The following is a 113,863-nucleotide window of genomic DNA, read 5'->3' as shown; positions in this document are numbered from 1 at the left end:
TCACGATGTTCGCCGGGTCGTTCGACTGGCCCGGCTGGGTGAGCGACCTCTCCCCCGTCGGCTGGGTGCCACTCATGCCGCTGGAGCCGTGGACCGCCGGCCCCGTCCTGGTGCTCACCGGCATCGCCGCCGCCCTGCTCGCCGCCGGGTTCGCGGGGTTCGGCCGCCGCGACCTGGCGACCGGCTGACCACGCGCACCCCAGAACTAGGGGTCGGCCGACCCCACGGACGTGTCTGCCCGGCCGCCGCCGCGCTGGCGACGCTGGTCCTGCAACGGACCGCAGGGCCCGGATCACGCATGGAGGCGATGAGGGTGCAGGACTCCCAGGCTGCAGGCGGCGGGTGCCCGTTCAGCGGGGCCGGCCAGGACCGGGGGGTGGGTCGCCGCGGCTTCCTCGCCGGTGCGCTGGCGGTGGCGGTCGCGCCCGTCGTCGGCGGCGTCGGGGGGGCACGCGCCGAGGTCACGACCACCGACCCCGTCACCGACCCGGCCGCCCCCGCACCGGTGACCGAAGGCCCCGCCGAGACCGCCGCGCACGCCGTCGGTGACCCGCGGGGCGCGGAGGTCGCCGCCCGGATCGACCGGAACCTCGAGGCCCGCTTCGGGCTCATGTTCAAGGACCTGCCGCCGTTCGCCCCGACCGACGGGCTCCTGCGCGGCCTCGCGGCGAGCATGAACGACGGCAAGGCGCCGCTGTCCGACGTCAGGGACAGCGACGTCGCCTTCGACAACCCGGGCATCCCGGCCGGCTACATCTACTTCGGCCAGTTCGTCGACCACGACATGACCCTGGACAAGACGCCGCTGACCCACCGGCTGCAGGACCCCATGGCCATGCGCAACTACGACACCCCGTGGTTCGACCTGGGCAGCGTCTACGGCAAGGGCATCAAGGGCAGCCCCCAGCTCTACGACCCCGAGCGCTACGGCTACCTGCGGCTCTGGGAGCACGACGGCCTGGTGGACCTGCCGCGCGACGACGTCGGGGCCGCCCACCTCGGGGACCCGCGCAACGACGAGAACCTCATCGTCGCCCAGCTGCACACGGTGTTCATCCGGCTGCACAACTCCTTCATGGACCAGGGCATGACCTACGCCCAGGCGCAGCGGCAGACCCGGTGGCACTACCAGTGGCTGATCGTCAACGACTACCTGCCGCGCATCGTCGGCAAGCCGGTCGTGAGCAGCCTCATCAAGCGCGACTACACGATCAAGTTCCTCGGCACCCTCTACAAGCCCGAGCACCCCGAGAACCCGTACATGCCGATCGAGTACTCGGGCGCGGCCTACCGGTTCGGGCACAGCATGATCCGCGCCGAGTACGAGATGCAGGACGGCCACACCGTGCCGATCTTCGGGGCCGACGGCTACGAGGACCTGCGCGGCAACCGGCCGATCCCGGCCAACCTGTGGTGCGACTGGAACTACTTCTTCGACATCCCCGGCCTCGAGCCGCCGGACGACCGCAACATGGCCCGACGCATCGACACCCAGCTGTCGCTGCCGCTGTTCACCCTGCCCTCCACCGTCGTGGCGCCCACCAGCAAGGCGATCGTCGCCCTCGCCGAGCGCAACCTGCTGCGCGGCAAGCGGCTGGGCCTGCCCTGCGGCCAGGACGTCGCCACCGCCATGGGCATCACCCCGCTCACCAACGAGGAGCTCGGGCTCAAGCAGCCGGGCTGGGGCGGCAAGGCCCCCCTCTGGTACTACGTGCTCAAGGAGGCCGAGCTCCTCAAGGGCGGCCGCATGCTCGGCCCGGTCGGCGGCCGGATCGTCGCCGAGACGATCCTCGGCATCATGGCCCTGGACCCGGACTCCTACTTCAACCGCCGGTCGTCCTTCCAGTGGCAGGAGAAGAAGACGGTCGGCGACCTGATCCTCCTCGCCGGCGCGCTCGACCCCCGGTCGCGCATCGTCCAGCCCGAGGACGAGGTCGAGGAGACCGGCCCCCTCCTGCTGGAGCCCGACGAGGAGATCAACCCGGACGCGACCTCCCCGGTCGGCTCGGAGAACCTCCTCACCCCCTGAGCCCGGGATCACCCGGCCGGCCGGCCGGAGCCCCGGCCGGCCGGACGGTTCAGCGGCGGCGCAGCGCCTGCGCGACCGTGACCGCCCCGGCGGCCAGCAGCAGCCCGGCGAGGACGCCCACGGCGACGCTCTGGGCCAGCGAGCCGTTCGCCCGCGCCTCCGGCAGCTCCGCCGCACTGCTGACGTAGGCGAGCGCACGGGGGTCTGCCATCACGCGGAGGTCGACGTCCAGGCTGGAGATCTGCGTGTTCAGCCGGCGCAACTCCGACTCCACGGGGTCCAGCTCGGTGCCCAGCGTCCGCTGGATCGCCAGCCGCTGGTTGAGCAGCCGGGAGAGCTCGACCGGGTCGGTCTCCACCGCCACCGCCTCGTCCAGGGCGGCGACCGGCTGGAGGATCTCCTGCTGCCGGGCCCGCAGCGCGTCGCGGTCGGCGACCAGGAGGTCCCGCAGCTCGGTGGTCTCGGCCACGTCCTCGGCCAGCCGGACCGCCACGTAGGTCTCCGCCCAGGTCTGCGCGGCCTCCTGGGCCGCCTCCGGCCCGTCGGCCTCGGCGGCGAAGACGAGGGCGCTCGAGTCGGGCGCGGCGCGCACCTCCACCTCGGCGTCCTCGCCCGCGGCCTCGGCGGCGAGCCGCTGGAAGGCGTCGCTCTGGACGTAGACGAGCTCCGCCTGGGGCGAGCGGATCAGCGCGCCGGCCGAGGTGCCCCCGGTCCGCGGGAACAGCTGCCGGCTGTCCTCCGTCCGCACCAGCACCTCCGCCTCCGACCGGTACACCGGGTCGATGACGTAGAGGGATCCCACCGACGCCCCGAGGACCAGGAGGAAGGTCAGCAGCGCCAGCCACCACCATCGCCGCAGGGCCGCGAGGTTCTCGCGCAGGCCCGGCCCGTCGTCGGGCGAGGTGTCTCGGGCGTGGGCGCCGTGCGCCCGTTCCGCGGACGCATGCGACGCGCCGTCACCAGCAGTCTCCAGCACGCCCGCCAACGTAGCGGGGCGTTCCCGGTTCCGGAGGTCACAGGATGATCAGGATTTCCAGGTGGTGAACGACGGGCCGAGGAGACGGGCGAGCTCCGCGTCGGGCGCGGCGAACCGCTCCCGCAGCCGGGCCTCGGTCTCCGGCGACATCGGCGGGACCGGGCCACGGCCCTCGTTCAGCCGGTTCACCAGCCGCCGGGTCCGGTAGAGCGCCCGGCTCGGCACGTAGCGGGAGGCGAGCGAGCGCAGCGGATTCCCCGGCTGCTGGACGGCGAAGACCAGCCGGGCCAGCCGCGGTGAGCGCGGGACGCGCCCCTCGTTGTGCTCCCGCACGACGGACGGCTCGTGCGGCGGGAGCCCGGCGAGGGCGAACAGCTCCGCCGTGATGCGCCCGGCGTCCTGGCGCATCCGGCCCGAGGGGTAGATGCGCAACCGCTCGGGCGGCACGAGCTCCAGCAGGTTCCGCACGTGCGGCGCGTAGATGCCGTCCCCGACGTACTGCAGGTCACGCGCGAGCGGCGGCGAGCTCACCGGCCGGGCCGCCTCGCGCGCCAGCCCCTCCTCGAACGTGGGTGCGTCCTCCCACCCGCGCAGCCGCGCGTACCGGTAGTGCGAGTAGGCCCGCGGCACCGGGTCCCGCAGCACGGCCACGACGACGGCCGACGTGGACCCGGCGATCCGGCGCAGCGACTCGGGGTCGTACATCGCCATGGTGTGCTTGGCGACCACCGGGCCGTCGTCGGGCGACGGGTCGAAGTACTTCCGCAGCGCGAACTCCCAGCCGCGCGCGAACTCCTCCGGCCGTCCGAAGAAAGGCATCTCCGGGTGCACGTGGGTGCGCAGCCGGGGGTGGTCGGCCAGGTGGTGCAGCAGCGCCGTCGAACCGCTCTTCGGCGCACCGACGACCACCAGCGCGAGTTCCCCGGGCATGCCGGGAGACTAGGGCAGAACTCCTCCTGCGCAGCGCTTTCCTGGGTTAGCCTGCCGGCTCCCGTGCCACGCACGGTCAATCGAGGCCCGGAGGCGGACAGCTGGCTCCCTCCGCCGACGCGAAGGAGCGGAGTTGATCGTCCCGCTGCTGGCCGTCGCGGCGTCCGCCGTCGTGTGGTGCGGGGTGTACCGGCGGCTGGTGGGGCACCCGCTCGACCCGGTGGCGCTCACGCTCTACTACGTCGCGCTGCTCCTGCTGTGGCGCCCGTTCACGATCGCGGCCGGGCTGGACACCCCCTTCCCCACCGAGGTGTTCGCCGGGCGGGACGTGGGTGGCCTGGTCGTGGGGGCGCAGGCGGCGGTCGTGGTGTGGCTCCTGGCCATGCTCGTGGGCGCCCGCTGGATGACGCCGCTGGTGCGGCCGGCCACCCTGCTGTTCCCCCGGCAGCGCAGTTCGCTGGCCCCCCACGTGGTGCTCGCTCTGGCCGTCGCGCTGAGCATCGCGGCCCTGGCGGCCACCGCCGTGCTCTGGGCCCGCTACGGCGGCCCCACCGGCCTCATCCAGGTCTCCAAGGTCGACCGCAGCATCGCCGAGAGCCGGGCGCTGCGCGCGCTGCCGCTCATGGGGGCGCTCGCGTCCGTCGCGGCGTTCTGGACGGTCCCGCGGCGGGCGTACGGCCGGCGGCTGGTGGCCCTCGGCCTGGTCGCGCTCAATGGCTACGTCAACTTCACCTGGGGCGCCCGCGACGTGCAGGTCGTCTCCCTGGTGGCCCTCGTCGCGGGCTCCCTCCTCTTCGGGCGGCGGATGCGCGGCCGGGCCACCGACACGCGGGGGCTGGGGTGGGTGCGCGACCCGCTGTGGCGGCGCCGCCTGCTGCTGGTCGCGGCCACCGCGCTCGGCGCGGCGTTCCTCCTCCGGCTCGCCCGTGACACGGCCCTGTGGGGTGCCGCGGCACCCAGCATCGAGGGGCAGGGGCCGCTGCGGGCGTTCGCCGTCGCCACGAACAACACGCTCTACGACACGCTGCTGCTGATCCTCGACGACTGGCCCGACCGGCAGCCCTTCCAGGGCGGGCGCGACTTCGTCGACGCCGCGGTGGCGGCGATCCCCTCGGCGCTCGCCGGCGCGCAGGAGCCCTTCGTCTCCCCCGCCGTCCGGGTCGCCCAGACCTACGTGGAGCGCAACAACGGCTTCCCCGCGACCGCCGTCGGGGACTGGTACCTCAACCTCGGCTGGGTCGGCATCGTGCTGGGCGGGCTGCTGAGCGGGATCCTCGCCCGCGCCGCCCAGGTGGCTCTGCACCGCTTCCGGGAGGACCCGCTGGTCTGGGGGTTCAGCCTGGTCTTCATGCTCCGGATCTTCCCCGGCGGGGTGTGGGTCACCTCGCTGCCGCGGTGGGTGGCGATCGGCCTCCCGCTCGTCGCCCTCGCGTTCGCCCTGGACCTGCTGCGGCGGCGCCCGGCGCGCGTTCCCGGTCCCGCGCCCGGCGCCGCGGACCGGCCGGGCCCTGGCGGCACGCCGACCGGCAGGTCGCCGGTGCCGGCACCCCCGTGAGCCGGTCCCGTGGCCGGCACGTGGCCGTCGCGCCGCCGGGCCGGCTGCGACGGGACGTCGTCCTGGTGGCGGCGGGGCAGGTCGGCGCCGTCCTCAGCGCCTTCCTGTTCACCGTCGTCGGAGCCCGGCTGCTCACCCCGGCGGGCTTCGGCGCGCTCTCGTGGGCGCTGAGCTGGCTGGCGTTCCTCGCCGTGCTGGGCCAGTGGGGCCTCACCCAGGTCGCGACCGTGACGCTGGCCCGGCAGGACGGCGGTGACGCGACGACGGTGGTGCGCCGGCTGCTCCTCGCCCAGGGGGCAGGGGTCGGCGCGGTCGCCCTTCTCTGGTGGCTCGGGATCGGGCCGCTCGCCGCGGCCGCCGGCACGCCGACCGGGGTGTACGCGCCGCTGGTCGCGCTGGTGGCCCTGTGGCTGCCGGCGGCGGCGGTGGGGCCGGTGGTGGTCAACGCGCTGCGGGCCCGCGGCCGGTTCGGGTGGGCGCTGGTCTTCGGCGAGCACGTCCGGCGGCTGCTCCTCGTCGGCCTGATCGCGGGTACGGCATCGACCGGCATCCCGCTGGCGACCGTGCTCTGGTGGGCGGTGGCCGCGGAGTCCGCCGTCAACGGGGCCGCGGTGCTGGTCCTCCTCCGCGTCGCCGGGACCGACCCCGGCGGGAGCGGCCCGGTCGCCTCGCCCTGGTCGCTGCTGCGCCTGGGGAGCGCCTTCACGGTGGCCACGCTGACCTCCGCGGCGGTGCCGCAGGCCGGGGTCTGGCTGCTCGCCGTCTTTGCGCCGGTCGCGGAGGTCGCCGTCCTCTCGGTGGCCGTCCGGGTGGCGCTGCTGCTGCTCGCCCCCGCCGCGATCGGCATGCGCACCCTGGCGCCGCGGATCGCGGCCGCGCACGAGCGCGGGCGCCTGCCCGCGCTCGAGGGCACGATCCGCCGCTTCACGCTCTGGACGACCGCGGTCACCGCCGCCGGGGTCCTGGCGCTGGCCGCCACCGGCCGCTGGCTGCTCCCCGCGGTGTTCGGCGAGGGCTACGGCGCGGCGTTGGGCCCCACGCTGATCATCTCGGCCGGCGCCCTCGTCAACGCCTGGACCGGCCCGTGCTCGGTGCTGCTGTCCCACGCCGGCCACCAGCGCACCGTCGCCCTCAGCTCGGCGCTGGCCGCGCTGGCCTTCTTCGGCCTGTCGGTGTGCCTGGCCCCGTTCTGGGGCGCGTCGGGGGTCGCCACCGCCGCCGCCGTGGCCATGTGCACCCGCAACCTGCGCCTGGCCCGCACCGCCCGGCGGGCGCTGGGCGTGACCACCGTTCCCGAGCTGCCCCGGAGGGCGAGATGACGACGACGCCGCTGGGCCCGCAGTTCCTGGTCATCGGCGCGGCCCGGTCGGGCACCACGGCGCTCTACCAGCACCTGGTGGAGCACCCGGACCTGTTCCTGACGACCCCCAAGGAACCGCACTACTTCGCGCTCGCCGGCACCAGACCAGCGTTCACCGGCCCAGGAGACCGGCAGACGATCAACCGGCTGGCGGTCACCGACCCGGAGCGGTACCGGGCGCTGTACCGGGACGCCCGTCCCGGCCAGCTGCGCGGCGAGGCGTCGGTCTCGACGCTGTACTACCCGGAGGCGGTCACCCGCCTGCGCGCGGAGGCACCGGACGCGCGCCTGGTCTGCATGCTCCGCGACCCGGCCGACCGCGCCTTCTCCGCCTACGGCTTCATGCGGACCCGTGGCTGGGAGCCGTGCCAGACGTTCGAGGAGGCGCTCGCCGACGAGGAGCGCCGCATCCGCGCGGGCTGGCACCACATCTGGCACTACGCCGCCATGGGCCGGTACGGCGAGCAGCTCCGCCACGTCCTGGATGTCTTCCCCCGAGAGCAGCTGCTGGTCCTGCGCTACGAGGAGATGGTGGCCGACGGGGCGGCTGTGCTGGCGCGGGTGCACGCATTTCTCGGCGTGCCGGTGCTCCCGCCCACCGTGGAGCCGGACCCGCACCGCTCCGGCGAGCCGCGGAACAGGTTCCTCAGTCGCGTCGTGAGCACCCACCACCCGCTGAAGAAGGTGGTGTCGCCGCTGGTCCCCCGGCCGCTGCGCCGGCGGCTGCGACGCCAGATCGTGCGCCGGAACGTCGTCCGCACGACCTACGGCGAGCAGACCCGGCGGGCGCTGGTGGCCCGCTTCGACACGGACATCGCCGAGGTCGAGCGGCTCACCGGGTTCGACCTCTCGGCCTGGCGCAGCCCCGAGCGGCCGGCGGACCGCTCGTGACCGGGCCGGCCGGGCACGTGCACATGACCCTGCGGCTGCCCGACCGCACGGGAGCAGCCCGGATGGCGCTCGGTTTCGGGCGCGCGCTGCGTGACGCCGGCTTCGACCTGACGCTGCTGCACGGCCCCGTCCCCGTGGACGGGCCGAGCATCCTGCCGGACTTCACCGCGATGGGCGCCACGACCGTGCTGGAGCCGCGGCTGGACCGCCCGTGGGAGCCCCGGCTGGTGCCTGCCCTGGCCGACCGGGTCCGCCGGGACGCCGGCCGGTGCGTCATCGGCGTCAACCAGCGCGACCGGTCGCCGGCGCTGCTGGCCGCTGCCCGCGCCGGCGTGCCCGGTGTCCTCATGGTGGGCAACCAGCACCACTTCTGGGGCCCGCGCCCGGTCGCCGCGCTCAAGCGGCGCAGCTACCGCGCCGTCGTCGCCGCGCGGACGACCCTGGCCGTGTGCACGTCCCCCGTCGTCCGGGACGAGATGATCGCCTTCGGCGTCCCGCCGGACCGCGCGGTGGTGCTGCCCAACGGCATCCCGGTGCCGCCGCCGGTAGAGCTCCCCGCGGCCGAGCGGGCGCGGCTGCGCGCCGAGCTGGGCGCGCGCGAGGACGAGCTGCTGCTGCTGAACGTCGGGCGGCTGGACCCGCAGAAGGGCCAGGACGTGCTGCTGGCAGCGCTCGCCCGCCCGCCGGGCGTCCCGCCGGTGCACGTCGCCCTCGTGGGGTCGGCGCGGGGCGCCGGCCGCCCCACGACGGGCTTCGAGGCCGGCCTGCGCCGGGCCGTCCGCGACCACGGGCTCGGCGGCGCGGTGACCTTCCTCGGCTGGCGGGACGACGTCGACCGGCTCCTCGCGGCGTCCGACGGGTACCTGCACGCGGCCCGGTGGGAGGGACCGGCACTCCCGCTCGCGGTGATGGAGGCGATGGCCGCGTGCCGGCCCACCGTCTTCACCGACTGCTCGGGCGCGCCGCCGGAGTTCGCCGACGGGCGGGACGGGCTGCTGGCCCGCGCCGGTGACCCCGGCTCGCTCCGCCGGCGCATCGACGAGCTCGTCGCGATGAGCCCGGCGCAGCGGGCGGAGATGGCGGCGCAGGGGGCGCGGTTGGTCCGCGAGCACTACTCGCTGGAGCAGTGCGGGCGCGCGTTCGTGCAGCTCATCCGGGACGTCGTCGAGCGAGCGGGGTCCTGAATCCGCGCCGCCGGGAGCGGGCCAGCAGCTCCTCGTAGAGCCGCACGTGCGCCCCGACCATGCGTTCGGGGGTGAACTGCTCGAGGAATCGGCGCCGCCCGGCCGCACCGAGCCGGGCGGCGAGCTCCGGATCGGTGAGCACCCGGACCAGGTCGCGCGCCAGGGCCGCGACGTCCCCCGCCGGCGAGAGCAGCCCCGTCTCCCCGTGGACGACGACCTCCGGGATGCCTTCGACGGCGAAGCCGACCACGGGCCGGGCCGCCGCCATCGCCTCCAGGTTCACGATCCCGAACGCCTCCCACCGCGAGGGCAGGGCGAGGACGTCGATCGCCCGCACCACGTCGGCGAGGTCGTGCCGCCAGCCCGTGAAGTGGACGCTGTCCGCCACGCCGAGCTCGGCGGCGAGCGCCTCGCACTCCGCACGCCGGGTGCCGTCACCGACGACGACGACGTGTGCCCGGGGGACCTGCGCGACCAGGGCGGGAACCGCGCGCACCAGCAGGTCGACGCCCTTCTGGTCCTCGATCCGGCCGACGAGGGCCACCAGCAGCGCGTCCTGCGGCAGGCCGAGCTCCTCGCGCAGCCGGGCGCGGTCGGCTGCCGAGGCGTCCCCGACGGCCATCCGGCTGGAGTAGTGGATCACCGTCACCGCCCCCGGCCGGAGGACGCGGGTGCGGACGCCGACGTCGCGGATGAAGCGCGAGCCCGCGACGTGGTGGGTCGTGATCAGGCCCAGCGCCCGCTCGACCGCCCGGAACAGCGAGCGCTTCGGCTGCGGCACGCCGGCGTGCCCGGCGTAGGCGTGCAGCATGTGCACCCGCACCGGTGTGCCCGCCGACCACGCGGCCAACCGGCCCATCGCACCCGCCACCGAGGTGTGCGTGTGGACGACGTCGTAGCGGTGCCGCCGGATGTGCGCCCGGATGCGCAGGAACTGGCGGAGCAGCTCGACCGGACCGTCCGGGGTCGCCTGCTTGAAGTGGCCACTGCCGTGCGCGGGCGCGTAGTCGAGCACCGGCAGCCCGCAGGCGCGGATCTCGTCGTCCAGCGGGCCGCCGCCGGAGAGCGCGATCGCCACGTCGAACCGCTCCGGCGGCAGGGCGGTCGCCAGCTGCAGCAGGTGCTCGGCCGAGCCCCCGACGGTGATGCCGGTCAGCTGCAGCACCTTGATCCGGGGCACCGGTCCGCTGCCGCGGGCCGCTCCGCTCACGACCGCCCCCGGACGTGGGCGGCGGTCGGCCACACCGCCAGCCGCCGGCCGAGCAGGTCCTGCAGGTCCGCGACGTCACCGGCGAGGGCATCGGCCAGCCGGGCCCGGGTCGCGGGGGCCGGTGTCGCCGGCCCCAGGTTCGCCGCGCGGACCCGCTCCCGCTGGCGCTGCGGCACCGCCGCGGTGACCAGGCGTCGCAGGGCCGGGGATCGGCGCAGCACGTTCTGGGCGGCGGTGACCGCGCGGCTGCGCGGCAGGCCTGCGGAGTTCACCCTGCGGGTCGGGTCGATCTCCGCCGACGGGTCCACCTCCAGGAACTCCAGCACCCGCCGCAGCTGGCCGGCCGGGTCCGCGGCGAACTCCTCCTGGACGACGACGAGCAGCCGGTCGCCGAACGCGGCGGCGAACGGTGCGAGCTGCCCGGTGTAGCGGCTGAGCCGGGTCAGCTGCCACATGTGGCTCCACCCGGCCTCCGTGCGCTCCTCCTCGGCGGTCAGGCACTCCTCGAAGGTGCCGGCGTCGTAGCCGCGCGAGCGCAGGTACAGCCAGCTGGAGAACGCCCGGTCGACCGGGTCCCGGAGCATGACCACCAGCCGGCAGCCGGGGGCGCAGCACCTCTCGACGGCGGGGATCGCAGTGGCGGGGTGGGCCAGCGTGGTCACCGACCCCTCGCCGAGGCGCCGCTCGGACCGCCCGTCGAACAGCGCGCGCCAGGCCGCCTCGTCGCGCACCGCGGTCCGGTTGACCAGGTCGTCGTCCCCGAGGCCGGTGAAGCGGGGGGCGCCGCCGGGGAAGGCGAGGAAGTGGGGTTCCTTCGGGCTGGACACGAAGACGTCCGGGTGCTCGCCCAGGAAGGAGGTGAGCGCCGTCGTCCCGCTGCGCGCTGCACCGATGACCAGGAAGTTCGCGGCTGCCGCCATCGTGGGGATGCTAGCGGCGCGGACCCGGGAGCGGATCTGCCGCGTACCCCCCGCTTTGGGGGGTGGGCGGCCCCCACGGGTGGACCTGTCCCGAGCCGGTGCGGCGACCGAGGCTGTGTCCACCACGAAGGAGACGGGGGCGCGATGACCGAGGTGTCCTACCAGGAGGGCCGCACCGGCCTGCCGGCGCTGCCGCGGCCGCGGTCGCACCCCGGCGTCCGTCCTCGCCCTTCCCGGCCCGGCGCGGCGGCCGACCTGCACCTGCCCGAGCAGGAGGTCCGCGACCGGACGACGGCGGTGCGCACCGCGCTGCTCCTCGTGGACGCCACCGCGCTGGCCCTGCCGCTGGCCTGGCTCGCAGGCGCGCGACCGGCCGGCGCGGCCTTCGCGGTCGTCGCGCTGCTCGTGCTGGCGGCCGGCGGCCACCACCCGCGGATCACCCTCTCCGTGCTCGACGAGGCGCCCCGGCTCCTTCCCCGGCTCGGCGTGGCGCTGCTGCTGGTCGCCGTCGCCGCCCCCTCCGTCGCCGCGGCGGCCGCCCTGCACGCCGCCTGGGCCGTGCCGTGCGTGGTGGTGGGCCGCGGCCTCGGCTACGCCGCCCTCCGCAGCGCGCGGCGGCACCGGGTGGTGGAGGACCCCACGCTGGTCGTCGGCGGTGGCCGGCTCGGCATGGAGCTCCTGGCCACGATGCGGGCGCACCCCGAGCTCGGGATGCGCGGCGTCGGCTTCCTCAGCGACGGCAGCCCGCTGGACGACCGTGAGCCGCTCGGGCACCTGGAGGACCTGGACCTGGTGCTGGACACCTACGGGGTGCGCAAGGTCGTCGTCGCCTACGGCCCCACGCGCGAGGCCGAACTGGTGGACCTGGTGAGGAGCGCGGCGCTGCGCGACATCGAGGTCTACGTCGTGCCCCGCTTCTTCGACGTCGGCATGGCCCCGAGCGGCCCGGACGTCGAGGACCTCTGGGGGATCCCCCTGCACCGGGTGCGCCGGGCCGCGCTGCGCCGCGGCGCCCGGCGGGTGAAGCGGCTGATCGACGTCACGGCCTCGGGCGCCGCCCTGGCCCTGCTCGCTCCCGTGCTGGGCCTGCTCGCCCTCGCGGTTCGGATCAGCAGCCCCGGCCCGGTGCTGTTCCGGCAGCCGCGGACGGGGCAGGACGGCGCCCGGATCGAGATGCTCAAGTTCCGCACCCTGCGGGTGGTCGCGGACGCGGGGCCGGTCGCGGCCGGGTCGACCCGCAGCACGATGCACGCGCGGCAGGTCGACGTCGAGCAGCGGCAGACCCGCATCGGCACCGTGCTGCGCCGGACGAGCCTGGACGAGCTGCCCCAGCTGTGGAACATCCTGCGCGGCGACATGTCGCTCGTCGGCCCGCGGCCGGAGGAGTGCGCGTACGCCGCCCGCTTCGCCGACTCGGTGCACGGCTACCGCGACCGGCACCGGCTGGCGGTCGGCCTCACCGGCTGGGCGCAGGTGCACGGCCTGCGCGGCGACACCTCCATCGAGGAGCGGGCCCGCTTCGACAACGCCTACATCGAGCAGTGGTCGCTCTGGCGCGACCTCGTCATCCTGATCCGCACCGTGGCCGCCGTCCAGCGGCAGGCCTTCCGCACGGCGGTCCGCACGGTCGCCAGCTGCTAGCCGCACCCCGCGCGCACCGGCGGTGGCCGGCGCGCCGTCCGAGACGAGACTCCCATGCGTGATCACCCCTCCGGCGCCGGGTCACCCGACGCCCCGCAGACCCCGGCCCGGCCGGCCGGTCCCTCGCTGAGCCGGCGGGGGCTGCTGCTGCTGGGCGGCGCCGGGCTGGCGTCCCCCCTCCTGGCCGGCCTCACCTCCTCCGGTCCGCTGCCGGCCCGCACCACCCCCCTCGTGCCGCGCGGGGACGACGACGACGTCCTCGACGCCCGTGACTACGGCGCCGAGGGCGACGGCCGGGCGGACGACACGCGCGCCCTGCAGCGGCTCCTCGACGCCTCGGCGCGGCGCGGGCGGGTCGCCTACGTGCCGGCCGGCACCTACCGCTGCACGGCCGGGTTGCTGCTGCGCTCGGACGTGCAGCTGCACCTGGCCCGGCGCGCCCGCCTGGTGAAGGACTGGGCCGCGCCCCCCGGGATGACCGACGCCTTCCTGCGCAACGCCGACTTCGCCGTGAAGTCCGACCGGGTGCGGATCACCGGGTCGGGCACCATCGGCGCCCGGGACCACGGCATGACCGGTGTGGTGCTGGCCCTCTACGGCGACGACGTGACGATCTCGGACATCACCATCGACACCTACGCCGGCGGGCAGGCGGTCATGTTCGCCGGCGACCGCGGCCGCATCGACGGCATCACCGTCCGCGGCAGCGCCCCCGTCTTCGGCACGGGCGGCATCCGGGTCATCGGCGGCGCGGACTTCCTCGGCACCGGCTGCCACGTCGAGTCCGGCGACGACTGCTTCCAGTTCGTGCCGATCGGCAACCCGGCGGCCGAGCCGACGCTCTACGACCAGAGCATCACCGGTGGCCGCTTCGTCGGCTGCACCGGGACGAGCACGGCGAGCCGGTTCCTGGTGGCCGTGCTCGAGTGGACCGGCGGCGAGACCGGCATGACCGGCGCCATCCGGGACTGCTCGTTCACCGACTGCCACGGCGCGGGTGCCGGGAGGGGCATCGGCATCAAGAACACGCACAGCAGCGGCGGCATCGAGCGGCTGCGGTTCACCGACTGCTCCGTCGAGGTGTCGAACGCCGCCGACGAGCAGAGCCAGGGCATCCGCGTGCAGACCGGTGAGGGCGTCGGCGCCGCGATCCGCGACGTCACCTTCACGCGCACCCAGGTCCTCCGCCCCGCGAACACCGCGATGCGGGTCGGCGGGCCCGGCATCAGCGGCCTCACGTTCGACTCCTGCACCTTCGAGGCCCCCTCGGGTGCGGCGCCCACGGTCGTCGTGGTGGACGGGACCGAGCGGCCGCTGTTCCGCGGCTGCACCTTCACCGGCGGTCCCGGGAAGCGCCTGCTCGTGGCCGGGCCCGTGAACCCCGTGACGGCGCTGTCGGTCGAGGACTGCCGGTTCACCGGGATCGACGGCGCCTGGGCCGTGGACGTGGTCCGCGCCGACGGTGCGAGGATCGCCGGCTCCACGTTCCAGGAGGCCCCGGGTGCCACGACCGCCCGCGCGGTCCGGCTGGCTCCCGGCGCCGTCGGCGCGGTGGTCGAGGACAACGACTCCACCGGCATCAGCCACCCCGAGCCGGTGACCGACCGCGGCACCGGCACCGTCGTGCGGGGCAACACGGGCGCCTGACGGCCCCTCCTCCTGCCGCGGGACGCCGGCCGCGGGACGCCGGTCCCGGGCGGCCCGCACGCGCGGGCGTGCGCTGCTCCGGCGACGCTTCCGTGAGGGGTGCCGCCGCGACCGGCGACAGCCGCGGCATCCTCCGCGGCACCGACGTGCCCGTCCTCTGCCGCGCCGTCCCACCGCGCCTTCCCACCGCCCGCGTCGAGCGACGAGCGGTCGTGATCGCCGTCCGGACGCCGACCTCGGTTGCGAGACCATTCCGGACGCTTCGATGAAGCGGGAGAAGTCACCCATCGTCCGTTCTCGACAACTGTGCGTCATGCATTTTCCACCGCATACTCCGGTCGACGGGTCAGCTCGCGCCAGGTCGGCGCCCTCCGCAAAGCCGCTGGTCAGCCCCAGCTCGGCCGCCTCGTGACAGCACGGACTGAATGGCTTCCGTTGCACTGCGTCAAATGCACCGGGCGTTTCCGGAATGGACCCCCCAAATGGTGGGCCCGCCCATCCCCCTCACTTCGGCTGTGGTGGGTGGGGTTCCGAGCAGGAGCATTTCCGCTGCACACAGCGGATATGCCGAGGAGCCGTACCGATGGAAACGCCCAGCCTGAACCGACGCGACGTCCTGAAGCTCTCCGCGGCCGGCGCGGCCGCGCTCACCCTGCCCCTGCAGCGCGTCGTGTCGGCGGCCTCGGCCTCCGAGCTCGACGAGAGCAAGATGCCCCGGCCGTACACCCAGGCCTTCAAGGCCCCGCAGGTGCTCGAGCCCGTCGCCCGGGACGACGTGCGCAGCGACGTCTTCGGTCACGTCCCCGACGACTACGTGCCGGAGCCGGGCAACAGCCACTACCCCGGCGAGCCGATCCGGGGGTCGGAGTACCTCGGCACGGACTACTACGCCATCACGCAGAAGACCGTGATGGTCCAGCTCATCCCCGGCATCTGGACCAAGATGTGGGGGTACAACCGCCAGGTCCCCGGCCCCACGATCCGCACCTACCTCCAGCCCGACCCGGACAACCCGGGCCGGAAGATCCCCCGGCGGACGGTCATGCAGGTGGCCAACGAGCTCCCGCGGCGTCACCCCACGCTCGGCTACATCCCCTGGACCTCGACCCACCTGCACGGCTCGCCGTCCAAGCCGCAGTACGACGGCTACGCCGGGGACCTGACCAACCCGGGCGAGTGGAAGAACTACCAGTACCCGAACTCCTGCACGCCGCGGACGCTCTGGTACCACGACCACGGGGTGCACCACACCGCCCAGAACGTGTACATGGGGCTCGCCGCGCAGTACCACATCGTGGACGAGGAGCTCGAGAAGAGCCTCGGCATCCCGCGCTGGGACCGGCAGAAGGCCGTCGAGGGCAAGCCGCAGTACGAGTTCCCGCTGGTCCTCAGCGACGTCATGTTCACCGAGGACGGCCAGCTGATGTTCGACGACGACAGCGAGTCGGGCCTCTACGGCGACGTCATCCTGGTCAACGGCGTGCCGTGGCCCAACATGAAGGTGGAGCCGCGCAAGTACCGGTTCCGCATCCTCAACGGCTCACTGGCGCGCGGCTACACGCTCCGGCTGAGCAACGACATGCCGTTCAAGGTCATCGCCACAGACGGCGGTTTCATGCAGTACGCCCAGATGGTGACCCGGGTGACGCTCGGCATGGCCGAGCGGCTGGAGATCATCATCGACTTCAAGGAGCTCAAGGGCGCCAAGATCCAGCTGCTCAACGACGGCGTCGAGAACGCCCGCGACTTCGACCACACCGGCAAGGTGATGCAGTTCGAGGTCGGCAACCGGGTGACGAGCACCGACGGCAACGCCTGGCCGAGCGTGCTGGGCCCGGCGCACCCGGTGATGACGCTGCGGGCCGCCGACCGGACCGCGGTGCGGAAGATGGAGCTGCACCGGAGCAACGGCCTGTGGAAGATCAACGACACGACCTGGGACGACGTCGTGCGGTCCAACTACGAGCGGGTCTTCGCCACCGTCGAGCGGGACGCCGTCGAGATCTGGGACGTCGAGAACAGCTCCGGCGGGTGGTTCCACCCGCTGCACATCCACCTGATCGACTTCAAGGTGCTCAGCCGCACGAACACCGAGACCGGGGTGAGCCAGCCGCCACGTCCGGAGGAACGCGGCCCCAAGGACGTCGTCTACGTCGCCGAGAACGAGACCGTCCGGCTGCTCATGCGCTTCGAGCACGAGGACGGCCGCTACATGATCCACTGCCACAACCTCTCGCACGAGGACCACGACATGATGGTCCAGTACCAGGTGGGTCACCACGACATCGACTGCGACTCCATCCGCAGCGACCCGCCCAAGCCCCTGCCGGCGCCCCCGCTGGTGCCCCAGGAGCCCCCGGCGGAGCCGGTCGCCCCGGAGAGCACGGAGACGGTCGAGACGACGACCGAGCCGACGACGACCGAGCCGACCGCCACCGCGGAGCCGACGACCACCGCGGAGCCGACGACCACCGCGGAGCCGACGACCACCGCGGAGTCCACGGCCACCGCCGAACCCACGGCCACCTCCGAGCCGGCCAGCACCACGGCGCCGACCTCGACGGGCACCACGGACGGCGCGCCGTGAGCACGGTGGCGCCCACGGCCGCGCCGGCCGCGGTGATCTCGGCACCCCGGCGCGGGCACGGCCGGCGCGTCGCCCGGTGGCTGCGGGCCGGCGCGCTCGGGGCCGGGGTGGCCGGCGGCCTGCACCTGGTCGCCGCCGTGGACCACCTGGAGGCCGGCGAGCTCGCGGTCGGGTTCTTCCTGCTCACCGGGCTCGCGCAGCTCGGGCTGGCCGCGTGGCTGCTGCTGAGCAGCTGGACGGACTTCCGGCCCGGCCCGCGCCTGGTCACCCTGGCCCTGGCCGGCACCGTCGGGCTCATCGGGCTGTACCTCGTCGCCCACACGACCAGCCTGCTCGACGCCTACGCGGTCCACGACGCCTCCGCCGCCGGGCACGGCGGGCACGGCAGCGCGGCGCACCTGCCCGGGTTCGACCCCGTCACCGGGGTCGACCTCTCGCAGGGCGTGGCGGTACGGGGACCCGGCCCGGTCGCCATGGAGGGCGAGGTCTCCGCGGCCCGCCACGCGCCCGGGATCCTCGGCCAGGCCGCCGTCGCCGCGGAACTGCTCCTCCTCTCCGCACTCGCCGCCCTGCAGCCCGCCACGTGGCGGCGCCGCACCGTCGACGCCGTGCTCGTCCTGGGCTGCCTCGCCTGGGTCCTCTGGTTCACCGGCGTCCTCGCCTGAGCCTCCCGACCTCCGCCCGGCACCGCGGTGCCGGACCCCAGCACCGACCCCGTGGAGTTCCCCGATGTCCCCTCTCACCCGACGCCGGAACCCGGTGACCGCGGACTCGCGGCGCCCTTCGCGCCGCCGGCCGGTCCTGCTCGCCGTCGCCGCGCTGCTGCTGCCGGTGGGCCTGGCACCCACCTCCCAGGCGGCGACCGAGATCACCGTCCCCAACCCGGGCCACCTGGTGAAGGCCGGGCCGGTGAACCCCGCGCACGGGTTCCCGGCCTGGTACGAGGACAGCGCCGGGCGCCGGCTCGAGCCGTGCGTCGACCACATGGACCCGCTGTGCGACGTCCCGCCCGACCACGTCCCGAACCCGACGGCGCCGCTGTCGTTCCCCTCGAACTTCCCGGTCGAGGTCTTCTACCAGCTGGTCTCGGCAGAGGTGCCCCTGCGCGGCGGGGGCGAGGCCGAGCTCACCCTCGGCCTCGAGGGGGCCTGGCTCAACGAGGAGGTCCGGCCCGGCGACCAGACCGTCTTCGCCCGCATCCGGGTGGACGTGGACGACGCCGTCCCCGGCACCACCTACCGGGTCAAGCACCCGTTCGGCGAGCTGACCGTGGACACCGACGAGCGCGGCCGCGGCCGGCTCGTGCAGGACGTCTCCCCGGCACTGGGCAACTTCGACACCCCGCTGGCGGGCAACTTCGGCCCGTTCCTGCGCTGGCGGCCGGGCGTGCTGCCCAACCCGCCGGCCGGCTACCTCGGCGACCCCCGCGTGCTGCACCAGGTGGCCGGCAGCCCGACCGGCTTCAACCGGTTCACCGTCTGGCAAGGCCCCCTGCAGGAGGGCACCACCGACCTGTTCAGCCTCTCGGGCAAGGTCGCGACGAACACCGGGCTCACCGTCGACCGCGCCGCGGTCAACGGCGGCCACCTCGACGTCTTCGCCTCCAGCCGCGGCACGCAGCTCGAGGTGGTCGGTCAGGACGGGCGCTTCGCCGCCACCCCGATGGTCCACGACCCCGGGAGCGAGCGGCACTACGCCCGCATCGCGTTGCAGCCCGGCGCCGCCCTGCCCACCGAGGTCACCGTCCGCAACCTCGGGGACAACCCCGTCAGCAGCAGGACCTACCGGATCAGCGGGCTCACGGTGAACCAGGCGACCTTCGACGGCACGAACCTCACGGTGGCGGCCACCGCCGTCGCCCCGGCGAGCTACCCGCTGGAGGTCGTCGGTTACCGGACCGGCGGGGGCGCCGCGGTCACCCTGCCGTCGGCCGAGCCGGTCACCGTCCCGAGCGCCGCACCGCCGGCGACGGTGACGGTCAAGGACGCCACCGGCGCCACCGCGTCCCTCCCGGTGACCGTCCTGGGCGGCGCGACCACCCCGCCCGGTGGCGAGGGCACGGCACCCGACCCGGCCGCCCTCCCCGGTGCGCCGACCGGCGTCCAGGCCACGGTCGAGGACGGGCGGACGACCGTGACGTGGACCGCCCCGGCCGAGCTCGGGAGCACCCCGCTGATCCGGTACCTGGTGACGGCGGCCGACCGGGCCGGCACCGTCGTCCGCGTGGCGACTCCGCCGGACGCCCTCCAGGCGGTCGTCGAAGGTCTCCTGAACGGTGAGCGCTACGCGGTGCGGGTCCGCGCGGTGAACGGCGCCGGGGCGGGCGCCCCGTCGGCACCGGTCTCCGTCACCCCGGCGGCGCCCTGACCGCGCCGCACCGCAGCAGGCAGCGAGGCCCGTCACCTCAGCGGTGGCGGGCCCCGCTGCCGCCGGCTCGTCACCGCGGCAGGGACGGGGTGCGGAGATGCGGCCGGAGCCCGCCGGTGGCCACCAGGGTCGCGGCGACGGCCGCCAGGAGCCCGGCGAACAGGAACCAGGGGCCCCACCCGCCGGCGGCACCCGGGAGGGGCGTCCCGAACGCGCTGAGCGACGCGTGCAGGACGATCGCCGGCAGGAGGGCGCCGCCGGTCTGCAGGAACACCCAGGTCCAGACCACCGCGGCGGCCGGTAGCTGCACCAGCAGCAGCCACGTCGCCGTGCCCCCGAGCGCCGAGCCGTCCGTCCAGTGCAGGGGGGCGTGCCACACCGCCCAGACCAGCCCGAGCAGGAGGCTCGCGGCCAGCGGTGCCCGGAGCCGGAGGAGCCGGGGCAGCGCCCAGCCGCGCCAGCCCAGCTCCTCCCCCAGCCCGTCGGTCAGCGCGAGCAGCAGGAGCAACGGCACCAGACCGGGGAGACCGGCCTCGACCGCCGGCGGCCGGACCTCGTCCCAGGCGCCGCCGAGCCCAGCGTGGAGCCCTGCCGCGAGCAGCCACAGCAGCGCAGGGCCGGCGAGGACGACGGCCCACCAGCGGGCGCCGACCCGCCACCGCAGCACCCGCGCCCCCAGTTCTCGCAGCTCCACGCGGCCCGTGCAGGCGGCCGCGAGCACCGCGGCGACCGCCGGGCCGTACGTCCACGCCGTCCCCAGCTCGGTGGCCCACCGGCTCCCCAGCACCCCGGCCGACTCCAGCGCCCGGGGCACCCACACGGCCCAGGTGACCACGAAGACCAGCACGAGGAAGAGGCCGAGCCCCCGCTGGTCCCGGGCCGACCGGGCAGCCGGGGCCAGCGTGCCGGTCACCGGGAGCCCCGGCCGTCGTCCGCAGGGGCGCCCAGGACCTGCTCGGCCGTCCAGGCCGGGTCCTCGAGCGCGAGGAGGTGGCCGACGCCGTCCCGCGCGCGGAACGACCAGCCGGGTCGTCCTGCGGCGAGCGCGGCAGCACCGCCGACCGCCACCAGGGGGTCGGCGGCGCCGTGCAGCCACAGCGCCGGGACCGCGACGGCGCCGATCGTCCGCCGCCACGCCCGGGGCCGGGCCAGGAGCGCCATGGTGCCGAGGAGCGCCGCCCACTGCTCGGCGCGGCCGGCCGCCGCGTCCGGGCGCGCGGCCCGCTCCGCCGTCTCGGCCACCGCCGCGGCCACGGCGTCATCAGGGATGCGGCCGGCGTGCGGCGTGGCCCGGTGCAGCTGCTGCGCGACCTCCTGCTCCGGTGACAGGGCCGCGAGCCGGCGGGCGACCGCCCCGGCGACCCCGGGGAGCCGGAGGAACGCCCGCTTCGCCGCGATCGCCGCGTCGAGCCGGCCGGCCGTCCCGGGCACCGGTGGGCTCAGCAGCACGAGGCGGCGGACCGTCGCGGGGGCCCCGGCGGCCTGCAGCACGGTGACGACGCCGCCCATGGAGTGCCCGAGCAGGACCACCGGCTCACCGACCACCTCGCGGACGAAGCGGTCGACCAGCCGCCGGTCGGCGGCCAGCGCGTCCAGCCGGGGTGCGGCGGGGACCCCGCTGCCCCCGTGCCCGAACAGGTCGACGGCGAGCACCCGGTGCCGTGCCGACAGGAGCGGTGCCAGCAGCCCCCAGTTGAGCGCCGACCCGCCCAGGCCGTGCACGCACAGCAGGACGGGTGCCCCGGCGGGGCCGCCCAGGTCCAGGTAGCGGACGGGTCCGTCGAGGTCGACGACCGCGGACCGGGCGCCCGGCGGCCAGGCCACCGGTGCGCCGGGACGGGTCGGGGTGGGGTGGACGGCCACGGTGCGCTCCTCGGGTCGGGTGCCGGCACGCTCCCGCCCACCGGGGTGGGCGCGCACCACCCCACCGCCCTTCCCACCCCGGGTGGTCTCAGCAGAGCCCGAGCTCGCGTCCGCGGTCCACGGCCTCCACCCGCGAGGCGACGCCGAGCTTGCGGTAGAGGCTCCGGGTGTAGCCCTTGACCGTGTTGACCGAGAGGTGGAGCTCCGCGCCGATCTCCCGCTGGCTGAGGGGCCCGCGCAGCGCGCGCAGCACCGCCACCTCCCGCTCGGTCAGCGGTTCGGGCAGCACCGAGCGCGTGCGCACCGCGGCCCGCCGGCCGGCCTGCTCGGCCACGGCGCGGATCCGGGCGTCGAGGGCCGGCGAGGGAGGTGCGCCCGGTCGCAGGGCGCGGGCACGGTCGAGGTGGCGCAGCGCGGCTGCCGGGTCGCCGTCCGCCAGCGCCGTCTCGGCCGCGCTGGCGAGCACGAGCAGCGTGATGGCCGGGTGCGCCTGGAGCCCGGCCAGCTCCGCCGCCCGGTCGGCACGCGCACGCGCCTCCCCCAGCCGGCCGGCACGCCGGTCGAGCACCCCGGCCGTGGCGTGCAGCAGCGCCAGCGCCGACGCGGCGGCGTCCCCCAGCTGCGCCTCCAGTGCGGCCGCGTCCTCGGCCGTCGAACGCAGCAGGCGGTCGGCGCGCTCGTCGCGCTCCGGGTCGGCGTCCTCGTCCCCGGGTTGCACCAGGCACCAGGCCAGCAGCCCGGCCACCTCCAGCCGCGAGAACACCGGGAGCGCACGGGCCGCCGGCGCCCGCCAGGCGGCGTCGAGCGCGGCCAGCGCCTCCGCCCGTGCGCCGGCGGCGAGCAGCGCGCCGCCGAGGGCCACCCGCGCCACGACCCAGCCGGGCAGGCGGTCGTCGGTCTCGGCCGCCACCGCCGCCCGGGCGGCGTCCACGACGACCCGGGCATCCGCCTCCCCCGCCGTGCCGTACACCGAGCGCATGGCGGCGATCGCCCCCTCGGGGCGGGCGAAGCCCGGGAAGGCCGCGTCGGCGCGGCCGGCGCTGACGAGCTCCGCGGCGCGGTCCAGCAGCGGCGGCACCCGTCCCGCCCGGCCGGTGACCCCCGCCGCCCACGCCAGCGACAGCAGCAGCGCGACGGACCCGGAGACGACGGCCGGGTCGAGCCGGGCGCCCAGGTCGGCGAAGACACCGACCCGGGCCGTGGCGAGGAAGACGCCGGTGCTCCGCACCAGCCAGTGCGCGGCGCCGGCGGAGTCGCCGGCGTCGATCCGCGCGCGGATCGCCTGCTCGACGAGGCCCTGCCCCCAGAACCAGGCCGCGGCCCGGCGGTGCACCTCGGCGACGGCCACGGCGTCGTCGCGCTCGCGCAGCAGCGCGGCGCGGAACAGCGGGTGCACGCGGTACCAGCGCCCGTCGGCGTCCACCGCCTGCACGAAGACGCCGTCCCGCTCCAGGGCGGCGAGCACGTCGCGGGAACCGGTGCGCCCGAGGACTGCGTCGCAGAGCGGCCCTGAGAGCCGGTCCAGCGGGGCGGTGCCCAGGAGCAGCTCCCGCCGCTGCGCCCCCTGGCCGGCGAGCACCTCGGTGAGGAGGAAGTCCACGGCGTGGCGCAGGCCGGGGGCGCCGGGCGGGATCGCCCGGCCGCGGGCGCGGTCCCGCAGGGACAGCGCTCCCAGCACCAGCCCGGCCGCCCAGCCCTCGCTACGGGCGACCAGGTCGTCCGACGCCGGCGCCGCGGGAACGGCACCGCCCGGCCCCGTGGCCAGCGTCGCGGCGACGAGCGCCCGGGCCTCCCGCGGCGTGAACCGGAGGTCCTCGGCGGCGATCTCGGCCAGCCGGCCGCGCGCCCGCAGCCGGGCGAGCCCGACGGGCGGCTCCGTGCGGCCGGCGAGGACCACCCGCAGCCCGGCCGGCAGGTGGTCGAGGAAGAACCCCAGCGCCTCGGTGACCCGGACCTCGGTGATCTCGTGCAGGTCGTCGAGCACCAGCACGGTCGGCTCGTCGCGCGCGGCGAACCCGTTGAGCAGCTCCGGGACGGCGACGTCGAGAGGGTCGACCGAGGGCACGGTCAGGGCGCGCAGGGCGGGCCCGGTCGCGTCGGGTGCCGGGCCGGAGAGCGCGGTGGCGAGATAGGTCCAAAAGCGCGCCGGGTCGTTCTCGTCGTCCTCGAGGGTGACCCAGGCGACCGGCACGCCCGCCGACCGCGCCCACGAGGCGAGCAGCGTCGACTTCCCCCACCCGGCACCGGCGACGACCGCCGTCACCGGGGTGCCGCGCAGCGCGTCGAGCCGGCGCAGCAGCCGCGCCCGTTCGACCAGGTACGCCGTCGGCGGTGGGACGGTCAGCTTCGCGGTCAGCAGCGGCGCGGCGGCCGCCCTCGGACCCGTCACAGCCGCTCCTCCTTCCACCTTCCCGGGCAGGTGTACCGGTGCGCGCCCGCCGCGTCCACGGGCGGCACCCCGGCACGCGGCCGGACGAACGGGACCCGCGGAGCTAGACCCAGTAGGTGTCGTGGCGGAGCATGAACTCCGCGCGCTCCTCCGGTGCCATCCGCTCGCCCCGGGCGAGGGTCTCGAAGTACTCCTCGCGCGGACCGCCCGGCGCGAACATCAGCAGCATCGTGGCGTGGTCACCGCCGCGGAACCCGTGGATGCCGCCCTCGGGCACGTACAGGAAGTCACCCGGTCCGGCGTCCTCCCACGACCGGCCGTCGAAGATGCTCACCCGACCGGAGAGGACGTAGAACTGCTCGGAGATGGAGCGGTGGAAGTGCGGAGCCGGCCCGGCCTCCTCCTCGCCGAACGTGTACCGGTACAACCCGAACCGCCCGCCGGTCTCCGCCCCCGTGGCGAGGAACTCGCAGGTGACCCCGTTCGCCGAGGTGGTGTCGGGCTCGCCGCCCGCGGGGCGCAGCCAGGCGCTCACCTCCCCGGTCGTGCCGCGGTAGAGGTCCGGTGGGTAGTGGCGGTGCAAGGACACGGTCGCTCCTGTCTCCCCGCCCGGCCGCGCCGGGGGCGTGGGCTGGTCACGCGAGCGCCGCGAGCACCTTCTCCACGCGGCGGGAGGCGGTCTCCGGCGTCCGGGCGCCCGCGACCGACTCGGCGTGCGCCCGCTGCTTGCTGTGCGAGAGAGCCGCCCACGCCGCGGCCGCCGCCGGATCCGCGGCCAGCGCCCCGGCCAGGGCCGGCGGGACCGCGACCGTGCGGGGTGCGTCGTCGACGTCGAGCCGCACCTCGACCTCGTCGCCCGCTCCGCGGCCGGTGGCCGCCCGCGTCGCGGCGTTGAAGGACACGAGGAGCCGGCCGCCCATCGAGGCGGTGGTCGTCCGGTACGAGTGGCCGCCGTCCACGGTGACGACCACCGGCACCCGCTTGCCGCGGCCGAAGGCCAGCACCACGTCCTCGGGGACGACAATGCCGACGTTGTTGCCGCCGCTGGCCACCAGCGTGGTCCGGAACGTGCTCGAGGTCCTCGGGCTGCTGGTCACGGGTGCTCCTCGGGTGCGGGGTCGCTGACGAAGGGTGGACCGCCGGTGCGCCGGGGACTCATCGGTGCGGCGCCCGGCCCGTGCAGCGCGTCACGCGCGGGTACGGCTGCGCGGTCGCCGGCGGCGGGCGAAGAAGCGCTCGACCCGGCGCCAGCGGTTCGGCGTCTTCTCCGGGTCCATGACCTCCGACTCCGCGAGCGCCCGGTCGGCCGGACCCAGCTCCGGCGGCTCGAAGGGGACCAGCGACCGCCCGCTCGGCCGGCGCAGCTGCTCGATCCCCCGCACCAGTGAGCCGGTCGCCTCGACCGCGGCGGCGACCTCCTCCGGCGTGCAGCCGAGGTGCTCGGCCAGCAGCCGGTCGCGGAACCCGCTGATGGTGGCGGCGAGCTCCCCGGCTCGCGGCGTCCCCTCCACCGCCTCGATCGCCAGGTCGCACTCGGTGTCCAGGCCCATGGAGCGGTTGTTGACGTTGCTCGACCCGATGCGCAGCAGGCGGTCGTCGACCACGGTCACCTTGGCGTGGACGTAGATGTGCGCGCGCCGCTCTGTCACCGGCGTGTACAGCCGGAACCGGTCGTGGACGTCCGCCTCCCGCAGCATCTCGAGCACGGCGGCGCGGGCGGTGCCCATCGCCTTCTCCGAGAGCCACCCGTCGGCGGTCCAGGGGTTCACCACCACCACGTCGGGACCGTCGGGCTCGCGCAGCCGCTCGGCGACGGCCTCGGCGATCCGCCGGCTGGCGAAGTACTGGCTCTCCACGTACAGCGACCGCCGGGCGGCGGCGATGACGGCCAGCCACAGCAGCTCGACCTCGTGCACGAGGGGCGTGCCCCCGTGCTCGGGCCGGGTGCGGGAGATCGCCACGTCCACGTCGGTCAGGAGCGGCTCGACGTCCTCGGGCCAGCAGTCCCGCTCCTCGTCGAGCGGTTCGAGCCGCTCCCCCGTCCCGCTCTCCCACCGCTCGCGGGCAAGCTCGGCGAGGGCCCGGGCGGCCGGGCCGGTCATGATGCTGGTCGCGTCGTGCCACGGCCCGGTCGGCCGTCCGGGACCGCGGCCGTTGACCGGGCGGCACCGGTCGGGGTTGTCGTCGGCGTGGTCCGAGGTGTCCCAGCGGTCGGCGGTCACGTCGATGCCGCCGGCGAAGGCGAGCGAGTCGTCGATCACCACGATCTTCTGGTGGTGCGCGCCGCCCACGGGGTGGTGGGTGTCGACGGCGAAGGTGAGCCGGTCGGGAGCGCGCCGGTCCAGGAGCACGATGGGCTTCAGCCCCCGGCCGAGGGCGCGGAGCATGCCGAGGTCCCACTGCAGCACGCCGATCTCCAGCCCGGGGCGGCGCTCCACCGCCTGCTCCAGGACGGCGCCCAGGCGGTCGTCCTCGGGCCGCCCCCCGCCGAGCGGGTCGAGCCGGATGCGCGGGTCGAAGTCCCACCCGATGAACAGCACCCGGCGCTCGGCGCACAGCACCGCGCGCTTGAGCGTGGCGAAGTAGCCGGCCGCGTCGACGAAGATCGCGAACCTGGCGGCCCGCTCGATGCGCCAGCAGGTCTCGCCGGGGATCAGCAGCGGGGCCCCGGGTGCCGACCGTCCCCCGGGCCCGTCGGGCTCGGGGAGCCTGATGCCGGGATCGGTGCTCGCCTCGCCGCCACCTCTCACATCGGCAGTGTGCCCGTCGCGCCCCGCAGGTACCAACGTCCCACCTCCTTCCGGGTGCGCCGGACGGCCGTCGGGACGACCGGTCAGCGGCGGGCCAGGACGGCCATCGCCGCCGCGCACGCCCACCCGGTCACCACGACCGGCGTCTCGAGCGGATCGGGTTCGCGCACCCGCAGCCGCACCGCCCGCTCGCTCGCGTAGCCCGCCGTCATCCCGGTGCCGACCCAGCGGAGCACCCACCGCGCGCGGTCGTCCGGCCCCCGGAGGAGCCGGGCCACCGCCCAGGCCTGCAGGGCCACCAGGTAGGACGGCGCGCTGAACGCGGTTCCGAACCACAGCCAGTCCCGGCCGACGTGGTCGGGGCTGCCGGTCATCAGCGGGACGTCGAAGTGCCGGCGACGGCGCACGGCCAGCACGTGGCCGGCCAGTTGCGCGGCGAGCTGCACGCAGGAGACCGCCACGAGCGTGGACCGGCGGGCCATGCCGCGGCAGCGTAGGGGCTCGGAGCCCCTGGCGGGAGCCCTGCCGCACCCGCCGAGGGATCGAGACCGTCCCGGTGCCCGGGTGCGGTTGCTCTACGCGGCCTTCGACGCCCGGGACCGCGCGGGCATCTCCTCGGACCAGCGACGTCCGCCACGTGTCCGCGTTCGAGGACGGGCTGGTCGGCCGCACGGGCACCGAGGCGTGGGGCCGCCGTCCCAGGTTCCCCGCGCCGGGCGGCGCACGTGCCGGCCGGCCGCTGCGGCGCCCGCCCGACCCGGGGGGCGGCACCTCCCCAGGTCACTCGCTCTCCGCCCCGCCGGGCGGGGCAGAGAGCGACCACCCGTCAGCGCCTGCCGTGGTCCCGCCCCGGCCCCGGGGGTCGCGCAGAGGCGGCGCGTCCCGGACCGCGCCGCCGGGGACGCGGTCCCTGTCGGTGGTCCGCGCCAGCATGTCGACACACCTCACCCGTCCGGGCAGGAGGAGCCGATGGAAATCGTCGTCACCACCACCCCCACCACGCTCGCCGCGTGGGCCTCCGAGCACCTGCAGCGGCGGTCGGGCCGGCCGTGGGTCACCGGGCTCCGGTGAGCTCTGGGACCGGCACGGCGGCGACCCGCTCCCGGACGTGCCGGAGGGTGGCGGCATCGAAGACCTCGCGGGCCCGCCGGCCCGTCCCGTCGCGCAGCGGCCCGGTGTTGTCGGCCTTCCAGTGCTCGAAGTCCTTGACCAGCCGGCCGGCCGCGGCGGCCCGCCCGATGACCATCTCGTCGGTGTACGGGAGTCCGACCTCGGCGCACAGCGTGGCCAGCGCCGCCTCGGGGTCCCGCACGAGCCGGTCGTAACCGACCACGGAGTGGCGCGGTCGGCCACGGTGCCGCTCGGTGATCGCGATGCACTCCGCCCACTGCTCGATGGCGGTGTCCACGGTGTAGCTGGTGCCCCAGCCCTCGGCGACGGCGCAGAGGCTCGCGACGACGTCGACGCCGCTGCGCACGATGTGCACCACGTGCGCGCCGGGAACGAGCTGCTCGACGAGGTCCAGGGCGTAGAGGTTCGCCGGTGTCTTCTCGACCCAGGCGTCCGCACCCTGCTCCCGCGCGGCGGCGTCGGCCATCGCGACGAACGCAGCTCCGTAGCCCCGCACCGTCGGGAGCACCGGACCGCGACGGCGGGTGCCGAGCCAGCCGGCGACGTCGTCGAGCCGCCGGTCCGTACCGGCCGCGGGGAGGCCGACCGCCCGCCGGACCCCGCGCGGGGCCCGGAGCTCGTGGAAGAAGTGGGTCTCGGGGAAGGAGTGCACCCGCGGGTGCGCCGCCAGGAACGACTGCAGCAGCGTGGTGCCCGACCGCGGGCAGCCCACCACGAAGATCCGCCGCACCGCACACCCTCCCGGAACCGTGCCGTCCCCGCCGCGGGCGGTCGGCGAGAACGCTCGAGGCCACAACCTAGCCAGCCGCGCGGGCCGCGGCCGGTCGAGATCAGCGCAGCAGGGCCGCCAGGGCGGCGTCGGAGGCGGCCAGCGCCGCCCGGTCGTAGGTCGCGCCGCTCGCGAGGAGCCCGTCCGCGCCGGTGCGCTCGGCCAGCTGCTCGAGGCGGCGGCGCACCGTCGCCGGCCGGCCGGCGGCCGCGCCTGCGAGGCCCTGCTCCACCCGGCGCGCGTCCAGGTCGTCCCAGCGCCTGCCCCGGATCTCCGCCACCGGCTCCAGGGCGTCGAACACACCGGTGCGCCGCGAGCGGGCCATCGCCCACACCTCGGGCAGGGCCAGCTCGCGGGCCTCCTCGTCGGTGTCGGCGACCAGGACGTCGAGCGAGACCGTGACGTGCGGCCGGCTGTCGCCGTGCGGGCGGAAGTCGCGCCGGTAGCCCGCGAGCAAGTCGGCCAGCTCGGGCCGGTCCAGCAGCGGGCCGCCCAGCACCAGCGGGAGGCCGAGCGCGGCGGCGACCCCGGCTCCCCGTCCGGTGGCGAGCACGAAGAGCGGGATCGGCGTGGCGGTGACCGGCCGGGCGGTGACCTGGCCGGTCCGCTCGAGGTACCCGCGGAGCTCGGCGACGTCGTCGGCGAAGGTGTCGGGCTCCTCGCCGGTGCGGCGCAGCGCCCGGCGCACGGGCGGGGTGAAGCCGAGGGAGCGCCCCACCCCGAGATCGACCCGGCCCGGGTGCAGGGCCGCCAGGACCAGGAACTGCTCGGCCACCACGAGCGGCTGGTGGTTGGGCAGCATCACCCCGCCCGATCCGAGCCGGATCGCCGACGTGGCCGCGCCCACGGCCGCGAGCAGCACCGCCGGGGCGCCCGAGGCGATGCCCGGCACGCCGTGGTGCTCGGCGACCCAGAAGCGGTGGTAGCCCAGCCGTTCGGCCGCGACCGCCCGCTCCACGGTGTGCCGCAGCGCCGCCGCCTCCGGCTGGCCGGCACGGGTGCGGGAGCGGTCGAGCAGGGAGAGCCTCACGACGGGGTGCAACCGGGGACCCCGCGCCCGGCTTCCGCTACGCCGGGTGCGTGCCCCGCTCGGCCGCCGACGTGGTGGCGACCCAGTCGTCGATGGTCTCCCACCACCGGTAGAGCCAGTCGACCTGCTCGGCCGGGTCGCGCGGGACGTCGGCGGCGGGCACGAACCACCAGCGCAGGTGCAGGGTCTTGTCCAGCGGGAGGCCGCGCCAGACGTCGCGCGGGGTGTTCAGGTGCTCCAGCCCGGTGTGCGCGACGAAGACGACGTCGGCGTGCGGCGCCGCCCCGAGGGCCGCGGCCACCCCAGCGGGTCGTGGCGGCAGCACGTGCCGCATCTCCTCGGCCCGGCGCACCGCCGCCAGCAGCCCCCGCTCGCGCAGCCGTTGGATCGCGCGGGTGCGGCGCCGGGTCGTGAAGTTGGCGCCCTCGGGGAAGATCAGCAGCGCGTCCTCCTCGCCGAGGTCGCGGGCCAGGTCGGCGATCGCCTGCTCCGAGCTGTACCCGCCCGCCCGGTCGGCCGGCACGAAGTGGTTGGGCAACCGGTTGAGGTACACGTCGATCACCGGGTCCAGCTGCAGCACGTCCTTGAGCACGATCCGCGGCCGGCGCAGGTGGTCCCGGTCCATCAACGTGTGCACCAGCAGGAACGAGTCGCCCGGGCCGGCATGCCGCGACAGGACGACCATGGCGTTGGTCGAGCCGGGGAGCCCGTCGTCCAGCGGTGACCACGACTCCCCGTCGGTGACCAGCCGCAGTGCGAAGAGCCGCCGCGCGATCCGCATCAGCGCGTCGAGCAGCAGGCGGAGCACCGTGTAGTGGGCCGCGCGGGACCACGGCCCGCCCAGCCGGCGGCCGAACCCGCTGAGCACCCACAGCCCGCCGGCGGCGACGAGGCCGGCGACCTGCAGTGCGAGGTAGGCCAGCGCGAGGCACAGCAGCCGCAGGCCGCGCCAGTGGCCCGGCAGCCACAGCGAGGCGACGGCTGCCACCGGCACGAGCACGGGCAGCAGCAGGACCGCGGCCACGAGCGCGACGACCAGCAGGGGCCCGGTGATCCGGCGCACGCGCCGAGGGGGCAGCACCTCAGGCCGTCCCGGTTCCGGAGCGCCCCAGGTACTCGCACGCCGCCGTGTACGCCCGGTCCACCCTCGCGGGGACACCGGAGAAGTCGCGGTAGCGCAGGTCCCCGGCGCCGGGCGCGACCGCACCGCCCGAGGGCAGCACGTGGACCGTCACCCCCGGGGGCAGCGCGGCCAGGTCGGCGGCGAACCGGTGCCGGCGGGCGATCTCGAAGGCCACGAGCCCCACCTCCCACGGGCGGGCGGGCGGGCGCAGCGGCCGGTCGATCCGGCCGACGTGGAGCACGTAGATGGTCCGGGCCCCGAGGGCGACCGCCCGGCCGACCGGGATGCTGTGCACCAGCCCGCCGTCGAGGAAGTGCTCCCCGTCGATCTCCACCGCGGGCAGCAACCCCGGGACGGCGGAGGAGGCGAGCACCGCGTCCACGAGCGGGCCGTCGGCGAACCAGTGCTCGGCGGCCCGCTCGATGCTCGCGGCGACGCACTGGAAGGGGACGGCGAGCTCGCCGAAGGTCCGCACCGGCAGGTGCTCCTCCAGCAGCTCGCGCAGCGGTTCGCGCGGGTGCAGGTGGGTGCGGGTGCGGGCCAGGGTGCGGAGCCGGGCCAGCACCGAGCCGGCGAAGACCCCGCGCTCGGCCAGGTCCTCCCAGACCGCGCGCAGCCGGCCCACCGCACCAACGGTCGGGTCGGCAGCGAGCACCGCCCCGTTGATCGCGCCCACCGACGTCCCCACCACCAGGTCGGGCCGGATCCCGGCGTCCACGAGGGCCTGCAGCATGCCGACCTCGGCCGCACCCAGCACCCCGCCACCCCCGAGGACGAAGGCCGTCGTCCCCTGCCCGGCCGCGGTCCCCGATGACATGCCCGCATCGTGTCACCCCGCACCGGCCGGAGCCCGATCGGCGGCGCCTCCCCGGCGGGGCGGGACGGCGCCGCGCGGACGACCCGGACGTGCTCCCCCGACGGCGGCACCCGCAGGGCTCGGGCCGGAACACCTTGCTGACAGGGAGCCCGAGGAGTGCACTCGTGCGGTGACGACGGAGCTGGAGGCGGGCCGCCGGCACGTCCGTCGCCTGGGTGACGCCCCCGGCCGCCGCGGCGGCTCGCCGGTGCACCGGCACCCCGTGGACCTGGTCCGCGTCCTGCTGGGCGCCGCCGTGCTCGGGCTGGGCTTCCTCGTCGCCCAGCGCGGTGAGCTGCCCACCTTCGAGCGGGACCTGTTCCAGCTGGTCAACGGCCTGCCGTCGGTCGTCTTCCCGCTCGTCTGGGTGGTCATGCAGCTCGGGAACGCGCTGGCCGTCCCGGCGCTCGCGGCCGCAGCGCTGACCGCACGGAACGTGCGCGCGGCGCGCGACCTGCTGATCTCGGGGCTGCTGGCCTACGTCGCGGCCGACCTGGTCAAGGGCGTGGTCGGGCGGGAACGGCCGGGTGGTTTCGCCGTCGAGGTGAACTTCCCGGAGGGGCCGGTCGGGGGGCTCGGGTTCGTCTCGGGGCACTCCGCGGTCGCCGCCGCCCTGGCGACCGCGGCGGTGCCCTACCTCTCGAGGCGGACCGGGCGCGTCGCCTGGGGGCTGGCCTGGTCGGTCGCGCTGGCCCGCGTGTACGTGGGCGCCCACCTGCCGCTCGACGTCGTCGGCGGCGTGGCCGTGGGCTGGGCCATCGGCTCCCTCGTGCACTGGGCCTTCGGCGTGCCCCGCCGCGAGGTCGACCCGCGCCGCCTCGGCCGGTTGCTGTCCCGCCTCGGCCTGCCCGTGGTCGACATCCGGCCGGCCGCGGTCGAGGCCCGCAGCTCGCACCCGTTCGAGGCCACCACCGGGGCGGGCCAGCGCCTGTACGTGAAATACCTCGAACCCGACCGCGCGGAGCGGGACTGGCTGTACCGCCTGTACCGGTTGCTCGCCGTCCGGGACGTCAAGGACGCCGACGCCGTGGCGCCGCTGGGGCAGCAGGCGGAGCACGAGGCGGTCGCCGCCATGACCGCCCGCGAGCGCGGGGTGCGGACCCCGCGCATCCTGCTCGCCCGCGGGGACGACCGGGGCGCCGTGGTGGTGCAGGACTTCGTCCCCGGCCGGTCGCTCGACGACCTGCCGCCCGGGACGGTCGCCCCGCAGCTGCTGGCCGAGGTCTGGGCGCAGGTCGGCCTCCTGCACCAGGCGCGGGTCGCCCACCACGACCTCGTGGCGCACAGCATCGTGGTGGACCGGGACGGCCGGCCCTGGATCGTCGAGTTCGGCAACGCCCTCACCGGCGCGTCCGACGACTCGCTCGCCGGTGACGTCGCCGAGCTCATGGCCTCCCTCTCGCTGCTCGTCGAACCCGGCCTCGTCGTCGGCACGGCCCTGGACCAGCTCGGGCGGGACCCGGTCGCGGCGGCGCTGCCCGCCCTCGCGCCGCTCAGCCTCTCCTCCGCGACCCGTCTCGGGCTGCGCGCCCGGCCCGACCGGCTCGTCCGGCTCCGCGCGGAGGTGCGTGCGCGGCTGGGCCTGCCCGACCCCGACCGCCCGGAGTTCGCCCCGGCCGGCTGGCCGGCCCGGACCGCCGTGGCCGTGGGCTCGCTCGGCGCGCTGGTGGGGGTCCCGCTGCTGGCCGGGGCCGGTCCGATGGCCGAGACGGTCGGCCGCGGCGGCTGGCGGTGGCTGGGTGCGGCGGTGGCGCTGGCCCTCCTCGCCCGCACCGCCATGGCCGCCGGTGCGCTGCTCACCGTGGAGCGGCGGATCGCCCTGGGCCGGACGTACGGCGCCGGCATGGTCGCCGAGAGCGCGGGGCTGCTGCACGGGCACGACGGCCGACGGCACGCCGCCGCGCGCTTCCTCGAGCGGGCGGGGGTGCTGCCTGACGCTGCCGCGGCCGCGCTGGCCCGCTACACCGCCGGTGCCGTCGTCGCCGCGGTCGTCGTCGCCGCGGTGACCTCCGTCCTCGCCGCGGTGGAGGGCCGGCTGACCGGCTGGCGCACGCCCGAGGCGTTGGTCCCCGCCGTCCTGGTCGGGCTCGGTGCGTGGGCGCTCGTGCTCACCGGGCAGTGGCTCGCCCTGCGCCGGTCGGGGGCGGAGCCGCTCCGGACCGAACTCCGGGGTGACGTGGGACGGGCCCTGGGCGATCTGCTCTCCGTCCGGCGGTCCGGCTCCGACGGCGTGCCGCGGGGCCGCGGCGCCCAGCTGGCGTGGACGGTCGCGGGGGTCTTCCTCGAGGCCGCCGTCCTCGCCGCGGCGCTGCACAGCGTCGGCGGCCGGGTCGCCCTGCTGGCCACGGCGAGCGTCTACTGCGCCCTGCACCTGCTGTGGTCGGTCGTGCCCGTCACCGCGGCCCCCGGCGCCGCCGACGTGGCGCTGCTGCTGGCGCTCACCGCGCTGGGAGCGCCGCTGGCCGGCGCCTGCGCCGCCGTGGTCGTCTTCCGGCTGCTCACCTTCTGGCTGCCGGCCGCGGCCGGTGCGGCTCTCACGACGAGGTTCGAGCACCGCCCGCACCTGTGAGGGCCGACCTCGTGCCCCGCGGTCGCCGGGCGGGGGCGACGTCTCCCCGGCGGACGGGGCGGTCGGGGAAGATCGGACCTCCCGGCAGGTCGCCCGGCCGCCGGCCCCGAGCAGAGGGCGAGCCAGCATGCCCGAGACGTCGACCGCCGTCCCCGCCGAGCCGGGGACCAACTGGGCGGGCAACGTCGCCTACCGGGCGGCCCGGCTGCACCGCCCGGCGAGCCTCGCCGAGCTGCAGTCGCTCGTGGCCGCCAGCGGGCGGGTCAAGGCCCTCGGCTCCCGGCACTGCTTCAACGACATCGCCGACACCCCGGCCGACCTGGTGGCCCTCGACCGGCTGCCCGGCGGGGTGGAGCTCGAGCCGGCCCCGGACGGCGACGGCGGCACCGCGTGGGTCCCGGGCGGCGCGCGCTACAGCGCGGTGGTTCCCCGCCTGGCCGAGCACGGCTACGCGCTGCACAACCTCGCCTCGCTGCCGCACATCACCGTCGCGGGCGCCACGGCCACCGGGACCCACGGCTCGGGCAACCGGAACGGCTCGCTCAGCACCGCCGTCGTCGGCCTGGAGCTGGTCCGCGGCGACGGGGAGCTGGTGCGGCTGACGCCCGGGGACGCCGACTTCGACGGCGCGGTGGTCCACCTCGGCGCCCTCGGCGTGGTCACCCGGCTCGCGCTCCGCTACCAGCCGGCCTTCCAGGTGCGCACGGACGTCTACGTGGGGCTGACCTGGGAGCGGCTGTTCGCCGACCTCGACGCCGTCGCCGACGCCGCCTACAGCGTCAGCGTGTTCACCGACTGGCACGAGGTGACCCAGGTGTGGGTCAAGTCCCGCACGGACGAGCACGACGTCGTGCCGGAGGAGTTCTTCGGGGCGCGGGCCGCGACGGAGCCCACGCACATGCTGCCGGGCACCCCGGTCGAGAACCTGACCGACCAGCTGGGCCTGCCCGGCGAGTGGCACGAGCGGCTGCCGCACTTCCGCACCGGGTTCACCCCCAGCAGCGGGGAGGAGCTGCAGACCGAGTACTTCGTCCCGCGGCCGCACGGTCGGGCGGCGTGCGAGGCGCTGCGCGCGCTGGCGCACCGGATCGCGCCGCTGCTCCAGGTGAGCGAGCTGCGCACCGTGGCCGCCGACGAGCTGTGGCTGAGCCCGGCGTACGGCCACGACGTGCTGGCGCTGCACTTCACCTGGCGTCCCGAGGAGGAACGGGTCCGCGCGCTGCTGCCCGCGATCGAGGCGGCGCTGCGCCCGTACGGCGCCCGCCCGCACTGGGGGAAGCTCTTCACGACCGGCGCCGACGAGCTCGCCGCCCTCTACCCGCGGATGGCGGGGTTCCGCGAGCTCGTCCGCCGCTTCGACCCCCGGGGGGCGTTCCGCAACGACTACCTCGACCGGACCGTCGCCGCCTTCACCTGACCGCCGCCGTCAGCCGGTGGCCGCGCCGCGGGCGATCCCGAGGTGGTGGGCGGTGGCCTCGGCGAGGGAGCCGGCGTCGACGGCCGCCGTCACCACGGTGGCGCCCTCGGCGGCGAAGCCGGCCGCCTCCTCGCCGCTGCGCGCGTGCACCCCCACGGGCACGCCGGCCGCCCGTGCCCGCGCGATGATCGAGGACAGCACCGCGCGGAGCTCCTCCCGCCCGCCCTCACCGGTCAGCTCCAGCGAGAGCGCGAGGTCCGCCGGTCCGACGTAGAGCCCGTCCAGCCCCGGCACCTCGAGGACGGCGTCGAGGTCGGCGAGCATGGACGCCGCCTCCACCATCACCAGCACCAGCGGCTCGTCGGCGCCGCCGGAGAGCCGCCCGATGGACCGCCCGCCGGCGGGTGCGTACCGGCAGGCGGCGACGACCTCGCGGGCGTGCCCGGCGTCGCGGACGTTGGGCACGATGACGCCCCGGGCGCCGAGGTCCAGCGGCCGCCCGAGGTCGGGGAACAGCGGGCTGCGGGTGCGCACCAGCGGCACGGAGCCCGCCGCCGTGATCGCCGCGCACGTGCCCGGCAGATCGGCCTCGGCGGTGGCCCCGTGCTGCAGGTCCACGACGACGTAGTCGGCGCCGGTCCGGGCCAGCACCTCACCGGTCACCGCCCCGGGCAGCAGGCTCCACAGCCCGTGGCAGGGCCGGCCCTCCGACCACCGCTGCCGCAGCTCCGCCTCGCTGCCCGCCATCCGGTCCTCCCCTGTCGTCGTCCGAACCGGTCCGATCCTGCGCGAACGGCCCGCCGAGCGCGACCGAGGGCCCGGGCACCCGCGGTGAGGGCACGTCGAGCCGCGCCGGCCGACGTGGAGCCGCGTCACGGTGCGGCCGGACGTCGGCCGGTGCGGCTCAACCCTCGGGGGAAGCCTTCCCTCCCGGCCGCCCCGCGGCGCCGACCTCCACCCGGGCGGTCTCGATGCGGCCGGCGCGCGGCCCCGGGCGCCAGCTCGGCGCGGTGCAGACGAAGAGGCTCCGCCCGTCGTCCCCGCCGAGGGCGCAGGCGTAGGAGAGCGATCCGCTGCCCACCGCGACCCGGGCGGTCACCTCGCCGCCATCGCGGACCCGGAGCACCTCGGGCGTACGCGCCGTGGCCACCCACACCTGCCCCTCGGCGTCCAGGCAGATGCCGTCGGGTGCGACACCGGGCAGCTCGGCGAAGACCCGCCGCCCCGACAGCGACCCGTCCGCCGCCACGTCGAACGCGGTGAGCCGCGCCCCGTAGGTCTCGGCCACGACCAGCGTGCGGCCGTCGGGGCTGAGCACCATGCCGTTGGGGAAGACGACCTCCGGCGCGGCCACGGACACCGAACCATCGGGGTCGACCCGCACGAGGTCGGTCGCCGCCGGCTCGGCGCCGGACTCCAGGTCGAAGCCGAAGCTGCTGACGTAGGCCCGCCCCCCGGCGTCGACCACCAGGTCGTTGGCGCGGAACCGGGTGGCGGCCGAGAGGTCGGCGTGCACCCGCGTGCCGTGCTCCCCCACGCGCAGCAGGGCCCGCCGCACCATGGAGACCACGAGCAGGTCGCCGTCCGGCAGCCAGCCGAGCCCCGAGGGGCTGTCGTCCAGCTCCAGTACCACCTCGGGGCCGCCCGCGGCCGGCATCCGGCGCACCACGCGGTCGTGGAAGTCGGAGAACCACAGCCGGCCCCCCTTCCAGCGCGGAGCCTCCGGGAAGCCCAGGTCGTCGGCGAGCACGGTCGTCGTCGGGTCGGTCACCGGCGGACCGTAGCGGGCCCCTGGCCGGCGTCAGGCGGGCGGCACCTCGGCGCCGCGCGGCAGCCGGCCCATCAGGAAGAACTCCGGGTTCGGCGTGATGGCCGCGAAGTGCGCCAGCCGGTTGGAGAGCGCGAAGAAGGACGTGATCATGCCGACGTCCCACACGTCGTCCTCGGTGAGCCCGTGCCCGGTGAGCGACGCCAGGTCCGCGGCGGTGACCGACGCCGGGTCGGCCGCGAGCCGGGTGGCCACCGCGAGGACGGCGTGCATGCGCGGCGACAGCGGGGCCTTGCGCCAGTCCACGGCGACGTGGTCGGCGATGTGCGGGTCCTTGGTGCGGATGCGGGCGACGGCGCCGTGCGCGACGACGCAGTAGAGGCAGTCGTTGCCGGCGCTGGTGGCCACCACGATCAGCTCCCGGTCGGCCTTGGACAGCCCCGGCGTCTCCTTGTCCATCAGCGCGTCGTGCATCGCGAAGAACGCCCGCGCCTCGTCCGGCCGCCAGGCCAGCGCGGCGAAGACGTTGGGCAGGAAGCCGGACCTCTCCCGGACCTCCGCGTAGCGCTCGGCCAGGTCGGGCGGCAGCTCGTCGGCGGGCCGGAGGGGAAAGCGGCTGATCGGCATCTCGGTCACCGGCCCACCCTGGCAGTGCGCGGCACCGACGTCACCCCGCGGTGGTGACGGCGGCCACCACCGCCGGGTACGCCGCCTCGGCGGCGGCCCGCAGCTCTGCGTCGGTGCGGTCCTGGACAGGGTGCGGGACGAGCACGCAGGGCGCCGGGAAGCCCAGCGCGGCTCCCTGGGCCCGGGCCGCCTCGGCGAAGGCCTCGCTGGCGAGGAACACCCCGACGACGCCGCGGCGCTCGAGGTCGGCGATGTCGTGCACACTGCACGACGTGCAGGAGCCCTAATCGGCCAGCGCCTCGATGACCACCTCGCACCGCTCGGCGATCTCGTGGCGCAGGTCCACCGGGGCGGTGCGGGCGAAGGTCGGTTTGCGGTAGCGGCGCACGACCGCGCCGTCGGCGGCGAGCAGCTCGGCCAGGCGGTCGAGGACGACGTCGCCGCGTGCCTTGCTGATGTCGAGCAGCCCGACGCTCCGGCCGCGCAGCGAGGCCGGGCGGGGCAGCAGCTCCCGGGCGGACGCCTGCCGCTCGCCGGTCGGGTCCAGGACCGTTCTCATGCGCGCACCTCTCTCGTCACCGGGGCGCTCCCGGTCTCCCCGGCGACCCAGCCGCCCACGATCGCGCTGAACAGCCCGGCGTCGCCACCGGCGTGCGCGACCAGCAGACCACCGGGCCGGAACTTCGGCAGCTCCGCTCCCGCCAGGCCGGCGGGGACCCCCTCGGCCATGCCGCCGGCCCCGCGCACCAGCTCCTCGCCGGGCAGGGTCAGCAGCTCCGCGAGCTCGCCCAGCAGGCGGGCGCGGTCCCACCCCGCCTCGCGGAACACCCGGCCGTGCTCCGGCGAGACCACCAGCATCGCGTCGAAGGCCATCGGCAGCTTGGGGTGGGCGTTGACGCGCAGGCAGGCGGCGAAGGTCCGCGCCAGCGACGCCGGGTCGCGGCTGAGCTGGTCGACCACCGGCTGCACGCCCGATCCCGCGAACACCGTCACCGCGTCGCCGGGCACCCCGCGGTCGGCCGCCAGCGGCGCGAACGGGCTGCCGTGCTCCCGCTCGGCGAAGCAGAAGGTGAACTTGCCCGGGTTGCCCAGGGTCGCCCGGTCCACCTCGCCGGGACGGCCGCCGCCGACGTTGCGCACCACCAGCTGCAGCGCCCGGCCGATCGTGGCGTTCGCGCGGTTGCCCTGGCCGAGGGCGTTGACCCCGCTGTTCATGCCGATCCGGGCGGCGACCGGCCCGTTGACCACGACCACCGGCCCGGCGAAGTACGTCGTCGCGAGCAGCCCGTGCAGGGCGAACTCCTCGGCGGCGGCCGCCTCCAGCGCGGCCAGCACCACCGGCAGGTGCTCGGGCAGGCACCCGGCCATCACCGCGTTGACGGCCACCTTCTCGACGGTGCACTCGACCAGGTCCGGCGGGACGACGGCGACGACCTCGGCCGGGTCGCGGGTGGTGCCGCGCAGCATCCGCAGCACCCGCTCCGGCGTCGGCGGCACGACGGGCAGCCCGTCGGTCCAGCCCCGGTCGAACAGCGCCTCGTGCTCGTCCTCGAGCTCGGCGAGCTCGATCCGCCGGCTGGCCAGCCCGCTGCCGCCGTAGCGCGCCTCCAGCGCGTCGATGCGGAACGGGTCCACCGAGAGCGAGCCGCAGCCCGGCCGGTGCTCGGGCAGCCCTTGGCCGAGGTCGGCCACGCCGGTCAGCTCGGCCCACTGCTCGCGGCTCCACCCGACCACCCGGGCGGTCTCGGCGCCGTCGACCACGCGCAGGAGCGTGGGGACGGTCTCGATGCCCAGCCGGTAGGAGAGCTCCAGCTCGGTGTCGTCGCCGTCGAACCACCCGGCGTCGTCCTGGCACCAGACGGCGGCGCCGAGCCGCCGCAGCACCGGCTCGACGAGCACGCAGGTGGGGCAGTCGCGCTTCACCACGGCCACGAGACCGTCCGGGAGCTGCACGCAGGCGAACCTACCGAGCGCCCGCCTCCCTGGCGAGGGAGGTACCCGGGTCAGCGCGCCCGGGGGCCGAACCGCATCAGGCGCACGGCCTCCGGCAGGGCGGTGAGCGCCGCGAGCAGGTCCGCCGGCAGGGGGGCGCTGACGTCGGTGACGGCGTAGCCGTACTCCCCGCGCGTGGCCAGCACCTGGGCGTCGACGTTGAGGCCGTGCTCGCCGACGAGGGCGTCGACCCGCGCCAGCACCCCGGGCACGTTGCGGTGCAGCAGGGCGAAGCGGTCGGTCGAGGAACCGTGCAGCACCACCGTGGGCAGGTTGACGCTCAGCGTCGTCGTCCCCGTGGCGGTGTAGTCGACGAGCTTGCCGGCCACGAACCGCCCGATGTCGTGCTGCGCCTCCTGGGTCGAGCCGCCGATGTGCGGGGTCAGGATGACGTTGGGGAGGCCGCGCAGCACCGAGGTGAACTCGTCGCCCTGCTCCCGCGGCTCGTGCGGGAAGACGTCGACCGCCGCCCCGGCGATGTGGCCGCTCAGGATGCTGTCCCGCAGCGCCTCGTGGTCCAGGACGAACCCGCGCGACAGGTTGAGGAACAGGCTGCGCGGGCGCATCCGGGCGAACTGCTCGGCGCCGAACAGACCGGCGTTCCCGGCCCGCCCGTCCACGTGCAGCGTGACGGTCTCCGCCCGCTCGAGCAGCTCGTCCAGGCTGTCGCAGCGCTCGGCGTTGCCCAGCGCCAGCTTGTCCTCGAGGTCGTAGAACAGCACCCGCATGCCCAGCGCCTCGGCCAGCACCGACAGCTGGCTGCCGATGTTGCCGTAGCCGACGATGCCCAGCGTGCGCCCGCGGATCTCGTGGCTGCCGGCGGCCGACTTGTCCCAGATGCCGGCGTGCAGCGACCGGTCGCGGTCGACCAGCCGCCGGGCCAGGATGATGATCTCCGCGATCGCCATCTCGACCACGCTGCGGGTGTTCGAGAACGGCGCGTTGAACACCGCCACGCCCGCGGCCGCCGCCGCGGTCAGGTCGATCTGGTTGGTGCCGATGCAGAAGGCGCCCACCGCCTCCAGGCCGGGACGGCTGCGCAGCACCTCCGCGGTCACCTGGGTCTTCGAGCGGATGCCGAGCAGGTCCACACCGTCGAGCGCGGCGATCAGGTCCGCCTCGTCCAGCGCCCCGCGCATCGACTCGACCTCGTAGCCGGCCGCACCGAGGATCTCGGTCGCGACCGGGTCGATGTTCTCCAGCAGCAGCGCTCTGGGCACGTCCAGGACCTCCTCGACCGTGGGACCGCCGGCCGGTGCGCCGGCGCGTCGCCGGGCGTGCGCGACGCCGACCAGTATCCCGGCGGCGCCCCGACGCCCTGCGACGGGTGCCCCTGGCAGGTCCTGCTGCGCCCGGCGCCCGGCGCTGGTCTACTTCCCGGGCGGCCGCACCCGGCGGTCGCGGAGGGAGGCGGTGCGACGTGTGGGCCCAGCGGTTGAGCGGACCGTTCGCGTTCGAGCGGGTGGAGGTCGCCGCCCCGCGCGCGGAGGACCTGGCCGCCGGGCAGGTGCTGCTCGCGACGAGGGCCGGGGGCATCTGCGGCAGCGACCTCCCGTTCTTCAAGGGCGCACCCTTCCTCCACGCCCCCGACCCGGCGGACCGGACGGCGACGCCGGTGCCCGGCTTCCCCCTGCACGAGGTCGTCGGCGAGGTCGTCGCCAGCCGGCACCCGGCGCACTCCCCCGGTGACCTGGTGGTCGGCTGGGCGGCCGCCTTCGACGGCATCGCCGAGCTGGTGGTCACCGACGGCGAGGGGCTGGCCGGCTACGACACCGCGCTGCCGCCCACCACCGCCGTCATGCTGCAGCCGCTGGCGTGCGTGCTGTACGCCGCCGAGCAGCTCGGCGACGTGCGGGGGAAGACGGTCGGCGTCGTCGGCCAGGGCCCCATCGGCCTGCTGTTCAGCCACGTGCTGAAGCAGCGCGGCGCCCGCCGCGTCATCGGCGTCGACCGGGTGGACCGCAGCGCCGCGGCCGGCGTCTTCGGGGTGGACGAGACCGTCACCGCGAGCGCGAGCCGCTGGGCCGCGATCCTGCCGGACGCCGACCGGCCGGCCGTCGTCGTCGAGGCGGTCGGCCACCAGGTGACGACGCTGCAGGACTGCCTGACCGCCGTCGCCCCCGGGGGCGACGTCCTCTACTTCGGCATCCCGGACGACCCGGTGTACCCGCTGGACATGATCACGTTCCTGCGGAAGAACCTGACGCTGCGCGCCGGGGTCACGCGCGAGCGGGCGCGCGTGCTGCGGGACGCGGGCGCCTACCTCGCCGAGCACCCCGGGCTGCGCGACGTCTACGTCAGCGACATCCACCCCGTCGACGACGTCACCGCCGCCTTCGCCGCCGCGATCCAGCCGCGGGCGGGCCAGTACAAGATCGTGCTCGAGACGGCCTGACCGGGGGGCGCGACCGGGACGACGGGAGCGCCGGCCGGGAGGACTTCCCGGCCGGCCGGGAAGCCGCCCGATGACGGCGGGAACCGCCGGGCGCGACCGTTGCCCCGTCCACGCACCGCCGGGGCCGAGGTCACGCCGACCAGCCTGCGGGCGGGCGCCCTCCGCAGCCACGAGGCCGACCATGCCCCTCCCCACCTCCCGACCCGCCCTCCTCACCGCCGCCGGCGGGTTCGCCGTCCTCGCCGTCGCCGGCAACACCCTGCAGGGCGCCACCCCGGCGCCGCACGCGGCCGGTGCTGACGGCGCTGGCGCACCAGCTGGCCCCGGTGGTGCGGGCGCTGGAGCTCTCCCGCCAGCTGCAGGCGTCGCGCGAGCGGCTGGTCCTCTCGCGCGAGGAGGAGCGGCGCCGCCTGCGCCGCGACCTCCACGACGGCCTCGGTCCCGCGCTCGCCGGGCTGACGCTGCGGGTCGACACGGCGCGCAACACCGTGGGGGGCGCCCCGGCTGTCGACCGGGTGCTCCTCGAGCTGCGCGACGACGTCCAGGAGGCGGTCGCCGACGTGCGCCGGGTGGTGGAGGACCTGCGCCCGGCCGCGCTCGACGACCTGGGGCTGCCCGGTGCGCTGCACGCGCTGGCCCGGCGGGTGAGCACCGGCCGCCTCCCGGTGGTCGTCGAGGCCTCCCCCACCGTGCCCGCGTTGCCCGCCGCTACCGAGGTGGCCGCCTACCGGATCGCCCAGGAGGCGGTGACCAACGCGGTCCGGCACGCGGGGCCGTGCGCCACCAGCGTGCGGGTGGTCCTCCGCGCGGAACGCCGTCCGGCTGGCGGCCCTGCACCGGCCGGACGTCGCGCTGATGGACCTCAACCTGCCCGGGATTTCCGGTGCCGAGGCGACCCGGCGGGTGCTGCGGGCCAGCCCCTCGACGGCCGTGCTGGTGGTCACGATGGTCGAGGACGACGACGCGATCGTCGCCGCCCTCGACGCGGGGGCACGCGGCTACGTGCTCAAGGGGGCGGGCCAGGAGGAGCTCCTGGCGGCGGTGCGGGCGGTGCACCACGGCTCCGCCGTCTTCGGGCGGTCCCTGGCCCCGCGGCTCCTCGCCCGGCTCACCGAGGTGCGGGAGGCCCAGCCGCCCGCGGCACCCGGGCTCAGCGAACGCGAGAACGAGGTCCTCCGGTTGATGGCCGAGGGCCTCGACAACGCCGGCATCGCCCGGCGGCTCGGGCTGTCGGTCAAGACGGTGCAGAACCACGTGTCCCGTCTGCTCAGCAAGCTCGACGCCCGCAACCGGGTCGATGCGGTGCTCCGGTTCCGGGGCGGCGCCTGAGCGGGGACGCGGCCGGTCAGCCGTCCGCGCGCGGTTCGCCCGGGGCCCGGTGCGACCGCCCGGCGAGCCACCGCTGCCACTCCGCCCGCTCGCCGGCTCCCGGCGCGGCGGAGAGCGCGATCACCGCGACCACCGCCAGGACCGCCGCCAGCACGACGACGGTCGCCACGACCTCCCACTGGAACAGCGGGGGCACGGTCAGGTTGCCGGGGACCGGCGCGGGGCTGGGCGCTGCCATGGGGCACGGTGTGCCCCCCGCCGCCGGCCGGGGAACCCTCGCCGCCGGCGGCTCACCCGAGCGGGCGATGTCACGCAACGCGACGGCGCCCGGGGCTCCCGACCGGTCCGGGTGTGCACCCCACCCGGGCGGGTGAGCGGCCCCCACCTCGGCGCGCGCACGCACGTCCGCCCGCAATAGCGTCGGCCCGATGCGAGCCGGACACGCACGGGAGGAGGCAGCCGGATGAGCACCGCGACGCAGCTCGAGGGCCCTGCCGAGGTCACCGGCGGCGCCCCGCACCCGAACGTCTCCGGCGACCTGCCGACGCTGTTCCGGGCGGCGCCGATGTTCCGCCGGGTGCTGGCCGGCTACGACCGCTTCCAGGTCGACACCTACGTCCAGGGGGCCGAGGACGAGCTGGCGACGGCGGAGCGCGAGCGGGAGCACCTGCTGGACCGCTGCTTGCGGACCCGGACCGCCCTGGACGAGGCGCACCGGCTGCTCGACCACTCCGCGGGCGGCGGTGAGCTGCTGCGGCTCTCCGAGCGCATCGGCTCGATGCTCGCCGCCGCGGCCGACCAGGCCCAGGGCATGACCGCCGAGGCCGAGCAGCTCCGCGCGGCTGCCCGGGCCGAGGCCGAGCAGCTGCGGGCCGACGCCGCCGAGGAGCTGGCCCGCGCCCGGGCCGGCGCCCGCGAGACCGCGGCGGCTGCGACCGCCCGGGCCGAGACGCTGCTCACCGTCGTGGGGCGCACCCTCGATGCCGCCGAGCAGATCCGCGCCGACGCGGTCGCCGAGGCCGAGCGCCGCGGAGCCGAGGCACGGGAGGTGGAGCAGCGCGCGGCCGAGCGGGCGGCCCGGTCCGCGGAGGAGGCCGCCGCCGAGGTGGCCCGCGGCCGGCTGCAGGGCCACGCTGAGGTTCTCCGCGTGCTGGAGGCCGGCCGGGAGCAGCGGCGCCGGGCGGACGACGAGGCGGCGGCCCACCGCGACCGCCTGGACCGGCAGGCCGCCGACCGGCGGGCGGCGCTGCTCGCGGAGGTCGCCGCCCTCGAGCACCGCCGGGCCGAGCTCGCTGCGGAGGTCGAGCGCACGGCCCGCGCCGTGCCGCCCCGGACCGACGACCCGCCGGCCGCGGCGAACGGCCGGCTCCGCGACCGCCTGCGCCGCCTCCGGTCCCCGCGGGCCGGCACCGCCTAGCCTCGGGGCGTGGCCTTCACCGTCCCGGACGCGCACCTGCTGGCGCTGGCCGCGCACGAGGGCCAGGTGGACCGGGACGGCCACGACCACTACCTAGCCGTCCTGCGGCCGCTCGCCGAGATGCTGCGCCCCCACGGCCCGGAGGCGGAGATGGCCGGGGTGCTGCGCGACGTGCTGGCCCTCACCCAGGACCACCCCGATCCCGCCCGGCGTTACGACGTCGCCCGGCTGCGGTCCCTGGGGGTGCCGGAGGCGGTCGTCGCCGCCGTCGACGCGGTGACCCCGCGGCCCGGCGAGCCCTACATGGGCGGCTCGGTCCGCCGGGCCGCCGCCGACCCCCTGGGCCGGCTGGTCATGCTCGTCGGCAACGCGCTCGACCTCGCCGCCAGCGAGGCGCTGGCCGGCACCGACCCCGACAAGGCGCGCACCCTCCGCGAGGGGCGGTACCGGCCGGCCCGCCGGATCCTGCTCGCCGCCGAGGCCGCCGACCGCCTGCACGGCCGGCGCATCCTCGTCTGAGCCCGGCTCACCGGCCTTCAGCCGGGAGGCTCGGACCCGTCCGGCCGGAAGGTGGCCAGGGCGGTGGCGAGCATGGCGTAGTACCCGACCAGCCAGACCAGCGCCGCCAGCGCCTCGACCCCCAGGACCGACGTGGCCTCGGCGTAGCCGTCGTCGTCCAGCTCGCCGCCGTCGAGCAGCCGCCACGTCGTCGCGACGACGACCTCCTCGACCGGGTCGAGCCCCTCGGGCACCCGGCCGTCCAGCAGGGCCTGCAGCGAGGCAGTGGCGACGCCGGCGGCGCGGGCGGCCTGCTCGTGCGCCAGCCACTCGAAGTGCGACCGGCGCCGGGCCGCGACGGCGAGGATCGCCAGCTCCCGCGCCCGCGGGCCCAGCAGCTCCTCCCCGCGCAGCGCCGCGCCCACCGCCTGCACCGCCGAGCCGATCTCGGGGACCAGAAGCATGGCGGCGAACGGCCCCAGCAGCCGGCCGGCGTCGTCGGTGATCGGGACCACCGACGCCTGGGCCTGCCGGGGGCCCTGGGTGATCTCGGCGTGCAGCCGGGCGCGCTCGCCGTCGAGCTCCGCCGGGCGCAGCAGCGGGATGCGGGCCGGCCCACGGGGCGCCGGCCGGCCGGTCAGGTCCTGGGACACGGGGCACCTTCCTGTCGCGGCGCGGGATCCTGAGCCTAGGGGCCGCGGGCTACGCGGCAGGACGCAGCAGGGCGGCCACCTCCGGCCGGGTCGCGTGCGCGCCGGCGGCGAGGAACGATCGCGAGACCACGTCGTCGAGCCGCGCGCGCGACATCATGTCGTTCCCCATCACCTCCTGCTCCTCGGGGCCAGGGGTGAAGACGACGGTGCGCACGCCGTCGGCCTCCAGCGCCCGCACCTCGCGGCGCAGCAACCGGTCGGCGTAGCGGCGCGCCGCGGCGAACACGCCGGGGCGCCAGCCGGTGGGCCCGCTCATCGGGGCGACGACGACCACGACGTCGAGCCCCTGCCCGCGCAGGACGGCGGCGTTGGTCGGCGAGTGGGCGCCGCCGTCGACGTAGGCGTGCCGGCCGATGGCCACCGGCGCGAAGTACCCGGGCACCGCGCAGGAGGCGCCGATCGCCCGGTGCAGCGGGGCCGGCGGCGCGCCCGGCCGCCCGAACACGACCCGGCGACCGTCCCGGCGGCGGACGGCGGTGATCCACAGGTCGCGCGCAGGCCAGTGCGGGCCCTCCAGCTCCCGCAGCGCCGACAGCTGCTCGAGGACGTCGTGCCGCCCGGGCGCCATGAGCGCCATGCCGGCGGCCAGCGGCCGGAAGAGCAGGGGGCGGGTGAGCGCCCGCTGCACCATCTGCGGACCGGGCGGCCGCATCGGGCGGCGCAGCAGCTCCCACGGCCGGAAGGGGGCCAGCTCCGGAAGCGGTGTCTCGGTGATCTGCCGCAGCACCTCACCGTCGCCGGAGAGCGGCGCCTTGACCGTCCAGGCGGCGAGGTCCTCGGGCGAGACGCCCAGCCGCAGCAGCGCGCCGGTGATCGAGCCGGCCGAGGTGCCGACGACCATGTCGGCGGACCGGGCGTCGAAGCCGACGTCGTGCTGCAGGACGGCCAGGACACCGGAGTGGTACGCCTGCCCGACGACCCCTCCGCCGCCCAGCACCAGGCCGACACGGGTCACGGCCCGAGCCTGCCACGGCTCCACCGGGCGAGCAGGTCGTGACCGGGCGCGGAGGGAGCGGCGTCGGAGCGGGCCGCGGCGGGCGCCCGGCTGCCGCGTCCCGCGCGTACCGCCGCGCGGCCACCGGGGATCAGTGCAGGGCGGCGTCGGGCGGGCCGGTGACCCACCGCCGGAAGCGGACGACGAGACCCGCCCGGGTGGGGGCGCAGCAGTACGGTCCGGCGGCGACCGGCACGTCCTCCGGGAAGGCGCAGAGGCGCACCAGCCGGAAGGGCTCGTCGTCGACCCGGGCCCGGACCGTCACCGCGTCCCCGGCTCGGCTCGCCCGCCCGGTCACCCGTCGCCCCGCCCAGCCGGGCACCGGGGCCACCGACCAGCCGAGCGCCCCAGCGTGACGACGGCGCCGACCTGGGGCGACCCGTCGGAGACCTCGACGCCGGCCTGGATCCAGGTCTCCGCCCCCGCCCGGAGCACCAGCCCGGCCTGGTCGAACTCGCCGTCCGAACCCAGGTCGAAGGTCACCTCCACCGCGCCCGGCGACGGCAGCGGCGCGAGCAGCGCGTGCGCGTCGTCGTGGACGAAACCGGAGGCGTGCCGCCACGCGTCGCTCCCCCTGCACGGCGGTGACCAGCAGGTCGGGGCCGTCCTCCCGCGCGGCAGCCGGCGGAGCCGTCCAGGCGCCGGCGCTCCACGGCTGCCGGCGCAGCCCGTCGTCCGCCACGCGGCCGTGCTACTCGAAGTACCGCCGCGGGGTGTCGACGAGCATCTGCCGGATCTGCTCCTCGGTCATCCCGCGCTCGCGGAGCATCGGCAGCACGTCCTTGCTGATGTGGGTGTAGTTCCAGTTGGGGGCGATCTGCCGCTTGGCCTCCTGGGCCTGCGCCCCCGGGAAGTAGTCGATGTAGCAGCTGGCGTCGTGGGCCAGCACCATCTTGTCCGCGTAGCCGCGCTCGGCCAGGGCCACGATGGTGTCGACCCGCGAGGACGTCGGGTTGTAGATGTCCAGGCCGAACCGGTCCATCCCCAGCAGGCAGCCGGCCTCGGCGAGCTCGCTCAGGTAGTCCAGGTCGTTGCTGTCGCCGGCGTGCCCGATGACGACCTTGGCGAGGTCGACGCCCTCCTCGCCGAACACCTGCACCGCGAGCCGGCCGGCGCCGGTGTGGGAGGAGGTGTGCACGGTGATCGGCGCGCCGGTCTCCCGGTGGGTCGCCGCGACGGCGCGCACGGTCCGCTCCACGCCGGGGGTGAGGCCCTTGGCCTCGATGACGCACTTGAGGAAGGCGGCCTTCACGCCGGTGCCGGCGATGCCGTCGCGGATGTCGCCGGTGAAGTCGTCGACCATCGGGTCGCGCGGCAGGTCCAGCAGCAGGCCCGGGCCGCGGTGCTCGTACTGGTGCGGGATCTCGTCGTAGGTGTAGAGCCCGGTGGCCACGACGATGTTGACGTCGGTCTGCTCGGCGACCCGCTGCACCCGCGGGATGTAGCGCCCCAGGCCCCACACCGTGGGGTCGACGATCGTGTCGATGCCCAGCGCCTTCAGCTCGTTCAGCTGCTCCACGGCGTCGGCCACCCGCTCGTCCTCGTCCCACCAGTCGCCGGCGCCGTAGTTCTGCACGTGCTCGGTGGAGAGGACGAAGACGTGCTCGTGCATGAGGGTCGCGCCGAGGTCGGCGGTGTCGATCGGGCCACGGACGGTCTCGACGGTGGGCACTGCGGGGCCTCCAGGGGTCGGGTTCAGCGGACGGTCTGCCAGTCGGTCTGCTCGCGCAGCGGCGGCTTGAGCACCTTGCCGCCGGGGTTGCGCGGCAGGGGGTCGGTGCGCACCGCGATGAACTGCGGCACCTTGAAGTCGGCGAGCCGGTCCCGGGCGAATGCCAGCAGGTCGTCGCGGTCCAGGTCGCGACCGGGAAGCGGGACGACGACGGCGCCGACCTTCTCGCCCATCATCGGATCGGGCACCCCGACGACCGCGACCTCCCCGACGGCGGGGTGGGCGGCCAGGGCGTTCTCGACCTCGACGCAGTACACGTTCTCGCCGCCACGGTTGATCATGTCCTTCTTGCGGTCGACGACGTACACGAGCCCCTCGTCGTCGATGCGGGCCAGGTCGCCGCTGCGCAGCCAGCCGTCGACGAAGGTCTCCGCCGTCTGCTCGGGCTTGCGCCAGTAGCCGGCCACCACGTTCGGCCCGCGGATCAGCAGCTCGCCGACGCCGGTGGCCGGGTCCGGTTCGTCCACCCGCAGGTCGACGACCGGCGCGGCGAACCCGACGGAGTCCGCGTGGTCGGCGGCGTGCTCGTCGGGGAGGTAGGTCGACACCGACGAGGTCTCGGTGAGCCCGAACCCGTTGCCCACCCGGGCGGTCGGGAAGGCCGCCTTGATGCGGTGCACCAGGTCCGGGGCGATCGGCGCGCCCCCGTAGCTGACCGCGCGCACCGACGAGGTGTCGACGTCGGCGAACCCCGGCTGCTGCAGCGCGAGCCAGTAGATGGCCGGCACGGTCGTGAGCACCGAGATGCGCTCCTCCTCGATCGCCCGCAGGAACGCGCCGACCTCGAACGCCGGCATGATCACCGCCCGCCCGGCGACCGCGGTCACCACCAGGAGCTGGGAGTTGCACCCGGTGACGTGGAACAGCGGTACCGAGATCAGCGTCGACAAGCGCTCCTCGCGCGGCAGGCCCAGGCAGCGCAGGCAGGTCTCGACGTTGGACAGGAAGTTCTCGTGGGTGGTCATCGCACCCTTGGGGAAGCCGGTCGTGCCACTGGTGTAGAAGATGCCGGCCAGGTCGGTGTGCCCCTGGTCGGTCACCGCCAGCGGCTCGCCGTCGGGCAGCGGCGCCCCGGGCTCGACGACCACGGCGGCGCCGGAGTCCTCCACGACGTAGCGGACCTCGGGGTCGGCGAACCGGGTGTTCACCGGGACGACGACGGCGCCGGCGAGCAGGGTCCCCCAGAAGGCGAGCACCCAGTCGTTGCCGTTGCCCAGCCGGTTGGCGACCCGGTCGCCCGGCTGCACGCCGGCCGCCCGCAGCCCGCCGGCGACCCGCGTGGCGCGGTCCCACAGCCGCCGGTAGGTGAGCCGCTCACCGCCCAGCTCGGCCAGCGCCTCGGCGTCCGGGTGGGCGTCGACGGCGGCGCGGAGCAGCTGCACGAGGTTCTGCGGCAGGCCGGTGTAGCGCCGGATGCCGTCCGGGCCGACCTCCGTGCCGCTCCGGTCGAAGGGGCTGGGCATCGGCGACCTCCCGCTGACCTCGACGAACGCGTGGTCCCGGCAGTCTGTCGGCGGCCGCGCGCGGTGTCCACCGGCGGCGCCACGGCTCAGCCGAGCAGCGGGCGGAGGTTCTCCTCCCAGACGTCCCAGCCGAGGCGGCCGATGAGCGCCGTGACCACCACGAGGAAGACGACGCGGATGAAGCCGCTCCCCCGGGTTGTCGCCGTGCGGGAGCCGAGGTAGCCGCCGAGCATGTTCGCCGCGCCCATGAGGATGCCCAGACCCCAGAACACCGCGCCGATCGGGGCGAAGAACAGCAGCGCACCGAGGTTCGTGGCGACGTTGACGATCTTGGCCTTGGCGCTGGCGTGCAGGAAGTCGTAGCCCAGCAGCGACACCATGGCGAACACCAGGAACGAGCCGGTCCCGGGGCCGAGGATCCCGTCGTAGAAGCCGATGCCCGCACCGAGCGCCGCGGCGACCCCGTGGTGCCGCCGCCCGGTGTGCCGCAGCGCCGTCACCTCCCCCAGCGAGGGGCGCAGCAGGGTGAAGGCCGCGATGGCGACCAGCGCGACGACGATGACCGGCTTGAACACCGCCGCCGGCAGCGCCGCGGCCACCGATGCCCCGGCGAAGCTGCCCACCAGCGCGACGAGGGCCATCGGCAGGGCGGTGCGCAGGTCGGGGTCCACCCGCCGGTGGTAGGTGATCGCGCTGGTCGTGGTGCCGAAGATCGACGCCAGCTTGTTGGTCGCCAGCGCCTCCACGGGGCTGATCCCCGGGACCAGCAGCAGGGCCGGCAGCTGCACGAGCCCGCCACCGCCGACGACGGCGTCGATCCACCCGGCGGTCAGCGCGGCCACGAGCAGGAGGAGCAGGACGCTGCCGGAGAGGCCGTCGGGCAGCAGGTCGACCGGGAAGACGTCCCCCACCCCCGCCACGACCTCCTCGTAGCGCGCCCGGCCACGGGCACGCCCCGAGCACCGTAGGTCCCCGGCGCGAGCGCCCGGCGGGCGGGTCCCGGTCCGAGGGCGCCCACCCGGGCGGCCCCGCCGCGCTCAGCCGGTGAAGGCCCGGGTCTCGCCGAGCCGCTCGGGGGTGACCGTCTTCAGCCGGGCGACCGCACGCGCCAGCGGGACCAGCTCGATCTCCGTGCCGCGCAGCGCCACCATCTGGCCGGTGCGGCCCTCGTGCGCGGCGATCGTGGCGTGCAGCCCGAAGCGGGTGGCCAGCACGCGGTCGAAGGACGTCGGCGTCCCCCCGCGCTGCACGTGCCCCAGGACGGTCGCCCGCACCTCCTTGCCGGTGCGCCGCTCCAGCTCCTCGCCCAGCTGCTGGGTGACGCCGGTGAAGCGGCGGTGGCCGAACTCGTCGACGCCACCGCGCCGGAACGCCATCTGACCGGGCAGCGGCTCGGCCCCCTCGGCGACGACCCCGATGACGTGCGAGTCGCCGCGGGCGAAGCGTTCGCAGACCAGCCGGACGACCTCGTCGACGTCGAACGGCTCCTCGGGCACCAGGGTCAGGTGGGCGCCGGCGGCCAGCCCGGCGTGCAGGGCGATCCACCCGGCGTGCCGGCCCATCACCTCGACCAGCAGCACCCGCTGGTGGGACTCCGCGGTGGTGTGCAGGCGGTCGATGAGCTCGGTGGCGATGCTGACCGCGGTGTCGAACCCGAACGTGAGGTCGGTGCAGTCGATGTCGTTGTCGATCGTCTTGGGGATCCCGACCACGGGCACCCCGGCCTCCGACAGCAGGTGCGCCGCGGTGAGCGTGCCCTCGCCCCCGATGGGGATCAGCACGTCGATCCCGTGCTCGTCGAGCGTGCACTTCATCTCGTCGATGCCCGCGTGCAGCTTCTCCGGCGCGACCCGGGCCGACCCCAGGGTCGTGCCGCCGCGGGTGAGCAGCCCGTCGACGGCGGCCACGTCCAGCGGCGTCGAGCGGTTCTCCAGGAGCCCCCGCCAGCCGTCGCGGAAGCCCACCACCTCGCTGCCGTAGTGGGCACCGGCGGTGCGCACCACCGATCGGATGACGGCGTTAAGGCCGGGGCAGTCCCCGCCTCCGGTCAGCAGTCCGATGCGCACCGGCTGGCTCCTCGCGCTCGTGGGCCGGGTCGGCCCGACCATACGTCATGACGTCTAGACGACCGCGGAGGACGTGGGGCGCGGCGCGGGCCCCCGGGACGCCGTCGGCGCGGCGTGCCCGCCGGTCACCGGTCCGGGCGGAAGGGGTTCCGGCCGGGCCGGAAGAGCGTCTCCTGGGTGAAGCTCGCGGCGAGCGCCCCACCGGCCGTGGTGATCGACCCGGTGTACCAGCCCCGGCCACCCGCCACGGTCCGCGGGACCATGTCCATGAGCACCCAGTCGTCCAGCGGGGTGTGCCGGTGGAACCAGACGGCGTGGTCCAGGCTCGGGCCGGGCGCCGCCTCGTCCTCCGGGAGCGCCGAGAGCCCGGTGCCGATGTCCGACAGGTAGGTGAGCACGCAGGCGTGCACCAGCCGGTCCGCGGGCAGCGGCACCGCCGACCGCGCCCAGAAGCGGGTCGGCCAGTGGGCGTCCGGGAACGGCTGCGGCGGCCGGCGGCCCTCCACGGAGAACAGCCGGGGCAGCTCGAACCCCGGCAACCCGGCGGGGAGGTCGACCGCGGGGACCTCCTGCACCTGGTGGTCCGGGCCGGGGCCGGGCACGGAGAACGACGCCGACATGCTGAACACCACCTCGCCGCCCTGGATGGCGACGACCCGCCGGGCCGAGAAGCTGCCGCCGTCGCGGTCGCGGTCGACGCGGAACACGGTGGGGCGGGCGGCGTCCCCGCTGCGCAGGAAGTAGCCGTGCAGCGAGTGCGGCAGCCGGTCGGGGTCCACCGTGCGCCCCGCCGCGTACAGCGCCTGCGCCGCCACCTGCCCCCCGTAGAGCGGGAAGGGATCGGCGAACAGCAGCGTGCTGCGGTAGAGGTCGCGGTCGATCTCCTCCAGCGCCAGCACGTCCAGTACGGTCGGAGCTGCCTGGCCGCCGTCGGCCCCCGTTGCCACCCGGGGAACATAGCCGCAGGTCCCCGCGGCACCCGGCGGCCCCCGCCCCGCGCGGGAGGGCCCGCGGCCGGGCTCGGTACGTTCGTCCCGGCCCTCCCCGCCCACCGGGGACGACGGCACGGTCGGTCACAGCGGTCGCCCGGGCGACGGAGCGGAGCAGCGATGAGCGAGCCACGGCGGGACGGCGACGGGCGACCGCGCCGCAAGAAGGCCGTCCGGTCGGGAGAGGTCGTCCGGACCTCGTGGATCACCCCGCACATGGTCCGGGTCGTACTCGGCGGCGAGGGCCTGGCCGGGTTCCCCGAGGGCGAGTTCACCGACCGGTACGTCAAGCTGCTGTTCCCGCCCCCGGGCGCCTCCTACGCCGTCCCCTACGACCCCGACCAGGTGCGCGCGGAGCTGCCCGCCGAGGAGTGGCCGGTCACCCGCACGTACACGGTGCGGGCCTGGGACGCGGCGGCCGGGGAGCTGACCATCGACTTCGTGCACCACGGCGACGAGGGGCTGGCGGGACCGTGGGCGGCCGCGGCGCGCCCCGGTGACCGCATCCAGTTCATGGGTCCCGGGGGCGCCTACGCCCCCCGGTCCGACGCCGACTGGCACCTGCTGGCCGGTGACGAGAGCGCGCTGCCCGCGATCGCCGCCGCCCTCGACCGGTTGGCTCCCGGCGCGCGAGCGCTGGTCTTCGTCGAGGTGGCCGGCCCCGAGGAGGAGCAGGGCGACCTCGCCGTGGGCCGGGGCGTCGAGCTCCGCTGGCTCCACCGCGGGAGCTCCGCGCCCGGGGACGTGCTGGTCGGCGCCGTGCGCGCCGCCGAGCTGCCGCCGGGCGACGGCCATGTGTTCGTGCACGGCGAGGCCCATGCCGTCCGGGAGCTCCGCCGCCATCTGCGGGCCGCACGCGGCCTGGACCCGGAGTGGACCTCGATCTCCGGCTACTGGCGCCGCGGCGACACCGAGGACCGTTGGCAGTCGGGCAAGCGCGAGTGGAACGCCGCCATCGAGGCCGAGGACGCCGCGATCGCCCGCTGACCGTCACAGGATCGTCGTGCCTGCGGCGGCCGCCGGCGGGTAGCCGGGGTCCACGCCGTCCGACGCGCAGCTGACGACCGCCACCCGGAATGCGCTCCTGCGCCTGGCCCGCGAGCGCGGGGTCCCCGGCCGCAGCCACACGTCCGAGGGAGAGCTGGTCGCCGCGCTCTGCGAGCGCGAGGAGCCGGCACCGGCGCGGGAGACCGAGCTCCGGTTCTCCATGGGCACCGAGCCCTGGGCCCCCACCGGCCGGGCTCGGTGGAGGACCTGGTGCGCCGCGCCGACGAGCGGATGTACGCCGACGAGCAGTCCCGCACCGACCGCTACGTGAACCCGATCCCGGTGCCGGCCACGGCCTGATCCCGGAAGGGTGCCGCCGGGGGCCCTCGGCGGCATCGACGTCGGCTACCGCTGGTCCCCCACCTCGTCCCGCGGGACGTCGCCGGGGAACCCCTCGAGGTCACGCGGGCGCGGCGGGGCGTCCTTCCGGAAGGTCGCCTCCACCCGCTGGAAGCCCTTGTACCGCTCGCTGCGCGCGTACCCGGTGTAGGCGCGGACGTCGGCCCGGGTCAGCTCCACGTCGTCGGTGAAGGGGGTGAGCAGCGACCGCGGGTAGAGGCGCCGGTGCCGGACGACGTTGATCTCCGCGGCCAGCACGACGACGAGCGCCTGCAGGTAGATCCAGACGACGAGCCCAAGGATCACGCCGAAGACCCCGTAGACGTCGCTCGACCGCGTCACGTACGTGCCGAAGTAGTAGGTCCCCAGCACGTGCAGCAGCTCCCAGAGCACCGCGGCGATGGCGGCCCCCACCGCGACGTTGCGCCAGTCCAGCCGGCGGGCGGTGAGCACCTGGTAGAGCACCAGGAAGATCCCCACGTTGATCGCCAGACCGGTCAGCGTGCCGACCCCGGTGACCAGCGGCCCCGGCACCGGGAGCATGTCCGGGAAACCTTGCACGAAGGCGGTGAGCGCCGTCGACAGGATCGCGGCCAGCCCGAGGACCAGGACGAGCAGCAGGCTGCGCAGCCGCGAGACGAGGGGGTTGGGCTGGGCGAAGCGGGGGACGGCGTAGATCCGGTTGAGGGCCGCCTGCGCCGCCTGCATCACGCCCAGCCCGCCGTAGAGGCTGCCCAGCACGCCGATGACCAGAGCCGCACCGCTGCCGCGGAACGTGCCGATGTTCTCGACCAGCGCCGGCCCCAGCAGGGGGAAGTCCGACAGCGCCGACTCCAGGATCTGCTGCTGCAGCGCCGGGTCGCCCTGCAGCAGGAACCCCAGCACCGAGGTCAGCACCAGCAGCAACGGGAACAGCGAGACGAACCCGTAGTAGGTGATCAGGGCGGCCAGGTGCGGGCCGCGGTCGTCGACGAACTTGTAGACCACCGCCAGCGGGAACCCCACCGCGGGATGCCTGGTCTGGAACGCGTCCAGCCGTGCGACGACCCCCATGCGTGCACCTCCTCCCGGGTCGGCGGCTACCCGCAACGACTCCTCGCACGCACCGCCGAGGCCGGACACCGGGACCCGCCGGGGGGTAGGAAGGGCGTATGACGCAGCCGTTCCCCACCGTCGCCGAGCTCGTCGCGGAGGAGCAGGAGCTCCAGCTCACCTCGTTCACCAACGAGGACGCCTGGGTGCTCGGGTGCGCGCTGGTGGCGGCCGCGCGGCGCGACGCCGCCCCGGTCGCCGTCGAGATCGCCCGCAACGGTCACCGGCTGTTCTCGGTGGCGCTGCCCGGGGCGACCCCCGACAACGCCTCCTGGATCGAGCGGAAGTCCCGGGTCGTGCACCGGTTCGGGCGCAGCTCGTTGCACGTCCGCCAGGACAGCATCGAGCGCGGCACCACCTTCGAGGCCGAGTTCGGGCTGGATCCGCAGCTCTACGCAGCGCACGGCGGGGCGTTCCCGCTGCTGGTCCGTGACGTCGGCCCGGTGGGCGTCGTCGCCGTCTCCGGGCTCCCCCAGCTGGAGGACCACCGGATGGTCACCAGCGTGCTGGCCGAGCACCTCGGGCGCTGAGCGGACCCCCTCCCCCGGTGTGGCGCAGCAAACCGACCGGATCGGTCGGGTCGCCTACCGAATCGGTTGGTGAGCCGTACCCTGGTCGCCGTGGCACGACCGTTCCGGCAGCAGGTCGACGAGGGCATCCTGGACCAGGCTGCCGGCCTCTTCGCGCGCCGCGGCTTCACCAAGACGTCGCTCCAGGACGTCGCGGACGCCGTCGGCCTGTCCAAGGCGGGACTGCTGCACCACTACGCGAGCAAGGACACCCTGTACCGCTCCGTGCTCGGCCAGGCCGCGCTCCTCGGGGAGCGCGTGCTCTCCTCCGTCGGCGAGCTCCCGCTCGGGCCGGAGCGCGACCGGCGGGCGCTCGAGGTGCTCGTCGACGTGGCGCTCGCGCACCCGGGGGTGGTCGCGCTGCTCCTGGCGCCGATCACCCAGGGCGATCCCGGCTACCAGGCCGCGGAGGTCGAGGCCGCCGGCGCGGCCGCGCTGCGGGCCTTCGGCGTCGAGCCCGGCACGCCCCCCACGGAACGGGCCATCCGGGTCCTGGGTGCGCTGACGGCCCTGGCGGTGCTCAGCCTCACCGCGCACCAGCAGGACGACGCGACGACGTGGCGCCCCGCGATCGTCGCCACCTGCTTCGACGCGCTCGGCCACGGCGGGTCCGGCGCCGCTCTTCCCGTTCCCCACCAGGTGGAGGCCTGATCCCGCATGGCTGTCTCGTTGTCCCGACTCGGCGCCCTCGCGCACCGGCGCCGGCTCCCGGTGATCCTGGTCTGGCTGGTGGTCCTCGTCGTCGGCGGGGCAGGCGCGGCCACCCTCGCCGGTGAGACGTCCGACGCCTTCAACATCCCCGGTCAGGAGTCGACCACCGCGCTGGAGCGGATCGACGAGGAGTTCGGCAGCGCCGGTGGGGCCTCGGCCCGGGTGGTGGTCGCCGCGCCCGAAGGGGAGACGTTGACGACCCCGGAGAACGCCGCGACCATCCAGCGACTGGTCGCCCAACTGGGCGGGCTGCCCGGTGTCGCGGCGGCGAGCAACCCGCTGGACCCCGCCGCACCCGCGGTCAACGCCGAGCAGACCACCGCCTACAGCACGGTGACCTTCGCCAGCGGACTGGGCGAGGTGACCCCGGAGCAGCGCGATGCGCTGCTGGAGGCGGTCGAGGCGGCCGGGGACGGACCGCTGACCATCGAGGTGACCGGCCAGGCGATCCAGGAGCCGCCGCACGTCGGCGGCCCCGCCGAGGTCATCGGCGTCGTCGTCGCGCTCGTCGTCCTCGCGGTGACGTACGGGTCGCTCGTCACGGCCGGCATGAACCTGCTGACCGCCGTCGTGGGGGTCGGCATCGGTGTACTCGGCGTCACCATCGCGACCGGCTTCGCCGAGCTCTCCTCGACCACCCCGATCCTCGCGGCGATGCTGGGCCTCGCGGTCGGCATCGACTACGCGCTGTTCATCGTGACCCGGTTCCGGCAGGAGCTGCGGCACGGGTCACCCGTGGGCACCGCGATCAGCACTGCCGTCGGCACCGCCGGCTCGGCGGTGGTCACCGCCGGGCTGACCGTCGTCATCGCCCTGCTCGGGCTCTCGGTCGTCGGCATCCCCTTCCTGACCCAGATGGGCATCGCCGCGGCCGCGACGATCGTCGTCGCCGTCCTCGTGGCGATCACCCTGGTGCCTGCGGCGCTGAGCTTCCTGGGGCGCCGGGCGCTTCCCCGCCGGCACCGGGCCGTCACGGACCCCGCCGCCTCCCCCTGGGTGGAGCAGGAGGGCACCGCGGACCGCGGCTTCCTCGCCGGCTGGGTCGCCACGGTGACCCGCCACCGCGTGGTCTCGCTGCTGCTGACCGTGGTGGTGCTGGGCGTCATCGCCGTCCCGTTCTTCTCCATGCGCACCACGCTGGTGCAGGAGCCGGCCGAGGAGTCCACGGCCGCCCGCGCCGACCAGCTGCTCGCCGAGGGCTTCGGCGAGGGTTTCCTCGGCCCGCTGACCATCCTGCTCGAGGGCGACGGGGCCCCGGAGGCCGCCGCCTCGGCCAGCGCCGCGATCGCCGAGGTCGACGACGTCGCACTGGTGACGCCGCCGACGCCGAACGCCGACGGCACCGCAGCACTGCTCAACGTCATCCCCGGGTCGGGGCCGGCCACGGCCGAGACCGAGCAGCTCGTCGAGGACCTGCGCGCCGAGCTCGCCGGCCTCGACGGGGTGGAGGCGTCGGTCACCGGGGCCACCGCGGTGAGCGTCGACGTCGCGGAGAGCCTCAACGAGGCGCTGCCGGTCTACCTGCTGCTCGTCGTCGGTCTGGCGCTGGTGCTGCTGGTCCTGGTCTTCCGCTCGCTGCTCGTGCCGCTGGTCGGCGTCCTCGGCTTCGTGCTGACCGTGGGCGCGTCGCTCGGCGCGGCCGTCGCGGTGTTCCAGTGGGGGTGGCTGGCCGACCTGGTCGCCCTCGAGGTGACCGGGCCGCTGATCAGCCTGACGCCGATCCTGGTGATCGGCATCCTCTTCGGCCTGGCGATGGACTACCAGATCTTCCTGGTCGCCCGGATGCACGAGGCGCACAGCCACGGCGTCGCGCCCTTGGAGGCGATCCGCACCGGGTTCCGGCAGGCGGCACCGGTCGTCGTCGCCGCCGCGCTGATCATGTTCTCAGTCTTCGCCGGCTTCGTGCCGGCGGGCGAGCCCACGATCAAGTCGATCGCGTTCGCGCTGGCCGCGGGCATCCTGTTCGACGCCTTCCTGGTGCGGATGGTGCTGGTGCCCGCCGCGCTGGCGCTGTTGGGTCACCGGGCCTGGTGGCTCCCGCGCTGGCTGCAGTGGCTGCCCGCGCTCGACGTCGAGGGCGCCGCGCTGGAGAAGTCCGGCCCCGCGCAGGACCGGGAGGTGGTCGGCGCCGCCGCCCGCTAGCCACCGCCACTTCCCGAACGGCCCGCCTGCCCGTGCAGGCGGGTCGTTCGCACTCCCCGTCACGCCTGCGCCGGTGGGACGAGTCCTGTCGGGGACGACCGCCCTGCCCATGACGCGGTTCGACCCGGAGGACCACACCCGCCATCGGCGACGAGCTTCTCGGAGACCTGCCCGCGTCCGATCAGGCCGTCAGCGGACCTGTGGACAGGCTTTTCACCTGCGTTTTCGTGTCGTAGTCGTCGGTGGCCGGCGATAGCATTCGTACATGCGTTCGACAAGTGCGGCCGATGCGGTGGCCCGGCTGGCCGCGGCGCTGGACGACCTGGCCGGCGAACGGCTCGACGGGGCGTTCGGGCCGCAGCTGATCGAACGCCTGCGCCCGCTGCTGGTCGCCGGCAACCGGCTGGCCGCCGAGGTCGCCCGCACCGTCGGCCAGACCGAGCTCGCCGGGACCGCCGAGCACGACGGGCAGAAGACCATGGCGTCCTGGGTGCGCGGGCACGCCCGTTTCTCCCCGGCGGCCGCCTCCCGGCTGGTCGCCGCCGGGCGGGCGCTGGAGGCGCTGCCGGCGTCGCCGCCGCGGCCGGCACCGGCGCGGTGCCGCTCGAGGCGCTCGCCGAGATCGCCCCGGCGGTCGCCCCGGCCAAGCTGGCCGCCGCCCACGCCCAGGGCGTGGACCTGGCCGGGGTCGACGAGGCGCTCGCCGACAACGCCCTGGCCGCCGGGCACCTGCCGCTGCCGCGTACCCACACACCGCACGTCGTGGTCCGGGTCGACCTCGCCGACCTCATCGACCCCGCCACCGGCCCCGGGGCGGCGACCCTCGGCTTCGGGGCCACCATCTCCGCCGCCCGCGCCCGCTGGCTGGCCTGCGACGGCGGCATCACCCGCATCGTCATCGGCCCCGAAGGCCAGCCCCTGGACCTGGGCCGCACCCACCGCGTCGTCCCACCCCACCTGCGCCGCGCCGTGGAAGCCCGCGACCGCGGCTGCGTCTTCACCGGCTGCCACGCCCCCACCCACTGATGCGACGTGCACCACCTGGTGCACTGGGCCGACGGCGGGGACCTCGCTGGAGAACTCAAGGCTGCTCTGCGAACACCACCACACCGAGGTCCACCACGGATTTCGCATCGAACGCCAACCCGACGGCCGATGGCACACCTGGCGGCCCGACGGCACCGAGATCCTCGTCCTCCCCCGAACCACGACCGAACCCGCCCGGAGCCGGGCCGGCTGAACCGCTGCCGCCCCCCGCGGGCATGGATCGATGACGCTCGGTGTTGGCTCAGGTGACGACGCGGCTCGGCAGAGGCGCGCACCTGCCCCCGAGCCACTCGAGGATCACGCTTGCCCGAGCACCACCCCCAGTCCACGACCACCCGCCGGCGGAACCGTTCCGCCACCCGCTCCGCCGCCGCGCTCGGCACCGAACGGACCGTCCGCGAGGAGTCGCCCGCCCCCGTCCGTGGCACCGACCGCACCTCCGCGCAGGAGGAGCAGCGCACCTCGGCCCACGCCGCCCCCGACAGCAGCCGCGAGGGGAAGCGCCCCACAGCCCGCGAGACCGAACGCGCGGCTGCCCGTGCGGAGCAGCGCGCCGCCGCCCGCGAGACCGACCGCATCGCCGCCCGCGAGGAGAAGCGCGCCCAGCAGAGCTGGGTGGAAGGCGCGGAACCGGAGCTCCCCACCCGCGCCACCCGCCCGGAGGAGGTCGTCTTCCACCTCGGCCCGACCAACTCCGGCAAGACCTACGAGTCGCTCCAGGCGCTGGCCGCGACGGGCTCCGGCGTCTACGCCGCCCCGCTCCGGCAGCTCGCGCACGAGGCGTACGCCAAGCTCTCGGCCCAGCTGCCCGAGGGAACCGTGGGTCTGTCGACGGGCGAGGAGGAGATCGACCCGTTCGCGCCCATCGTCTGCTGCACCGTGGAGAAGGCCCCCGACCGCGGCGAGATGCTGGTGCTCGACGAGGCCCACTGGGTCACCGACCCCGACCGCGGCCACCACTGGGCACGGCTCCTGCTCACCGGCGAGTACCGGAGCATGCACCTCATCTCCGCCGCCGAGGCCTACCTCGTGCTCAAGCCGCTCGTCTCCGACGCCGAGCACGTCGAGGTCGTCAACCACAAGCGGCTGTCCCGGCTCGACGTCCTCCGCGCGCCGGTGCGGCCGGCGAACGTGCGGCCGCAGACCCTGGTCGTCGCCTTCTCCCGCAAGGCCGTCTACGCGGTCGCCGCCGAGCTCGACCAGCACCGCCCGGGCAAGGTCGGCGTCCTCTACGGGGCGCTGCCCCCGGCCACCCGGCGCGAGGTGATCGAACGGTTCACCAGCGGTGAGCTCGACGTCCTGGTCACCACCGACGTCATCGGCCACGGCATCAACGTGCCCGCCACCACCGTGCTCTTCGCCGAGACGACCAAGTTCGACGGCCAGGAGATGCGCCCGCTCCGCACGTGGGAGGCCGCCCAGATCGCCGGGCGGGCCGGGCGCTACGGCCTCACCGGCCACGGCGCCGCCGGCATCCTGATCGGGGTCAGCGGCCTCAAGCCGGTGGCGGCGCTGGTCGGCGCCGGCGCCGCCGTCGCCCGGGGCGACGAGATGAGCGACCTGCCCAAGCGCGCACCGCGGCTGCGGCCGGAGCTCGAGGACCTCGGCGCCTTCGAGGCCGTCGACCTCCCCGAGGCGCTGGTGCGCTGGATGGCGTGGGCCCGGGCCGCCACCCGCGACCAGGCGATGACGGCCGACGACGTCACGAGCCTCGTGCTCCGGGTGCACGCCCTGCTCCCGCTGCTGCGAGGGCCGCTGGGCGCAGCCGGTGACCTGAACACCGTGTGGCGGCTCGTCAACCTCGCGATCGACTACAACCCGCCCCGGCGCACCCGCTGGCTGGTGCTCGCCCGCGCCGCCCTGCAGCACGCGGTCGGCCTCCCGGTCCCGCCGGAGACGGTCCTGCCCGACGTCCCGCGCGGAGGAACCGTTGAGGAGTACGAGCAGGCCGCGGCGGCCGCCCGGGACGCCCAGACCCTGCTGCGCCAGTTCCCCGGCGTCGCCGGCCTGGACAGCGAGGACGCCGCCTGGGTCGAGGAGGAGTGCGCCGAGATGATCACCGAGTTGCTCCCCGACGCCATCGCGCTGGGCCGGTCCGGGAAGTGCGTGGAGTGCGGCAACGCGATCGCGCCCTGGTTCACCACCTGCCGCCCCTGCAGCGCGCCGGGCGGCCGGCGCGAGAGCCAGCGCGAGCGCCGCCCCGCCGGCGGTGGCCGGCGGACCGCGGGCCGGGCCGCGGGGCGCGCGCTCGGCGGGCGGCAGGGCGGCCCCCGCGGACGGTCTCGCCGCGGCTGATCAGCCGGGCCGTCCGCTCCCGTCCTCCGCACCCGTCCCCTCCGGGAACCACAGGACCCGCTGCGGGAAGGGGATGGAGATGCCTGCGTCGTCCAGCGCCGACTTGACCGCGAGGGCGACCGCGCTCCGCACCCGCCACCGGCTGGCGATGTCGGCCGGGTGCCAGTAGCGGACGGCGACGTTGACGGAGGAGTCCGCGAACTCCTCCACCCAGACCTCGGGCGGCGGGCTCGCCTGCACCTCGGCGGCCCCTCGGCAGGCGGTCAGGATCACCTGCCGGGCCCGCTCGAGGTCGGCGTCGTAGGGCAGGCCGACCGTCAGCGAGGTGCGGCTCGACGGCGTCCGGGTGTAGTTGACGATCGGCTGCTTGAGCACCTCCGCGTTCGGCAGGTACACGACCAGACCGTCGTAGGTGTTCAGCACCGTGGTGCGCAGGTTGACGTCCTCGACGGTTCCCTCGTGGTCGCCGCTGCCGATCTGCTCGCCCACCCGGAACGGACGGCGCACCTGCAGAAGGACCCCGGCGATGAAGTTCTGCAGGATGTCCTGCGCGGCGAAGGCGATCGCGATCCCGCCCACGCCCAGCGCCCCCACCAGGGGGCCGATGCGCACACCGAGCAGGTCCAGGGCGTAGACGGCGGCGAGGGCCCCGATCACGACACCCGCGAAGCGGCCGACCACGAGGCCGACGTGACGGCTGCCCTCGCGGTCGATCGCTCGGACCATCCCCCGGCGGACGACGGCGGCCAGCACGATGCCCAGGACGAGGACGACGAGCGCCTGGGCGCCTTCCTGCCACGAGATGGGATCGGTGACGACGGGGTCCTCGCCGGCCATGGGCAAGGTGAGGTGCGCTCCGGACACCCCCGGAGGCTAGGCAGGGTGCCCGTTTCCTGCCCACCGGCAGGACGTCGGCGGGTCGGGTAGCCACACATCTGGCCAATCGGACGAGACGGTTTCGTACGGGTTCTGCCAGTGCCGATCCGGCACGGGCTCCGTAACGTCACATCCAGCAAGCAGGCCGTACCGGTCCGTCACCACGCCTGCCAGATCGTCCACCGAGGAGCTTCCCGTGCCTTCCTTCTCCCGCCCCGTGCTCACCCTGGTCCCCGGCTCCGCCACCGCGAGCGCGGACCGCACCGCCGTCGACGCCTTGACCGCGTTCGCGCCGCTCGATGCCGCCTGGGCGGCCCCGGTGGAGTCCGACGACTCCTGGCGGCTCGACGCCCTGTGCGCCGAGACCGACCCGGAGGCCTTCTTCCCGGAGAAGGGCGGGTCCACCCGGGACGCCAAGCGGGTGTGCACCGGCTGCCCGGTGCGCGCCGAGTGCCTGGAGTTCGCCCTCGCGAACGACGAGCGCTTCGGCATCTGGGGCGGTCTCTCGGAGCGCGAGCGCCGGCGGGTCCGGCTGCAGCGCCGCGACACCATCAGCGCCTGATCGTCCCCGGCCGGCCGCCCGGCGGGCTCGTACCCTCGAGAGCGTGACCTCCGCGCCGGCCCGGACCGTGTCCCTGGACGACCGCTTCGCGCGGGAGCTCCCTGAGCTGGCGGTCCCCTGGCGGGCCGACGAGGCACCCGATCCCCGGCTGCTGCTGCTCAACGAGCCGCTGGCCGCCGAGCTGGGCCTCGACGCCGCCGCGCTCCGCGGCCACGACGGCGTCCGGCTGCTGGTCGGCGCCCTCGTCCCCGAGGGGGCCACACCCGTGGCGCAGGCCTACGCCGGGCACCAGTTCGGCGGCTTCACCCCGCGACTGGGTGACGGCCGGGCGCTGCTGCTCGGCGAGCTCACCAGCGCCGACGGCGCGCTGCGCGACCTGCACCTCAAGGGATCGGGCCGCACGCCCTTCGCCCGCGGGGGTGACGGCCTGGCCGCGGTGGGCCCGATGCTGCGCGAGTACATCGTCAGCGAGGCCATGCACGCCCTCGGCATCCCGACGACCCGAGCCCTGGCCGTGGTGGCGACCGGCCGTGCGGTGCACCGCGAGACGCTGCTGCCCGGCGCCGTCCTCGCCCGCGTCGCCTCCAGCCACCTGCGTGTCGGCACCTTCCAGTACGCCACGGTGCTCGGCGACGTCGACCTGCTGCGGCGCCTCGCCGGCCACGCCATCGCCCGCCACCACCCGCAGGCGGCCGGCGCCGGGAACCCCTACCTCGCCCTCTTCGACGCGGTCGTGACCGCCCAGGCCGAGCTGGTCGCGCGCTGGATGCTCGTCGGCTTCGTGCACGGCGTGATGAACACCGACAACACGACCATCTCCGGCGAGACGATCGACTACGGCCCCTGCGCCTTCCTCGACGCCTACGACCCGGCCACCGTCTACAGCTCGATCGACCACAGCGGGCGGTACGCCTACGGCAACCAGCCGGTGGTCGCCGAGTGGAACCTGGCCCGGCTGGCCGAGGCACTGCTCCCGCTGCTGTCGGCCGACCAGGAGCAGGCGGTCTCCCTGGCCGTCGAGTCGCTGCGCGGCTTCGCCCCCCGGTACCAGGCCGCCTGGACCGAGGGCGTGCGCGCGAAGCTGGGCCTGCCGGCCGGTGCCGACGAGGCGGTCGTCCGGGAGCTGGCCGAGGAGCTGCTCGCCCTGCTCGCCCGCGACCACGTCGACCTCACCTCGGCCTTCCGGGCCCTGGGCGCCGCTGCCCGGGGCGACGTCGAGCGCCTGCGCCTGCTCTTCCTCGACCTGGCCGGCATCGACAGCTGGCTGGACCGCTGGCGCGCCTCCGGTCCCGACGCCGACGGCATGGACCGCGTCAACCCCGCCTACATCCCCCGCAACCACCTCGTCGAAGAGGCGCTGGAGGCGGTGATGGAGGGGGACCTCGCGCCGATCGGCCGGCTGCTGGAGGCCGTCACCGCCCCCTTCGACGAGCGGCCGGGGCTGGAGCGCTACGCGGCGCCCGCGCCGCAGGACTTCGGGGCGTACCGCACCTTCTGCGGCACCTGAGCCGGTCCGGGCGGGTTCGCACCAGCCGCACCGGGTAGTCGCCGTCCGTGCCGCGCGAGATGGACCCCCGGGACCCCGACACCCTCTACGCCGAAGGACCCGTCGCTGCCGAGCCGCCGGACGACGACGTCCCCGACTCCTCGCCGCTGCCCGACTCCGGCGGAACCGGGCCCGGACCCGACGATCTCGACCGGTTGCTCTGAGCGACTCGACCGGCTGCTACCCCAGACCAGCCCGGGCGGGTTCAGACCCGGGTGCCGGGTGACACCTCGTCGGCCACCTCGCGCTGGCTGACCGCGACCCCGTCGTCCTCGTCCCCGTCCTCGTCCTCCTCGTCGTCATCCTCGGCCGGCGGTGAGGTCACCTCTCCCGTGCCGCCGTCCTCCGGCGGGGTGGTCGGGGTGCCCGTCCCGTCCTCGGGCGGGGTGGTCGGGGTGCCCGTCCCGTCCTCGGGCGGGGTGGTCGGGGTGCCCGTGCCCTCCTCCGGCGGGGTGGTCGGGGTGCCCGTGCCCTCCTCCGGCGGGGTGGTCGGGGTGCCCGTGCCCTCCTCCGGCGGGGTGGTCGGGGTGCCCGTGCCCTCCTCGGGCGGCGTGGTCGGCTCGACGGTCGCGCCACCGTCCTCCGGAGCTGCCGCCGGCTCGTCGGTGACCGGGGCCGTGCCGTCGCCGCCCGGTGCACCGGCCGGCGTGCCCGTCCCTGCCGGCTCGTCGGCCGGCACCTCGGGCGCCGGCGCCACGGGCTGGGCGCGGCGCACCGGGGTCGCGCCGCCGCCGGTGACCGGCTCCGGCTGCGTCTCCGTCGCGCCCGGCCGCACCGCGACAGCGAGGCGGACGACGTCGCCGGGGCGCAAGAGGCTGCCGGCCGGGTCGACGCCGGTGACGGTCCCCGGGAGGCTCTCGGTCGTGGGGTCCTGCACCTGCCGGACGGAGAGCCCGAGGCCACCCAGCTCCGCGGCGACCTCCGCGGCGGGCCGGCCGAGGAGGTCGCCGGGCTGCAGCACCACGCCCGCCGCGGCCGATGGGCCGGAGACCGCGCCGGCGGACCGGCCGGGCTCGGTGCCTGCATCGGGCACCAGGGCGATCGCACCGGCACCGAGCAGGAACGCCGCCACCGGCAGCAGCACCACGAGGACCGGCCGGCGGATCCGCGACGCGGCCTCCGGGCGGGCCACGGGTGCGGCCCGGCGCTGCGCGGCTGCCCGGCGGCGCTGGTCCGCGCGGCGCTCCCGCCGCACCGGCGCCGCCACCACGGAGCGCGTCGGGGGCTCGCCGGACGGCCGCCGGATCGTCTCCTCTATGGCGGCGAGGAAGGCGGCGCCGTCGCGGGGCCGCTCGTCGGGGTCCTTGACCAGGGCCGCGTCGATCAGGGCGCGCACGTCGGGGGGCAGCTCGGCCGGGAGGGGCTCGGGGGTCTCCTGCACCTGCTTGAGCGCGACGGTGACCGGGTTGTCGCCGTCGAAGGCCGCGTGCCCGGCCAGGGACTCGTAGCCGACCAGGGCGAGCGCGTAGACGTCGCTGGCCGGGCTGACGTGCTCGCCCCGCGCCTGCTCGGGCGACATGTACTGGGCGGTGCCCACGACCTGGCCGGTGCGCGTGATCGGGGCGCTCCCCGCCGACCACGAGATGCCGAAGTCGGTGAGCTTCACCGTGCCGTCCGAGCCGAGCAGGATGTTCGCCGGCTTGACGTCGCGGTGCACGACGCCCGCGCGGTGGGCCTCGGCCAGGCCGGCGGCCGCCTGCCGCAGCAGCGAGAGCGTCGCCCGGGTGTCCAGCGACCCTTCCTCGGCCAGCCGCGCCGACAGCGACGACCCCTCGACGAGCTCCATCACCAGGTACGCCAGGCTCTCGCCGGTGTCCGGGGCGCTGGTCTCGCCGTAGTCGAGGACGGCGGCGATGTTCGGGTGGCTCAGCCCTGCCGCGTGCCGGGCCTCCGAGCGGAACCGGGCGACGAAGACCGGGTCGTCGGCGAACTCGCTGCGCAGCACCTTGACCGCCACCGTCCGGTGGAGCTGCAGGTCGCGAGCGCGCCAGACCTCACCCATGCCGCCGACGGCGATGAGCTCGTGGAGCTCGTACCGGCCGTCCAAGCAGCGTCGGCTGGTCTCGGCCGTGGTCACTCCCGGTCTCCTCGTGTGCTGCCGCGAGGTGCCCCCCGCGCGTCGTCCCGTGCCGTGCGCACCCAACGGGGGTGCCCGCCCGGGCGGGGGCTGAACCCCGTCGGGCCCGATCGGCTGGGATCGGCAGCTCACGGCGGGCGACCGCGGGGCCGCCGGCAGCTTCTCGTAGGGTGCCTCGCGGGCCCTCCGGCTTCGACCCCGTCCCCACCGGCAGGCGCACCCGCGTCGTCCTCGTCACCGGCGCGGGCTCCCGGCTCGGCGAGGAGACGGCCCGCCAGTTCGCCGCCCTCGGCACGACCTCGCGCTCTGCGCCCGGCGCACCGACCGGCTCGACGCCCTGGCCGAGGAGATCCGCTCGGCCACCGGTCGGCGGGTGGAGATCGCCGCCCTCGACATCACCGACGCCGACGCGGGTCCCGCGGTCTTCGCCGCGTTCGCCGGGGCGTTCGGCGCACCGACCGGGTGGCCCTCGACGCCGGGCTCGGGAAGGGCGCTGCCCCGGGGACCGGCCGCGCCGACGTCGACCGCGAGACGGGGGTGACCAACTCCGCCGGCGCGCTGGCCCAGACCGAGGCGGCGCCGGAGATCTTCCGCCGGCAGGGCCGCGGACACCTGGTGCTGATCCCCTCGGGCGGCGCTGCGCGGCATGCGCCGGTCGATGACCACCTACGCCGCCACCACGGCCGGCGTCGCCTCGCTCGCCGAGGGCGTGCGCAGCGAGTGCATCCCCGGTGCGGACGTCCCGGTCGTCCACCCCGGCTGCATCCGCTCGGAGATCAACCAGCACGTGCAGCAGCGCACCCGCTGCATGGTCGACACACCGACCGGTGTCCGGGCGGTGGTGGCCGCCGTCGAGGCCCGGCGGACCACGGCGTACGTCCCGGCGTGGCCCTGGGCGCCGATCGGGCTCGCCATGCGGGTGCTGCCCCTGTCCGTGGTCCGCCGGCTCACCTAGGCACCCGGCGCACGGGGGATCAGTTGTAGTTCACGTGCACGTGGTCGAAGTGGTTGGCCGTCGCGCTCCCGCGGTTCTCCATGGCCTTCCAGGAACCGCCCGGCGAGGACAGCATCCGCTGCTGCCAGATGAGGTAGTCCACGCCGAGCTCGTCCCAGTGCGCCCGGTGGTACTCGACGATCGCGTCGCCCAGGGCGGCGTTCGACATCACCATGTAGTCGAGCGCCAGACCCGAGGGGTGCCCGCCCGGGTCGGCCGCGCTGGCGCGGGTGCCACCGAGGGTGATCCCCGCGGCACCGGGCACGTTGCTGACCACGGCGTCGGCCGCGGCCTGGGTCTGCGGCCGGACGTTCCCGGCGGTGTTGCTGATCCGGGCCACGGCCGTGGCCGCCACCGAGGCCGCCGCGGTCGCCGCGGCCCGGGCCTGCGTCGTCGGGCTCGCCGGGGCCGCCGCCGCCTGCCGCTCGGCGGCGGCCGCCGCGGCAGCGGCCTCCTCGGCCGCCTTCTTCTCCGCCTCCGCCCGGGCCAGGGCCTCCGCCTCGGCCTTCTGCCGGTCGAGCTCGGCCTGGTCGGCCGCGGCCTGGGCCTGCTGGGCGGCGACCTGGTCGGCCTCCCGGGTGCTGCGGCTGGCTGCGAGGCCCTCCAGGGGCGCCAGGTCCTCGGTGACGTCGATCGGGCCCGACTGCGCGGACAGGCCGAGCGCCTGCGCGACGCTCACCGACTCCGAGGTGCGGGCCTCGGCCTGGGCGGTCGGCTCGACGCCGACGAGGCTGTTGACCAGGACGGCGCCGGCGACCGCGACGCCGAGGTAGAGCGCCGGTCGGCGGACGGCCGCGGGCGGGCGGCGGAGGGCGAGCGGGCCACGTCGGCCGGTGGTGGTGCTGCGAGGGTCCATGGTGTTCGGGTGCTCCGGGGTGTGAGCGCGACCGGCCGCCGGAGGGCGGGTCGCGGAGGATGCGGACAGCGGGCCCGGGCGCGGGTCACGGGGCCGCCGGGCACCGGGGGGGCCGGTGCGGCTCGACGGCGGGCGACCGGCGGGACGCCGGGCAGCGCGTGCGATCAGATCCGCGGACGCGCCCGGAGGCGGCGGTGCCGGCGGGCGCAGGGTCGTGCGGCGGTGCAGGGGCGCGCCATGCGGCGGCTCTCCGTTTCTTCCGTCTGCCGCCTACCGGGTTAGCTGACGGATTCGGGCGGGAAGCGGCCCTACCCGCGGCGGGACGTGCCCGGCGCAGGATTCACCCCAGTGCTGCGGTGGGTCCCCGGCTCGCCCCGGAAGGCGACTCGGCGGCGCCCGGCGGACCTCCCCGGTGGGGAGTGAACGACCGTCCGGGCCCAGCCACCGTAACCGCCGTTATGCAGTCGTGACAATCAGCAGGCGCGGAATTCCACGACGTGATGTGTGTCGCGGTGACCTGCACCGCCGGTCGGTGGTGTATCGCGCGCGAATCGTCAGCCGGCGTCGGCCCAGGACCGAACGACGGCCACGTCGAGCGGGAAGTCGACGGGGAAGGCGCCGAACAGGAGCCGGCCTGCGGTCGACGCAGCGGCACGGACCGCGCCGGCCACCTCGCCGGCCAGGTGGTCGGGCGTGTGCACCACCACCTCGTCGTGCAGGAAGAACGCCAGGTGCGGCCGCGCCCCCACGTCGCCCTCCCCACCGAGCCGCCAGAGCCGGTTGCGGAGGTCGGCCAGCCAGCACAGCGCCCACTCCGCCCCGGTGCCCTGGACGACGAAGTTGCGGGTGAACCGGCCCCAGGCGCGGCGGGCCCGGTCGCCCTCCTCGTGCGGCCACGCCCCCGGGAGCGGCGACCCCCGCCCGAGCAGGGTGTGCACCACCTCTCCGCGCTCGCCGGTCCGGGCGGCCTCCTCCACCAGGCCGACGGCCCGGGGGTAGCGCCGGGCCAGGCGGGGCAGCATCCGCCCGCTCTCACCCCGGGTGCCGCCGTACATCGCACCCAGGATGCCGAGCTTGGCCTCCGCCCGCGTGGCCACGGTGCCGGCGGCGACCATCCCCTCGTACAGGTCGGCGGCGCGCGCGGCCTCGGCCATGGCGCCGTCGCCGCTCATGCCGGCCAGCACCCGCGGCTCGAGCTGGGCGACGTCGGCGACGACGAACCGCCACCCCTCGTCCGCCACCGCCGCGGGCCGGACGACGGTCGGCACCGACAGCGCCCCGCCCCCGGAGGAGGCCCACCGCCCGGTCACCACCCCGCCGGGCACGAAGACGGCGCGGAAGCGGCCGTCGCGCACCCACGTGTCCAGCCAGGTCCACCCGTTGGCCGTCAGCAGCCGCGAGAGCCTGCGGTACTCCAGCAGCGCCGGGATCCCCGGGTGGTCGAGCTGCTCCAGCGTCCAGGAGCGGGTGTCGGCGACCGGCAGGCCGATGTGCTGCAGCACCCGGAGCAGCTCACCGGGCGAGTCCGGGTTGAGGGCGGGGGCGCCGAACGACGCGCGGATCTCCCCCAGCAGCCGCTCGAGGACCGCCGGGCGCCCACCCGGCAGCGGTCGCGCCCCCAGCAGGCCGGTGAGCAGACGCTCGTGCACGTCGGCCCGCCAGGGCAGGCCGGTGTGCGTCAGCTCGGCGGCCACCAGCCCGCCGGAGGACTCCGCGGCGAGGAGCAGGGCCAGCCGGTCCCGCTGCGGGGAGGCGGCCAGCACCGCCTGCTGGCGCCGGTGCTCGGCGAGCGGGTCCAGCAGGTCGGCCGGGTCGGCGAGCGGGAACAGGGCCGACTCCGGCGGCGGGCCGGGCTGCAGCGCGTCCCACCCCTGGGTGTCCTCCCCGGCGAGCAGGTCCTGGGCCGCGAACGGGGACCGCCGCAGGATCGCGTGGCCCAGCCGGAGGTCGGTGCAGCGCTCGACGCGCACCCCGGCCGTCAGCAGCGCGGGGTACCAGCGGGTCGTGTCGTCCCAGACCCAGCGGACGGGCGCCGCACCGCCCTCGCGCTCCGCCACGTACCCGGCGACCGCCGCGGGGTCGAGGCGGGCGCTGCCTCGACCCGCTCCGCCGGCGTCGAGGTCGACGGCCTCGACCGCGTCGCCGCTGCGCCGGAGCAGGACCCGGTCCACCTGCTGCCCCGCCTACGGGGCGGCAGGGCCACCCCGGCCGAGCAGCCGGTGCAGGCAGCGCGCCGGGAGGCCCAGGACGACCCGGGTGACGTGCACGCCCAGGCGCAGCAGATCGGCGTAGTCCGGCGGGCGGACGGCGACCGGCGGCCCGCCCGCACCGGTCGACGGGCGGGCGGCGGCGGCCGGGGTGGCCGGCGGCTGGGATCGGGAGACCGCGGGCCCGGGCTCGGCGGCCCCGGGCTCGGCGGCCCCGGGCTCCGCGGGCTCGGACGCCGCCGGGACGAGGAGGTCGACCGCCGACCGGCGCCGCGGACCCCGCAGGGAGGCGAACGACGGGATGGCCGGCGCCACCGGGCCCTCCTCCTCGGATCCCGCGTTCCCGCCGTCGGCCGGAACCGGGCCGCCGACCGCCGGCCGCGCGGGCGGCTCGGGGACGACGGCCCGGATCGCGGCGACCAGGCCGGGGCCCAGCCCGGCGACGGCGCTGAGCTCCCGGTGCGTGAGGGCGGCGAGCGCCTCGGCCTCGGTGATCCCGACGCGGGTCAGCGCGGTGACCGCCCGCGCGGGCAGCCCGAGCTCCCGGATCGTCCCCGCGGGCTGTCCCGGTGCGCTGGTCGGCATGTCGGCCAACCCTAGCGATGCCCTCCCGCCGCCGCTGCGGTGGCGGTCGGATCAGACGGCGGCCACCTCGTAGGTGTGCCCGGCTGCGCGCAGCCGCTCGACCAGCACCTCCCCCATCGCCGTCGCCGGGGTGAGCGAGCCGGCCCGGGCGGGCAACCGGTCCTCGTCGAGGGCGAGCGCCAGGGCGGCCTCGCCGAGCATGACGGCGGTGGCCTTGTAGCCCGGATCGCCGCTGCCCGCCGCGGTCGCCCGGTAGCGGCGCCCGTCCTCGGTGGTGGCGTCGACCACCATGCGGAACCACCCCTTCTCCCGGACGGCCTCGCTCGGGCCGGTGCCGGGTGCCGGCAGCACCCGGTCCAGCAGCGCGCGGGTCGGCCCGAGGCTCATGGCCGACACGGTGGCGAGCAGGCCCGCGGTCACCCCGGCGGCGGTCACCGCTCCCACCGGCCCGCGGCCGGCGCCCATGACCTCCCCGTAGCGCAGCGCCCGCCCGTAGGCCCAGTCCTGGAGGGCGTTGCTCCGACGCACGATGCGGGTGTTGAAGGGCGCCATGACGAAGGGCGCCGTCCACCGGCCGTCCGGCGTCTGCGCGGGCATGCCGGCGTCGCGCGGCTGGGGCGTGTCCGGCTCCGCCGCGCGGTCGGGGCTCAGGGCGAACGGGTCGCCCACCACCCGGCGCCTGGCCGGGTCGGCCTGGAGCGCCTCCACCTGCGCGCGCATCGAGTCGATCGTCCCGCCGCTGAACCCGCCGCGGAGGGTGGCGACCAGCTGCACGTCGGTCAGCCCCCCGGCGCCGTCGGCAGCGGCCTGCCGGCCGAGCAGGAAGACGCTCAGGTCCGAGGGGATGGAGTCGTAACCGCAGGCGTGGACGATCCGCGCGCCGGTCTCCTTCGCCGGGGCGTCGCAGCGCTCGATCGCGTCCCGGACGAAGAGCACCTCCCCGGTGAGGTCGGCGTAGTGCGTGCCGGCCCGGGCGCACGCCTCCACCACCGGCAGGCCGTACCGGGCGTAGGGACCGACCGTCGTCACCAGCACCCGGGTGGCGCCGGCGAGGGCGTCCAGCGACGCCGCGTCGGTCGAGTCGGCCTCGACCAGCGCCCAGTCCCGGCCGCCGGAGGGCAGCGCGCGCCGGACCTGCTCGAGCCGCTCCCGCGACCGGCCGGCCAGCGCGATGCGGATCCCGGGCGGGGCGTGCTCGGCGAGGTAGCGCGCGAGCAGCCGGCCCACGAAGCCGGTGGCCCCGTAGACGGCGAGGTCGTAGGTACGTGCGTCTCCTGCCATGCGGCCATCCTGTCCTGCCGCGGGTCCGGTGTCCCCCTGGTCTCCGCCCGCGCCCGGCCCACCGCACGTCTCGGGGAGGTCACGACCCGGAACACGGGTCACTCCGACCCCCCGCGTCTTCGAGGAACCGCGGGGGGTGCCGATGGAGGTCGCATGGCAGTGCGGCTCGCATCGGTGCGGACCGCGACCCGTCGGCAGGTCGCGGAACGGTCGTCGACGTCCCCGTGGTGGCGGTCGGCGGTGGTGTACCAGGTCTACCTGCGCTCGTTCGCGGACGGGAACGGCGACGGGATCGGTGACCTCGCCGGCCTACGCTCCCGGCTGCCGTACCTGTCCTGGCTGGGCGTCGACGCGGTGTGGATCAACCCGCACTACCCCTCCGGGGGCGCCGACGGCGGTTACGACATCGTCGACTACCGCGCCGTCGACCCCGAGTACGGGGACGTGGCCGACCTGGAGGCGCTGGTCGCCGAGGCCCGCGCACTGGGCCTGCGGGTCGTGCTCGACGTCGTCCCGAACCACACCTCCGACCGGCACCCCTGGTTCCAGGCCGCGCTGGCCGACCCGGACTGCCCCGAGGCGGCGCGCTACCACTTCGCGCCGCCGTCGGAGGAGCCCCCCAACAACTGGCGGTCGCTCTTCGGCGGCCCCGCGTGGTCGCGCACCCCCGACGGCCGCTGGTACCTGCACCTGTTCGCCCCCGAGCAGCCCGACCTCAACTGGCGCGACCCCGCCGTCGCCGCCGACTTCGAGCGGACGCTGCGCTTCTGGCTCGACCGCGGCGTCAGCGGCTTCCGGGTGGACGTGGCCTACGGCCTGTTCAAGGACGCCGGCCTGCGGGACAACCCGGGCGCCTACTCCCCCACGCTGTTCGGCCACGGCCCCGAGCAGGCGATGACGTGGAACCAGCCCGAGGTGCACGACGTCTGGCGGCGCTGGCGGTCGATCTGCGACGAGTACCCCGACACCATGCTCGTCGGCGAGGTCTGCCTGGCCGACCCGCGGGAGGTGGCCCTCTACTCCCGCCCCGACGAGATGCACCAGTCGTTCAACTTCCGGCTGCTGAAGTCGGCGTGGTCCACCGAGGCCTTCGCCGACGGCGTGCGCAGCGCGCTGGACGCCTTCGGCGAGGTCGGCGCCCCGGTCTCCTGGGTGCTGGGCAACCACGACAAGGACCGGCAGGTCACCCGCTTCGGCGGCGGCGCCGTGGGCACCGCCCGCGCCCGCGCCGCGGCCCTGCTGATGCTGGCGCTGCCGGGCTCGGCCTACGTCTACGCCGGCGACGAGCTCGGCCTGCCGCAGGCCGACGTCCCCGACGAGGCCAAGCGCGACCCGATCTTCTTCCGCAGCGGGGGTGCCCGCAGCGGTCGCGACGGCTGCCGCGTGCCGCTGCCCTGGAACCCCTCGCCCGGCGTCGGCTTCTCCACCCGCGCCGACGCCGAGCCGTGGCTGCCGATCCCGGCCGGGTGGGAGCGCTACGCGGTGTCCCGCCAGTCCCGCGACGGCGGCTCGATGCTCACCCTCTACCGCCGGGCGCTGGCGCTGCGCGAGGCGCACCCGGCGCTGGGGTCGGGCCGGGCGGCGGTCAGCACGCGGGGCGACGTCCTCACCGTCCGGTGCACGGCCGACGACGGCAGCGTGGTCCGCTGCGTGGTCAACATGGGCAGCGGGACGACGCTGGTGCGCACCCGCGGGACCGTGCTGCTGGCCTCGAACACGCACGTGCGCCGCTCCCCGGCGACCGTGGCCCTGCCGCCGCACACCGCCATCTGGCTCGCCGAGGGCTGACCTCCCCCGTCCGGGTCACGTCCGGTGCCGGGAAGCGGCAGTCGTCCCATCGACCGGCCGATGGGATCTGGTGACCAGCGTGGTGGAACGATCCGGCGGTAGACGCGGCCCCGGGCTGCCCGCACCGCCCCCCGCGGACGCGGGGGTCGCGGCGCTGCGGGCGGAGATCGCCGAGCTGGAGGACCGCTCCCGGTTCGACGAGGACGGGCTGGAGCAGCGGGCCGAGCTGGCCCGGGCCCAGGCTCGCGAGACCGGGGTGCCCGAACTGGAACGGCGCGCCCGACTCGTCCAGGCCGACCTCGTGCGCCGCCGCGGCAGCGTCGCCGAGGCCGGCCGGCTGGCCGAGGAGATCCACCGGTGGGCTGCCGATCACGACTCCCGCAGCCTGCTCGCCCGGAGCCACTACGTCCTGGCCGCGGTGTTCCAGGAGCTGGGCGACTTGTCCCTCGCGCTGGAGCACGCCGTCCGCTCCGTGGAGCTGCTCCCCGACGACGCGCGGACGCAGGTGCGCATCGACCACCACGCCCGGCTGGCCGACTGCCTCGGGCTCAACGGCGACCTCGCCGCCCGGGACCGCTACGACCACGTGCTGCGGCTCGCCGAGGAGATCGGCGACGTCGACCGGTCACTGCTGGTGCTGAACAACCGCAGCTACTGCGAGACCCTCGCCGGACGCTTCCAGGAAGCGTTGCGCTGGAGCACGAAGCTGCAGGAGCTGGCGGCGCGGCACGGCATCCCCCTCCGGGCGGGCCGGTTGGACACCGTCGGTCGCGCTCTCATGGAGCTGGACCGGCTCGAGGACGCCGAGGCCGCCATGCTGCCCGGTCTGCACCCCGAGGTCCTCGACGCCTCTCTGGACGGGGACGCCGGCGCCGACTTCCTGCTGACCCTCACCGAGATCCGCCGCCGCCGCGGGCACCTCGCCCAGGCCCAGGAGACCCTCGACGAGTGCGTGCGCCGCTGCGAGCGGCACGGGTTGACGTCCATCCGCGTGCGGGCCCGCCGCGAGCAGGCCGAGCTGCACGCCGCCGAAGGGGACTTCCGGGCTGCGTACCAGGAGCACCGGCTGTACTGCGACGAGCTCATGGAGCTCCAGTCGGCCGAGCGCGACGCCCGGGCACGTGCGCTGCAGGCCATGTACGAGACGACCGAGGCCCGCCGGCAGAGCCGGCGCTACCGCGAGCTGTCGCTGCGCGACCCGCTCACCGGCCTCTACAACCGCCGCTACGTCGACGACGAGCTGCCCCGCCTGCTGGCGGCGCACCCGGGCGAGGTCACCGTGGCGCTGCTGGACCTCGACCACTTCAAGCGGATCAACGACACCTGCTCGCACGAGGTGGGCGACCGGGTGCTCCGGGCCGTGGCGGACCTGCTCCAGGAGCACTGCCCGCGGGGATCCACGCCCGGCGGCTCGTTCGTCGCCCGGCTCGGCGGCGAGGAGTTCGTGCTCGTGCTCACCGGCACCGACCCTGCCACCGCGGTGCGGCACGTGGAGGCGGTCCGCCGGGCGATCGGAGCCCACCCCTGGGACGAGCTCACCGGAGGTCTGCCGGTGACCGTCAGCATCGGCACGGCGCACGGCGGCGGCACGCCGGCGGACGCGCTCGGCCGGGCCGACGCCGCCCTGTACGCGGCCAAGCGGCAGGGGCGCGACCGGGTCGTCGCCGGCTGACGCGCGGCGCCGCCGCGGCGGTCAGACCGGCTCGACGCCGAAGACCCGGGCGAGCCGTTCGATCTTGCGCGCCCGGCCCAGCCGCGGCAGGTCGCTGCCGTCGCGGATCACCTGACCGCGGGCGTCGAAGTCCGCCAGGAAGTCCCGCGCCCAGGCGACGTCGGACGGCGTCGGGCTGATCACCTCGTTGATCACCGGCAGCTGGTCCATGTCCAGGCACAGCTTCCCGGTCAGGCCGAGGGAGACGGTGACCGCGGTCTGCTCGCGCAGCACCGGGTGGCTGCTGCTCACCGTCGGCCCGTCGATCGGTCCGGGGAGCCCACCGATCCGGCTGGCCACCACCAGGCGTGAGCGGGGGTAGGCCATCGCCAGCTCGTCGGCGCTCGTGCCGGTGTCCCGGCGGTAGTCGCCGCTGCCGAAGGCGAGCCGGAACGCGCCACGGGCCCGGGCGATGTTCACCGCCTCCTCGATGCCCAGCGCCGACTCCACCAGCGCGAGCACCGGGGTCGACCCACCGAGGCGGTCGAAGGTCTCGGTCACGTGCTCGGCGGCCTCGGCCTTGGCCAGCATCACGCCCAAGAGCCCCGGCACCCGCGCGAGACCGGCGACGTCGTCCGCCCAGTACGGGGTGGAGTGGTCGTTGATGCGCACCCAGGCGCTGTTGCCCTCGCGGGAGAGCCACTCGGCCACCCCGTCGCGGGCCTCCCCCTTGTGCGCCGGGTCGACCGCGTCCTCGATGTCGAGGACGACCTGGTCGGCGCGCGAGTCACGGGCTACGTCGAACAGGTCCGTGCGGGCGCCGTTCACCAGCAGCCACGAGCGTGCGTCCTCGGGTCCGACCTTCTTCTTCGCTCCCACGTACCCATCCTCGTACGGATCCCCACCGCCCACCCCTCGGGGGTCCCCCGATGCGTGCCGGTCCCGGTCGTGGGTACCGCGGGAGGGTCCGAACCCGACACCACGGATGGAGCAGACGTGACCGGAGGAAACCTCGAGGAGACCGGTACCGGGGACGCCGCCAAGCGGATCGGCCAGGCACCCACGACCACCGACGTCACCGACCCGGAGCGCTCGTCGCGCAACACCGCCGCGGGTACGGGGTCCGAACCCGGGGAGGGCCGGGTGCAGCCGGCCGCGGACGAGGGCGTCGACCCCGCGGCCAGCATCGAGCCGCACAACGAAGGCCTGGCCTGACCCTCCGCCGGCGCGGCCGGGCCGGGGCAGGTCCCCGGCCCGGTCCCCGGCCCGGCCGGTGGTTCAGCCGGCCGCCACCCGCGGCGCCACCTCGGTGCCGAGCAGCTCGATGCCCCGCATGAGGTCCTCGTGCGCGAGCCGCGGGTTGGTCATCTGCAGCGCGACGCGGTCCACGCCCCCCAGCTGCTCGGAGACCCGCAGCAGCTTGGTGGCCACCGTCTCCGGGTCGCCCATGAAGAAGGCGCCGTCCGGCCCGCTGGTGGCGTCGAACTGCGCCCGCGTCGGGGTGGCGAACCCCCGCTCCCGAGAGATCTTCGCGAACATCTCGTGCCAGCCGGGGTAGATCGTGTCCGCGGCGGCCTGCGTGCTCTCCGCGACGAACCCGAACACGTGCAGCCCGACTTTCAGCGCCTCGGGCGGGTGCCCGGCGTGCGCCCCCGCCCGCCGGTACAGGTCGACCAGCGGGGCGAACTGGCGGGGCTCGCCCCCGATGACCGCGACCATCAGCGGCAGGCCCAGCAGCCCGGCCCGTGCGAACGACTCCGGCGTCCCCCCGACGCCCACCCAGATCGGCAGGGGGTCCTGCAGCGGGCGGGGGTGGACGCCCTGGCCGGTCAGCGGGGGGCGGTGCTTCCCCGACCAGGTGACGTGCTCGGATGCCCGGATGCGCAGCAGCAGGTCGAGCTTCTCGGCGAACAGCTCGTCGTAGTCGGCCAGGCTCAGGCCGAACAGGGGGAAGGCCTCGGTGAACGAGCCGCGCCCCACGACGAGGTCGATCCGCCCCCGCGAGATCAGGTCGAGGGTGGCGAACTGCTGGAAGACCCGAACCGGGTCGGCCGCGCTGAGGACGGTGACGGCGCTGCCCAGCCGGATGCGCGAGGTGCGCGCCGCCGCGGCGCCGAGGATGACCGGGGGCGCGGAGTCGTAGTACTCGCTGCGGTGGTGCTCGCCGATGCCGAAGGAGTACAGGCCGACGCGGTCGGCGAGCTCGATCTCCTCGAGCAGGTGGCCCATCCGCTCCTCCGGGCCGATCAGCCGTCCGGTGCGCGGATCGGTCACCGCCGCGACGAAGCTGTCGACGCCGACGTGCATGGACGCCCTCCGGGAGCTCGGTCCTCACGGGACCGGGCGGCCCCGTCGCCCAGTCAACACCGCGGCGCGGAGCGGCGCTCCCCGTCGGCCGGCGCTGTTCCACCCAGCGCAGCCGGCCAGGTCAGCGCGCCGGCGGCCTGCCGGTCGACCACGAGCACCGCGTCCCCGGGCACGGCCGGTGCGGTCCGCACCCGCGCGAGGTACCGGTGCCAGCGGGCGGCGTGGCGCCGCATGCGGCCGTCGGGGATCGTCCGGCCGCGCGCCCGCTGCCCGTCGCGGGCCAGCTCCGGCGGCACGTCGAGGAGCACCAGCCGCAGCGAGCGCCCGGACCGGCGGGTCGCCCGCACCACGAGGTCCCGCCAGCCCCGGCTCGTCCACGGATCGGTCAGGACGACGAGCGGGACGTCGCCGGCCACGCCCCGCAGCACCCGCCACCGGTGCCAGGCGTGCACCCACGGGCGCAGCAGGCGGTACGGGACCCCGGGCGCCGCACGGCGCACCCGGGCCGCGACGTCCTCGGAGTCCAGCGCGGTCACCGCCGGGCCGTCCCCGGCGAGCAGGCGCCGGAGCAGCGTCGTCTTCCCGCTTCCCGGCAGACCGCCGACGACGACGAGGACGCGACCGGACCGCTCCGGCGCGGCCCCGCGACGACCGGCTGCCGACGGGACCGTGCTGCTGACCACGGCGCCTCCTCGCTGCTCGGGACCGCGAGTCTCCCGGGGCGAGGTGGGGTTTCCCCGTGAGCCGCCTGGACGCCGGCTGTGAGGTCCTCCCGCCGCGTCAGCCGGCCGGGACCACCCGGTCCAGCCAGGCGAGCAGGTCGCGGACCACCTCGTCGCGGTTGGTCTCGTTGAACACCTCGTGCCGCGCGCCGGGGTACGCCCGCAGCGTCACGTCCTGCACGCCGGCCCCCCGCAGCCGGTCGACCAGCACCTGGACCAGCGCCAGCCGGCCGTTCAGCGGGTCGGCGTCACCGACCGCGACGTACACCGGCAGGTCGGCGCGCACACCGCGCAGCCGCTCGGCGTCGGCCAGCCGGCGCCCGGCCAGGAACATCTGCCGGCTGTCGGCGGCGGCCAGGCCGAAGCCGCACCGCGGGTCGGCGACGTAGGCGTCCACCTGCGCCTCGTCGCGGGAGAGCCAGTCGTAGTCGGTGCGGGCCGGCTGGAACGGCGCGTTGAACGCCGAGAGGTCGGTCGGCCCGTCCAGGTCCACGGCCGGCTCGAGCAGGTCCAGGACGGTGGTCCCGGTGAGGACCAGGCCGGCGAGGTCAGCGGAGTGGTCCAGCACGTGCTGCTGCGCGGCGAAGGAGCCCATGCTGTGCCCGAGCAGCACCAGCGGCGCGTCGGGGAACTCGGCCCGCACGGCGTCGGTCACCCGGCCGATGTCGCGCACGAGCTCGTCCCAGCCGCCGGGGCCCAGATCTCCCCATGCGCCGTCGCGGGCGGTGGCGCCGTGCCCGCGGTGGTCCTGCCCGACGACCAGCCAGCCGGCCCCGGTGAGCGCGGCCGCCAGCGCCTCGTAGCGCAGCAGGTGCTCCCCCATGCCGTGCGTGAGCTGCACGATGCCGCGCGCGGGGCCGGCGGGGTCCCACCGGTGCACGGTGAGGGGGACGTCGTGGGCGGAGGTGATCGTGGAGGTCCGGTCGGGCATGCCGGGAGGCTACGGCCGGCCGGCCGGCGGGCGCACCCACGGCGGACGTGCAGCGCGCACCCAGGCCCTGCACAGCTCGGCGGCCGACCGTGGCGGCATGGACGACGACGCGACCGGACTCCTCTTCGACGTGACCGCGGCCCGCACCGTGGTCCTCGCCCGCCGGCCGCCGGGCGCCTGCGCCGTCGAGTGCGTGGTCTCCGACGTCGTCTGGGGCGAGGTCGTCCGGCTGCTCCGCTGGGCCACGGCGGGAACCGGCCACGACCACGCCCTCCAGGTCGGCGCCTGGTGGCGGCTGGCCGGTGGGTGCGCGGAGCTGCTCCGGCGGCTGCCCGGACTCTGCGACGAGATCGCCGAGCCGTGGGGGCTCGACGGCGGGGCGGCCGTCCCGCCGGAGCTCGACCCGAGCGACCGCATCGCCCTGGTGGCCGGCCGGGTCGTCGCGCTGCTGCGGTCTCCGAGGCCGGTCCCGCTGCGCACGCTCGCCGCCGAGATCGACGCCCTGGGCTCGGCCGCGGTGGCGGCGCTGGCCGCCGGGTCGGCGCACGGGGATCCGGCGTGAACGGCCGCCGCGCCGCCCTGCCGCTCGCCCTCGGTGCGGCCCTCGCGGTCGTGGCCGCCCTGACCCTCACCCCGGAGGGCGCCGGCTGGTCATGGGGGGCGCCGGCCGCGGAGCTGCGCTGGTACGCCACGGGTCTGGGCTCCCCCGCGACGGTGCGCCAGCTGCTCGGCAACCTCGGGCTGCTGGTCGCCCCGGCCGTCCTCGCGGTCCTGCGCTGGCCGGCGCTGGGGCGGCCGTCCCGGCTGGTCGCGCTGGCGGCGGCGGCGGGTACGGCGATCGAGCTGCTCCAGTGGGCGCTTCCCCTGGGTCGGGTGGTCTCGCCGCTGGACGCCGCGCTGAACGCTGCGGGAGCCGTCGTCGCGGGGCTCCTGGTGGCCGGCGGCCGCCGGTCGGCGCCAGGCCCGGGTGGCAGAATGGCGCGGTTCCGGCGAGGCTGGTGGGATCGGCAGTCACCGGCCGCAGCGATGCGGTGACCCGGCGGGGAGCAGAACCCGCACCGGCCCGCCCGGCCGCACGCCGGGTCGCCCCCGAGGAGTCCCATGCCCGGTCCCTGGTTGCTTCCCACCGACCCTGCCGGGACACCCGACGCCGGCGGTTCCGTCGCCACTGGCGGCGGAGGCAGGGACGGGAGCGCCCCGCGGGCCGTGCTCGTCGGTCTGGGTCCGTCCGCCGACGCCTCTGACCTCGACGAGCTCGAGCGGCTGGCCGAGACCGACGGCGTGGCCGTGGTCGGGCGGCTGACCCAGACCCGGGAGCGACCGGATCCGGCGACCTACCTCGGCTCGGGCAAGGTGGCCGAGCTCGCGGGCCTGGTGGCCGAGCGGGGGGCCGGCCTGGTCATCGCGGACGGCGAGCTGAGCCCGGGCCAGGTCAGGAACCTCGAGGACCGGGTCGGTGCGCGCGTCGTCGACCGCACGGCGCTGATCCTCGACATCTTCGGGCAGCACGCCCGGAGCAGCGAGGGCAAGGCGCAGGTGGAGCTCGCCCAGCTCGCCTACCAGCTGCCGCGGTTGCGCGGCCAGGGCACCCAGCTCTCCCGGGTGGGCGGTGGCCGGGTGGCCGGGGGCGCAGGGATCGGCGTCCGCGGCCCGGGTGAGCAGCGGCTGGAGACCGAGCGCCGGCACCTGCGCCGGCGCATGGCGATCCTGCGGCGGCAGGTGGAGGAGACCGGACGGAGGCGTGAGCGCACCCGGTCTCGGCGGCGCCGCAACCGGGTCCCGGCCGTGGCGCTGACCGGCTACACCAACGCGGGCAAGTCCGCGCTGCTCAACCGGCTCACCGGTGCGGACGTGCTGGTCGAGGACGCGCTCTTCGCCACGCTGGACCCCACCGTGCGCCGCGCCCGCACGGCGGACGGGCGTGAGTACACCCTCACCGACACGGTGGGCTTCGTCCGCCACCTGCCGCACCAGCTCGTCGACGCCTTCCGCAGCACCCTCGAGGAGGTCGTGGACGCCGACCTGGTGCTGCACGTCGTCGATGCCTCGGCCCCCGACGCGATGGCGCAGGTGACCACCGTGCGCGGCGTCCTCTACGAGATCGGGGCTCGGGACCACACCGAGCTGCTCGCCCTCAACAAGGTGGACGTCGCGCCGGCGGGGTGGGTCGCCGCGCTGCGTAGCGCGTATCCCGGCGCGGTGCCGGTCTCGGCGCTCACCGGGGAAGGGGTGGACGAGCTCCGGGACGCGATCGGGCGTGTGCTCGGGCGCCGGTAGGCCGCATGCGGCAGCCGGCCGCCGGAGGTACGGTCGGCCCCAGGCGCGGGGGACACTGCGTGCCGAAGGCGTGTCGAACAGCGGCGCGCCTCGTGCGGGGAGCCGCGAGGGTCTCCGCGACCGAGGTCGACCGGCCCGGTGTGTCGAGACCGGAGGCCGTCGCCGTGGCCAGAAGTGAGGGGCGGCACCCGTCCGGAGACGGAGCTCGCGACGAGCTCCGTCGGCTGGGCGTGGCTGAGGTGCCGGACTGGTCCACGCGATTGCAGCAGGTCGCCTCCGAGACGTTCGGGTGGGCCGAGCTGCACCCCGAGCAGCTCGCCGCGATGGAGCACGTGATGTCCGGGCGCGACGCCCTGGCGGTGCTCCCCACCGGCGCGGGGAAGTCGGCGATCTACCAGGTGCCGGCCCTGCTGATCGACGGGCCGACGCTCGTCGTGTCCCCGCTGCTGGCCCTCCAGCGGGACCAGATGGAGGGGATCGACGACTCGCACGCCCCCGAGGCGGTGGCCGTGAACTCGGCCCAGCGAGCCGGCGAGACCCGGCACGCCTGGGACGCCGTCCGCGACGGCGAGGCCGAGTACCTCTTCCTGTCCCCGGAGCAGCTGGCCAAGGACGACGTGCTCGACGAGCTCGCCGGCCTCGGTGTGGGGTTGTTCGTCGTCGACGAGGCCCACTGCGTCTCGGCCTGGGGTCACGACTTCCGCCCCGACTACCTCCGCCTGGGGACGGCGATCGAGCGGCTCGGGCACCCGCCGGTCCTCGCGCTCACCGCCACCGCGGCGCTGCCGGTGCGCCGCGACATCGTGTCGCGGCTGGGGCTGCGCGACCCGGCCGAGATCGTCGCCAGCTTCGACCGGCCCAACCTCCGCCTGGCCGTGGAGCGCGAGAGCGACGACGGCCGGAAGCGGTCCGCGGTGGTGGTGCGGGTCAGCGGGCTGATGGCCGACCCGGCTACCCGGGGCGGCCTGGTCTACGTCGCCAGCCGCAAGGACGCCGAGCACTACGCCGGTGAGCTGACGCAGCTGGGCCACCGGGTCGCCGCCTACCACGCCGGGATGAAGGCGGCCGACCGCGAGCGGGTCCACGAGCAGTTCCTCGACGGTGAGCTCGACGTGGTGGTGGCGACGTCGGCGTTCGGGATGGGCATCGACAAGCCCGACGTCCGGTTCGTCGTGCATGCCTCGGCGCCGGAGTCGCTGGACTCCTACTACCAGCAGATCGGCCGCGCCGGACGCGACGGCGAGCCGGCGGAGGTCCACCTGTTCTACCGGCCCGAGGACCTGCACCTGCAGACCTTCCTCACCGCGAGCCGGGCCCCGGAGGACGTCCTCGAGGACGTCGCCGAGGCGCTCGACGAGCAGGACGAGCCGGTCCGGGCCGCGGAGCTCGCCGAGGACGTCGACGCGCCTGCGGCCAAGCGCACCCGCGCGGTGAACCTGCTGGAGCAGGCCGGGGCGGTCGGCACCACCGAGGACGGCCGGCTGGAGTTCCTGGACCCGGACCTCTCCCCCGGCGAGGCGGTGCAGGAGGCCGTCGAGGTGTCCGAGACCCACCAGCGGCTCATCCGCTCCCGGATCGAGATGGTGCGCGGCTACGCCGAGACCACCGGTTGCCGGCGGCAGTTCCTGCTCGGCTACTTCGGCGAGCAGCTTCCCCACCCCTGTGGCAACTGCGACACGTGCGAGGCCGGCACGGCCGAGGACCACGCCGCCGGCGACGCCCCGTTCCCGGTCAACAGCGCGGTGCGGCACCGCGAGTGGGGGCACGGCGTGGTCATGTCCGTGGAGCCCGACCGGCTCACCGTCCTGTTCGACCAGGAGGGCTACAAGACGCTGGCCACGAAGGCCGTGGAGTCCCAGGGTCTGCTCGAGCCGGACCCGGCCGGGGGCTGAGCCGGCCGGGTCGGACGACTAGCCCGCTTCGGGCCGGGTAGGCGCTGGGGACGCCCGTCCCGTCAGCCCCGCGGGATCCCGAACCACGTCTCCCGAGGAGCACGATGACCGCGGACAACGCGCAGCGGACCGAGGCGACCCCTGACCTGACCGACCTGGTGGCCCGAGCCGCGGAGCCAGTCTCACCCGGCCGAGCGCCCACGAGCACCTGGACGGAGGTCCCCTCCCTCGGGGTGTCCCTGCACGCCCGCACCTGGCGGGAGGACGCGACCCCGGGCCGGCCACCGGTCGTCCTGGTGCACGGCCTCGGGCTCTCCAGCCGGTACCTGGTCCCGCTCGGCCGGCGCCTGGGCGCCCTCGGCCACGACGTGCTGGCGCCCGACCTTCCCGGCTTCGGCCGCTCGCCGCGACCGGCCGGCACGCGATGGCCGGCGGCGCCGACCGTGCGCGAGCAGACCGACCAGCTGCGGTGCTGGATGGATGCCATGGGCATCGAGCGGGCCGTGCTGGTGGGCAACTCCATCGGTGTGCAGGTCGCCGTCGAACTCGCCGCCCGCCACCCCGACCGGGTGGAGAGCCTGGTGCTCGAGGGGCCCACGCCGGACCCGGAGTACCGCTCGCCGTGGAAGGAGTACCCGCGGGTCCTGCGCAACATGCTGTTCGAGGCGCCCTCGATCAACCCCGTCTTCCAGGCCGAGTACGCCACCACCGGGATGGTCCGGATGTTCCAGCAGCTGTTCCGCACGGTCGACGACCCGATCGAGCAGCGTCTGCCCCTGGTCCAGGCACCGGCGCTGGTCGTGCGCGGCCAGTACGACCAGACCCTCTCCCAGCCGTGGGCGGAGGAGTTCACCCGGCTGCTCCCGAACGGGAGGCTCGTCGTCGTCGACGGAGCGGCCCACAACGCCCACTACACCGCGGCACCGATCGTCGGGCGGCTGGTCGACCGCTTCCTCCGCGGCGGGCTCGCCGCACTGACCCCGGCCACCGGTGACGTCGTCGTGCCGGGGCCGGACCACGGCGGTGACCCGCTGACCCCCTTCCAACTGCTCTCGCCGCGGGCGCACGCCGTCCTCGACTACGTCAGCGCAGCTGCGCTGGTCGCCCTGCCCCGGGTGTTCGACTGGGGACCGCGGACGCGGGTGGTCCTGACGGCCGCCGGGGTCTACGGCGCCGCCTGCAGCCTGGTCACCGACTACGACCTCGGCGCGCTGAAGAAGATGCCGGTGCCCGTCCACCTCAACCTCGACTCGTCGGGTGGGATGCAACTGGTCCTGGCCTCCCTCACCGTCCTGCGCGGGGAGCCCGCGGTCGGCCGCTGGGTGGCGGCGGCGCAGGGCGCCTACGAGATCCTGCGCGCCGCGCTGACGCACAAGCCGATGGGGCCGGCGCGGCTGGTTCCGGTGGACCGCAGCAGCTGACCCGTCATCCCGTCTCGGCGATCCGCTTGATCGCCGCCAGGGTCACCGGGATCCCCTCGTGGGCCTGCCGGGTGCGCAGGGCGATCTGCTCGTCGGCGCGCTCCCCGAAGCGCTCGGCGAACATCGCCAGCCCGGCGGGCAGGAACTCCCACGACTCGGTGAGCCGGGTCCCGCCGGTGACCGGCGCCATGCCGAAGCCCCACCGCACGAAGTCGTCGCCGACCACCCAGGCGAACTCGCGGCCCCGGTCGGCCGCGACCACCCGTGAGCGGGTCTCCCAGGTGCGGTCGGGCGTGGTGTTGCGCCCGGTGAAGCGGTCGCCGACCTTCCCCGTGGCGCCCTCGTCCCACCAGCACTCCCGGCAGATGGGGCTCCACTCACCGGTCCGCGTGACGTCGGAGACGAGGTCGTACAGCACCTCCGGGGAGGCGACGACGACGATCGAGGCGGAGTGGCGCAGTTCGCTCATCGGCGCAGTCTCGCAATCGTCATGCGTGCCCGGCGACGCGGCCCGGGTATGCGGCGCCCCGTGGAAGAGCTGCTGCAGGAGATCGTCAACGTCCTGGTCGTCATCGTGGAGGCCTGCGGCGCCGCGGTCATCATCATCGGCGCGGTCTGGGCGTTCCTGCTCTTCCTGTGGGTCGGGTTCCGTGACCGGAGCACGCGGGCCTTCGTCCCCGTCCGGCTGACGCTCGGCCGCTTCCTGGCGCTGGGCCTGGAGTTCCAGCTGGCCGCCGACGTCCTCAAGACGGCGGTGGCGCCCAGCTGGGAGGAGATCGGCCAGCTCGCCGCCATCGCGGCCATCCGGACGGCCTTGAACTACTTCCTGGGCAGGGAGATCGCCGAGGAGAAGCGCCAGATCGCCGAGGACCAGGAGACCTCCTCCGGCGACACCGGCGACGCGACCGACCACCGGCGCACCGGGCGGACAGTGTGAGCTCGACACTGGTCGCGGTCACCGGGGCGATGTCCCAGGTCGTCGCCGCGATCGCGCTGGTGTCCGGCGGCCTCGCCCTGGCCGTCACCCGCCGGCCGCCCCTCGCGTTGGGCATCCTCCTGGACCTGCTGGTGGCCGCCGGCCTGCTCCGCCTGGTCGGGGACCCCAGCTGGCGGCACATCATCGTCGCCGGCGCGGTGGTGGCCCTGCGGCACCTGGTCGGCTACGGCCTGCGGCTGGGGGCACGGTCCCTGCAGGGCGCACCCCGGGGCGACGGGGACCGTGGCCCGCGCTCCCGGCCACCGCGCGACCTGGCCGGCCGGCTGCTGCGGCCGGCCTGGCTGCCCTGAGCCGCCCGGCTCCTAGGCCCGCACCTGCCCCGGCGCCGGCGTCTCCCCGCCCTCGAGGTCGCCCTCGGTGTCGAGGTAGGCCTGTTGCAGTTCGGCGAGCACCTGCGGGTCGGGCGACTCCCACATCTTCCGGTCCACCGCCTCCAGCAGCCGCTCGGCTATGCCGTGCAGCGCCCACGGGTTCGACGTCTCCATGAACTGCCGGTTCTCGGGGTCGAGCACGTAGGTCTGCGCGAGCTTCTCGTACATCCAGTCGGCGACCACGCCTGTCGTGGCGTCGTAGCCGAACAGGTAGTCGACGGTCGCGGCGAGCTCGAAGGCGCCCTTGTAGCCGTGCCGGCGCATCGCGGCGAGCCATTTGGGGTTGACCACGCGGGCGCGGAAGACCCGGGCGGTCTCCTCGGTGAGCGAGCGGGTGCGCACCTGCTCGGGGCGGGTCGAGTCGCCGATGTACGCCCTGGGCGCCGAGCCGGTGAGCGCGCGGACCGTCGCCACCATGCCGCCGTGGTACTGGAAGTAGTCGTCGGAGTCGGCGATGTCGTGCTCGCGGGTGTCGACGTTCTTGGCGGCCACCGCGATGCGCTTGTAGGCCGCCTCCATGTCGGGGCGGGCCTGCACGCCGTCCAGGTCGCGGCCGTAGGCGTAGCCGCCCCACACCGCGTAGACCTCGGCGAGGTCGGCGTCGCCCCGCCAGTTGCGCGAGTCGATCAGCGGCAGCAGCCCGGCCCCGTAGGCACCGGGTTTCGAGCCGAAGACCCGGGTGGTGGCCCGCCGGCGGTCGCCGTGCCCGGCGATGTCGGCGTCGACGTGCGCACGCACGTAGTTGTCCGCCGGGTCCTCGTCCAGCCCGGCGACCAGGGTGACGGCGTCGTCGAGCATGGTGACCACGTGCGGGAAGGCGTCCCGGAAGAAGCCGGAGATCCGCACCGTGACGTCGACCCGGGGGCGGCCGAGCTCCTCGAGGGGCACCGGCTCCAGCGAGGTGACCCGGCGCGACGCCTCGTCCCACACCGGGCGGACGCCGAGCAGCGCCAGCACCTCGGCGACGTCGTCCCCGGAGGTGCGCATGGCCGAGGTGCCCCACACCGAGAGCCCCACCGAGCGCGGCCACTCCCCCGTGTCGGCGCGGTACCGCTCCAGCAGCGAGTCGGCCATCGCCTGGCCGGTCTCCCAGGCCAGCCGCGAGGGAACCGCCCGGGGATCGACCGAGTAGAAGTTGCGCCCGGTCGGCAGCACGTTGACCAGCCCGCGCAGCGGTGAGCCCGAGGGCCCCGCGGGCACGTACCCGCCGTCGAGGGCGTGCAGGGTGGCGTCGAGCTCGTCGGTGGTGCGCGCCAGCCGGGGCACCACCTCGTCCACGGCGAAGCGCAGTACCGCCGCGACGGCGTCGTCGTCCCGGTCGAGCACCTCCCGCACGACCTCGGGGACGGCGGCCGCGGTCCAGCCGCGGGCCTCCATGCCGCCGACGAGGGCGGCGGCGAGCTCCTCGACCCGGTCGGTCTCGCGCAGCCCCGCGGTGCCGTCCTCGGTCAGGCCGAGCGCCTCCCGGAGCCCGGGCAGCGCCACCGAGCCGCCCCAGATCTGCCGGGCGCGAAGCATGGCCACGACGAGGTCGACGCGGTCCTGACCGGCCGGCGGCGAGCCGAGCACGTGCAGCCCGTCGCGGATCTGCGAGTCCTTGATCTCGCAGAGCCACCCGTCGACGTGCAGGATCATATCGTCGAAGTGCTCGTCGGCCGGGCGCTCGTTGAGGCCGAGGTCGGCGTCGAGCTTGGCGGCCTGCAGCAGGGTCCAGATCTGCGCCCGGACGGCGGGCAGCTTCGCCGGGTCCATCGCCGCGACGTTGGCGTGCTCGTCCAGCAGCTGCTCCAGCCGGGCGATGTCGCCGTAGCTCTCGGCGCGGGCCATCGGCGGCACCATGTGGTCGATGAGCGTGGCGTGCGCCCGGCGCTTGGCCTGGCTGCCCTCGCCGGGGTCGTTGACCAGGAACGGGTAGACCAACGGCAGGTCGCCGATCGCGGCGTCGGGTCCGCAGGAGGCCGACAGCCCGACGGTCTTGCCCGGCAGCCACTCCATGTTGCCGTGCTTGCCGACGTGCACCAGCGCGTGCGCGCCGAACACCGACCGCAGCCACCAGTAGGCGGCCAGGTAGTGGTGGGACGGCGGCAGGTCGGGGTCGTGGTAGATCGCGATCGGGTTCTCGCCGAAGCCGCGCGGCGGCTGCACCATCACGACCACGTTGCCGGCGCGCAGCGCGGCGAACACGATGTCGTCGCCGTCGACGAAGAGGGAGCCGGGCGGCTGGCCCCAGTGCTCGACCATCGCCTCGCGCAGGTCCCCGGGGAGCGTGTCGAAGAACGCCCGGTACTGGGCGGCCGGGATGCGCACCGGGTTGCCCGAGAGCTGCTCCTCGGTGAGCCAGTTCTCGTCCTGCCCGCCGGCGGCGATGAGGGCGTGCACCAGCGCGTCGCCGTCGAGGTCGGCGACGCCGGGCAGCGCGTCGGGCCCGTCGAAGGGGCCGATGTCGTAGCCGGCGCCCTGCATCGCGGCCAGCAGCCGCACCACCGACGCCGGGGTGTCCAGGCCGACGGCGTTGCCGATGCGGGCGTGCTTCGTCGGGTAGGCGGACAGCATGAGCACGATCCGGCGCTCCGCCGGCGGGGTGTGGCGCAGCCGGGCGTGGGCGACGGCGGTGCCGGCCACCCGGGCGGCGCGCTCGGGATCGGCGACGTAGTGGGTGAGCCCGTCGGCGTCGGTCTCCTTGAAGGAGAAGGGCACGCTGATCAGGCGGCCGTCGAACTCCGGGATGGCCACCTGGTTGCCGACGTCGAGGGGCGAGAGCCCGTCGTCGTCGGCCAGCCACTCCTCGCGGGAGCGGGTGAGGCACAGCCCCTGGATGACCGGCACGTCGAGCTCGGCGAGCTGGCCGACGTCCCACGCGCCGTCGTCCCCGCCGGCCTGGGCCGTGGCCGGCCGCGAGCCGCCGGCGGCGAGCACGGTGACCACGAGCGCGTCGGCACTGCGCAGGGTGGCCAGCAGGTCGCCGGGGACGCTGCGCAGCGAGCTGACGAACACGGGCACGGCGCGGCCACCGGCGTCCTCGACGGCGGTGCAGAGCGCCTCGACGAAGGCGGTGTTCCCGGCCAGGTGGTGCGCCCGGTAGTACAGGACGGCGACCCGCGGGCCGGTGACCCTGCGGGCGGTCCGGTCGAGCAGCCCCCAGTCGGGCGCGACCGACGGCGGCTCGAAGCCCTCGCCCGTGAGCAGCACCGTGTCGGAGAGGAAGCGGTGCAGCTGGCGGAGGTTGTCCGGCCCGCCCTGCGCCAGGTAGCCGTGGGCCTCGGTGGCCACACCCATCGGGACGGTGGACAGCTCCATCAGCTCGGCGTCGGGGACCTGCTCTCCGCCCAGGACGACGACCGGCGCGGGCCCGGCGAGCAGCGGGGCCAGCACCTCCTCGTACTGCCGGCGCACCCCGAGGATGCGGATGACGACCAGCTCGCTGCCCTCGGTGAGCGCCGCCATGCCGGCGGCGTCGAGGCGGGCAGGGTTGCCGAGCCGCCAGCCGGCGCCGCTGGCCCGGGCCGAGAGCAGGTCGGTGTCGCTCGTGGAGAGCAGGGTGAACACGGCCGCGCCGCCTCCCTCGGGGTCCGCGCCCCGTTCCGCTGGGCACGGCAGCCGGAGTGTCTGGCTCGCCCGGGGCCGGGCTCGCAGTGGCGGGACCGCACCGGGTCGCACCGGGATCGCCCCCTGTGCCGCCGCTCCGCTGACCATGGGCGGCACCGGGTGGACGATCTCGCTGCACTGCCGTGATGTGGGCCGAACGCTACCGGGGCGCGTGCGCAGGGCGAGGCGGCGCCCACCGTCCGCATCCGGACCGCACCCCGACGGCGAAGGACGGGTATCGACCGGTACGTCCGAGGGAGTCGTCATGGCACTGCGTCCGCACCTCCGCCGCACCCGATCGGCGCCGGCAGCGCCACCGGGACCTGTCCCCGCGCCGGTTCCCGCCCCGCCGCCGGCCGGCGTCGACCGCCGGGAACCGGAGCAGGCTCCTACCGGGAGCCGGGTGCCGGCCGTGCACCGGATCGGCGCGGTGGTCGTCGCCGCGGTGATCGCGGTGTTCGGCGTCCTGGGCTTCGCCGACGGCCTGGCGTTCTTCTCCACCGAGGGCGAGCGGGTCCTGGGCCTCTCCTCCAACGGCCTGCTGTCCACCATCTCCGTCGCCACCGCGGTGGTCCTCGTCGCGGCCGCCGTGCGCGGGCCGCGGATCGCCTCGACGGTGATGATCGTCGTCGGGGTGCTGTTCCTGGTGTCGGCCCTGGCCAACCTCGCCGTGCTGAACACCGACCTCAACTTCCTGGCGTTCCGCTTCCCCAACGTGGCCTTCTCGGTCGTCGCCGGGCTGGTGCTGCTGGTCCTCGGCGCCTACGGCCGGGTGAGCGGCCACCTCCCGCCCGACAGCCCCTACGCCCGCCCCGGTGACGGCGACGACGCCGGGGACGTCGGCGCCCACGAGTACCCCTCCACGCCGGAGGAGTTCGCCGCCGAGCGCGCCATGCGGGAGGCCGAGGTGGCAGTCGTGCAGCACACCGCCTCCCCCGACCAGCAGCGCCGGGTGGCGGCCATGGCGTCGGCGCACAGCCGGGCCGAGCGCCGCCGGGTGTGGCTCTCCTTCGACGGACCGGGCGGCGGCGGGCCGGCCTGATCCCGCGCCGGGCCTAGCCTGCGGCGGTGGCCTACGACGCGCTCGCGGAGAGCATCGCGCTCATCGAGAACGGGGCGCCCGGCACCCCTGCGCGGTTGAGCCGCCGGCGGCGCTTCGCGCCGCTCTCCGTGGACGTCGACGGCGACGTCGCCTGCACCCTCTTCGCCCGCCGCAGCGTCGGCTCCGTCGCGGAGGAGACGTGGGTGCTGGTGCGGCGCGGGCAGGGATGGGTGCTGCTCGGTGGGGGCGGGGGCGGCCTCGAGGACGACGACCTGGCCGACCGCCCCGCCGCGGCCACCCTCGGCGGGCAGCTGCGCCTGACCGGGGGCGGGGCGGTGCTGCGCAACGGCGGGCGGTTGCTGCCGTGGGGCGCCCGGTACGCCTCGTACGCGACGCTGCGCGCGAGCCGGGAGGTCGGGAGCCTGCGGGTCGGCGCCCGCCTGCTCGCGGTTCCCCGGCACGGGCACGTGGTGGTCGTCTGGGCCGGGCGACGGCCACCCACCGCGGAGGCCCTGGCGCCGGACGGCCGCCGGCTGGGCAGCGTGCGTCTGGACCTGCGGTCGCCCCGCTTGCCGGAGGTCTACCGCGATCCCGGCTGACCGCCCGACCGCATCGACGGGAGCGGGGGCCGGCCGGGTGCGCCGCGGGCCGTAGCCTCGCGGGCGCCATGTCATCAGCCAGGCCGCACACCCCGCCCCTGCGTGACCGCGCCGACGCCTGCCCCGGCGCGCTGCAGACCCACTCCGCCGCCGACGGCGAGCTGGCCCGCGTTCGGATCCCCGGCGGGCTGCTCCGCGCCGGCCAGCTCCGGGTCCTCGCAGCGGCCGCTGTCGAGCTCGGGGACGGCGCGCTGGAACTGACCAGCCGCGGCAACCTGCAGCTCCGCGGGCTGCGGCCGGGCTCGGCGGGTGAGCTGGGCGACCGGCTGGCGGCGGCCGGGCTGCTGCCCAGCGACACCCACGAGACCGCGCGCAACCTGCTGGGCAGCGTGCTCAGCGGCCGGGCCGGGGGCCTGCTCGACGCCCGGCCCTGGGTGCGCGCCTTCGACGCCGGCCTGTGCGCGGACCCCTCGCTCGCGGCGCTGCCGGGCCGGTTCCTGGCCACGTTCGACGACGGCAGGGGCGACGTCGCACCGCTGGGCGGCGACATCGGGCTGCTGGCCCTTCCCCCCGGGGTGGTCGCGCTCACGCTGGCCGGAGCGGACTCCGGGCTGCGCGCCTCCCCCGCCGACGCCGTCGCCCTGGCGCTGGCCGCCACGCGCGCCTTCCTCGCCGAGCGCGCCGACCAGGGCGGGAGCGCCTGGCGGCTGGCGGAGCTGGCCGACGGACGTGGACGGGTGGCGGCGCGGGTGGGCGGCGGGTCAGCAGCTCAGCGCGTCGAGGTGCCGGCCGAGCCGCGGGTGCGACCGATCGGTGCGGTGCCGCAGGACGACGGCCGGACGGCGCTGGCCGCGGTCGTGCCCCTGGGCCGGCTCACCGCTGTGCAGCTCCGGCTGCTGGCCGACCTCGCGGCGGAGGTCCAGCTGACGCCGTGGCGCGGCGTCGTCGTCCCCGACCTGACCGACGGGTCGGCGGCCGCGCTGCTGGTGGAGGCCGGGCTGGTGCTCGACCCGGACAGCCCGTGGACCCGTGTGACCGCCTGCGCCGGGTTGCCGGGATGTGCCAAGTCCCTCGCCGACGTCCGGGCGGACGCGACCGCCGCCGTCGTCATCGGCTCCCTGCCGGGCGGTGGGGCGCGGCAGCACTGGGCCGGGTGCCGGCGGCGCTGCGGCCGGCCCGGTGGAGCGGTGGTGGACGTGGTCGCCACCGGCTCCGGCTACCGGGTCGACGAACCGACCGGCTGACTACGGCGCCTGCCGCCGAGTCGACCTCCGCCACCTCGTCAAGGCTGTTCTCGCATCTGTGGACGAGGCGCCGACCAGCGGTTCCGTGTCGTCGTCGGGCAGAAGACCATGGCGTCCTGGCTGCGCGGGCACGCCCGTTTCTCCCCGGCGGCCACCTCCCGGCTGGTCGCCGCCGGGCGGGCCCTGGAAGCGCTGCCGGCGGTCGCCGCCGCGGCCGGCACCGGCGCGGTGGCGCTCGAGGCGCTCGCCGAGATCGCCCCGGCGGTCGCCCCGGCCAAGCTGGCCGCCGCCCACGCCCGGGGCGTGGACCTGGCCGGGGTCGATCAGGCGCTCGCCGAGGTGGCCGCCACCCGCCCGCACGCCGAGCTGCGCCAGGTCGTGGACCACTACCTGGCCCGGCTGGACCCCGACGGGCCCGAACCGGATCCCACCGAGGGCCGCTCGTTGACCCTGGTCAAGCACGCCGATGGCAGCGTGAGCGGCCGGTTCGAGCTGGACGCCGTCGGCGGGGAGAAGCTGCAGGCTGCGATCGAGTCGGTCGTGCAGGCCGACCGGCCCGCCGGGGACACCCGCACCCGCGCCCAGCAGTCCGCCGACGCCCTGGTCCAGCTCACCGACAACGCCCTGGCCGCCGGGCACCTGCCGCTGCTGCGCACCCACACACCGCACGTCGTGGTCCGGGTCGACCTCGCCGACCTCATCGACCCCACTGCCGGGCCCGGGGCGGCGAAGCTCAGCTTCGGGGCGACCATCTCCGCCGCCCGCGCCCGCTGGCTGGCCTGCGACGGCACCATCACCCGCATCGTCATCGGCCCCGACGGAGACGTGCTCGACCACGGCCGCCGCCAGCGCGTCTCCCCCTCCGGGCTGCGCCGCGCCCTCGACGCCCGCGACCGCAGCTGCGTCTTCACCGGCTGCCACGCCCCCACCCACCGGTGCGACGTCCACCACCTCATCCACTGGGCAGACGGCGGGGACACCTCCCTGCACAACTCAGGACTGCTCTGCGAACGCCGCCACACCGAGATCCACCACGGGTTCCGCATCGAACGCCAACCCGACGGCCGATGGCACACCTGGCGGCCCGACGGCACCGAGGTCCTCGTCCTGCCCCACGCCACCGCAGACCCGGCCAACTCCCGCGCCGGCTGACCGGGCGCGGGCGGGCGGGGCCCACCGACGTAGCCTTCCCGCCCGATGGTGGTCTACGAGTACGAGAAGGACGGCGCCGAGATCTACCGGCAGTCGTTCGCGACGATCCGTGCCGAGGCGGACCTCGGCGGGCTGCCCGACGACGTCGCGCGCGTGGCGGTGCGGATGATCCACGCCTGCGGTCAGGTCGACCTGGTCGAGGACATCGCCTGGTCCCCCTCCGTCGTCCAGCGGGCCCGCGAGGCGCTCGACGCCGGCGCACCCGTGCTGTGCGACGCGCAGATGGTGGCCAGCGGCGTCACCCGGCGCCGGCTGCCCAAGGACAACGACGTCGTCTGCACCCTCGACGATCCGCGCACCCCGGGCCTCGCCGCCGAGCTCGGCACCACCCGCACCGCCGCCGCGCTGGAGCTCTGGCACGACCGCCTCGACGGCGCCGTCGTCGCCATCGGCAACGCCCCCACCGCGCTGTTCCACCTGCTCGAGATGGTCGCCGCCGGCGGCCCGCGCCCGGCCGCCGTCCTCGGCATCCCCGTCGGCTTCATCGGTGCCGCCGAGTCCAAGGAGGCGCTCGCCGCCTCCGACCTCGAGTTCCTCGTCGTGCGCGGCCGCCGCGGCGGCAGCGCCATCACCGCCGCCGCGGTCAACGCGATCGCGAGCGACGTCGAATGAGCGGTGGCACGAGCGGCACCGGCCGGTTGTACGGGGTCGGGCTCGGTCCCGGCGACCCCGAGCTGGTCACCGTCAGGGCCGCCCGGCTGATCGGCGCCGCCGACGTCGTCGCCTTCCACGCCGCCCGGCACGGCCGCTCGGTGGCCCGGGCCCTGGCCGAGCCCTACCTCCGCGACGGCCAGGTCGAGGAGCTGCTGGTCTACCCGGTCACCACCGAGACCACCGACCACCCCGGTGGTTACCAGGGCGCCATCGACGAGTTCTACGAGGCCGCCGCCGCCCGGCTGGCCGCACACCTGGACGCCGGGCGCGACGTCGTCGTGCTCGCCGAGGGGGACCCGCTCTTCTACGGCTCCTACATGCACATGCACAAGCGGCTGGCGCACCGCTACCCCACCGAGGTCGTGCCCGGGGTCACCAGCGTCACCGCGGCCGCCGCGGCCGTCGGGCGCCCGCTGGTCGAGCGCGACGAGGTGCTCACCGTCCTCCCCGGCACGCTGCCGGCCGACGAGCTCGCCGCCCGCCTGGCCGCCACCGACTCGGCCGCCGTCATGAAGCTCGGCCGCACCTTCCCGCAGGTGCGCGAGGCCTTCGAGCGCGCCGGCGTTCTCGACCGCGCGGTCTACGTCGAGCGGGCCACCACCGACCGCCAGCGCTGCCTGCCGCTGGCCGAGGTGGACCCTGCGAGCGTCCCGTACTTCTCCCTCGCCCTGCTGCCCAGCCCGCTCACCCCGCAGGTCACCGAACCCGCACCGGCGCCCGACCGACGGGGCGGCACCGGGGAGGTGGTCGTCGTCGGCCTCGGGCCCGGCGCCCGCAGCTGGACCACCCCGGAGGCCGCGGAGGTGCTCGCCGCCGCCGACGACCTGGTCGGCTACGGGCCCTACCTGGACCGCGTCGCGGTCAACCCGCGCCAGACCCGGCACGCCAGCGACAACCGGGTCGAGGCCGAGCGCGCCGCCCACGCGCTCGCGCTGGCGCAGAGCGGCCGCCGGGTCGCGGTCGTCTCCAGCGGTGACCCCGGGGTCTTCGCCATGGCGGCCGCGGTGCTCGAGGTCGCCGAGCGTCCCGAGTTCGCCGACGTCCCGGTGCGCGTGGTCCCCGGCCTCACCGCCGCCCAGGCGGTCGCCTCCCGCGTGGGCGCCCCGCTGGGCCACGACTTCTGCGTCCTGTCGCTCTCCGACGTCCTCAAGCCGTGGGAGGTGATCGTCGACCGGCTGCGCCACGCGGCCGCCGCCGACCTCGTCATGGCCCTCTACAACCCGCGCTCGAAGCACCGACCGCACCAGCTCGGCGAAGCGCTGCGGGTGCTGCTGGAGGTGCGCCCGCCGGAGACCGTGGTGGTCGTCGGCCGGGACGTCGGCGGGCCGCAGGAGACCGTCCGGGTCACCACCCTCGGCGCCCTGGACCCCGGGTCCGTGGACATGCGCTGCCTGGTGCTGGTCGGCTCCTCGCAGACCCGCGTCACGCCGTCGGGCGCGGTCTACACCTCCCGCAGCTACCCGCGCTGACACGCCGCGGCGCGGGAATGCCGTCGCGATCGTTGCCCTTGCCCACCATCGTGGCTCCTCCTACCCTCCGCCGGGACGCGGCGTTCTGGACCTCCGCGGGCCTCCTCCTGCTCGTGCTGGCCGCCTCGGGCGTCCCCACGCCGCTGTACCGCGTGTACCAGGAGGAGTTCGGCTTCGGGGCGGGGGTGCTGACGACCGTCTTCGGCATCTACGCGCTGGCGCTGCTCGCCGCGCTCCTGGTCGTCGGGGGTCTCTCCGACCACGTCGGCCGGCGGCCGGTGCTGGCCGGCGGGCTGCTGCTGCAGGCCGCCTCCATGGTCGTGTTCGTCGCCGCCGACGGCGTCGGCTGGCTGCTGGCCGCCCGGGTGCTGCAGGGGCTGTCGATGGGTGCGCTGACCGGCACCCTCGGCGCCGCGCTGCTGGACAGCCAGCGCCCGGCCCGCCCGCTCGGGGCCCTGCTCAACAGCGCCGCGCCGGGCCTCGGCCTGTCGGTGGGCGCGGTCGGTGCCGGCCTCGTCGTCGAACTCGTCGCCTCCCCGGCCCGCTGGGTGTTCGGCGTCCTCGCCGTCGTCCTGCTGCTGGCCACCGCGCTCGTCCGGGTCCTGCCCGAGACCTCGCCGCGCTCCCCAGGCGCGCTGCGCTCGCTGCGGCCCACGGTCCGGGTGCCCCGGTCGCAGCGGCCGGCGTTCCTCGCCGTGCTGCCGGTCATGGTGGCCGCCTGGGCGCTGGGCGGCCTCTACCTGTCGCTGGGCCCCTCCCTCGTCGCCGGCGTGTTCGGCATCGAGGACCACCTGGTCGGCAGCCTCATGGTGCTGGCCATGCACGGCTCCGGCGGCGTCGCCGCGATCCTGGGCCGCGACCTCGCCGCGGAGCGCGCCATGGTCGGCGGCGCCACCCTCTTCGCCGGAGGGGTCACCGGCACGATCGCCGCCCTCGTCACCGGCCAGGTCGCCGTCCTCTTCGTCTCCGCGGTCGTCTCGGGCCTCGGCTTCGGCCTGTCGTTCCTCGGCTCCGTCGCGACCGCGAGCGCCGGCGTCGACCCCGCCGAGCGCGCCGGGCTGCTCTCCAGCATCTTCGTGGTCGGCTACCTGAGCTTCAGCGTGCCGGCAGTGGTCGCCGGGTCGGTCACCGGCACGTTCGGCCTGGAGACGGTCACCGAGGTCTACGCGGCCGTGCTCGTCGTCCTCGCGCTGACCGCGATCGCCGGGGTGCGGCTGCGCCGCCGCCGCGCCGGGGCGACGGCCGGCGCGGCAGCGGACCGGCTGCCGGCCTGACGATCAGCGGCCGGGGTAGGGCCGGGCCCTCAGCGCCCGGGCCAGGTGCGCGGCGTTCTCCGCCAGGGTCGCGGTCGTGGCGGCCACCGCCTCGGGCGTCTCCTCCAGGTCCAGGTAGTCGGTGCCGCCCATGGCCTGGTCGTTCCAGTAGGTCGAGCCCTGCGCGGGGATCGTGAAGCCGATGTCGTCCAGCCCCTGGAACAGGTCGGCGACGATCGCGTGGGCACCGTCCTCGTTGCCGACGACGGAGACGACAGCCACCTTGCCGGTCACCTTCGGCCGGCCCGAGTCGTCTGTCTCGGACAGCTCGCCGTCGAGCCGCTCGAGCACCCGCTGGGCGACGCTGCTCATGTGCCCCACCCAGGTCGGCGTGGAGACGACGAGGATGTCGGCGGCCATCATCCGGTCGCGGATCGCGGGCCACTGGTCACCCTCGCCCATGTCCACCTCCACGCCGGGCTTCACGTCGTGGTCGACGACCCGGACGACGTCGCCGGTGACGCCGTGCTTCTCCAGCTCGCCGAGGATCTGACGGGCGATCAGGTCGCTGCTCGACGGGGCGGGCGAGGGCTTCAGGCTGCAGACGAGGGCCAGGGCACGGAGAGGCGCGGTCTCGGTCATGTGCCTGCACTGCCCCGCTGACTGCGTCGGCACACGACGGTCAGATGGCGTGCAACCGGGTCCATTCCCGCGCCTCGTCCACCGTCGCCACCACCGGCACGCCGGCCGGCAGCGGTGGCCGGCGCACCAGCACCACCGGGAGGCCCAGCTCCCGGGCCGCGGTGAGCTTCGCCGCCGTCATCGAGCCGCCGCTGTCCTTCGTGACGACGACGTCGACGGCGTGCTCGCGCATGAGGGCGAGCTCGTCGTCGAGGCTGAACGGCCCGCGCGCGAGGACCACCGTGCAGTGCCGGGGCAGCGGCGGCGACGGGGGGTCCACCGACCGCACCAGGCAGTGCCCCGGCACGTCGGCGAACGCGGCGAGCCCCTGCCGCCCCGTCGTGAGGAAGACCGAGCCGTACCCGGTCACCGCCGCCGCCGCTCGTTGCAGTGACCCGACCCAGCGCCAGTCGTCGCCCGGGCCCGCGCTCCAGCCCGGTCGTTGCAGTCGCAGCAACGGGATGCCGGTGGTCGAGGCCGCGACTGCCGCCGCGGCGGTCATGCCGGCCGCGAAGGGGTGGGTGGCGTCCACGACGGCCACCGCCTGCGCCTCCCTCAGCCAGTCCGCCAGCCCCTCCGCGCCGCCGAACCCACCGATCCGCACCGCCCCCGGCGGCAGCGCCGGTTCGACGACCCGCCCGGCCAGCGAGCTGACGACGTCGACCCCGTCGGCCACCAGCGCCTCCGCCAGCCGCCGCGCCTCGCCCGTTCCGCCGAGCACCAGCACCCGGCCGGTCACCGGAGGCCGCCGTGCATGCTGGTCGGGTGGCGACGACGACCGGCACCGGCCTCCGCTCGGGCTGGACCACCGGCGCGTGCGCGACGGCCGCCGCGACCGCCGCCTACACCGCGCTGCTCACCGGCGAGTTCCCCGACCCGGTGACGATCCACCTGCCCAAGGACCGGCACCCGGCGTTCGCGCTCGCCACCGAACGCCTCGAGGACGGCGCCGCGACCGCAGGCGTGGTCAAGGACGCCGGCGACGACCCGGACGTCACCCACGGGGCGCTCGTCTCGGTCCGGGTGGCCCACGGCACGCCGGGCAGCGGCGTCACCTTCCGGGCCGGCGAGGGCGTGGGCACGGTAACCAAACCGGGGCTGCCGCTGGCGGTCGGCGAGCCGGCGATCAACCCGATGCCCCGGCAGTTCATCCGCGAGCACGTGGCCGCGGTCGCCGCGCGGCACGGGGGCAGCGGCGACGTCGTCGTCGAGGTGTCGGTGGAGCGCGGCGCGGAGCTGGCCCGGCGCACCTGGAACCCGCGGCTGGGCATCCTGGGCGGGCTGTCCATCCTCGGCACCACCGGCGTCGTCGTGCCCTACTCGTGCTCGGCGTGGATCGACTCGATCCGCCGCGGCATCGACGTCGCCCGCGCCGCCGGGCACACCCACGTCGCCGCCTGCACCGGCAGCACCAGCGAGCGCGTCGTCGTGGAGCGGTACGGCCTGCCCGAGGACGCGCTGCTGGACATGGGTGACTTCGCCGGCGCCGTCCTCAAGTACCTGGGCCGCCACCCCGTCCCGCGGCTGACGATCGCCGGCGGCATCGGCAAGCTCGCCAAGCTCGCCGACGGGCACCTGGACCTGCACTCCGGCCGCTCGCAGGTCTCCTTCGCGTCGCTCGCCGCCCGCGTCCGCGAGGCGGGCGGGGCACCGGCCCTGGTCGACGGGGTGCGGAGCGCCAACACGGCGCTGGACGCGCTCCAGCAGTGCCGGGCCGCCGGCCTGCCGCTGGGCGACCTCGTGGCCGGCGCCGCGCGGGGGACGGCGCTCGGCGTGCTGCGCGGTGCCCCGGTCGAGGTGGACGTGCTCGTCATCGACCGCGGCGGCACGGTCGTCGGCACCGCCTAGCCGCGGCACCGCGTCGTCGAGTAGAGGTGGCTGTCGGGGAACTCCCCGGCGGTCAGCACCGAGCCCACGACCACCACCGCCGTGCGCCGCACCCCGGCGGCCTCGACCTGCCCGGCGATGTCGGCGAGCGTGCCGCGCAGCACCAGCTCGTCGTCGCGGCTGGCGCGGGCGACGACCGCGACCGGGCAGTCCGCGCCGTAGGAGGGCACCAGCTCGGGCACCAGCTCGGCGATCCGCTGGACCGCGAGGTGCAGCACCAGCGTGGCGCGGGAGGCGCCGAGGGTCGCCAGGTCCTCCCCCGGCGGCATCGGCGTCGACCGGGCCGAGGTGCGGGTCAGGATGACGGTCTGGCCGACACCGGGGACGGTCAGCTCCCGCTTGAGCGAGGCGGCCGCGGCGGCGAAGGCCGGCACGCCAGGGACGACGTCGTACGGGACCCCCGCGGCGTCCAGCCGGCGCATCTGCTCCGCCATCGCGCTGTACACCGACGGGTCGCCGGAGTGCAGCCGGGCGACGTCGAGCCCGGCCTCGTGCGCGCCGACCAGCTCCGCGGTGATCTGGTCGAGGTCGAGGTCCGCGGTGTCCACCAGCCGTGCCCCTGGCGGGGCGGTGTCCAGCAGCTCCCGCGGCACCAGCGCACCGGCGTAGAGGCACACCTGGGCCGACGCGATGATCCGCGCCGCCCGCACGGTGACCAGGTCCGCGGCGCCCGGGCCGGCGCCGATGAAGTGCACCGTCATGCCTTGACCCCCGACCAGATCGTCACGGGCATCGCCGCCTTCCAGCCGGTGAAGCCGCCCACGGGGGCGGCGGTGGCGACGCCGAGCCGCACCAGCTCGCCGCCGTGCCGGGCGTACCGCGCGGCCAGCGCCGCCTCGCTCTCCAGCGTGACGGCGTTGACCACCAGCCGACCGCCGGGACGCAGCGCTTCCCAGCAGGCGTCGAGCAATCCCGGCACGGTCGCGCCGCCGCCGACGAACACAGCGTCCGGTGCGGGCAGCGCGGCCAGAGCCCCGGGCGCGGCGCCGGGGACCACCTCGAGCCCGGGGACGCCGAGCCGCCTCGCGTTGCGCCCGATCCGCGTCGCCCGCGCGGGGTCGCGCTCCACGGCCACCGCCCGGCAGGAGGGGTGGGTACGCATCCACTCGATGCCGATCGAGCCGGCGCCGGCGCCGACGTCCCAGAGCAGCTGCCCCGGCAGCGGGGCGAGCCGGGCGAGGGTGACCGCGCGGACGTCACGCTTGGTCAGCTGGCCGTCGTGCTCGTAGGCGTCGTCGGGCAGCCCGGGAAGGGCCGGCAGCGTGACCGTGCCGGGGTCGGCGGCCACCTCGACGGCGGTGAGCACGAGCGGGTCGGTCTCCGGGTGCGGCCAGCCCGCCGCGGTGCCGGTGACGGCGTGCTCGCCGGGGCCGCCGAGCTGCGCCAGCGCGGTCAGCCGGCTGGCGCCCAGCCCGCGCTCGGCCAGCAGGGCCGCGACCGCCGCCGGGGTCGAGCCGTCGGAGCCGAGCACCAGCAGCCGCCGTCCGGGGGTGGCGTGCGGCACGACGAGCTCGACGGGGCGGCCCACCACGGAGACCACCTGCGCCTCCTCCACGGCCCAGCCCAGCCGCGCGCAGGCCAGCGTGACCGACGACGGGTGCGGCACCACCTCGACCGCCCGCGGGCCCAGCGCCCGCAGGAGCGAGGTGCCGATGCCGGAGAGCATGGGGTCACCGCTGGCCAGCACGACGACCCGCCGTCCGGGGTGCTCCCGCGGGAGCCCGGGCAGCACCGGCCCCAGCGGAGAGGGCCAGGGCACCCGCTCGGCGCCCACCTCGGGCGGGACCAAGGCGAGCTGGCGGGCGCTGCCGCGCAGCACCTCGGCGGCCTCGACGGCCCGGCGGGCGCGCAGGGAGAGCCCGTCCCAGCCGTCGGCGCCGACGCCGACCACCACGATCGGGAGGCGGCCGTCGGCGGGCGCGGGAGCGGGCACGTCCGCCGATCCTAGGGCGGCGTGAGCGGACCCCCGTCCGGCCGGCCGGGCTCGAAGCCGGCCAGCAGCTCCTCGAGGGCCCGCTGGTCCGGACCGACGAACGGGTCGGCGTCCGGTGCCAGCCGCAGGGTGTCGAGCAGGCCATCGGCCCCACCGACGACCGGCGGCAGGTGCGAGCTGAGGACCGCGGAGGCGTCGAGGTCGCGCACGGCGGCCAGCGAGCGGTCGAAGGCGCCGCGGTCCACCGAGTGCACCCACGGGCTGTCGACGGCCGCCCACAGCAGCTGCCCGGCCCGCAGGTCGCCGGGCGGCACGGCCCGGACGTCGTCGCAGCCGGCCAGCGCGGCCGTCGCGACGGGGCCGCCGAAGCAGTCGGAGCTGAAGACCACGCCGGTCGCGGTGTCCTGGAAGCCCGTCGTCGCCGGGCTGTCGTACAGCGGTGGCCGGATCGCGCGCAGCTCCCGGTCGCCCACCGGGAGGAGCTGGCCCGGGTTGAGCAGGTGCACGCGGTCGAGCGGGATCCGGTGCTCCAGCCCGAGGATGCCCAGGCCGAGGAAGGTCGTCACCAGTTGCGCCCGGGGCGCGGCGGCCAGCAGGTCGAGCAGGCCACCGGTGTGGTCGCGGTCGGGATGGGTCAGCCAGATCCAGCGGACGTCGGACGGGTCGAGCACAGAGCCGAGGTCCTCGACGAACCGGCGGTCGGCCAGCGAGACGCCGGTGTCCACGACCACGGGCTCCTGCGCGGCCAGGACGAAGGCGTGCACCGGCAGCCAGCCGATGCCCGGCACCTCCTGCGGGTCGGAGAGCACGGTGACGCCGGGCAGCGGGCTGAAAGCGTCCATGACGGGCACCGGCCCGCGCTCAGAAGGGGACCTGCTGGGCCAGCAGGCCGGAACCGCTGCCCCGGCCCGACAGCACCCGGCAGAACTCGACGGCGTCCAGCTCCAGCTCCTCGCCGCCGGTGCCCGACGACCATTCGCCACCGGCCGGCCCGGTGAGGCGCAGCCGGTGGGGCCGGCCGTGCCGGGCGGCCCACTCGCCGACGACGTCGGCCACCAGGACGCCGTCGTGCGTCGGCGTGAGCTCCAGCTCGTGGCCGGTGGCGCGGGTCAGGTCGACGCGGTGCATCCACACGTCCCGGGTCAGGACCACGTCGAGGAGGAAGTCCATCCGCCACCACTCGGTGGCCTCCCCGACGACCTGCTTCTCGGGCAGGCGGAACCGGCCGGCGATCCGGGACAGCCGCCGCCGGCCCCGCAGCGCCCGGGGGATCGTGCCGGCCAGCCCGGCGACCAGCGCGGCGCCGTCCAGGTGCGACCGCTCGCGCACCTGGACGGCGGTCAGCGCGTCGATCCCGCCCCCCTCCTTGCCGGCCGCCCGCTGCTGGCGGACCAGTTCCCGCAGCGAGGCGGCCATCTGGGCGGTACCGAGCAGGTGCGCGGTCAGGGTGCGCACGGTCCACCCGGTGCAGTCGGTGGGGCGCTCCCAGTCGTCCGGGCCGAGGTCGCGCAGGACGCCGAGGACGCGGTCGTACTCGGTGGCGGCGAGCCGGTACGCGGTGTCCTCGTCCAGCGCAGCGGCCCGGGGGCGGGGAGGAGCGGGGGCAGGGGCGGAGGTGGTCACAGTGGTTCTCCTTCCGGTTGCGCGGGCGGGTGGGGCGTGCGGTGGTGCGACAGCCACATGGCCAGGAGGTCGGGCAGGACGGCGGTGAAGGTGCCGGTCTCGAAGGGCTCGTCAGGTGCGTTGGACAGCTGCTGGGAGATGACCCCGCTGACGAGCGCCGTGTAGGCCCGGTAGGCGCGGTCGACGTCGACGTCCGGGGGCAGCAGGCCGGTGTCGCGGAGGCGGCCGATGCGCTGGCGGCTCTGCGCGTCGAGCTCGACAGCCGGTGCGTACGCCCGCTCCGACGGCACGTAGCCGGGGACCGGGCGCCAGAACATGAGCGCCGAGTAGGCCGGGTGCTCCACCGCCCACCGGACGAAGACCGCGGTGCCGGCGGACAGGGTGGCCAGCGGGTCGCTGCCCGGCCCGATCGCGCCGGAGGCCCGGAGCGCGTCCTGGAGTGCGCGCCAGCCGCGCTCGAAGAGGGCGTCGTAGAGAGCGTGCTTGCCGTCGAAGTACCCGTAGAGGGACGGCGGGCGGATGCCCATGCGGCGGGCGACCTCGCCGAGGGTCAGCCCGGCGACGCCCTGCTCGGTCATGACCTCGACCGCGACGTCGAGCACCTGCTCGATCGTCTCCTGGCGCCGCCGTCGCCGGCGGTCCATCGGTACGGCACCGACCATGCGGGAAGTGTTCTCCTAACGGCGTTAGGACGTCAACGGGGTCTTAGGTCCCGACTCCGGGCGCCGAGGGGGGCTGTCGGCGGCCGGGCGGCGCGTGGTCTGATTGCCGCGCCACACGCGACGGCAGTGGAGGAAGCCCGGTGAGATCCCGGCGCGGTCCCGCCACTGTGACCGGGGAGTCCGTCCCCAGCGGAGGTCACTGCCCCTCACGGGGCGGGAAGGCCGGGGACGGACGTCGATCCGGGAGCCAGGAGACTCCAGCCGTCGTCCCTGCCACCTCCGGGCGTGGACACCCGGGGAGAGGACGCGTCCCGTGCGCGGGTACCCCGCATGAGCTTCCCCTTCACCGCCGTCGTCGGCATGGACGACCTGCGGCTGGCCCTCCTGCTGAACGCCGTCTCCCCGGCCGTGGGTGGCGTCCTGGTCCGGGGTGAGAAGGGCACCGCCAAGTCGACCAGCGTCCGGGCGCTGGCCGCCGTCCTGCCGCCGGTCGACGTCGTCGCCGGCTGCCGGTTCGGCTGCGACCCGGCCGCCCCCGACCCGGCCTGCCCCGACGGCCCGCACGAGCCCGGCGCCGCCGCCCGCACCCGCGCGGCCCGGCTGGTCGAGCTGCCGGTGGGCGCCTCCGAGGACCGGCTGGTCGGCTCGCTGGACCTGGAGCGTGCGCTGACCGAGGGCGTGAAGGCCTACGAGCCCGGGCTGCTCGCGGCGGCGCACCGCGGTGTCCTCTACGTCGACGAGGTCAACCTGCTGCACGACCACCTGGTCGACCTGCTGCTCGACGCCGCCGCCCTGGGTACCGCGTACGTCGAGCGCGAAGGCGTCTCCGTGCGGCATGCGGCCCGGTTCCTGCTGGTCGGCACGATGAACCCCGAGGAGGGCGAGCTCCGCCCCCAGCTCCTGGACCGGTTCGGGCTCACGGTCGAGGTCGCCGCCCCCCGCGATCCCGCGGTGCGCGCCGAGGTCGTGCGCCGCCGGTTCGCCTCCGACGCCGACCCCGCCGGCTTCGCCGCGCGGTGGGCCGACGAGGAGACCGCGCTGGCCGGGCGCATCGCCGACGCCCGCGCCCGCCTGCCGCGCGTCGCCCTCTCCGACGCCGCGCTGCGCCAGGTCACCGCCGTCTGCGCCGCCTTCGACGTCGACGGGCTGCGCGCCGATCTCGTCACCGCCCGCGCCGCCATCGCGCACGCCGCCTGGTGCGGCCGCGAGGAGGTCACCGAGGACGACGTCCGCGTCGCCGCCCGGCTGGCGCTCCCCCACCGGCGCCGGCGCAACCCGTTCGACGCCCCGGGGCTGGACGACGAGACGCTCGACCAGGCGCTCGCCGACTCCCGTCCCGACGACGACCCCGAGCCCCCGGACGACGGCGGGCCGGAGGGCGGCCCCGATGACGGCGGCCCCGACGACGGCGGCCCGGACGGCGGCGGCCCGGACGGCGGCGGCGGCGACCCAGGCATAGGAAGCAATACCTACGGATCCGACGCCCAGACGCAGGAAAAGGATCCTGCGCCTGACGGCGGCGGGATCGCGGGCGAGCCCTCGACCGCCCCCCGCGGGGAGGGTGGGGGGCACGCCGACGCCGCCGCCGCTCCCGAAAAGGCCGCGGTCGCCCCGGCCGACCCCTTCCGCACCCGGCGGCTGGAGGTGCCGGGCATCGGCGCCGGCGCAGCCGGCCGGCGGTCGCGGGCCCGGGCCGAGCGCGGCCGCGTCGTGGGTTCGACCCGCCCCGAGGGCACCGTCACGAAGCTGCACCTGGCCGGCACCGTGCTCGCCGCCGCCCCGCACCAGCGCGTCCGCGGCCGCAGCGGGCCGGGCCTGCTGGTCCAGCGCCACGACCTGCGCCAGGCCGTGCTCGAGGGCCGGGAGGGCAACCTCGTCCTGTTCGTCGTCGACGCCAGCGGCTCGATGGGCGCCCGGTCGCGGATGGCCGCGGTCAAGGGCGCCGTCCTCTCGCTGCTGCTGGACGCCTATCAGCGCCGCGACAAGGTCGGCCTGATCACCTTCCGCGGGGACGCCGCCGAGCTCGCGCTCCCCCCGACCTGGTCGGTCGAGGCCGCCGCCGCCCGGCTCACCGCGCTGCCCACCGGGGGGCGCACCCCGCTGGCCGCCGGGCTGCTGGAGGCGCACCGCACGCTGGCGCTGGAGCGGGTCCGCGACCCGCGGCGTCGCCCGCTGCTGGTCGTCGTCACCGACGGACGGGCCACCGGCGCGCGCGGCGGTGACCACCTGGGTGAGGCGCGCCGGGCCGCCGGCCTGCTCGCCGCCGGGGACGTCGCGGGCGTGGTCGTGGACTGCGAGTCCGGGCCGGTGCGGCTGGGCCTGGCCGCGTCGCTGGGCGCGGCGCTCGGCGCCCGGACGATGCGCCTGGAGGAACTGGGCGCCGAGGCGCTGGCCGCCACGGTCCGCGACGCCCGGAAGGCGGCCTGATGAGCGGGCTCGCGAGCTCATCCACCGGCGGAGTGCCCGGTCGGAGCTGGCCGACGAGCGCCGGCGGGGAGGACTGATGCCGCAGGGGCAGGTCCCCGTCGTCCCCGCCGACGGGCTGACCACCAGGCAGCGCCGCAACCGGCCCGTGCTGGCGGTGCACACCGGCGAGATGAAGGGAAAATCTACCGCCGCCTTCGGGATGGCGATGCGGGCGTGGAACCAGGGCTGGTCGATCGCGGTCTACCAGTTCGTCAAGAGCGCCAAGTGGAAGGTCGGCGAGGAGACCGCGCTCACCGCGCTCGGCGAGCTGCACGCCGCCACCGGCCAGGGCGGCCCGGTGGTCTGGCACAAGATGGGCTCGGGCTGGAGCTGGTCGCGCCGGCAGGGCACCGAGGTCGACCACGCCGCCGACGCCGCCGAGGGCTGGGCGCAGATCAAGCGCGACCTCGCCGCCGAGGCGCACCGCTTCTACGTGCTCGACGAGTTCACCTACCCCGTGAAGTGGGGGTGGGTGGACATCGACGACGTCGTCGCGGCGCTGACGGGGCGCCCCGGCAACCAGCACGTCGTCATCACCGGGCGCGACGCCCACCCGGCGCTGGTCGAGGCCGCCGACCTGGTCGTCGAGATGACCAAGGTCAAGCACCCGATGGACGCCGGCCAGAAGGGGCAGCGGGGGATCGAGTGGTGACCCGCCTCCCGCGCGTCGTCGTCGCCGCGCCGTCGTCGAACGCCGGCAAGACCTCGGTCACCACCGGCCTGGTCGCCGCGCTGACCGCCCGCGGGCTGACCGTCAGCCCGCACAAGGTCGGCCCCGACTACATCGACCCGGGTTACCACGGGCTCGCCGCCGGCCGGCCGGGCCGCAACCTGGACCCGTGGCTGGTCGGCGAGGAGCGGATCGCCCCGCTGCTGCTGCACGGCGCCCGCGGTGCCGACGTCGCGGTGGTCGAGGGCGTCATGGGCCTGTTCGACGGCGCCACCCACCCGGGCGTCGAGCCCGGGTTCGCCTCGACCGCGCACGTCGCCGGGCTGCTCCGGGCCCCGGTGGTCCTCGTGGTCGACGCCTCGTCGCAGGCCCGGAGCGTCGCCGCGCTGGTGCACGGATTCGCCACCTTCGACCCGGCGGTGCGCCTGGGCGGGGTGGTGCTCAACCGCGTCGGCAGCGACCGGCACGAGGCGATCCTGCGCGAGGCGCTCGGTGCCGCCGGCGTCCCGGTGCTCGGCGCCATCCGCCGGCTCGAGACGCTGCACACGCCCTCCCGCCACCTCGGCCTCGTGCCGGCCGCGGAGCGCTCCGCCGAGGCGGTGGCCACGGTGCGCCGGCTCGGCGAGGTGGTCGCCGACGGCATCGACCTGGACGCCGTCCTGCGGCTGGCCCGCACCGCCCCCGACCTGGCGCCCCGGCCCTGGGACCCGGCGGCGGAGGTGGTGCCGACCGGCAGCCGTCCGCGGATCGCCGTCGCCGGGGGCCCGGCCTTCACCTTCGGCTACGCGGAGAACGCCGAGCTGCTCGCCGCCGCCGGCGCCGAGGTGGTGACCGTCGACCCGCTGCGCGACGAAGCGCTGCCCGAGGGCACCGACGGGCTCGTCGTGGGCGGCGGCTTCCCGGAGGTCTACGCCGCGGAGCTGTCGGCCAACGAGCCGCTGCGGGCCGACGTCGCCGCGCTCGCCGCCCGCGGGGCACCGGTCGCGGCCGAGTGCGCGGGGCTGCTCTACCTGGCCCGGGAGCTCGACGGCGTGCCGATGTGCGGCGTGCTCGACGTGGCGACCGCGATGGCGCCCCGGCTGACCCTCGGCTACCGGGCCGCCGTCGCGGTGACCGGCTCGGTGCTCGCGCCGGCCGGCACCCGGGTGCGCGGCCACGAGTTCCACCGCACGCACGTCGATCCCCCCGCCGGCCCGGCCCCGGCCTGGCAGTGGACCGCCACCGCTCCCGAGGGGTTCGTGCAGGGCGGGGTCCACGCCTCCTACCTGCACCTCAACTGGGCCGGCAGCCCCGACCTGGCCCAGCGCTTCGTCACCGCCTGCACGCCCGCCGTCCGAACGGAGCCCGCCCGTGCACATCGCTGAGGGATTCCTGCCCGCCGGGCACGCCCTGGGCTGGACGCTCGCCGCCGCGCCGCTCGTCGCGCACGGCGCCCGCGCCGTGGTCAAGGAGGTGCGGGAGAACCCGGAGTCCACGCTGCTGCTCGGCGCCGCCGGCGCGTTCACCTTCGTGCTGAGCGCGATCAAGCTGCCCAGCATCACCGGCAGCTCCAGCCACCCGACCGGCACCGGGCCGGGCGCGATCCTGTTCCGGCCACCGGTGATGGCGCTGCTCGGCACGGTGGTGCTGCTCTTCCAGGCGCTGCTGCTCGCGCACGGTGGGCTGACGACGCTCGGGGCCAACGCGTTCGCGTTCGCCGTCGTGGGGCCGTGGGTCGGGTACGGCGCCTACCGGCTGACCCGCGCGGCGGGCGCCGGGCTGCTTCCGGCGGTCTTCACCGGCGTCGCCCTGGCCGACCTGGCCACCTACGTCACCACCTCGCTGCAGCTCGCGCTCGCCTTCCCCGACACGAGCAGCGGGCTCGCCGGGGCGCTGGCCAAGTTCCTCGGCGTCTTCGCGGTCACCCAGATCCCGCTGGCCATCGGCGAGGGGCTGCTGGGCGTCCTGCTGTTCCGCGTCCTCACCGTCAACGCCCGCCCCGAGCTCGAGCGGCTCGGCGTGCTCGATCCCGCCCGGGTCCCCGCGACCACCGGAGGTGCCGAGTGACCCGCCGCGCGTTCGTCAACGCCCTGCTCGTCGTCGCGGTCATCGCGCTGTTCGCCGTCCCGCTGCTGCTCGACGGCGGCACCTCCGGGTACGGCGGCACCGACGCGGCCGTGACCGAGGAGCTCCAGGCCGACGGCTACACCCCCTGGTTCCAGTCGCTGTTCAGCCCGGCCGGCGAGGTCGAGTCGGGTCTGTTCGCCCTGCAGGCGGCGATCGGTGGCGGCGTGCTCGGCTACGTGCTGGGCCGGCTCCGCGGGCGGCGGGCGGCGGGCGGGACGACGACCGGCGGGCCCGCGACCGCGACGGGCGCCCCGGCGGAGGCCGACCGGCGGTGACGGGGCTGGCGGTCGACGAGGCGGCGTGGGGCAGCGCCTGGCGCGGGCGGTCGCCCGGGGACAAGCTCCTGCTCTGCGCCGGCCTGGTCGGCTGCGCACTGCTCCTGCCGGCCTGGCCGGGCAGCGTGCTGGTGGGGCTCACCGCCGTCGCGCTCGCGCTCGGCCCCGCCCGGGTGCCCGCCCGCACCTTCGGCCGGGCCATCCGCTGGCCACTGGCGTTCATCGCGGTCGGCGCGCTCACCGCCGTGGTGGCGGTCGGCGGCGACGGGATCGGCTGGGCCCCGGACGCGGCCGCGCGGGCGGGTTCCCTCGTGGGCCACGCGGTGGCCGGCAGCGCCGCGGTGCTGCTCCTGGCCACCACCACCCCCATGTCCGACCTGCTGCCCGAGCTGCGCCGGCTGCGGGTGCCCGCGGCGGTCGTCGAGGTGGCGGGCGTGACCTACCGCCTGGTCTTCGTGCTGCTGGAGAGCCTCGGCACCATCCGCGAGGCGCAGGCGGCGCGCATGGGCTGGTCATCCCCCCGCCGCTCCTACCGCTCGGCCGGGGTGCTGGCGGCCGCGGTGCTGACCCGGTCGTGGGACCGGGCGCGGCGCATGCAGGACGGGCTGGCCGGCCGCGGCATGGAGACCGGCCTAGGGGTGCTGCCGGACGCGCTGCCATCCTCCCGGCCGTTCCTGGCGCTCGCGCTGGCCCTGCCGGCCGGCATCACCGCGCTCACGCTGGTGGCCCGGTGAGCCACCGGGCCCTCGCCGCCGCCGGCCTGGTCGCCGGCTACCCGGGCGCGGCACCGGTGCTCGACGGGGCGGCGCTCACCGTCCCACCGGGCCGGAGGCTGGCGCTGCTCGGCGCCAACGGCTCGGGCAAGACCACGTTGCTGCGCTGCCTCTCCGGGGCGCTGAGGCCGGCCGCGGGCGCGGTCACCGTGGACGGGGCGCCGCTCCGGCACACCCGCCGCGGGCTGCGCGAGCACCGGCAGGTGGTGCAGCTGGTGCTCCAGGACCCCGACGACCAGCTGTTCAGCGCCTCCGTCGGTCAGGACGTGTCCTTCGGTCCACTCAATCTGGGCCTCCCCGAGGAAGAGGTGCGCGCCCGCGTCGCCGAAGCGCTCGAGCTGCTCGCCGTCGCCCCGCTCGCCGCCCGCCCGACCCACCAGCTGTCCTACGGGGAGCGCAAGCGGGTAGCCATCGCCGGCGCGGTCGCCATGCGGCCCTGCGTGTTGCTGCTCGACGAGCCGACCGCAGGGCTCGACCCCACCGCGGTCGGCGACACCCTCGCCGCGCTGGCCCGGCTGCAGGAGCACGACTCCACGGTGGTCATGAGCACGCACGACGTCGACCTGGCGCTGCGCTGGGCCGACGAGGTCGCCGTCGTCGTCGACCGCACCGTGGTGCAGGGACCGCCCGACGACGTGCTCGGCGACGGCGACCTGCTCGCCCGCGCGCGCCTGTCCCGCCCCTGGGCGCTGGAGGTCGGGGCCCGGCTGCGGGAACTCGGCCTGCTTCCCGGGGGACCGCTCCCCCGCGACGCCGCCGGGCTGCTGGCCGCCCTGCCCGACCGCCCGGGGGTGCCGACGTGAGGACGGTCGGCGTCGGGCTCGCCTCGGGCGTGAGCGCGGCGGAGGTGCTCGCCGCCGTCGACGCGGTGCTGCCTCCCCCCGCCGGGCCCGTCGCACTCGCCACGCTGGACAGCCGGGTGCGCGAACCGGGCCTGGTGGGCGCCGCCGCCCAGCGCGGCTGGCCGCTCACCGGGCACCCGGCCGAGGTGCTGGCCGCCGTCCGCGTCCCCGCACCGTCCGGCGCCGTCGCCCGCCGGGTCGGCACGCCCTCGGTGGCCGAGGCCGCCGCCCTCCTGGCCGGGGGCGTGCTGGAGGTCGGCAAGACCGTGCGCGGCCGCGTGACGGTCGCCGTCGCCCGGACCCCGGACCCCGCCCACCCGCGACCGATCCACCAGGAGGAACCGTGACCGCCCTCGACGCACCGCACCCCGTCGGGCTGCGGCTGGCCGGGCGCCGGGCGGTCGTCGTCGGCGGCGGGGCCGCCGCGCACCGCGGGGCGGCCGGCCTGCTCGCCGCGGGCGCCGACGTGGTCGTGGTCAGCCCGGCGGTCACCCCGGCCCTGGAGTCGGCGTCCGCGGCCGGGCGGCTCTCCTGGTGCGCGCGCCCCTACGCCGACGGCGACCTCGCCGGGGCCTGGTTCGCCCTCGCCGCGACCGGCGACCCGGACGTCGACGCCGCGGTGCTCGCCGACGCCGAGCGGGAGCGGGTGTTCTGCGCCCGCAGCGACGGCTCACCGGCGGCGAGCGCCCAGTTGCCGGTCACCGGGCGCGCCGACGACCTGGTCGTGGCCGTGCACGGTGACGACCAGCGAGCGGCGGCGGGACTCCGCGACGGCGTCCTCGCCGGGTTGGCCGACGGCACCCTGGCGGTGCACCGGCGGGAGCACGGGACGGGCGGCGGCGTGGTGCTGGTGGGCGGCGGGCCCGGCGACCCCGGGCTGATCACCGTCCGCGGCCGCCAGGCCCTGGCCACCGCCGACGTCGTCGTCGCCGACCACCTCGGCCCCCAGCCCCTGCTGGCCGCCCTGCCCCCCGAGGTCCAGATCATCGACGCCGCCAAGCTCCCCCGCGGCCGCGCCATGGCCCAGGAGACCATCAACGAACTCCTCATCACCCACGCCCGCGCCGGCCGCCGCGTCGTCCGCCTCAAGGGCGGGGACCCCTACGTCTTCGGCCGCGGCTACGAAG

103 protein-coding genes, 4 pseudogenes and 2 riboswitches (1 of these 109 cut by a window edge) are annotated in these 113,863 nt (G+C 76.1%); of the genes and pseudogenes, 56 read left to right on the top strand and 51 right to left on the bottom strand.

Annotation, left to right across the window (positions count from 1 at the left end; genetic code table 11):
* Both ACI79W_RS03630 and ACI79W_RS03625 read left to right on the top strand, forming a co-directional pair.
* Nucleotides 1–188, top strand: partial view of an ABC transporter permease gene (locus tag ACI79W_RS03630; RefSeq protein WP_456560708.1) — the 3' portion only. 1,465 nt of this gene lie to the left of the window's left edge; only the last 188 of its 1,653 coding nucleotides appear in the window; the start codon falls outside the window, past its left edge; it ends in the stop codon at nt 186–188.
* A 110-nt stretch (nt 189–298) separates the two neighbouring features.
* A complete protein-coding gene (locus tag ACI79W_RS03625) occupies nt 299–2,029 on the top strand; it encodes a peroxidase family protein (RefSeq protein ID WP_456560707.1) in 1,731 nt (576 codons plus the stop codon).
* A 49-nt stretch (nt 2,030–2,078) separates the two neighbouring features.
* Here ACI79W_RS03625 and ACI79W_RS03620 read toward each other — a convergent pair whose 3' ends face one another.
* Entirely contained in the window at nt 2,079–3,005 is a 927-nt protein-coding gene (locus ACI79W_RS03620; protein ID WP_456560706.1) for a hypothetical protein, read from the bottom strand.
* Nucleotides 3,006–3,053: 48 nt separating this feature from the next.
* Complete coding sequence (locus ACI79W_RS03615) at nt 3,054–3,935, bottom strand: sulfotransferase domain-containing protein (RefSeq protein ID WP_456560705.1); 882 nt, start codon at nt 3,933–3,935, stop codon at nt 3,054–3,056.
* Between the two features lie 133 nt (nt 3,936–4,068).
* Between ACI79W_RS03615 and ACI79W_RS03610 the strand changes: the two genes are divergently transcribed.
* From ACI79W_RS03610 to ACI79W_RS03595, 4 genes are read left to right on the top strand one after another with little or no spacing between them, the layout of a single operon-like run.
* On the top strand, nt 4,069–5,490 hold the full coding sequence (locus tag ACI79W_RS03610) for an O-antigen polymerase (RefSeq protein WP_456560704.1): 1,422 nt from the start codon (nt 4,069–4,071) through the stop codon (nt 5,488–5,490).
* Nucleotides 5,487–6,809: a lipopolysaccharide biosynthesis protein gene (locus tag ACI79W_RS03605; RefSeq protein WP_456560703.1), complete on the top strand. Its 1,323-nt coding sequence runs from the start codon at nt 5,487–5,489 to the stop codon at nt 6,807–6,809. Before ACI79W_RS03610 ends, ACI79W_RS03605 begins: the two co-directional genes overlap by 4 nt.
* Complete coding sequence (locus tag ACI79W_RS03600; RefSeq protein ID WP_456560702.1) at nt 6,806–7,741, top strand: sulfotransferase family protein; 936 nt, start codon at nt 6,806–6,808, stop codon at nt 7,739–7,741. Before ACI79W_RS03605 ends, ACI79W_RS03600 begins: the two co-directional genes overlap by 4 nt.
* Nucleotides 7,738–8,925 (top strand): glycosyltransferase family 4 protein, encoded by a 1,188-nt coding sequence (locus tag ACI79W_RS03595; RefSeq protein WP_456560701.1) that lies wholly within the window; start codon nt 7,738–7,740, stop codon nt 8,923–8,925. The genes ACI79W_RS03600 and ACI79W_RS03595 overlap by 4 nt, the downstream gene beginning before the upstream one ends.
* Here ACI79W_RS03595 and ACI79W_RS03590 read toward each other — a convergent pair.
* Complete coding sequence (locus tag ACI79W_RS03590) at nt 8,891–10,135, bottom strand: glycosyltransferase (protein ID WP_456560700.1); 1,245 nt, start codon at nt 10,133–10,135, stop codon at nt 8,891–8,893. The two genes, ACI79W_RS03595 and ACI79W_RS03590, sit on opposite strands and share 35 nt — an antisense overlap.
* Nucleotides 10,132–11,055, bottom strand: a complete 924-nt coding sequence (locus ACI79W_RS03585; protein ID WP_456560699.1) for a sulfotransferase family protein — start codon at nt 11,053–11,055, stop codon at nt 10,132–10,134. Before ACI79W_RS03585 ends, ACI79W_RS03590 begins: the two co-directional genes overlap by 4 nt.
* Nucleotides 11,056–11,199: 144 nt before the next feature.
* Between ACI79W_RS03585 and ACI79W_RS03580 the strand changes: the two genes are divergently transcribed.
* The 5 genes from ACI79W_RS03580 to ACI79W_RS03560 all read left to right on the top strand — a co-directional run bounded on the left by ACI79W_RS03580 (nt 11,200) and on the right by ACI79W_RS03560 (nt 19,297).
* A complete protein-coding gene (locus tag ACI79W_RS03580; RefSeq protein WP_456560698.1) occupies nt 11,200–12,696 on the top strand; it encodes an exopolysaccharide biosynthesis polyprenyl glycosylphosphotransferase in 1,497 nt (498 codons plus the stop codon).
* Between the two features lie 54 nt (nt 12,697–12,750).
* Complete coding sequence (locus ACI79W_RS03575) at nt 12,751–14,343, top strand: glycosyl hydrolase family 28-related protein (protein ID WP_456560697.1); 1,593 nt, start codon at nt 12,751–12,753, stop codon at nt 14,341–14,343.
* Nucleotides 14,344–14,926: 583 nt separating this feature from the next.
* Complete coding sequence (locus ACI79W_RS03570) at nt 14,927–16,930, top strand: multicopper oxidase domain-containing protein (RefSeq protein WP_456560696.1); 2,004 nt, start codon at nt 14,927–14,929, stop codon at nt 16,928–16,930.
* Entirely contained in the window at nt 16,927–17,595 is a 669-nt protein-coding gene (locus ACI79W_RS03565; protein ID WP_456560695.1) for a hypothetical protein, read from the top strand. Before ACI79W_RS03570 ends, ACI79W_RS03565 begins: the two co-directional genes overlap by 4 nt.
* Nucleotides 17,596–17,659: 64 nt before the next feature.
* Nucleotides 17,660–19,297: a fibronectin type III domain-containing protein gene (locus ACI79W_RS03560; RefSeq protein ID WP_456560694.1), complete on the top strand. Its 1,638-nt coding sequence runs from the start codon at nt 17,660–17,662 to the stop codon at nt 19,295–19,297.
* A 70-nt stretch (nt 19,298–19,367) separates the two neighbouring features.
* Here the strand turns inward: ACI79W_RS03560 and ACI79W_RS03555 are convergent, their stop codons facing one another.
* From ACI79W_RS03555 to ACI79W_RS03505, 11 genes are all read right to left on the bottom strand, one after another.
* Nucleotides 19,368–20,210, bottom strand: a complete 843-nt coding sequence (locus tag ACI79W_RS03555) for a CPBP family intramembrane glutamic endopeptidase (RefSeq protein WP_456560693.1) — start codon at nt 20,208–20,210, stop codon at nt 19,368–19,370.
* Nucleotides 20,207–21,160 (bottom strand): alpha/beta fold hydrolase, encoded by a 954-nt coding sequence (locus ACI79W_RS03550; RefSeq protein WP_456560692.1) that lies wholly within the window; start codon nt 21,158–21,160, stop codon nt 20,207–20,209. Before ACI79W_RS03550 ends, ACI79W_RS03555 begins: the two co-directional genes overlap by 4 nt.
* Nucleotides 21,161–21,248: 88 nt before the next feature.
* A complete protein-coding gene (locus ACI79W_RS03545; RefSeq protein WP_456560691.1) occupies nt 21,249–23,549 on the bottom strand; it encodes a LuxR C-terminal-related transcriptional regulator in 2,301 nt (766 codons plus the stop codon).
* A 103-nt stretch (nt 23,550–23,652) separates the two neighbouring features.
* Nucleotides 23,653–24,138, bottom strand: a complete 486-nt coding sequence (locus ACI79W_RS03540; RefSeq protein WP_456560690.1) for a cupin domain-containing protein — start codon at nt 24,136–24,138, stop codon at nt 23,653–23,655.
* A 46-nt stretch (nt 24,139–24,184) separates the two neighbouring features.
* A complete protein-coding gene (locus ACI79W_RS03535) occupies nt 24,185–24,646 on the bottom strand; it encodes a DUF1905 domain-containing protein (RefSeq protein ID WP_456560689.1) in 462 nt (153 codons plus the stop codon).
* Nucleotides 24,647–24,736: 90 nt separating this feature from the next.
* Entirely contained in the window at nt 24,737–26,299 is a 1,563-nt protein-coding gene (locus tag ACI79W_RS03530) for a phospholipase D-like domain-containing protein (protein WP_456560688.1), read from the bottom strand.
* Nucleotides 26,300–26,382: 83 nt separating this feature from the next.
* A complete protein-coding gene (locus tag ACI79W_RS03525) occupies nt 26,383–26,781 on the bottom strand; it encodes a hypothetical protein (RefSeq protein WP_456560687.1) in 399 nt (132 codons plus the stop codon).
* A gap of 572 nt (nt 26,782–27,353) precedes the next feature.
* Nucleotides 27,354–28,160 carry a sulfotransferase family protein gene (locus tag ACI79W_RS03520; protein WP_456560686.1) on the bottom strand — a complete coding sequence of 269 codons (807 nt, stop codon included), beginning with the start codon at nt 28,158–28,160 and terminating at the stop codon, nt 27,354–27,356.
* Between the two features lie 100 nt (nt 28,161–28,260).
* Nucleotides 28,261–29,229 carry an MsnO8 family LLM class oxidoreductase gene (locus ACI79W_RS03515; protein WP_456560685.1) on the bottom strand — a complete coding sequence of 323 codons (969 nt, stop codon included), beginning with the start codon at nt 29,227–29,229 and terminating at the stop codon, nt 28,261–28,263.
* A gap of 37 nt (nt 29,230–29,266) precedes the next feature.
* Nucleotides 29,267–30,292, bottom strand: a complete 1,026-nt coding sequence (locus ACI79W_RS03510; RefSeq protein ID WP_456560684.1) for a 1-acyl-sn-glycerol-3-phosphate acyltransferase — start codon at nt 30,290–30,292, stop codon at nt 29,267–29,269.
* Nucleotides 30,293–30,311: 19 nt separating this feature from the next.
* Nucleotides 30,312–31,169: a patatin-like phospholipase family protein gene (locus ACI79W_RS03505; RefSeq protein WP_456560683.1), complete on the bottom strand. Its 858-nt coding sequence runs from the start codon at nt 31,167–31,169 to the stop codon at nt 30,312–30,314.
* A gap of 169 nt (nt 31,170–31,338) precedes the next feature.
* On the opposite strand from ACI79W_RS03505, the gene ACI79W_RS03500 reads away from it, so the two are divergent.
* The gene (locus ACI79W_RS03500; RefSeq protein WP_456560682.1) at nt 31,339–33,777 is read left to right on the top strand and encodes a phosphatase PAP2 family protein; all 2,439 of its coding nucleotides are present in this window, start codon (nt 31,339–31,341) and stop codon (nt 33,775–33,777) included.
* Between the two features lie 127 nt (nt 33,778–33,904).
* On the top strand, nt 33,905–35,194 hold the full coding sequence (locus tag ACI79W_RS03495; RefSeq protein WP_456560681.1) for a D-arabinono-1,4-lactone oxidase: 1,290 nt from the start codon (nt 33,905–33,907) through the stop codon (nt 35,192–35,194).
* A gap of 9 nt (nt 35,195–35,203) precedes the next feature.
* On the opposite strand, the gene ACI79W_RS03490 is transcribed toward ACI79W_RS03495, so the two are convergent.
* From ACI79W_RS03490 to serA, 6 genes and pseudogenes are all read right to left on the bottom strand, one after another.
* Entirely contained in the window at nt 35,204–35,941 is a 738-nt protein-coding gene (locus tag ACI79W_RS03490) for an HpcH/HpaI aldolase family protein (protein ID WP_456560680.1), read from the bottom strand.
* 157 nt (nt 35,942–36,098) lie between these two features.
* Nucleotides 36,099–36,965 (bottom strand): SMP-30/gluconolactonase/LRE family protein, encoded by an 867-nt coding sequence (locus tag ACI79W_RS03485; protein ID WP_456560679.1) that lies wholly within the window; start codon nt 36,963–36,965, stop codon nt 36,099–36,101.
* A gap of 30 nt (nt 36,966–36,995) precedes the next feature.
* Nucleotides 36,996–37,589 carry a peroxidase-related enzyme gene (locus tag ACI79W_RS03480; protein WP_456560946.1) on the bottom strand — a complete coding sequence of 198 codons (594 nt, stop codon included), beginning with the start codon at nt 37,587–37,589 and terminating at the stop codon, nt 36,996–36,998.
* Nucleotides 37,590–37,629: 40 nt separating this feature from the next.
* Nucleotides 37,630–38,148 (bottom strand): annotated as a pseudogene (locus tag ACI79W_RS03475) (UGSC family (seleno)protein).
* Nucleotides 38,145–39,542, bottom strand: a complete 1,398-nt coding sequence (locus ACI79W_RS03470; protein WP_456560678.1) for a thioredoxin family protein — start codon at nt 39,540–39,542, stop codon at nt 38,145–38,147. Before ACI79W_RS03470 ends, ACI79W_RS03475 begins: the two are co-directional and overlap by 4 nt.
* A 50-nt stretch (nt 39,543–39,592) precedes the next feature.
* Nucleotides 39,593–40,801, bottom strand: a complete 1,209-nt coding sequence (serA, locus tag ACI79W_RS03465; protein ID WP_456560677.1) for a phosphoglycerate dehydrogenase — start codon at nt 40,799–40,801, stop codon at nt 39,593–39,595.
* 215 nt (nt 40,802–41,016) lie between these two features.
* Here serA and ACI79W_RS03460 point away from each other — a divergent pair, with 215 nt between their 5' ends.
* From ACI79W_RS03460 to ACI79W_RS03445, 4 genes and pseudogenes are all read left to right on the top strand, one after another.
* A complete protein-coding gene (locus tag ACI79W_RS03460) occupies nt 41,017–41,976 on the top strand; it encodes a zinc-binding dehydrogenase (protein WP_456560676.1) in 960 nt (319 codons plus the stop codon).
* A gap of 293 nt (nt 41,977–42,269) precedes the next feature.
* Nucleotides 42,270–42,563: pseudogene (locus ACI79W_RS03455) on the top strand (histidine kinase); the annotation flags it as partial.
* 220 nt (nt 42,564–42,783) lie between these two features.
* Nucleotides 42,784–43,011: pseudogene (locus ACI79W_RS03450) on the top strand (response regulator); the annotation flags it as partial.
* 6 nt (nt 43,012–43,017) lie between these two features.
* A complete protein-coding gene (locus tag ACI79W_RS03445; protein WP_456560945.1) occupies nt 43,018–43,305 on the top strand; it encodes a helix-turn-helix domain-containing protein in 288 nt (95 codons plus the stop codon).
* A 16-nt stretch (nt 43,306–43,321) separates the two neighbouring features.
* On the opposite strand, the gene ACI79W_RS03440 is transcribed toward ACI79W_RS03445, so the two are convergent.
* Nucleotides 43,322–43,543 (bottom strand): hypothetical protein, encoded by a 222-nt coding sequence (locus tag ACI79W_RS03440; RefSeq protein ID WP_456560675.1) that lies wholly within the window; start codon nt 43,541–43,543, stop codon nt 43,322–43,324.
* A gap of 225 nt (nt 43,544–43,768) precedes the next feature.
* Between ACI79W_RS03440 and ACI79W_RS03435 the strand changes: the two genes are divergently transcribed.
* Together ACI79W_RS03435 and ACI79W_RS03430 are read left to right on the top strand one after the other, a co-directional pair.
* A complete protein-coding gene (locus ACI79W_RS03435; protein ID WP_456560674.1) occupies nt 43,769–44,722 on the top strand; it encodes a hypothetical protein in 954 nt (317 codons plus the stop codon).
* A gap of 9 nt (nt 44,723–44,731) precedes the next feature.
* Nucleotides 44,732–45,241 carry a phosphohydrolase gene (locus ACI79W_RS03430; RefSeq protein WP_456560673.1) on the top strand — a complete coding sequence of 170 codons (510 nt, stop codon included), beginning with the start codon at nt 44,732–44,734 and terminating at the stop codon, nt 45,239–45,241.
* A 17-nt stretch (nt 45,242–45,258) separates the two neighbouring features.
* Here ACI79W_RS03430 and ACI79W_RS03425 read toward each other — a convergent pair whose 3' ends face one another.
* From ACI79W_RS03425 to ACI79W_RS03390, 8 genes and pseudogenes are all read right to left on the bottom strand, one after another.
* Nucleotides 45,259–45,873, bottom strand: a complete 615-nt coding sequence (locus ACI79W_RS03425; protein ID WP_456560672.1) for a carboxymuconolactone decarboxylase family protein — start codon at nt 45,871–45,873, stop codon at nt 45,259–45,261.
* 49 nt (nt 45,874–45,922) lie between these two features.
* Nucleotides 45,923–46,888 carry a patatin-like phospholipase family protein gene (locus ACI79W_RS03420; RefSeq protein WP_456560671.1) on the bottom strand — a complete coding sequence of 322 codons (966 nt, stop codon included), beginning with the start codon at nt 46,886–46,888 and terminating at the stop codon, nt 45,923–45,925.
* 130 nt (nt 46,889–47,018) lie between these two features.
* Nucleotides 47,019–47,446 (bottom strand): annotated as a pseudogene (locus ACI79W_RS03415) (DUF1349 domain-containing protein).
* A 172-nt stretch (nt 47,447–47,618) separates the two neighbouring features.
* Nucleotides 47,619–48,599, bottom strand: coding sequence for a phosphotriesterase family protein (locus ACI79W_RS03410; RefSeq protein WP_456560670.1), 981 nt, complete (start codon nt 48,597–48,599; stop codon nt 47,619–47,621).
* Nucleotides 48,600–48,622: 23 nt separating this feature from the next.
* Complete coding sequence (locus ACI79W_RS03405; protein WP_456560669.1) at nt 48,623–50,122, bottom strand: class I adenylate-forming enzyme family protein; 1,500 nt, start codon at nt 50,120–50,122, stop codon at nt 48,623–48,625.
* 86 nt (nt 50,123–50,208) lie between these two features.
* A complete protein-coding gene (locus ACI79W_RS03400) occupies nt 50,209–51,042 on the bottom strand; it encodes a TSUP family transporter (RefSeq protein WP_456560668.1) in 834 nt (277 codons plus the stop codon).
* 117 nt (nt 51,043–51,159) lie between these two features.
* Complete coding sequence (locus ACI79W_RS03395) at nt 51,160–52,188, bottom strand: ATP-dependent 6-phosphofructokinase (RefSeq protein WP_456560667.1); 1,029 nt, start codon at nt 52,186–52,188, stop codon at nt 51,160–51,162.
* A 125-nt stretch (nt 52,189–52,313) separates the two neighbouring features.
* Complete coding sequence (locus ACI79W_RS03390; protein ID WP_456560666.1) at nt 52,314–53,135, bottom strand: acyl-CoA thioesterase; 822 nt, start codon at nt 53,133–53,135, stop codon at nt 52,314–52,316.
* Nucleotides 53,136–53,297: 162 nt separating this feature from the next.
* Between ACI79W_RS03390 and ACI79W_RS03385 the strand changes: the two genes are divergently transcribed.
* The gene (locus ACI79W_RS03385; protein WP_456560665.1) at nt 53,298–54,164 is read left to right on the top strand and encodes a siderophore-interacting protein; all 867 of its coding nucleotides are present in this window, start codon (nt 53,298–53,300) and stop codon (nt 54,162–54,164) included.
* 405 nt (nt 54,165–54,569) lie between these two features.
* Here ACI79W_RS03385 and ACI79W_RS03380 read toward each other — a convergent pair whose 3' ends face one another.
* Nucleotides 54,570–55,616: a YihY/virulence factor BrkB family protein gene (locus ACI79W_RS03380; RefSeq protein ID WP_456560664.1), complete on the bottom strand. Its 1,047-nt coding sequence runs from the start codon at nt 55,614–55,616 to the stop codon at nt 54,570–54,572.
* A 98-nt stretch (nt 55,617–55,714) separates the two neighbouring features.
* Between ACI79W_RS03380 and ACI79W_RS03375 the strand changes: the two genes are divergently transcribed.
* The 3 genes from ACI79W_RS03375 to ACI79W_RS03365 all read left to right on the top strand — a co-directional run bounded on the left by ACI79W_RS03375 (nt 55,715) and on the right by ACI79W_RS03365 (nt 59,077).
* Complete coding sequence (locus tag ACI79W_RS03375; RefSeq protein WP_456560663.1) at nt 55,715–56,185, top strand: heme-degrading domain-containing protein; 471 nt, start codon at nt 55,715–55,717, stop codon at nt 56,183–56,185.
* Nucleotides 56,186–56,275: 90 nt separating this feature from the next.
* On the top strand, nt 56,276–56,875 hold the full coding sequence (locus tag ACI79W_RS03370; RefSeq protein ID WP_456560662.1) for a TetR/AcrR family transcriptional regulator: 600 nt from the start codon (nt 56,276–56,278) through the stop codon (nt 56,873–56,875).
* A 6-nt stretch (nt 56,876–56,881) separates the two neighbouring features.
* Nucleotides 56,882–59,077, top strand: a complete 2,196-nt coding sequence (locus ACI79W_RS03365; RefSeq protein ID WP_456560661.1) for an MMPL family transporter — start codon at nt 56,882–56,884, stop codon at nt 59,075–59,077.
* Nucleotides 59,078–59,258: 181 nt separating this feature from the next.
* Here ACI79W_RS03365 and ACI79W_RS03360 read toward each other — a convergent pair whose 3' ends face one another.
* Entirely contained in the window at nt 59,259–59,579 is a 321-nt protein-coding gene (locus ACI79W_RS03360; RefSeq protein WP_456560660.1) for a hypothetical protein, read from the bottom strand.
* A 95-nt stretch (nt 59,580–59,674) separates the two neighbouring features.
* Between ACI79W_RS03360 and ACI79W_RS03355 the strand changes: the two genes are divergently transcribed.
* Nucleotides 59,675–60,103: a DUF222 domain-containing protein gene (locus tag ACI79W_RS03355; RefSeq protein WP_456560659.1), complete on the top strand. Its 429-nt coding sequence runs from the start codon at nt 59,675–59,677 to the stop codon at nt 60,101–60,103.
* Between the two features lie 324 nt (nt 60,104–60,427).
* Nucleotides 60,428–62,419, top strand: a complete 1,992-nt coding sequence (locus ACI79W_RS03350; RefSeq protein ID WP_456560658.1) for a helicase-related protein — start codon at nt 60,428–60,430, stop codon at nt 62,417–62,419.
* Here ACI79W_RS03350 and ACI79W_RS03345 read toward each other — a convergent pair whose 3' ends face one another.
* Complete coding sequence (locus tag ACI79W_RS03345) at nt 62,420–63,283, bottom strand: mechanosensitive ion channel family protein (protein WP_456560657.1); 864 nt, start codon at nt 63,281–63,283, stop codon at nt 62,420–62,422. It abuts the gene before it with no gap.
* Nucleotides 63,284–63,491: 208 nt separating this feature from the next.
* On the opposite strand from ACI79W_RS03345, the gene ACI79W_RS03340 reads away from it, so the two are divergent.
* The 3 genes from ACI79W_RS03340 to ACI79W_RS03330 are packed head-to-tail and all read left to right on the top strand — an operon-like array spanning nt 63,492 to nt 65,567.
* The gene (locus tag ACI79W_RS03340; protein WP_456560656.1) at nt 63,492–63,857 is read left to right on the top strand and encodes a WhiB family transcriptional regulator; all 366 of its coding nucleotides are present in this window, start codon (nt 63,492–63,494) and stop codon (nt 63,855–63,857) included.
* 43 nt (nt 63,858–63,900) lie between these two features.
* Nucleotides 63,901–65,364, top strand: a complete 1,464-nt coding sequence (locus ACI79W_RS03335; RefSeq protein WP_456560655.1) for a protein adenylyltransferase SelO — start codon at nt 63,901–63,903, stop codon at nt 65,362–65,364.
* 47 nt (nt 65,365–65,411) lie between these two features.
* The gene (locus ACI79W_RS03330; RefSeq protein WP_456560654.1) at nt 65,412–65,567 is read left to right on the top strand and encodes a hypothetical protein; all 156 of its coding nucleotides are present in this window, start codon (nt 65,412–65,414) and stop codon (nt 65,565–65,567) included.
* Between the two features lie 41 nt (nt 65,568–65,608).
* Here ACI79W_RS03330 and ACI79W_RS03325 read toward each other — a convergent pair whose 3' ends face one another.
* Nucleotides 65,609–67,480 carry a protein kinase domain-containing protein gene (locus tag ACI79W_RS03325; protein WP_456560653.1) on the bottom strand — a complete coding sequence of 624 codons (1,872 nt, stop codon included), beginning with the start codon at nt 67,478–67,480 and terminating at the stop codon, nt 65,609–65,611.
* A gap of 658 nt (nt 67,481–68,138) precedes the next feature.
* On the opposite strand from ACI79W_RS03325, the gene ACI79W_RS03320 reads away from it, so the two are divergent.
* Nucleotides 68,139–68,435: a hypothetical protein gene (locus tag ACI79W_RS03320; RefSeq protein WP_456560652.1), complete on the top strand. Its 297-nt coding sequence runs from the start codon at nt 68,139–68,141 to the stop codon at nt 68,433–68,435.
* A 19-nt stretch (nt 68,436–68,454) separates the two neighbouring features.
* On the opposite strand, the gene ACI79W_RS03315 is transcribed toward ACI79W_RS03320, so the two are convergent.
* The 4 genes from ACI79W_RS03315 to ACI79W_RS03300 form a co-directional block, all read right to left on the bottom strand.
* On the bottom strand, nt 68,455–69,330 hold the full coding sequence (locus ACI79W_RS03315) for a hypothetical protein (RefSeq protein WP_456560651.1): 876 nt from the start codon (nt 69,328–69,330) through the stop codon (nt 68,455–68,457).
* Between the two features lie 253 nt (nt 69,331–69,583).
* Nucleotides 69,584–69,722: riboswitch (cyclic di-AMP (ydaO/yuaA leader) on the bottom strand.
* A 162-nt stretch (nt 69,723–69,884) separates the two neighbouring features.
* Complete coding sequence (locus ACI79W_RS03310; protein ID WP_456560650.1) at nt 69,885–71,501, bottom strand: bifunctional 3'-5' exonuclease/DNA polymerase; 1,617 nt, start codon at nt 71,499–71,501, stop codon at nt 69,885–69,887.
* A 12-nt stretch (nt 71,502–71,513) separates the two neighbouring features.
* Nucleotides 71,514–72,122, bottom strand: coding sequence for a DNA-directed RNA polymerase subunit alpha C-terminal domain-containing protein (locus ACI79W_RS03305; protein WP_456560649.1), 609 nt, complete (start codon nt 72,120–72,122; stop codon nt 71,514–71,516).
* A 51-nt stretch (nt 72,123–72,173) separates the two neighbouring features.
* Nucleotides 72,174–73,403, bottom strand: a complete 1,230-nt coding sequence (locus ACI79W_RS03300) for a saccharopine dehydrogenase family protein (protein WP_456560648.1) — start codon at nt 73,401–73,403, stop codon at nt 72,174–72,176.
* Between the two features lie 153 nt (nt 73,404–73,556).
* On the opposite strand from ACI79W_RS03300, the gene ACI79W_RS03295 reads away from it, so the two are divergent.
* Both ACI79W_RS03295 and ACI79W_RS03290 read left to right on the top strand, forming a co-directional pair.
* Nucleotides 73,557–75,191 (top strand): glycoside hydrolase family 13 protein, encoded by a 1,635-nt coding sequence (locus tag ACI79W_RS03295; RefSeq protein ID WP_456560647.1) that lies wholly within the window; start codon nt 73,557–73,559, stop codon nt 75,189–75,191.
* Between the two features lie 70 nt (nt 75,192–75,261).
* Nucleotides 75,262–76,863: a diguanylate cyclase gene (locus ACI79W_RS03290; RefSeq protein WP_456560646.1), complete on the top strand. Its 1,602-nt coding sequence runs from the start codon at nt 75,262–75,264 to the stop codon at nt 76,861–76,863.
* A 21-nt stretch (nt 76,864–76,884) separates the two neighbouring features.
* Here ACI79W_RS03290 and ACI79W_RS03285 read toward each other — a convergent pair whose 3' ends face one another.
* On the bottom strand, nt 76,885–77,721 hold the full coding sequence (locus tag ACI79W_RS03285) for an HpcH/HpaI aldolase/citrate lyase family protein (RefSeq protein WP_456560645.1): 837 nt from the start codon (nt 77,719–77,721) through the stop codon (nt 76,885–76,887).
* Nucleotides 77,722–77,838: 117 nt separating this feature from the next.
* On the opposite strand from ACI79W_RS03285, the gene ACI79W_RS03280 reads away from it, so the two are divergent.
* Nucleotides 77,839–78,057, top strand: coding sequence for a hypothetical protein (locus ACI79W_RS03280; protein WP_456560644.1), 219 nt, complete (start codon nt 77,839–77,841; stop codon nt 78,055–78,057).
* Between the two features lie 63 nt (nt 78,058–78,120).
* Here the strand turns inward: ACI79W_RS03280 and ACI79W_RS03275 are convergent, their stop codons facing one another.
* From ACI79W_RS03275 to ACI79W_RS03265, 3 genes are all read right to left on the bottom strand, one after another.
* Nucleotides 78,121–79,149, bottom strand: coding sequence for an LLM class flavin-dependent oxidoreductase (locus tag ACI79W_RS03275; protein WP_456560643.1), 1,029 nt, complete (start codon nt 79,147–79,149; stop codon nt 78,121–78,123).
* A gap of 53 nt (nt 79,150–79,202) precedes the next feature.
* Nucleotides 79,203–79,832: an AAA family ATPase gene (locus ACI79W_RS03270; protein ID WP_456560642.1), complete on the bottom strand. Its 630-nt coding sequence runs from the start codon at nt 79,830–79,832 to the stop codon at nt 79,203–79,205.
* A 97-nt stretch (nt 79,833–79,929) separates the two neighbouring features.
* Complete coding sequence (locus ACI79W_RS03265; protein WP_456560641.1) at nt 79,930–80,802, bottom strand: alpha/beta fold hydrolase; 873 nt, start codon at nt 80,800–80,802, stop codon at nt 79,930–79,932.
* A gap of 97 nt (nt 80,803–80,899) precedes the next feature.
* On the opposite strand from ACI79W_RS03265, the gene ACI79W_RS03260 reads away from it, so the two are divergent.
* The 5 genes from ACI79W_RS03260 to ACI79W_RS03240 all read left to right on the top strand — a co-directional run bounded on the left by ACI79W_RS03260 (nt 80,900) and on the right by ACI79W_RS03240 (nt 86,392).
* Nucleotides 80,900–81,364, top strand: a complete 465-nt coding sequence (locus ACI79W_RS03260) for a hypothetical protein (protein ID WP_456560640.1) — start codon at nt 80,900–80,902, stop codon at nt 81,362–81,364.
* Nucleotides 81,361–81,837, top strand: coding sequence for a VanZ family protein (locus tag ACI79W_RS03255; protein ID WP_456560639.1), 477 nt, complete (start codon nt 81,361–81,363; stop codon nt 81,835–81,837). The genes ACI79W_RS03260 and ACI79W_RS03255 overlap by 4 nt, the downstream gene beginning before the upstream one ends.
* Nucleotides 81,838–82,008: 171 nt before the next feature.
* Complete coding sequence (hflX, locus tag ACI79W_RS03250; protein ID WP_456560638.1) at nt 82,009–83,079, top strand: GTPase HflX; 1,071 nt, start codon at nt 82,009–82,011, stop codon at nt 83,077–83,079.
* A gap of 230 nt (nt 83,080–83,309) precedes the next feature.
* Nucleotides 83,310–84,971 (top strand): RecQ family ATP-dependent DNA helicase, encoded by a 1,662-nt coding sequence (locus tag ACI79W_RS03245; protein ID WP_456560637.1) that lies wholly within the window; start codon nt 83,310–83,312, stop codon nt 84,969–84,971.
* Between the two features lie 104 nt (nt 84,972–85,075).
* On the top strand, nt 85,076–86,392 hold the full coding sequence (locus ACI79W_RS03240) for an alpha/beta fold hydrolase (protein WP_456560636.1): 1,317 nt from the start codon (nt 85,076–85,078) through the stop codon (nt 86,390–86,392).
* Nucleotides 86,393–86,396: 4 nt separating this feature from the next.
* Here the strand turns inward: ACI79W_RS03240 and ACI79W_RS03235 are convergent, their stop codons facing one another.
* Entirely contained in the window at nt 86,397–86,861 is a 465-nt protein-coding gene (locus ACI79W_RS03235; RefSeq protein WP_456560635.1) for an SRPBCC family protein, read from the bottom strand.
* 60 nt (nt 86,862–86,921) lie between these two features.
* On the opposite strand from ACI79W_RS03235, the gene ACI79W_RS03230 reads away from it, so the two are divergent.
* Nucleotides 86,922–87,329 (top strand): DUF1622 domain-containing protein, encoded by a 408-nt coding sequence (locus ACI79W_RS03230; RefSeq protein WP_456560634.1) that lies wholly within the window; start codon nt 86,922–86,924, stop codon nt 87,327–87,329.
* Nucleotides 87,326–87,679 (top strand): DUF1622 domain-containing protein, encoded by a 354-nt coding sequence (locus tag ACI79W_RS03225; protein WP_456560633.1) that lies wholly within the window; start codon nt 87,326–87,328, stop codon nt 87,677–87,679. Before ACI79W_RS03230 ends, ACI79W_RS03225 begins: the two co-directional genes overlap by 4 nt.
* Before the next feature lie 12 nt (nt 87,680–87,691).
* On the opposite strand, the gene cobN is transcribed toward ACI79W_RS03225, so the two are convergent.
* Complete coding sequence (gene cobN / locus ACI79W_RS03220; protein ID WP_456560632.1) at nt 87,692–91,306, bottom strand: cobaltochelatase subunit CobN; 3,615 nt, start codon at nt 91,304–91,306, stop codon at nt 87,692–87,694.
* A 442-nt stretch (nt 91,307–91,748) separates the two neighbouring features.
* On the opposite strand from cobN, the gene ACI79W_RS03215 reads away from it, so the two are divergent.
* The 7 genes from ACI79W_RS03215 to ACI79W_RS03185 all read left to right on the top strand — a co-directional run bounded on the left by ACI79W_RS03215 (nt 91,749) and on the right by ACI79W_RS03185 (nt 98,839).
* Complete coding sequence (locus ACI79W_RS03215) at nt 91,749–92,387, top strand: DUF4383 domain-containing protein (RefSeq protein WP_456560631.1); 639 nt, start codon at nt 91,749–91,751, stop codon at nt 92,385–92,387.
* Between the two features lie 26 nt (nt 92,388–92,413).
* On the top strand, nt 92,414–92,986 hold the full coding sequence (locus ACI79W_RS03210; RefSeq protein ID WP_456560630.1) for a hypothetical protein: 573 nt from the start codon (nt 92,414–92,416) through the stop codon (nt 92,984–92,986).
* Nucleotides 92,987–93,054: 68 nt separating this feature from the next.
* Nucleotides 93,055–94,230: a precorrin-3B synthase gene (gene cobG / locus ACI79W_RS03205; protein WP_456560629.1), complete on the top strand. Its 1,176-nt coding sequence runs from the start codon at nt 93,055–93,057 to the stop codon at nt 94,228–94,230.
* Between the two features lie 108 nt (nt 94,231–94,338).
* Nucleotides 94,339–95,382, top strand: coding sequence for a DUF222 domain-containing protein (locus ACI79W_RS03200; RefSeq protein ID WP_456560628.1), 1,044 nt, complete (start codon nt 94,339–94,341; stop codon nt 95,380–95,382).
* A gap of 45 nt (nt 95,383–95,427) precedes the next feature.
* Complete coding sequence (locus ACI79W_RS03195) at nt 95,428–96,054, top strand: precorrin-8X methylmutase (protein ID WP_456560627.1); 627 nt, start codon at nt 95,428–95,430, stop codon at nt 96,052–96,054.
* Nucleotides 96,051–97,565: a precorrin-2 C(20)-methyltransferase gene (locus ACI79W_RS03190; protein ID WP_456560626.1), complete on the top strand. Its 1,515-nt coding sequence runs from the start codon at nt 96,051–96,053 to the stop codon at nt 97,563–97,565. The genes ACI79W_RS03195 and ACI79W_RS03190 overlap by 4 nt, the downstream gene beginning before the upstream one ends.
* Before the next feature lie 50 nt (nt 97,566–97,615).
* Nucleotides 97,616–98,839, top strand: a complete 1,224-nt coding sequence (locus ACI79W_RS03185) for an MFS transporter (protein WP_456560625.1) — start codon at nt 97,616–97,618, stop codon at nt 98,837–98,839.
* A 3-nt stretch (nt 98,840–98,842) separates the two neighbouring features.
* On the opposite strand, the gene ACI79W_RS03180 is transcribed toward ACI79W_RS03185, so the two are convergent.
* The gene (locus ACI79W_RS03180) at nt 98,843–99,460 is read right to left on the bottom strand and encodes a flavodoxin family protein (protein ID WP_456560624.1); all 618 of its coding nucleotides are present in this window, start codon (nt 99,458–99,460) and stop codon (nt 98,843–98,845) included.
* 40 nt (nt 99,461–99,500) lie between these two features.
* Entirely contained in the window at nt 99,501–100,238 is a 738-nt protein-coding gene (locus ACI79W_RS03175; RefSeq protein ID WP_456560623.1) for a cobalt-precorrin-6A reductase, read from the bottom strand.
* 26 nt (nt 100,239–100,264) lie between these two features.
* Here ACI79W_RS03175 and ACI79W_RS03170 point away from each other — a divergent pair, with 26 nt between their 5' ends.
* Nucleotides 100,265–101,347, top strand: a complete 1,083-nt coding sequence (locus ACI79W_RS03170; protein WP_456560622.1) for a cobalt-precorrin-5B (C(1))-methyltransferase — start codon at nt 100,265–100,267, stop codon at nt 101,345–101,347.
* Here the strand turns inward: ACI79W_RS03170 and cobM are convergent.
* From cobM to ACI79W_RS03145, 5 genes are read right to left on the bottom strand one after another with little or no spacing between them, the layout of a single operon-like run.
* Nucleotides 101,344–102,087, bottom strand: a complete 744-nt coding sequence (cobM, locus tag ACI79W_RS03165; protein ID WP_456560621.1) for a precorrin-4 C(11)-methyltransferase — start codon at nt 102,085–102,087, stop codon at nt 101,344–101,346. The genes ACI79W_RS03170 and cobM overlap by 4 nt on opposite strands.
* The gene (gene cbiE / locus ACI79W_RS03160) at nt 102,084–103,319 is read right to left on the bottom strand and encodes a precorrin-6y C5,15-methyltransferase (decarboxylating) subunit CbiE (RefSeq protein ID WP_456560620.1); all 1,236 of its coding nucleotides are present in this window, start codon (nt 103,317–103,319) and stop codon (nt 102,084–102,086) included. Before cbiE ends, cobM begins: the two co-directional genes overlap by 4 nt.
* A gap of 11 nt (nt 103,320–103,330) precedes the next feature.
* The gene (locus ACI79W_RS03155) at nt 103,331–104,161 is read right to left on the bottom strand and encodes an MBL fold metallo-hydrolase (protein WP_456560619.1); all 831 of its coding nucleotides are present in this window, start codon (nt 104,159–104,161) and stop codon (nt 103,331–103,333) included.
* Between the two features lie 19 nt (nt 104,162–104,180).
* Entirely contained in the window at nt 104,181–104,942 is a 762-nt protein-coding gene (locus ACI79W_RS03150; protein ID WP_456560618.1) for a maleylpyruvate isomerase family mycothiol-dependent enzyme, read from the bottom strand.
* Nucleotides 104,939–105,604, bottom strand: a complete 666-nt coding sequence (locus tag ACI79W_RS03145) for a TetR/AcrR family transcriptional regulator (RefSeq protein ID WP_456560617.1) — start codon at nt 105,602–105,604, stop codon at nt 104,939–104,941. Before ACI79W_RS03145 ends, ACI79W_RS03150 begins: the two co-directional genes overlap by 4 nt.
* A gap of 130 nt (nt 105,605–105,734) precedes the next feature.
* Nucleotides 105,735–105,861, top strand: a riboswitch (cobalamin riboswitch).
* Between the two features lie 73 nt (nt 105,862–105,934).
* Here ACI79W_RS03145 and ACI79W_RS03140 point away from each other — a divergent pair.
* From ACI79W_RS03140 to ACI79W_RS03100, 9 genes are all read left to right on the top strand, one after another.
* A complete protein-coding gene (locus tag ACI79W_RS03140; RefSeq protein WP_456560616.1) occupies nt 105,935–108,031 on the top strand; it encodes a putative cobaltochelatase in 2,097 nt (698 codons plus the stop codon).
* A gap of 76 nt (nt 108,032–108,107) precedes the next feature.
* Entirely contained in the window at nt 108,108–108,722 is a 615-nt protein-coding gene (cobO, locus tag ACI79W_RS03135) for a cob(I)yrinic acid a,c-diamide adenosyltransferase (RefSeq protein WP_456560615.1), read from the top strand.
* Nucleotides 108,719–110,104 (top strand): cobyrinate a,c-diamide synthase, encoded by a 1,386-nt coding sequence (locus ACI79W_RS03130; RefSeq protein ID WP_456560614.1) that lies wholly within the window; start codon nt 108,719–108,721, stop codon nt 110,102–110,104. Before cobO ends, ACI79W_RS03130 begins: the two co-directional genes overlap by 4 nt.
* Entirely contained in the window at nt 110,091–110,786 is a 696-nt protein-coding gene (locus ACI79W_RS03125) for an energy-coupling factor ABC transporter permease (protein WP_456560613.1), read from the top strand. Before ACI79W_RS03130 ends, ACI79W_RS03125 begins: the two co-directional genes overlap by 14 nt.
* Nucleotides 110,783–111,121: an energy-coupling factor ABC transporter substrate-binding protein gene (locus ACI79W_RS03120; protein WP_456560612.1), complete on the top strand. Its 339-nt coding sequence runs from the start codon at nt 110,783–110,785 to the stop codon at nt 111,119–111,121. The genes ACI79W_RS03125 and ACI79W_RS03120 overlap by 4 nt, the downstream gene beginning before the upstream one ends.
* Complete coding sequence (gene cbiQ / locus ACI79W_RS03115) at nt 111,118–111,855, top strand: cobalt ECF transporter T component CbiQ (protein ID WP_456560611.1); 738 nt, start codon at nt 111,118–111,120, stop codon at nt 111,853–111,855. The genes ACI79W_RS03120 and cbiQ overlap by 4 nt, the downstream gene beginning before the upstream one ends.
* Complete coding sequence (locus ACI79W_RS03110) at nt 111,852–112,697, top strand: energy-coupling factor ABC transporter ATP-binding protein (protein WP_456560610.1); 846 nt, start codon at nt 111,852–111,854, stop codon at nt 112,695–112,697. Before cbiQ ends, ACI79W_RS03110 begins: the two co-directional genes overlap by 4 nt.
* Nucleotides 112,694–113,083, top strand: coding sequence for a cobalamin biosynthesis protein (locus ACI79W_RS03105; protein WP_456560609.1), 390 nt, complete (start codon nt 112,694–112,696; stop codon nt 113,081–113,083). The genes ACI79W_RS03110 and ACI79W_RS03105 overlap by 4 nt, the downstream gene beginning before the upstream one ends.
* Nucleotides 113,080–113,863: SAM-dependent methyltransferase (locus ACI79W_RS03100; RefSeq protein ID WP_456560608.1), on the top strand; the 784-nt coding region annotated here is incomplete at its 3' end. The genes ACI79W_RS03105 and ACI79W_RS03100, both read left to right, overlap by 4 nt.

The sequence above is a fragment of the Blastococcus sp. SYSU DS0533 genome, from assembly GCF_054050775.1.
This window is presented reverse-complemented; position numbering and strand designations above follow the sequence as displayed.

Excerpts from the sequence above, each read along its gene's own strand:
- ACI79W_RS03625 (WP_456560707.1), top strand. The coding sequence starts at position 299 with ATGGAGGCGATGAGGGTGCAGGACTCCCAGGCTGCAGGCGGCGGGTGC.
- ACI79W_RS03615 (WP_456560705.1), bottom strand. The coding sequence starts at position 3,935 with ATGCCCGGGGAACTCGCGCTGGTGGTCGTCGGTGCGCCGAAGAGCGGT.
- ACI79W_RS03600 (WP_456560702.1), top strand. The coding sequence starts at position 6,806 with ATGACGACGACGCCGCTGGGCCCGCAGTTCCTGGTCATCGGCGCGGCC.
- ACI79W_RS03585 (WP_456560699.1), bottom strand. The coding sequence starts at position 11,055 with ATGGCGGCAGCCGCGAACTTCCTGGTCATCGGTGCAGCGCGCAGCGGG.
- ACI79W_RS03580 (WP_456560698.1), top strand. The coding sequence starts at position 11,200 with ATGACCGAGGTGTCCTACCAGGAGGGCCGCACCGGCCTGCCGGCGCTG.
- ACI79W_RS03575 (WP_456560697.1), top strand. The coding sequence starts at position 12,751 with ATGCGTGATCACCCCTCCGGCGCCGGGTCACCCGACGCCCCGCAGACC.
- ACI79W_RS03570 (WP_456560696.1), top strand. The coding sequence starts at position 14,927 with ATGGAAACGCCCAGCCTGAACCGACGCGACGTCCTGAAGCTCTCCGCG.
- ACI79W_RS03560 (WP_456560694.1), top strand. The coding sequence starts at position 17,660 with ATGTCCCCTCTCACCCGACGCCGGAACCCGGTGACCGCGGACTCGCGG.
- ACI79W_RS03525 (WP_456560687.1), bottom strand. The coding sequence starts at position 26,781 with ATGGCCCGCCGGTCCACGCTCGTGGCGGTCTCCTGCGTGCAGCTCGCC.
- ACI79W_RS03505 (WP_456560683.1), bottom strand. The coding sequence starts at position 31,169 with ATGTCATCGGGGACCGCGGCCGGGCAGGGGACGACGGCCTTCGTCCTC.
- ACI79W_RS03495 (WP_456560681.1), top strand. The coding sequence starts at position 33,905 with ATGCCCGAGACGTCGACCGCCGTCCCCGCCGAGCCGGGGACCAACTGG.
- ACI79W_RS03490 (WP_456560680.1), bottom strand. The coding sequence starts at position 35,941 with ATGGCGGGCAGCGAGGCGGAGCTGCGGCAGCGGTGGTCGGAGGGCCGG.
- ACI79W_RS03480 (WP_456560946.1), bottom strand. The coding sequence starts at position 37,589 with ATGCCGATCAGCCGCTTTCCCCTCCGGCCCGCCGACGAGCTGCCGCCC.
- ACI79W_RS03440 (WP_456560675.1), bottom strand. The coding sequence starts at position 43,543 with ATGGCAGCGCCCAGCCCCGCGCCGGTCCCCGGCAACCTGACCGTGCCC.
- ACI79W_RS03435 (WP_456560674.1), top strand. The coding sequence starts at position 43,769 with ATGAGCACCGCGACGCAGCTCGAGGGCCCTGCCGAGGTCACCGGCGGC.
- ACI79W_RS03405 (WP_456560669.1), bottom strand. The coding sequence starts at position 50,122 with ATGCCCAGCCCCTTCGACCGGAGCGGCACGGAGGTCGGCCCGGACGGC.
- ACI79W_RS03385 (WP_456560665.1), top strand. The coding sequence starts at position 53,298 with ATGAGCGAGCCACGGCGGGACGGCGACGGGCGACCGCGCCGCAAGAAG.
- ACI79W_RS03380 (WP_456560664.1), bottom strand. The coding sequence starts at position 55,616 with ATGGGGGTCGTCGCACGGCTGGACGCGTTCCAGACCAGGCATCCCGCG.
- ACI79W_RS03375 (WP_456560663.1), top strand. The coding sequence starts at position 55,715 with ATGACGCAGCCGTTCCCCACCGTCGCCGAGCTCGTCGCGGAGGAGCAG.
- ACI79W_RS03365 (WP_456560661.1), top strand. The coding sequence starts at position 56,882 with ATGGCTGTCTCGTTGTCCCGACTCGGCGCCCTCGCGCACCGGCGCCGG.
- ACI79W_RS03320 (WP_456560652.1), top strand. The coding sequence starts at position 68,139 with ATGACCACCTACGCCGCCACCACGGCCGGCGTCGCCTCGCTCGCCGAG.
- ACI79W_RS03315 (WP_456560651.1), bottom strand. The coding sequence starts at position 69,330 with ATGGACCCTCGCAGCACCACCACCGGCCGACGTGGCCCGCTCGCCCTC.
- ACI79W_RS03305 (WP_456560649.1), bottom strand. The coding sequence starts at position 72,122 with ATGCCGACCAGCGCACCGGGACAGCCCGCGGGGACGATCCGGGAGCTC.
- ACI79W_RS03300 (WP_456560648.1), bottom strand. The coding sequence starts at position 73,403 with ATGGCAGGAGACGCACGTACCTACGACCTCGCCGTCTACGGGGCCACC.
- ACI79W_RS03295 (WP_456560647.1), top strand. The coding sequence starts at position 73,557 with ATGGCAGTGCGGCTCGCATCGGTGCGGACCGCGACCCGTCGGCAGGTC.
- ACI79W_RS03275 (WP_456560643.1), bottom strand. The coding sequence starts at position 79,149 with ATGCACGTCGGCGTCGACAGCTTCGTCGCGGCGGTGACCGATCCGCGC.
- ACI79W_RS03265 (WP_456560641.1), bottom strand. The coding sequence starts at position 80,802 with ATGCCCGACCGGACCTCCACGATCACCTCCGCCCACGACGTCCCCCTC.
- ACI79W_RS03260 (WP_456560640.1), top strand. The coding sequence starts at position 80,900 with ATGGACGACGACGCGACCGGACTCCTCTTCGACGTGACCGCGGCCCGC.
- ACI79W_RS03240 (WP_456560636.1), top strand. The coding sequence starts at position 85,076 with ATGACCGCGGACAACGCGCAGCGGACCGAGGCGACCCCTGACCTGACC.
- ACI79W_RS03235 (WP_456560635.1), bottom strand. The coding sequence starts at position 86,861 with ATGAGCGAACTGCGCCACTCCGCCTCGATCGTCGTCGTCGCCTCCCCG.
- cobG (WP_456560629.1), top strand. The coding sequence starts at position 93,055 with ATGTCATCAGCCAGGCCGCACACCCCGCCCCTGCGTGACCGCGCCGAC.
- ACI79W_RS03200 (WP_456560628.1), top strand. The coding sequence starts at position 94,339 with ATGGCGTCCTGGCTGCGCGGGCACGCCCGTTTCTCCCCGGCGGCCACC.
- ACI79W_RS03195 (WP_456560627.1), top strand. The coding sequence starts at position 95,428 with ATGGTGGTCTACGAGTACGAGAAGGACGGCGCCGAGATCTACCGGCAG.
- ACI79W_RS03190 (WP_456560626.1), top strand. The coding sequence starts at position 96,051 with ATGAGCGGTGGCACGAGCGGCACCGGCCGGTTGTACGGGGTCGGGCTC.
- ACI79W_RS03180 (WP_456560624.1), bottom strand. The coding sequence starts at position 99,460 with ATGACCGAGACCGCGCCTCTCCGTGCCCTGGCCCTCGTCTGCAGCCTG.
- cobM (WP_456560621.1), bottom strand. The coding sequence starts at position 102,087 with ATGACGGTGCACTTCATCGGCGCCGGCCCGGGCGCCGCGGACCTGGTC.
- ACI79W_RS03155 (WP_456560619.1), bottom strand. The coding sequence starts at position 104,161 with ATGGACGCTTTCAGCCCGCTGCCCGGCGTCACCGTGCTCTCCGACCCG.
- ACI79W_RS03145 (WP_456560617.1), bottom strand. The coding sequence starts at position 105,604 with ATGGTCGGTGCCGTACCGATGGACCGCCGGCGACGGCGGCGCCAGGAG.
- ACI79W_RS03140 (WP_456560616.1), top strand. The coding sequence starts at position 105,935 with ATGAGCTTCCCCTTCACCGCCGTCGTCGGCATGGACGACCTGCGGCTG.
- cobO (WP_456560615.1), top strand. The coding sequence starts at position 108,108 with ATGCCGCAGGGGCAGGTCCCCGTCGTCCCCGCCGACGGGCTGACCACC.